At 43.3% G+C, this 115,343-nt stretch carries 93 protein-coding genes, 2 tRNA genes and 3 pseudogenes (2 of these 98 cut by a window edge); 58 read left to right on the top strand and 40 right to left on the bottom strand.

Annotated elements, in window-relative coordinates:
* The 6 genes from mtgA to JMX70_RS02155 form a co-directional block, all read left to right on the top strand.
* On the top strand, positions 1-71 hold the 3' end of the coding sequence (gene mtgA / locus JMX70_RS02180; RefSeq protein ID WP_201589189.1) for a monofunctional biosynthetic peptidoglycan transglycosylase. 616 nt of this gene lie to the left of the window's left edge; 71 of the gene's 687 nt are visible here — the last part of the coding sequence; its start codon lies off the left edge, out of view; its stop codon occupies positions 69-71.
* Between the two features lie 117 nt (positions 72-188).
* A complete protein-coding gene (gene ppk1, locus JMX70_RS02175; protein ID WP_227671128.1) occupies positions 189-2,435 on the top strand; it encodes a polyphosphate kinase 1 in 2,247 nt (748 codons plus the stop codon).
* A 376-nt stretch (positions 2,436-2,811) separates the two neighbouring features.
* On the top strand, positions 2,812-2,982 hold the full coding sequence (locus tag JMX70_RS02170; protein ID WP_180952588.1) for a hypothetical protein: 171 nt from the start codon (positions 2,812-2,814) through the stop codon (positions 2,980-2,982).
* A 43-nt stretch (positions 2,983-3,025) separates the two neighbouring features.
* Positions 3,026-3,283, top strand: a complete 258-nt coding sequence (locus tag JMX70_RS02165) for a hypothetical protein (RefSeq protein ID WP_201589186.1) — start codon at positions 3,026-3,028, stop codon at positions 3,281-3,283.
* Positions 3,284-3,409: 126 nt separating this feature from the next.
* Positions 3,410-3,796: a hypothetical protein gene (locus tag JMX70_RS02160; protein WP_227671127.1), complete on the top strand. Its 387-nt coding sequence runs from the start codon at positions 3,410-3,412 to the stop codon at positions 3,794-3,796.
* 92 nt (positions 3,797-3,888) lie between these two features.
* Entirely contained in the window at positions 3,889-4,149 is a 261-nt protein-coding gene (locus JMX70_RS02155) for a hypothetical protein (protein WP_102077668.1), read from the top strand.
* Between the two features lie 162 nt (positions 4,150-4,311).
* Here the strand turns inward: JMX70_RS02155 and miaE are convergent, their stop codons facing one another.
* A complete protein-coding gene (miaE, locus tag JMX70_RS02150; RefSeq protein WP_227671126.1) occupies positions 4,312-5,025 on the bottom strand; it encodes a tRNA-(ms[2]io[6]A)-hydroxylase in 714 nt (237 codons plus the stop codon).
* Between the two features lie 572 nt (positions 5,026-5,597).
* Between miaE and JMX70_RS02145 the strand changes: the two genes are divergently transcribed.
* From JMX70_RS02145 to JMX70_RS02095, 11 genes are all read left to right on the top strand, one after another.
* The gene (locus tag JMX70_RS02145; protein WP_201589183.1) at positions 5,598-7,802 is read left to right on the top strand and encodes a malate synthase G; all 2,205 of its coding nucleotides are present in this window, start codon (positions 5,598-5,600) and stop codon (positions 7,800-7,802) included.
* 529 nt (positions 7,803-8,331) lie between these two features.
* The gene (locus tag JMX70_RS02140; RefSeq protein ID WP_201589181.1) at positions 8,332-9,339 is read left to right on the top strand and encodes a porin; all 1,008 of its coding nucleotides are present in this window, start codon (positions 8,332-8,334) and stop codon (positions 9,337-9,339) included.
* Between the two features lie 229 nt (positions 9,340-9,568).
* Entirely contained in the window at positions 9,569-11,203 is a 1,635-nt protein-coding gene (locus JMX70_RS02135; protein WP_201589178.1) for a CTP synthase, read from the top strand.
* 245 nt (positions 11,204-11,448) lie between these two features.
* The gene (gene kdsA / locus JMX70_RS02130; RefSeq protein ID WP_201589175.1) at positions 11,449-12,324 is read left to right on the top strand and encodes a 3-deoxy-8-phosphooctulonate synthase; all 876 of its coding nucleotides are present in this window, start codon (positions 11,449-11,451) and stop codon (positions 12,322-12,324) included.
* A 45-nt stretch (positions 12,325-12,369) separates the two neighbouring features.
* Positions 12,370-12,624 (top strand): hypothetical protein, encoded by a 255-nt coding sequence (locus JMX70_RS02125; protein WP_201589173.1) that lies wholly within the window; start codon positions 12,370-12,372, stop codon positions 12,622-12,624.
* Between the two features lie 237 nt (positions 12,625-12,861).
* The gene (locus JMX70_RS02120) at positions 12,862-13,086 is read left to right on the top strand and encodes a heavy-metal-associated domain-containing protein (RefSeq protein WP_201589171.1); all 225 of its coding nucleotides are present in this window, start codon (positions 12,862-12,864) and stop codon (positions 13,084-13,086) included.
* A 312-nt stretch (positions 13,087-13,398) separates the two neighbouring features.
* Positions 13,399-15,747 (top strand): heavy metal translocating P-type ATPase, encoded by a 2,349-nt coding sequence (locus tag JMX70_RS02115; RefSeq protein ID WP_201589169.1) that lies wholly within the window; start codon positions 13,399-13,401, stop codon positions 15,745-15,747.
* Between the two features lie 331 nt (positions 15,748-16,078).
* Complete coding sequence (gene eno, locus JMX70_RS02110) at positions 16,079-17,395, top strand: phosphopyruvate hydratase (RefSeq protein ID WP_201589167.1); 1,317 nt, start codon at positions 16,079-16,081, stop codon at positions 17,393-17,395.
* 134 nt (positions 17,396-17,529) lie between these two features.
* Entirely contained in the window at positions 17,530-17,838 is a 309-nt protein-coding gene (locus tag JMX70_RS02105) for an FtsB family cell division protein (protein WP_068407112.1), read from the top strand.
* A gap of 115 nt (positions 17,839-17,953) precedes the next feature.
* A complete protein-coding gene (gene ispD / locus JMX70_RS02100; RefSeq protein WP_226928933.1) occupies positions 17,954-18,745 on the top strand; it encodes a 2-C-methyl-D-erythritol 4-phosphate cytidylyltransferase in 792 nt (263 codons plus the stop codon).
* Between the two features lie 437 nt (positions 18,746-19,182).
* A complete protein-coding gene (locus tag JMX70_RS02095) occupies positions 19,183-19,797 on the top strand; it encodes a BLUF domain-containing protein (protein ID WP_227671156.1) in 615 nt (204 codons plus the stop codon).
* A 314-nt stretch (positions 19,798-20,111) separates the two neighbouring features.
* On the opposite strand, the gene JMX70_RS02090 is transcribed toward JMX70_RS02095, so the two are convergent.
* The 3 genes from JMX70_RS02090 to pyrC form a co-directional block, all read right to left on the bottom strand.
* Positions 20,112-20,187: transfer RNA gene (locus JMX70_RS02090), tRNA-Glu, on the bottom strand.
* A gap of 353 nt (positions 20,188-20,540) precedes the next feature.
* Positions 20,541-21,347, bottom strand: coding sequence for a ribonuclease T (rnt, locus tag JMX70_RS02085; protein WP_227671125.1), 807 nt, complete (start codon positions 21,345-21,347; stop codon positions 20,541-20,543).
* Positions 21,348-21,510: 163 nt separating this feature from the next.
* A complete protein-coding gene (pyrC, locus tag JMX70_RS02080) occupies positions 21,511-22,581 on the bottom strand; it encodes a dihydroorotase (protein ID WP_201589659.1) in 1,071 nt (356 codons plus the stop codon).
* A 332-nt stretch (positions 22,582-22,913) separates the two neighbouring features.
* On the opposite strand from pyrC, the gene JMX70_RS02075 reads away from it, so the two are divergent.
* Positions 22,914-24,152: an argininosuccinate synthase gene (locus tag JMX70_RS02075; protein WP_068407105.1), complete on the top strand. Its 1,239-nt coding sequence runs from the start codon at positions 22,914-22,916 to the stop codon at positions 24,150-24,152.
* A gap of 132 nt (positions 24,153-24,284) precedes the next feature.
* Here JMX70_RS02075 and JMX70_RS02070 read toward each other — a convergent pair whose 3' ends face one another.
* Positions 24,285-25,577: a hypothetical protein gene (locus tag JMX70_RS02070; protein WP_201589165.1), complete on the bottom strand. Its 1,293-nt coding sequence runs from the start codon at positions 25,575-25,577 to the stop codon at positions 24,285-24,287.
* A 155-nt stretch (positions 25,578-25,732) separates the two neighbouring features.
* Between JMX70_RS02070 and JMX70_RS02065 the strand changes: the two genes are divergently transcribed.
* Positions 25,733-26,272 (top strand): L,D-transpeptidase, encoded by a 540-nt coding sequence (locus JMX70_RS02065; protein WP_068407100.1) that lies wholly within the window; start codon positions 25,733-25,735, stop codon positions 26,270-26,272.
* 208 nt (positions 26,273-26,480) lie between these two features.
* Here JMX70_RS02065 and JMX70_RS02060 read toward each other — a convergent pair whose 3' ends face one another.
* Positions 26,481-28,220 carry a CYTH and CHAD domain-containing protein gene (locus JMX70_RS02060; protein WP_201589163.1) on the bottom strand — a complete coding sequence of 580 codons (1,740 nt, stop codon included), beginning with the start codon at positions 28,218-28,220 and terminating at the stop codon, positions 26,481-26,483.
* A gap of 290 nt (positions 28,221-28,510) precedes the next feature.
* Positions 28,511-30,097, bottom strand: a complete 1,587-nt coding sequence (locus JMX70_RS02055) for an isocitrate lyase (RefSeq protein ID WP_102077245.1) — start codon at positions 30,095-30,097, stop codon at positions 28,511-28,513.
* A 744-nt stretch (positions 30,098-30,841) separates the two neighbouring features.
* On the opposite strand from JMX70_RS02055, the gene JMX70_RS02050 reads away from it, so the two are divergent.
* Positions 30,842-31,831, top strand: coding sequence for a LysR family transcriptional regulator (locus tag JMX70_RS02050; RefSeq protein WP_068407091.1), 990 nt, complete (start codon positions 30,842-30,844; stop codon positions 31,829-31,831).
* 373 nt (positions 31,832-32,204) lie between these two features.
* Positions 32,205-33,593: an NAD-dependent succinate-semialdehyde dehydrogenase gene (locus tag JMX70_RS02045; RefSeq protein WP_201589160.1), complete on the top strand. Its 1,389-nt coding sequence runs from the start codon at positions 32,205-32,207 to the stop codon at positions 33,591-33,593.
* A gap of 221 nt (positions 33,594-33,814) precedes the next feature.
* Here the strand turns inward: JMX70_RS02045 and purN are convergent, their stop codons facing one another.
* A complete protein-coding gene (gene purN / locus JMX70_RS02040) occupies positions 33,815-34,516 on the bottom strand; it encodes a phosphoribosylglycinamide formyltransferase (protein WP_201589157.1) in 702 nt (233 codons plus the stop codon).
* Entirely contained in the window at positions 34,516-35,565 is a 1,050-nt protein-coding gene (purM, locus tag JMX70_RS02035) for a phosphoribosylformylglycinamidine cyclo-ligase (protein WP_102077247.1), read from the bottom strand. Before purM ends, purN begins: the two co-directional genes overlap by 1 nt.
* Before the next feature lie 374 nt (positions 35,566-35,939).
* Between purM and JMX70_RS02030 the strand changes: the two genes are divergently transcribed.
* From JMX70_RS02030 to JMX70_RS02020, 3 genes are all read left to right on the top strand, one after another.
* Entirely contained in the window at positions 35,940-37,046 is a 1,107-nt protein-coding gene (locus tag JMX70_RS02030) for an AI-2E family transporter (protein WP_144297031.1), read from the top strand.
* Between the two features lie 217 nt (positions 37,047-37,263).
* Complete coding sequence (gene hda, locus JMX70_RS02025; RefSeq protein ID WP_201589154.1) at positions 37,264-38,067, top strand: DnaA regulatory inactivator Hda; 804 nt, start codon at positions 37,264-37,266, stop codon at positions 38,065-38,067.
* 62 nt (positions 38,068-38,129) lie between these two features.
* Complete coding sequence (locus JMX70_RS02020; protein WP_201589152.1) at positions 38,130-38,828, top strand: DUF2057 family protein; 699 nt, start codon at positions 38,130-38,132, stop codon at positions 38,826-38,828.
* A gap of 159 nt (positions 38,829-38,987) precedes the next feature.
* Here the strand turns inward: JMX70_RS02020 and JMX70_RS02015 are convergent, their stop codons facing one another.
* Together JMX70_RS02015 and JMX70_RS02010 are read right to left on the bottom strand one after the other, a co-directional pair.
* Positions 38,988-39,476 carry a Dps family protein gene (locus JMX70_RS02015; protein WP_068407074.1) on the bottom strand — a complete coding sequence of 163 codons (489 nt, stop codon included), beginning with the start codon at positions 39,474-39,476 and terminating at the stop codon, positions 38,988-38,990.
* Between the two features lie 361 nt (positions 39,477-39,837).
* Entirely contained in the window at positions 39,838-40,503 is a 666-nt protein-coding gene (locus JMX70_RS02010; RefSeq protein WP_191692326.1) for a YcxB family protein, read from the bottom strand.
* Between the two features lie 532 nt (positions 40,504-41,035).
* Here JMX70_RS02010 and serS point away from each other — a divergent pair.
* The 3 genes from serS (at position 41,036) to JMX70_RS01995 (ending at position 45,103) form a co-directional block, all read left to right on the top strand.
* Positions 41,036-42,322 (top strand): serine--tRNA ligase, encoded by a 1,287-nt coding sequence (gene serS / locus JMX70_RS02005; RefSeq protein ID WP_200661650.1) that lies wholly within the window; start codon positions 41,036-41,038, stop codon positions 42,320-42,322.
* A 279-nt stretch (positions 42,323-42,601) separates the two neighbouring features.
* Positions 42,602-44,599: a transketolase gene (tkt, locus tag JMX70_RS02000; RefSeq protein WP_201589150.1), complete on the top strand. Its 1,998-nt coding sequence runs from the start codon at positions 42,602-42,604 to the stop codon at positions 44,597-44,599.
* A 312-nt stretch (positions 44,600-44,911) separates the two neighbouring features.
* A complete protein-coding gene (locus tag JMX70_RS01995) occupies positions 44,912-45,103 on the top strand; it encodes a hypothetical protein (protein ID WP_198328945.1) in 192 nt (63 codons plus the stop codon).
* Positions 45,104-45,263: 160 nt separating this feature from the next.
* Here JMX70_RS01995 and JMX70_RS01990 read toward each other — a convergent pair whose 3' ends face one another.
* A complete protein-coding gene (locus JMX70_RS01990; protein ID WP_201589148.1) occupies positions 45,264-45,869 on the bottom strand; it encodes a YceI family protein in 606 nt (201 codons plus the stop codon).
* Between the two features lie 312 nt (positions 45,870-46,181).
* Here JMX70_RS01990 and JMX70_RS01985 point away from each other — a divergent pair.
* Positions 46,182-47,295: pseudogene (locus JMX70_RS01985) on the top strand (RNA-guided endonuclease InsQ/TnpB family protein).
* A 30-nt stretch (positions 47,296-47,325) separates the two neighbouring features.
* Positions 47,326-48,357: an NERD domain-containing protein gene (locus JMX70_RS01980; protein ID WP_201589146.1), complete on the top strand. Its 1,032-nt coding sequence runs from the start codon at positions 47,326-47,328 to the stop codon at positions 48,355-48,357.
* A 24-nt stretch (positions 48,358-48,381) separates the two neighbouring features.
* Here JMX70_RS01980 and JMX70_RS01975 read toward each other — a convergent pair.
* The 5 genes and pseudogenes from JMX70_RS01975 to JMX70_RS01960 all read right to left on the bottom strand — a co-directional run bounded on the left by JMX70_RS01975 (position 48,382) and on the right by JMX70_RS01960 (position 53,590).
* A protein-coding gene (locus JMX70_RS01975) for an IS5 family transposase (protein ID WP_201589144.1) occupies positions 48,382-49,142 on the bottom strand; the annotation gives its coding sequence in 2 pieces (ribosomal slippage) (positions 48,382-48,473 and positions 48,473-49,142; 762 coding nt in all).
* Positions 49,143-49,234: 92 nt separating this feature from the next.
* A pseudogene (locus JMX70_RS12435) lies at positions 49,235-49,411 on the bottom strand (divalent metal cation transporter); the annotation flags it as partial.
* Positions 49,412-49,584: 173 nt separating this feature from the next.
* Positions 49,585-51,012, bottom strand: a complete 1,428-nt coding sequence (locus tag JMX70_RS01970; protein WP_201589142.1) for a sodium:solute symporter family protein — start codon at positions 51,010-51,012, stop codon at positions 49,585-49,587.
* Between the two features lie 57 nt (positions 51,013-51,069).
* Positions 51,070-52,125: a histone deacetylase family protein gene (locus tag JMX70_RS01965; protein ID WP_201589140.1), complete on the bottom strand. Its 1,056-nt coding sequence runs from the start codon at positions 52,123-52,125 to the stop codon at positions 51,070-51,072.
* A gap of 706 nt (positions 52,126-52,831) precedes the next feature.
* Positions 52,832-53,590 (bottom strand): UTRA domain-containing protein, encoded by a 759-nt coding sequence (locus JMX70_RS01960; RefSeq protein WP_201589137.1) that lies wholly within the window; start codon positions 53,588-53,590, stop codon positions 52,832-52,834.
* A 269-nt stretch (positions 53,591-53,859) separates the two neighbouring features.
* Here JMX70_RS01960 and hutU point away from each other — a divergent pair, with 269 nt between their 5' ends.
* From hutU to hutI, 5 genes are all read left to right on the top strand, one after another.
* Positions 53,860-55,578, top strand: a complete 1,719-nt coding sequence (hutU, locus tag JMX70_RS01955) for a urocanate hydratase (protein ID WP_201589134.1) — start codon at positions 53,860-53,862, stop codon at positions 55,576-55,578.
* 45 nt (positions 55,579-55,623) lie between these two features.
* Positions 55,624-57,006, top strand: coding sequence for a YjiH family protein (locus JMX70_RS01950; protein ID WP_201589131.1), 1,383 nt, complete (start codon positions 55,624-55,626; stop codon positions 57,004-57,006).
* 90 nt (positions 57,007-57,096) lie between these two features.
* Positions 57,097-58,659 (top strand): histidine ammonia-lyase, encoded by a 1,563-nt coding sequence (gene hutH / locus JMX70_RS01945; protein ID WP_201589128.1) that lies wholly within the window; start codon positions 57,097-57,099, stop codon positions 58,657-58,659.
* Positions 58,660-58,728: 69 nt separating this feature from the next.
* Positions 58,729-59,817: a formimidoylglutamase gene (gene hutG / locus JMX70_RS01940; protein ID WP_201589126.1), complete on the top strand. Its 1,089-nt coding sequence runs from the start codon at positions 58,729-58,731 to the stop codon at positions 59,815-59,817.
* Positions 59,818-59,855: 38 nt separating this feature from the next.
* Entirely contained in the window at positions 59,856-61,190 is a 1,335-nt protein-coding gene (gene hutI / locus JMX70_RS01935) for an imidazolonepropionase (protein ID WP_201589123.1), read from the top strand.
* A gap of 990 nt (positions 61,191-62,180) precedes the next feature.
* On the opposite strand, the gene JMX70_RS01930 is transcribed toward hutI, so the two are convergent.
* The 6 genes from JMX70_RS01930 to JMX70_RS01905 form a co-directional block, all read right to left on the bottom strand.
* Positions 62,181-63,863: an NAD-dependent malic enzyme gene (locus JMX70_RS01930; protein ID WP_198328144.1), complete on the bottom strand. Its 1,683-nt coding sequence runs from the start codon at positions 63,861-63,863 to the stop codon at positions 62,181-62,183.
* A gap of 359 nt (positions 63,864-64,222) precedes the next feature.
* Positions 64,223-65,281 carry a CaiB/BaiF CoA transferase family protein gene (locus JMX70_RS01925; RefSeq protein ID WP_191691250.1) on the bottom strand — a complete coding sequence of 353 codons (1,059 nt, stop codon included), beginning with the start codon at positions 65,279-65,281 and terminating at the stop codon, positions 64,223-64,225.
* A gap of 4 nt (positions 65,282-65,285) precedes the next feature.
* Positions 65,286-67,469, bottom strand: coding sequence for a 3-hydroxyacyl-CoA dehydrogenase NAD-binding domain-containing protein (locus JMX70_RS01920; RefSeq protein ID WP_201589120.1), 2,184 nt, complete (start codon positions 67,467-67,469; stop codon positions 65,286-65,288).
* 57 nt (positions 67,470-67,526) lie between these two features.
* Positions 67,527-68,735 (bottom strand): acetyl-CoA C-acetyltransferase, encoded by a 1,209-nt coding sequence (locus JMX70_RS01915; protein WP_201589118.1) that lies wholly within the window; start codon positions 68,733-68,735, stop codon positions 67,527-67,529.
* Between the two features lie 81 nt (positions 68,736-68,816).
* Positions 68,817-69,968 carry an acyl-CoA dehydrogenase family protein gene (locus JMX70_RS01910; protein WP_144296321.1) on the bottom strand — a complete coding sequence of 384 codons (1,152 nt, stop codon included), beginning with the start codon at positions 69,966-69,968 and terminating at the stop codon, positions 68,817-68,819.
* Positions 69,969-70,687: 719 nt separating this feature from the next.
* The gene (locus JMX70_RS01905) at positions 70,688-71,605 is read right to left on the bottom strand and encodes a LysR family transcriptional regulator (protein ID WP_201589116.1); all 918 of its coding nucleotides are present in this window, start codon (positions 71,603-71,605) and stop codon (positions 70,688-70,690) included.
* Positions 71,606-71,792: 187 nt separating this feature from the next.
* Between JMX70_RS01905 and JMX70_RS01900 the strand changes: the two genes are divergently transcribed.
* The 14 genes from JMX70_RS01900 to JMX70_RS01835 all read left to right on the top strand — a co-directional run bounded on the left by JMX70_RS01900 (position 71,793) and on the right by JMX70_RS01835 (position 85,736).
* Positions 71,793-72,965 carry a muconate/chloromuconate family cycloisomerase gene (locus tag JMX70_RS01900; RefSeq protein WP_201589114.1) on the top strand — a complete coding sequence of 391 codons (1,173 nt, stop codon included), beginning with the start codon at positions 71,793-71,795 and terminating at the stop codon, positions 72,963-72,965.
* A gap of 42 nt (positions 72,966-73,007) precedes the next feature.
* A complete protein-coding gene (catC, locus tag JMX70_RS01895; protein ID WP_011513602.1) occupies positions 73,008-73,298 on the top strand; it encodes a muconolactone Delta-isomerase in 291 nt (96 codons plus the stop codon).
* A gap of 99 nt (positions 73,299-73,397) precedes the next feature.
* Positions 73,398-74,321 carry a catechol 1,2-dioxygenase gene (gene catA / locus JMX70_RS01890; RefSeq protein WP_201589112.1) on the top strand — a complete coding sequence of 308 codons (924 nt, stop codon included), beginning with the start codon at positions 73,398-73,400 and terminating at the stop codon, positions 74,319-74,321.
* A 128-nt stretch (positions 74,322-74,449) separates the two neighbouring features.
* Positions 74,450-75,835, top strand: coding sequence for a benzoate 1,2-dioxygenase large subunit (gene benA, locus JMX70_RS01885; RefSeq protein WP_201589109.1), 1,386 nt, complete (start codon positions 74,450-74,452; stop codon positions 75,833-75,835).
* Positions 75,836-75,897: 62 nt separating this feature from the next.
* Positions 75,898-76,395, top strand: a complete 498-nt coding sequence (gene benB / locus JMX70_RS01880; protein ID WP_020443471.1) for a benzoate 1,2-dioxygenase small subunit — start codon at positions 75,898-75,900, stop codon at positions 76,393-76,395.
* 65 nt (positions 76,396-76,460) lie between these two features.
* Positions 76,461-77,477 carry a benzoate 1,2-dioxygenase electron transfer component BenC gene (benC, locus tag JMX70_RS01875; RefSeq protein ID WP_133104314.1) on the top strand — a complete coding sequence of 339 codons (1,017 nt, stop codon included), beginning with the start codon at positions 76,461-76,463 and terminating at the stop codon, positions 77,475-77,477.
* 59 nt (positions 77,478-77,536) lie between these two features.
* Positions 77,537-78,316: a 1,6-dihydroxycyclohexa-2,4-diene-1-carboxylate dehydrogenase gene (locus JMX70_RS01870; RefSeq protein ID WP_102076547.1), complete on the top strand. Its 780-nt coding sequence runs from the start codon at positions 77,537-77,539 to the stop codon at positions 78,314-78,316.
* Between the two features lie 75 nt (positions 78,317-78,391).
* Positions 78,392-79,621: a benzoate/H(+) symporter BenE gene (benE, locus tag JMX70_RS01865; RefSeq protein WP_201589107.1), complete on the top strand. Its 1,230-nt coding sequence runs from the start codon at positions 78,392-78,394 to the stop codon at positions 79,619-79,621.
* 113 nt (positions 79,622-79,734) lie between these two features.
* On the top strand, positions 79,735-80,424 hold the full coding sequence (locus JMX70_RS01860) for a 3-oxoacid CoA-transferase subunit A (RefSeq protein WP_201589104.1): 690 nt from the start codon (positions 79,735-79,737) through the stop codon (positions 80,422-80,424).
* Between the two features lie 59 nt (positions 80,425-80,483).
* Positions 80,484-81,149, top strand: a complete 666-nt coding sequence (locus tag JMX70_RS01855; protein WP_144296331.1) for a 3-oxoacid CoA-transferase subunit B — start codon at positions 80,484-80,486, stop codon at positions 81,147-81,149.
* A gap of 17 nt (positions 81,150-81,166) precedes the next feature.
* Positions 81,167-82,402 carry a 3-oxoadipyl-CoA thiolase gene (gene pcaF / locus JMX70_RS01850; RefSeq protein WP_201589658.1) on the top strand — a complete coding sequence of 412 codons (1,236 nt, stop codon included), beginning with the start codon at positions 81,167-81,169 and terminating at the stop codon, positions 82,400-82,402.
* 82 nt (positions 82,403-82,484) lie between these two features.
* On the top strand, positions 82,485-83,264 hold the full coding sequence (gene pcaD / locus JMX70_RS01845; protein ID WP_201589657.1) for a 3-oxoadipate enol-lactonase: 780 nt from the start codon (positions 82,485-82,487) through the stop codon (positions 83,262-83,264).
* Between the two features lie 274 nt (positions 83,265-83,538).
* Positions 83,539-84,903, top strand: a complete 1,365-nt coding sequence (locus tag JMX70_RS01840; RefSeq protein WP_102076542.1) for an MFS transporter — start codon at positions 83,539-83,541, stop codon at positions 84,901-84,903.
* 299 nt (positions 84,904-85,202) lie between these two features.
* Positions 85,203-85,736, top strand: a complete 534-nt coding sequence (locus JMX70_RS01835) for a DUF2058 domain-containing protein (protein ID WP_200661722.1) — start codon at positions 85,203-85,205, stop codon at positions 85,734-85,736.
* Positions 85,737-85,814: 78 nt separating this feature from the next.
* Here the strand turns inward: JMX70_RS01835 and JMX70_RS01830 are convergent, their stop codons facing one another.
* The 4 genes from JMX70_RS01830 to speB form a co-directional block, all read right to left on the bottom strand.
* On the bottom strand, positions 85,815-87,314 hold the full coding sequence (locus JMX70_RS01830; protein WP_227671124.1) for an aldehyde dehydrogenase family protein: 1,500 nt from the start codon (positions 87,312-87,314) through the stop codon (positions 85,815-85,817).
* A gap of 93 nt (positions 87,315-87,407) precedes the next feature.
* Positions 87,408-88,814 carry a YjiH family protein gene (locus JMX70_RS01825; protein ID WP_201589101.1) on the bottom strand — a complete coding sequence of 469 codons (1,407 nt, stop codon included), beginning with the start codon at positions 88,812-88,814 and terminating at the stop codon, positions 87,408-87,410.
* 126 nt (positions 88,815-88,940) lie between these two features.
* Positions 88,941-90,683 (bottom strand): 5-guanidino-2-oxopentanoate decarboxylase, encoded by a 1,743-nt coding sequence (locus JMX70_RS01820; protein ID WP_201589098.1) that lies wholly within the window; start codon positions 90,681-90,683, stop codon positions 88,941-88,943.
* A gap of 120 nt (positions 90,684-90,803) precedes the next feature.
* On the bottom strand, positions 90,804-91,772 hold the full coding sequence (gene speB, locus JMX70_RS01815) for an agmatinase (protein WP_201589095.1): 969 nt from the start codon (positions 91,770-91,772) through the stop codon (positions 90,804-90,806).
* Positions 91,773-92,026: 254 nt separating this feature from the next.
* Between speB and JMX70_RS01810 the strand changes: the two genes are divergently transcribed.
* Positions 92,027-92,926 carry a LysR family transcriptional regulator gene (locus tag JMX70_RS01810; RefSeq protein WP_201589092.1) on the top strand — a complete coding sequence of 300 codons (900 nt, stop codon included), beginning with the start codon at positions 92,027-92,029 and terminating at the stop codon, positions 92,924-92,926.
* A gap of 72 nt (positions 92,927-92,998) precedes the next feature.
* On the opposite strand, the gene JMX70_RS01805 is transcribed toward JMX70_RS01810, so the two are convergent.
* Positions 92,999-94,789 (bottom strand): potassium/proton antiporter, encoded by a 1,791-nt coding sequence (locus JMX70_RS01805; protein ID WP_201589089.1) that lies wholly within the window; start codon positions 94,787-94,789, stop codon positions 92,999-93,001.
* 477 nt (positions 94,790-95,266) lie between these two features.
* The gene (locus JMX70_RS01800; RefSeq protein ID WP_201589087.1) at positions 95,267-96,931 is read right to left on the bottom strand and encodes an alpha-keto acid decarboxylase family protein; all 1,665 of its coding nucleotides are present in this window, start codon (positions 96,929-96,931) and stop codon (positions 95,267-95,269) included.
* 260 nt (positions 96,932-97,191) lie between these two features.
* Here JMX70_RS01800 and JMX70_RS01795 point away from each other — a divergent pair.
* A tRNA-Gly gene (locus JMX70_RS01795) sits at positions 97,192-97,266 on the top strand.
* 428 nt (positions 97,267-97,694) lie between these two features.
* On the opposite strand, the gene JMX70_RS01790 is transcribed toward JMX70_RS01795, so the two are convergent.
* Entirely contained in the window at positions 97,695-97,919 is a 225-nt protein-coding gene (locus JMX70_RS01790; protein WP_133104085.1) for a helix-turn-helix domain-containing protein, read from the bottom strand.
* A gap of 195 nt (positions 97,920-98,114) precedes the next feature.
* On the opposite strand from JMX70_RS01790, the gene JMX70_RS01785 reads away from it, so the two are divergent.
* The 5 genes and pseudogenes from JMX70_RS01785 to JMX70_RS01765 all read left to right on the top strand — a co-directional run.
* The gene (locus JMX70_RS01785; RefSeq protein WP_011513303.1) at positions 98,115-98,330 is read left to right on the top strand and encodes a hypothetical protein; all 216 of its coding nucleotides are present in this window, start codon (positions 98,115-98,117) and stop codon (positions 98,328-98,330) included.
* Positions 98,331-98,346: 16 nt separating this feature from the next.
* On the top strand, positions 98,347-99,570 hold the full coding sequence (locus JMX70_RS01780; protein WP_201589084.1) for a site-specific integrase: 1,224 nt from the start codon (positions 98,347-98,349) through the stop codon (positions 99,568-99,570).
* Positions 99,567-99,860 (top strand): hypothetical protein, encoded by a 294-nt coding sequence (locus JMX70_RS01775; RefSeq protein WP_201589081.1) that lies wholly within the window; start codon positions 99,567-99,569, stop codon positions 99,858-99,860. The genes JMX70_RS01780 and JMX70_RS01775 overlap by 4 nt, the downstream gene beginning before the upstream one ends.
* Before the next feature lie 10 nt (positions 99,861-99,870).
* Positions 99,871-100,191 (top strand): hypothetical protein, encoded by a 321-nt coding sequence (locus tag JMX70_RS01770; protein WP_227671123.1) that lies wholly within the window; start codon positions 99,871-99,873, stop codon positions 100,189-100,191.
* 99 nt (positions 100,192-100,290) lie between these two features.
* Positions 100,291-100,779 (top strand): annotated as a pseudogene (locus tag JMX70_RS01765) (IS256 family transposase); the annotation flags it as partial.
* 85 nt (positions 100,780-100,864) lie between these two features.
* Here JMX70_RS01765 and JMX70_RS01760 read toward each other — a convergent pair.
* The 3 genes from JMX70_RS01760 to JMX70_RS01750 form a co-directional block, all read right to left on the bottom strand.
* Complete coding sequence (locus tag JMX70_RS01760; protein WP_075102637.1) at positions 100,865-101,365, bottom strand: hypothetical protein; 501 nt, start codon at positions 101,363-101,365, stop codon at positions 100,865-100,867.
* 72 nt (positions 101,366-101,437) lie between these two features.
* A complete protein-coding gene (locus tag JMX70_RS01755; RefSeq protein ID WP_105245231.1) occupies positions 101,438-102,457 on the bottom strand; it encodes a WG repeat-containing protein in 1,020 nt (339 codons plus the stop codon).
* A 362-nt stretch (positions 102,458-102,819) separates the two neighbouring features.
* Entirely contained in the window at positions 102,820-103,872 is a 1,053-nt protein-coding gene (locus JMX70_RS01750) for an MgtC/SapB family protein (protein ID WP_227671154.1), read from the bottom strand.
* A gap of 938 nt (positions 103,873-104,810) precedes the next feature.
* Here JMX70_RS01750 and JMX70_RS01740 point away from each other — a divergent pair.
* Together JMX70_RS01740 and JMX70_RS01735 are read left to right on the top strand one after the other, a co-directional pair.
* Positions 104,811-105,976, top strand: a protein-coding gene (locus JMX70_RS01740) for an IS3 family transposase (RefSeq protein WP_192993974.1) whose coding sequence is annotated in 2 segments (ribosomal slippage) — positions 104,811-105,069 and positions 105,069-105,976 — 1,167 coding nt in all. Because the reading frame shifts where the segments join, the coding sequence is not laid out codon by codon here.
* Positions 105,977-106,014: 38 nt separating this feature from the next.
* Positions 106,015-106,230 carry a hypothetical protein gene (locus tag JMX70_RS01735; RefSeq protein WP_201589076.1) on the top strand — a complete coding sequence of 72 codons (216 nt, stop codon included), beginning with the start codon at positions 106,015-106,017 and terminating at the stop codon, positions 106,228-106,230.
* A gap of 130 nt (positions 106,231-106,360) precedes the next feature.
* Here the strand turns inward: JMX70_RS01735 and ppiC are convergent, their stop codons facing one another.
* Together ppiC and rluF are read right to left on the bottom strand one after the other, a co-directional pair.
* Positions 106,361-106,639, bottom strand: coding sequence for a peptidylprolyl isomerase PpiC (gene ppiC, locus JMX70_RS01730; RefSeq protein ID WP_193031961.1), 279 nt, complete (start codon positions 106,637-106,639; stop codon positions 106,361-106,363).
* A gap of 110 nt (positions 106,640-106,749) precedes the next feature.
* Positions 106,750-107,742, bottom strand: a complete 993-nt coding sequence (gene rluF, locus JMX70_RS01725; protein ID WP_201589073.1) for a 23S rRNA pseudouridine(2604) synthase RluF — start codon at positions 107,740-107,742, stop codon at positions 106,750-106,752.
* Positions 107,743-108,157: 415 nt separating this feature from the next.
* Between rluF and JMX70_RS01720 the strand changes: the two genes are divergently transcribed.
* The gene (locus JMX70_RS01720; protein WP_201589071.1) at positions 108,158-109,153 is read left to right on the top strand and encodes a diaminopimelate dehydrogenase; all 996 of its coding nucleotides are present in this window, start codon (positions 108,158-108,160) and stop codon (positions 109,151-109,153) included.
* A gap of 125 nt (positions 109,154-109,278) precedes the next feature.
* Here the strand turns inward: JMX70_RS01720 and JMX70_RS01715 are convergent, their stop codons facing one another.
* From JMX70_RS01715 to amaA, 5 genes are all read right to left on the bottom strand, one after another.
* On the bottom strand, positions 109,279-109,992 hold the full coding sequence (locus JMX70_RS01715) for a DarT1-associated NADAR antitoxin family protein (RefSeq protein ID WP_201589655.1): 714 nt from the start codon (positions 109,990-109,992) through the stop codon (positions 109,279-109,281).
* A gap of 248 nt (positions 109,993-110,240) precedes the next feature.
* A complete protein-coding gene (locus JMX70_RS01710) occupies positions 110,241-111,560 on the bottom strand; it encodes a short-chain fatty acid transporter (RefSeq protein ID WP_201589068.1) in 1,320 nt (439 codons plus the stop codon).
* A gap of 220 nt (positions 111,561-111,780) precedes the next feature.
* On the bottom strand, positions 111,781-113,034 hold the full coding sequence (locus tag JMX70_RS01705; protein ID WP_201589065.1) for an NAD(P)/FAD-dependent oxidoreductase: 1,254 nt from the start codon (positions 113,032-113,034) through the stop codon (positions 111,781-111,783).
* 91 nt (positions 113,035-113,125) lie between these two features.
* Positions 113,126-114,154, bottom strand: coding sequence for an ornithine cyclodeaminase family protein (locus JMX70_RS01700; protein WP_201589062.1), 1,029 nt, complete (start codon positions 114,152-114,154; stop codon positions 113,126-113,128).
* Between the two features lie 237 nt (positions 114,155-114,391).
* Positions 114,392-115,343, bottom strand: the 3' portion of a protein-coding gene (gene amaA / locus JMX70_RS01695; protein WP_201589059.1) for an L-pipecolate oxidase. It continues 335 nt past the right edge of the window; only the last 952 of its 1,287 coding nucleotides appear in the window; the start codon falls outside the window, past its right edge — the gene reads right to left on this strand; the stop codon is at positions 114,392-114,394.

The raw sequence follows: 115,343 nt of genomic DNA, 5'->3' as shown, positions 1-115,343 counted from the left end.
AACGCTTGCGCAACAAACAACGTATCATTAAAAAACGCATGAAAAATGCCGTCTTACCGCAATCCGCTTAGAAAACGATTGGCTTAGCGTGTAATTAGCTTAAATTGTCGGTTGGCATTAAATAGCGTTCATAAAAAATAAAAGATGACGGCATATCGATCACGTAAAGGATTAAAAAGGTGGCAGAGATGGTTAATAAGCAAAATAACGATCATGAAATTAACGATAGTATTGATGTTAGTACAAAAACGGATAGTGAACTCAGCACGAATCTGGTCAAAACAGAAGAAGAGCTAACAGCAAGCTCGAGCAAAGGATTGAGTGAAATAGACTGGCAGCGTTTCGACGATGGCAGCTATTCGCCGAGCAGCTATATCAATCGCGATTTGTCTTTGTTGCAGTTTCATCTGCGGGTGTTGGCGCAGGCGGCCAGTCCGCGCCATCCTTTGTTAGAGCGCTTGTTTTTCCTCATTATCTTTTCTTCCAACATGGATGAGTTTTTTGAGATTCGCGTCGCCGGTATCATGCAAAAACTCAATATGGGTGATGTCTCAACCAGCGCTCATGGTATGCGCCCAAGCGAGGTGCTCAGAGAAATCTCTGCTGTCACTCATAAAGCCATCAGCGAGCAATACCGCATTTTAAATGAAGATATCCTGCCAGCCCTTGCCCAAGAAGATATTCGCTACTTAAAACGTGATGAGCTAACTCCTGAGCAATCGGCGTGGATGAAGCAGTATTTTACCGAGCAAGTTTCACCAGTCTTGACCCCGATTAGCATTGATCCGGCGCATCCATTTCCGAGATTGGTGAATAAAAGCTTAAACTTTATCGCCACGTTAGAGGGCAAAGATGCCTTTGGTCGTGATATCAATCTCGCCATTGTACCAGCGCCGCGCAGCTTGCCGCGTGTCATCCGCTTGCCGGATGAGCTGACGGGTGGTAAAGAGCATCATGTGATGCTATCGGCGGTGATTCATGAGCATATCGGTGAGCTATTCCCGGGGATGAATGTCACTGGTTGTCATCAGTTTAGACTAACGCGCAATGCCGATTTGGATTTGGCAGAGGATGTCGATGATATTGCCAAGGCACTAGAGGGCGAACTTGAAAACCGCCGCTTTGGCGACAAGGTGCGTTTAGAGGTCACTACCGATTGCCCAGCGCCGATTAGCGATTATTTGCTCAATGAGTTTGAGCTACATGACAATCAACTTTACCGCGTCAATGGGCCGGTGAACTTAACGCGCTTGCTGTTTGATTTTAATATCCCAGCGCTACGCTATCAGCCTTTTACCCATGTCGTACCTAAGCCGTTCCGCCGTGAAGTCGATAAGCTCGATAAAGCGACCAGCATGTTTGCCGCGATGCGTAAGAGCGATGTCTTGGTGCACCATCCGTTTCATGCGTTTTCACCGATTATCAATCTATTGTGGCAAGCAGCAAGTGATCCAAAAGTGCTCGCCATTAAGCAAACGCTATATCGTTCAGGCACCAATTCAGAAATCGTTAAAGCCTTAGCGGCGGCGGCGCGTAATGGTAAAGAAGTCACGGCGGTTATCGAGTTACGCGCCCGTTTTGATGAAGCCTCAAATATCGCGGTGGCTAATTATCTGCAAGAAGCAGGCGCGGTGGTGGTTTACGGTATCGTCGGTTACAAGACTCACGCCAAATTGATGCTTATCATTCGTCGTGAAAACGATAAAATTCGTCGTTATGTGCATCTCGGTACGGGCAACTATCATGCTGCCAATGCCAAAGTCTATACCGATTATGGTTTATTTAGCGCCGATCCTGATATCTCAGAAGACGTGCACAAAATCTTCCAAGAGCTAACAGGCATGGGTAAACCGGCCAATCTAAAAAAACTCCTACATGCGCCGTTTACCTTGCATGAAAAGCTCATGAGCTTTATCGATGATGAAATTGCTCAAGCCAAAGCAGGTAAACGCGCTCATATTATCATCAAGGTCAATGCCCTGACCGAGCGCCGACTGATTGATAAACTCTATGATGCGTCGCAGGCAGGCGTTAAGATTGAGCTGATTTTGCGCTCCATGTGCTGCCTGCGCCCGCAAGTAAAGGATTTGTCCGAAAATATCACCGTCCGTTCTGTGATTGGGCGCTTTTTGGAGCATACGCGCATTTATTACTTTTATAATGCTGGCTATGAGCGCTTGTATTGCGGCAGCGCCGACTGGATGGACCGCAACTTATTCCACCGCGTTGAGGTGGCGTTCCCAATCGAAGACAAAAAGCTATTCAAGCAAATTTATCAAGATGGCTTAATCAACTATCTACACGACAATACTCAGGCTTGGACGCTTGATGGTAATGGCGTTTGGCAGCAATTACAACCAGCGGCAGATGAAACACCGCATATCGCACAAGAGCATTTATTAAAGGTCATCAACGGCGTTGGCGAGACAACTTAGACTAGTTCTCAACAACCTTTTTAGATTCAATAAGCATTGAAAAATCCAAATAAAAACCAAGCATCTGTATTTATCGGATCTTGGTTTTTTTATTTAATAGCGCTTATAAAGTTGCGGAATAAATTACTAAAAAGTAGCGCACTAATGAAAAGCAAGTTACAAACTGTCGGCTAACCTCACATTTATTCACACATTGATACGGCAGTACACTGGTGAGCAGTCAAAAATTATTCTTATAATTAAGTTATACCTTGTCTCTGATAGCTGATAGACAGCAGTCTATATATCAATAATTTATAAAGAGCGAGCAAGGATAAGCTAATTATAGCTAGTACAATTTTATTATAAATAAATTACAAATAAGAGGAATTGCACCATGAGTAATACCAATAATGACACATCTGATGTAAAAAAAGCGGCAGAACAAGCAGATAGCCAACAAATCGAAAAAAACCTAACCGATAACAAGCAAGTCGATAAACCTGAAAATCTAAGCGAAGAGCAAAAAACGCCTTTTATCGAAGATGATTTGCGGACTGATAAATAATAAAACTAATCTGCTGCTCTACACCAAACGCGAGGGACACGCCATGAAAGACTTTACCCAACCTAATGATGAAGAACCGGTACTAATTGATGATCCAGCGGCATTAAAGCCAAAAAATCCTAAAGACAGTTACAAAGGTCGAAAGTACGAGCCGGATATTGATGGACCACAGCAAGAATCACAGGAAACGGACGAGATATATTCCGACCCTCGTAAAGAAGAGGACTTACCAGCAGGCGGCAAAAACGTCGCGGATTTAAACGCTTATGATTTATCGAAAAAAGGTAATGAATCGCGTTAAGCCGTTGTTTAATTTACAAATAAGTAAGCAATATTAGAAATTCAATGATCAACAATAATAACGATAACCGCAATAATCTAATATGATCAGAACATGATAATAATTACACATGATAAGGATACCATGATGCAAAATGAAAATATGCCAACCAAAGATCCCGCTTTAACCAAGACGCGTCTAGACGACGCTGATGTTAATAGTTTTAATACTAATACAACTGATGCTCATACAGCTAATGCTCATACTGAAATTGACAATAGCATTACTGAAAGTAAAGGGACATACACCTTTAAAGAAGGCGTGATTAATTCAGAACACGTCAACGATAATGACAATCCTGCGCGTCAGCCAGATCGCCGCGATCAAGAAGGTAATGCTTTCGACGAAGGGATAAATGAGCATACCACCATGCCTGAAGCGGCCAAAAGCACCGATATAAACGATTTAAATCGCTATGCCAATGTCGATAATGCGCAAACACGCGTACTAAATCCTGACGAAAAAGATTTCTAATAGTTAAGGTTGAAGGTGTTTAGCGTGGCTAAGAGTGCTAGCAAATATAGATAGCTATTTTTTATATGCTTATAATTATAAAGAGAAGGCCTATGACTATACAAAACGACAAGAACGTTAATGCTACGGACGTTAATGATAAGGATGTTGATGTGCATCAGCAAAAGCTGAATCATCCAGAAAATAACTCTAATCTAAAAGATGCCGATGACAATAATGGTATTGTACCTGACGATGCCCTGCAAAAGGTCAATCCGGCAGAAGCAGAACGGTTGACGGATGACCACGATCCCCATCATGTGGTAAAAAATCACAAACAATATGATACTTCGATAACCGAAAGCGATAAATAATGGCTTTCAGAACAATAAAAGATTGAATAATATAAGAACTTGACAGTTTGTAATGTCGTTTTAGATTGCAGTATTTAAAAGGTTTAATTATTAGTGAGGTTTTATACGCTAACGGTTAAACCTTTTTTATTTTAGGTGAAAATTAATAAGATGATTAGATAATTAAGCAGGGTTACCACTATGAAAGCGTAGCTCGGTATCTGGACTTGATATCAGCTCTGCTTCAACTTCTTTAAAAAAGGCGACACGTTCGTCAATATTATCTTCAGCTAAAGACTGCGCCAATGCCAAATAATCTTCAAAATGGCGACTTTCTGATTTAAGTAAGTAGCGATAGTATTTCGCCAATCGTTTATCATTAATGACTTCCGCCAGCGCCGCAAAACGCTCACAAGAGCGCGCCTCGATAAATGCCCCAATAATTAAGACATCTACCATCGCGGCTGGCTCGTAAGTGCGTTTATGCTTGAGCATGCCTTTGGCATAACGTCCAGCGCTCAGATATTTCCATGCTTGCCCGCGCTCATTCATGATGCCAAGCACTTGCTCATAATGCAGCATCTCCTCGCGTATTAATTGTGCCAATTTGCGCTGTAAGTCATAAGAAAACTCATAACGAAAGATTAAATTCATCGCCGTACCAGCCGCTTTTTTTTCGCAGTTGGCATGGTCTTGAATGATTAACGGCAAATCCGCAAGGGCAGCATCGACCCAAGCTTGGGTGGTACGCGCGCCTAAAAACTCATAAATAGGCGATAGGTCTACTTTTAGTGGCGTTCTTAATTGGGCGATATCGACACTGTCTTCTTGAGAGCTGTCTTCGTCAGCGTCATTATTTTGGGTTAGCGTTGCAAGTTCTTGGGTAGTAATAGTCATAGTTTTTCGGACTTTTTAAAGAGTAGATGTAAGGCAGTATTTATTAAACAATAATAAAAAGGCTTAAGAGTGAGAGCTATTATAACGACTATAACGGCAAATATTTTTAATGGCGCTTGGCATTTCTGGCATGATAGATAATCAGGTAAGCTTGGTACTTTCAAATGCTTTGGCTTAACAGATAACTATTAAGCATAATTTAATGTAGTAATGATTACTTACGGTTTATACATCATTTCAATTCTAGCGCTTAAGCAGACTATTGACCGCACCTAAAGCCATATGGCTTATAGGATATCATTTATAGACAGCCTAAGTATTTACTTAGTGAATGGTCTTTCCTTGTTTATTTCATTATTTGATAGTAGGATGAGATTTTGCTTTTAGAATATCTTGTCTTACTATTATTATCAGTTAATAGCTAGCCAATCGGTATTATATCAACTATCCATGCTAGCGCAAAAAGTAACGCTTAGCGCCCTAGCATTGGCTTTGCACTGCACTAAATAGTAGCAATATAGATAATAGCAATCCGGGATTAACACACTTCACGAACAGATAAGGATAACAATATGAGCCAGTCTTCTAACGCCAATCGTATTCAAAAAGGCATTCTTGCCATCGATAAGCAGATGTTCGATTTTATTGAAAACGAAGTGCTGCCGAAAGTCGGTGTTGATTCAGACAGCTATTGGTCAGGTTTTGAAAAGGTTATTAAAGAATTTACGCCGCGTAATAAAGCGCTGCTCGCGACCCGTGCCAAAATTCAGCAGCAAATTGACCAGTGGCATCTCGACAATCCTGCCAAAAATGGCGATATTGATTACCCAGCTTATAAAGCGTTTTTACAAGAAATCGGCTACTTACTACCAGAAGGTGATGATTTCAAAGTCAGCACCCAAAACGTCGACGACGAGATTGCCCATATCGCAGGCCCGCAGTTGGTGGTGCCAGTCCGTAACGCACGCTATGCATTGAACGCAACTAACGCTCGTTGGGGCAGCTTGTATGATGCCTTGTACGGCACAGATGTCATCAGCGATGAAAACGGACAAGAAGCCAAAGGTGGCTATAACCCAACGCGCGGCGCCGCTGTCGTCGCCTATGCCAAAAAATTCTTAGATGAGAACTTTGCAGTAGCATCAGGCTCATACACTGATGCTACTGGCTTTAAAGTTGTCGATGGCAAGCTTGAAGTCGTACAAGGCGACAGCAGCACTGAATTAAAAGATGCCGCTCAGTTTGCAGGTTTTGTCGGCGAGGCTGAAAGCCCAACTGGTATTTTGTTAAAAAACAACAACCTACATGCTGAAATCCAAATCGATGGCAGCCATCCAGTGGGTAAAGACGACCCAGCTAACATTAAAGACGTATTACTTGAATCTGCTATCACGGCCATTCAAGATTGCGAAGACTCAATCGCTGCCGTTGATGCCGAAGAAAAAGTAGAAGTGTATCGTAACTGGTTTGGTTTGATGAATGGCGACTTGCAAGAAACCTTTGAAAAAGGCGGCAAAACTCGTACGCGTAAACAAAACCCAGACCGCGAATACACCACGCCAGATGGCGGCGCACTTATCTTACCAGGTCGCTCGCTACTATTGATTCGTAACGTTGGTCACTTAATGCAAAACCCGGCTATCTTGGTTGATTTGGGTAACGGTCAAGAAGAGATTTTTGAAGGCTTAATGGATGGTTTGATTACTCCGCTATTGTCTTTAAATGATTTAAAAGGCAAAAACGAGCTATCAAACTCGCGCAAGGGCTCGATGTATATTGTTAAGCCAAAAATGCACAGCCCTGATGAAGTCAAAATGGCGAACGATTTGTTTAACGCTGCTGAAGACTTATTAGGCTTAGAGCGTAATACCATAAAAATTGGTGTGATGGATGAAGAGCGCCGCATGACGGTTAACCTCAAAGAAGCCATTCGCCAAGCAAAAGAGCGCGTTATCTTTATCAATACGGGCTTTTTAGACCGTACGGGTGATGAGATGCACACCAGTATGAACGCTGGGCCCTTTGTCCGTAAAGGCGATATGAAATCGCAAGCATGGCAGCCAGCTTATGAGCAGTGGAACGTCGATATCGGTTTAGAGACCGGTCTACAAGGCCACGCTCAAATTGGTAAAGGCATGTGGGCGAAGCCTGACGAGATGAAAGAGATGATGGAAAGCAAAATCACCCATCCACAAGCAGGCGCTAGCACAGCTTGGGTACCATCACCAACGGGCGCTACTTTGCACAGCATGCATTACCATGAGGTCAATGTTGCCGACGTGCAAGACAGCTTAAAATCCCGTGAGCGTGCCAGCTTAGATGATATCTTGACCATTCCATTGGCTAAAGATAGCAACTGGACAGAAGAAGAGAAGCAGCAAGAGCTTGATAATAACGCTCAGGGTATCCTAGGTTATGTTGTACGCTGGGTAAACCAAGGTGTTGGCTGCTCTAAAGTGCCAGATATCAATGATGTAGGTCTAATGGAAGACCGTGCAACCTTGCGTATCTCAAGTCAGCATATCGCCAACTGGTTACATCACGGCGTGGTAAGCGAAGAGCAAGTCATGGATACCATGAAGCGCATGGCAAAAGTCGTCGATGAGCAAAATGCGGGCGATAATGGCTATCAGCCAATGGCCAATAACTTCGATAATTCTTACGCCTTTAAAGCTGCCTGCGATTTGGTCTTTAAAGGTCGTGAGCAGCCAAGTGGTTACACTGAGCCATTATTGCATCAAGCGCGTTTAGACTTAAAAGCCAATACGCATTGCTAGCTCCTTATTTGTAAAAGCCATTAAAGGGCTACTTATCCATGGTTAAGTAGTCCTTCAATACTTAGTATTACTCAAGCATATTTAAAGCAGTGTATTTCTTTTATTTATTTATAAAAGTTACCCCTATTTGCCAATGGCGAGTAGGGGTGTTTTTTTTGTTTTTATCTAAATAATCGTTAAACCTTAGGTTAAGCATGGGTTTAAGGATTTTTCGTCATCAAAGACTTAAAAATATGTTGCAAATTATGTCAAAGTTGTTATGCTTGTAATCGAAGTATGAGTTTGGTAACGGATGTTACGCAACAGAGCGATAAAGACCAACGTTTACATGGCAGTTACGATTTCGATCCCAGTTATGTAAGTCATGGTTTTTTTCATCTTACGGTAATAGAACTTCGCCACACTTGTTTCTGACTAATCTCGGTAGCCAGTTACACATTATATCTTTGAGGATTTGTGACGATACCATTTTGGGCACTGGCTAATAATAGCTCGCTCATTACTAAAATTGTAAAGTGGAGATACCCCCATGAAAAAACTACTTTTAGCTACAGCAATCGCTGCCCTATCTGTATCAGCTGCTCAAGCTGCACCTACCGTATATGGTAAAGCATTCGTTACTGCTGACTATGTTAATGAAGAAGTTGACGCTCCTGGTTTAAATGAAGATGCTAATTCACTACAGATCAACTCTAATTCTTCACGTCTAGGCTTCAAAGGTTCTGAAGCTATAACTGCCAATACTGATGTGATCTATCAGTATGAAGCAGGTATTGCAATTGATGGTGATAACGGTGACGATAATGTAGCATTTACAAGTCGTGATACTTATCTTGGTTTGAATAACAATAAGTATGGTGAATTCCGTTTTGGTCGTAATACCTCATCAACTGACTATATCAACAACGTACTGGTTTCAGATGCTTTGTTTGACAACCAAAGTGATTTGATGGCAGACAGTGGTCGTAGAAACAACTCTATCCTTTGGAAGGCACCTAAGTATAACGGTCTTCCACTACAAGTTGTTGCTATGTATAGTGCAGATGAAACCTTCGTTGGTGATGAAGATGACCGTGACAGCGGTTTTGGTGTTTCAGCTATGTTTGATCAAGGTACTGGCTTTACAGCGGGCTTGTCTTATGATAAAGATTTAAACGTTGAAGGCGGCGGTGATTTAATCCGTGGTACTACTACTGTAGATATGTCTAAGTTTGCTTCTTTACCATTAACGCTTGGTGCACTATATCAAGTAGCTGATTATGACGCTACTGGCGGAGATGAAAAAGGTCTTATGGTAAGCGCTTCAATGGCTTTACAGAACTTTGCAAAACCTGCTTCTGTCTATGCTCAGTATACTAATACTTCAGATAGATTTGGTTTAGATGGACTTGATGCTAGTCAAATCGTTATTGGCGGTAAGTATTCTTATAAACCAAATATGATTGCTCACGCCTATGCTGGTATGAATGAACTTGAAGATGATACTGCTAGTGTTGAAACTATTGCTATCGGTGGTGGTCTAGAATACTTATTCTAATCTAAACATTAGAATCTGATTATAAAAAACTCATCCTTCGGGGTGAGTTTTTTTGTTGTGACCTTTTTAAAGCTGCAGTGGGTTATAATAGCTACGTATTTACGATGACTACGCACTTAAAATGACTAAGCGTTAAAAACTGAGTGTTTTAAAGAGTTTGCGCTTTTGCCCTATATTTTGTGACGTATTTTTAGTAAAATCCTTCTTTACCAATTACCGACAGAGTACTATGACCAAGTTTATATTTGTGACCGGTGGGGTAGTGTCCTCACTAGGAAAAGGTATTACCGCAGCCTCTCTTGCCGCAGTGCTTGAAGCACGTGGCGTGAGCGTGACGATGACCAAAATGGATCCGTATATCAACGTCGATCCAGGCACGATGAGTCCATTTCAACATGGCGAAGTGTTCGTCACCGAAGACGGCGCTGAGACCGATTTGGATTTGGGCTATTATGAGCGCTTTTTACGCCATTCAAAGATGAGTAAGAGCAATAACTTCACCAGTGGCCGTATCTATCAGAACGTTTTGAATAAAGAGCGCCGCGGTGAATATTTGGGTGGTACGGTACAGGTGATTCCGCATATCACTGATGAAATCAAAAGTAAAATTCTTGCCAGTGGCCAAGGCTATGATATCGCCATTATCGAAATTGGCGGTACGGTCGGTGATATCGAGTCACTTCCCTTTATGGAAGCGGTACGCCAAATGCAAGTAGAGCTAGGTCGCAATCGCGCCATGCTGATGCATTTAACGCTGGTGCCTTATATTGCCAGTGCGGGCGAAACCAAAACCAAGCCTACCCAGCATTCGGTAAAAGAGCTACGTTCTATCGGTTTGCAGCCAGATATCTTGATCTGCCGCTCTGACCATCATATTTCACAAGACAATCGCCGCAAGATTGCGTTATTTACCAACGTCGAAGAGCGCGCAGTCATCATGTGTGAAGATGCACAAAGTATTTACCAAATCCCGCGTACCCTGCATGAGCAAGATCTTGATGATTTAATCTGTGAGCGTTTTGGTCTTGATGTACCAGAAGCGGATTTAAGCGATTGGGATAAAGTCGTCGAAGCTCAGCTCAACCCTGAAGCGGCAGTGACGGTTGCGATGGTAGGTAAGTATGTTGAATTGCCAGATGCTTATAAGTCTATCAACGAAGCTTTGCTACACGCTGGTATCACTCATAAAGCCGACGTCAAAATCGACTATATCGACGCTGAGCTGTTAGAAACCGATGATGCTTTATTTGCTCGTCTAAACGATGCCGATGCTATTTTAGTACCGGGCGGTTTTGGTGAGCGCGGTACCAATGGCAAAATGAAAGCCATTACCTATGCGCGCGAAAACAACGTACCGTATCTGGGCATCTGTCTTGGTATGCAGCTGGCTGTGATTGAATACGCACGTAATGTGCTACATATCGATGCCAATTCTTCTGAGTTCCATCGTACGGCGGCTGAGCCTATCATTGGTTTGATTACCGAGTGGTTGGATGAGCGCGGCGAATTGCAGATTCGTAGCGATGATTCAGACCTCGGTGGCACCATGCGTTTAGGCGCGCAGCAAGCGGAACTGGTGGCGGGTAGTAAGCTTGCGCAAATTTACGGTTCAACCAATATCACTGAGCGTCATCGCCATCGTTATGAGATGAACAATCGTTATATCGAGCCATTAGAGCAAGCAGGTATGACGATATCGGGTTATTCTGCTAAGCAGCATTTGGTTGAGTCGGTTGAGATTCCTAACCATCCTTGGTTTGTCGCCGTACAGTTTCATCCTGAATTTACCAGCTCGCCACGCGGTGGTCATCCACTGTTTAACAGCTTTGTTAAAGCAGCAAGAAACTATAGCGATAATAAATAATCGTTATCGCACAGCAGCTTAATAACTATAAAAAGACTGATCTTCTGATTGGTCTTTTTTTTGGCTTGATTTCCGACTTTTCTAATGACATTTTTTATAGGTACAGCTTTTATATCAGGCAGTTAAAATTATCAATTACGCTTGGATACTTTTTTTCATTGAGGTATCGGTTACAATAGGAAAAGTCAGATGAATAAACGCTGTTGATAACGACAGTAAATAACAATAATGAGGGTCAGCACTTCATGGAACATTTATTAACCGCGCAATCACATATCAAGCTCAATACGCCAAATGGCAAGACGATTAATATCGGTAACGACCAGCCATTTGTACTATTCGGTGGTATGAATGTCTTAGAGTCCAAAGAATTGGCGTTTGAGATTGCCGAGCAGTATGTTGACATATGTCAGCGTTTGGGCATCGGCTATGTCTTTAAAGCCAGCTTTGATAAAGCCAACCGTTCAAGCTTACATTCATATCGCGGGCCGGGTCTAGAGCAGGGTATCGATTGGCTAGGGCAAATTAAAGAAAAGTTCCAAGTGCCGATTATCACTGACGTCCATGAACCGTATCAAGCAGCGCCAGTCGCTGAAGTTGCCGATATTATCCAGCTACCAGCGTTTTTATCGCGTCAGACTGACTTGGTGCACGCGATGGCAAAAACCGATGCGATTATTAATATCAAAAAGGCACAGTTTTTAGCACCGCACGAGATGCGTCATATCGTCAATAAATGCCTTGAAGGCGGTAACGATAAGCTGATTTTGTGTGAGCGCGGAAGTGCTTTTGGTTACAACAATTTGGTCGTCGATATGCTGGGTTTTGATACCATGAAGCAGATGAATATCCCCGTGTTTTTTGATGTGACGCACAGTTTGCAGCAGCCGGGAGCGCGTAGTGACAGTGCTGGTGGTCGCCGTGAGCAAATCACCACCCTTGCTCGTGCAGGTATGGCGACAGGTTTGGCAGGTTTGTTTTTAGAGGCGCATCCAAACCCAGAAGTGGCAAAATGCGATGGCCCGTGTGCGTTGCGAACCAGTCAGTTAGAGCCGTTTTTGCGTCAACTTAAGCAGATCGATGAGTTGGTCAAAGGTTTTGAGGTATTGGATACGCATTAATGCTATAAACGCTATAAACGCTATAAACGACGAGGGTATAAGATCATGGCGATTAAAGTTGCACAAGTAAGTATTGAGAATATCGATGATACCGAAGGGTTTGAGAGCGTGATGACGGCGCTAAAAAATATTACCGGTGTCACAGAAATTGAGCTACAGCCTGAAAACAGAATGGCATTTATCCATTATGATGATACCAAAACGACGGTGCATGCATTTGTTGCAGCAATTAGCACGGTTGATTACGTGACTCAACCGTTTCCTATCGATGCCCCGCAAAACCCACGTTATCATGATTAGAGATTACAGCTTACTCTTGTTTTAGAAATAGGAAGTGTGGCTTGTCGTTTTGGTATAAATCCATGGCTTTATTAATACAGTTATAACCAAACTTACTTGTTGTTAACAGTAATACGTCTTATGCTAGTTGCATGCTGTGTTTATAAGTAAGCGTATAAAGAGCATTATAAACGCAGTTTTTGAACATTATAAAAAATTCACTAATAAAAAATCCGTTATAAGAATAAGGAGCCTCTCATGGCAAACCAAACCAGAATCATTAATATCGATGGCATGACTTGTGGTGGTTGTGTGGCAAGCGTACATAAAGCGACTGACGGCATAGACGGCGTAGAGACAATCTCTGTTGATTTGGCTGATAATTTAGCGACCGTGACCTTTGATGACACTAAGACCGCTATCGAGGAGATAGCAACTGCTATCGATGATGCAGGTTTCGATGCCACCGTTGCTAACTCTTAAGATTATTTATATTTATAAAAGAACCGGCTCTCATGGCTGGTTTTTTTAATGGCTAAAAAATAACGAGGCAGCAATAACTAATGTCTTTTCATTTATACGCCAATAGCTCTTGATGAGTTGCAAGCATAGAAAAAGTTGAATTACCGCCAATCATAACCATTTAGTATTTATCCCAGTAAGTTTAGAAAAGGGCTATTCAAATACGCTTTCGTCTAACACCTTTATCAAGCTATTGAGCTTTTTTTCCGCGCAAACGAATGCCTAAATATCTAAACGCTATCACGCGCTTTAACGCAATAACGAGTTCTCTCTATGAATGACGCTACCCGTACCGCTAACAATGATCCTTATGATGTTGAGACTGATATCCAGTCAAATACGCCGCTTGCGCCCAAGCGTGCGCACCTGCAACTGGCGATTGAGGGAATGACATGTCAGGCTTGTGCGTCTCGCATTGAAAAAGTCCTTAATAAGAAGCCGGCGGTCTATGAAGTCAATGTTAACTTCGCTGGCGAGACGGCTAACGTCGATTATGATCCAACGCAAACCACACCTGAGCAGGTAACAGAATGGGTGAATAAAACTGGTTTTGTGGCCAATTTGCAGGCCGCTGATAGTTTGTTTGCTAAGTCGGATGAAGATACCGCAACTGTTTATCCATGGCGCCTGATTGCGCTGTGGGTTTGTTTGCTACCGTTCTTGGTTGGTATGGCAGGCATGCTCGTTGGGCAAGGTATGGCGTGGATGCCGCCTGTTTGGATTCAGTTTATCTTAGCGACCATTGTCCAATTTGGGCTGGCATTGCCATTTTACAAAAGCGCGTGGGCGTCTATCAAAGGTGGTCTTGCCAATATGGACGTATTGGTGGTCATTGGCACGCTAACCATTTGGGCGTATTCTACTTATTTATGGCTGACCCATGGCGATGGCACGTTAAGCAGCTTATTACAAAGCGGGCATGCAGGCGGACACGGACCAGCTGTTTATTTTGAAGCAGGGGTAATGGTTATTGCCTTTGTGCGTACGGGTAAGTATTTAGAGGAGCGCACCAAAAAGCATAGCTTAAACAGTATTGATTTATTATTATCCCTAACACCTGATGAGGTTGAGCAGCAACAGCCAAATGGTGATTTTCATAATGTCGCGCTACAAGCGGTGCAAGTAGGCGATATCCTGCGTGCCAAACAAGGCAGCCGTGTGGCAACCGATGGTGTCGTTATCAGCGGTGCTGGCTGGTGCGTTGAGAGTCATTTAACCGGCGAGTCCGTACCGCTTAAAAAAGAAGCAGGTGATGTACTGCTAGCAGGGGCGTTGGTCGAAAATGGCAGCTTACTCTATCGCGTCAGTGCGAAAGGCAGCGATACCAAGCTCGGTGATATGGTACAAGCGCTCAGCGATGCACAAGGCTCAAAGGCCAATTTAGCGCGCCTTGCTGATAGAGTAACGGCTATTTTTGTCCCTGTGGTAGTAACGATTGCCTTGGTTACTTTTGGGCTGACGTGGTGGCTAACGGGTATGGTTGATACTGCCTTGATGCATGCGGTTTCGGTGTTGGTCATTGCTTGCCCATGTGCGCTTGGTTTGGCAACGCCAGCGGCTATTATGGCCGGTATGGGTGTCGCCGCCCGTCATGGCGTTTGGTTCAAAGACGCGCAAAGCTTAGAGGCGGCAGGTAATATTGATACCGTGGTACTCGATAAAACGGGCACATTAACTATCGGTAAGCCAACCATCGTCGATCAGGTCATGGTGGATAAATCGCTTGCCGTCGATGATGTGCTGCAAATTGCCGCAAGTGTTGAGGCGCACGCCAGCCATCCATTAGCGACGGCGTTGATTAACGCGGCTAGCGAGCGTAACTTACCACTGATGACTGTCACGGATATCAGTGTCATCAAAGGTGCGGGTATACAAGCCAATATCGAAGGCTTAGGTGTGGTAAAAGTTGGTACGGCAGAGTTTGCTAATCTAACCCTGCCAAAACTGATGCCAAAAGTATGGCAAATTGCCAGTACTGTCGCCATTAGTATCAACGATGAGCCGCTAGGCGCGTTTGCGTTAGCTGACGATTTAAAAGACGACACGCCGCAGGCAATTACTGCGCTACAAGATGCGGGTATCAATGTCATTTTGATGAGTGGCGATAAGCAATCGGTCGTTGACCATGTGGCAGGGCAGTTAGGTATTGAGCAAGCGTACGGTAAAATGAGCCCACGTGATAAGGCGAGCCAAATTGCCCTGTTGCAGACGGCTGGTCACAAAGTGGCGATGGCGGGCGACGGCGTCAATGATGCGCCAGCAATGGCAACCGCCGATGCCAGCTTTGCGATGTTTGAGGGTACGGATGTCGCCCAGCATAGTGCCTCTGCACGCTTGATGGGTGAGTCGCTCATGCATATTGATGCGGCGCAAAAAATTGCCAATGCAACGGTGCGCAATATCAAGCAAAATTTATTCTTTGCTTTTATCTATAATTGCCTAGGTATTCCGCTTGCCGCTTTTGGTTTTTTAAATCCTATGATTGCCGCTGCAGCAATGGCGCTGAGCTCTATTTCGGTATTGATGAATGCGCTACGTCTGACGCGTTTCAAAACCGAGGTTGAGCTAAATAACACCGTCTCTAATACTCAGACTGACAGTAAGCGTTTAACAAAAACATAAATGCCAAACCGCCTGTCATATCGTCGCTGTTAAGAGGGATTGCACCCCCTCTTTAATGGCTGATATTACAGGCTATATTTCATTTTATGGGCGCAAGTTGGGGTAAGATAAGGGAAGTTTGGCAAAATTTATGCTATGATGCCAAGCACGATAGCTGACAGTTAAAGTATTAGATGAAGCTTTAATAAGGCATGAAACCAGTCAATTATATGAATAGATATTGTTGGTTTTGCTATAAGTGCTATACGATATTTTGTTTTACCTTTTTTGTATTGTAGTTGCCGTTATTTATCCCTCAAACTTGGCATGACCATAGGAATTAACAGACATTATGTACGCTGAAGAAACCACCAACGTCGCCGCAATTATAGACATTCGCGCTCGTGAGATTTTAGACTCGCGCGGTAACCCAACGATTGAAGCTGATGTCATCTTAGCTGACGGCACGATTGGCCGTGCTGCTGCCCCAAGTGGCGCCTCAACTGGCTCACGTGAAGCGCTTGAGCTGCGTGATGGCGACCAAAGTCGCTATATGGGTAAAGGCGTCAAAAAAGCCGTTGCCAATGTCAATAGCCAGATTCGTAGCGCGCTGATGGACAAAGACGTCACTGAACAGCAAGCGATTGATGACGCTATGATTGCGCTCGATGGTACAGAAAATAAAGACAACCTTGGCGCTAACGCCATGTTGGCGGTGTCTTTGGCAACGGCAAAAGCAGCTGCCCAGTCACAAAGCCTACCATTGCATCAATATATCGCAAACTTGCGCAATCAGACATCATTAACGATGCCAGTACCGATGATGAACATCTTGAACGGTGGCGAGCACGCAGACAATACCGTTGATATCCAAGAGTTTATGATTGAGCCGGTTGGTTTCACCAGCTTCTCAGAAGCGCTGCGTGCGGGTACAGAGATTTTTCATAGCTTAAAATCTGTCCTAAAAGCACAGGGTTTAAATACTGCCGTCGGCGATGAAGGCGGCTTTGCACCAAACTTGCGTAGCAATGAAGAAGCCATCACCGTTATCATGCAAGCGATTGAGCAAGTCGGTTATAAAGCTGGCGATGATATCCATTTGGCTCTAGACTGTGCTGCCAGTGAGTTTTATAAAGATGGTCAATATATCTTGGCAGGCGAGGGTAATAAATCCTTTGATAGCCAAGGTTTTTCAGATTACCTCGTAGGCTTGACGCGTCAATATCCTATCATCTCTATCGAAGACGGTCTTGATGAGTCAGATTGGGATGGCTGGAAATACTTAACTGAACAGATTGGTGATAAAGTTCAGTTGGTTGGTGATGATTTGTTCGTGACCAACCCTGCTATTTTGCAAGAAGGCATTGATAAACACATTGCCAATGCGATTTTGATTAAGTTTAACCAAATCGGCACCTTATCAGAAACCCTGGATGCGATCTATCTGGCGAAGAAAAATGGCTATGCAACGATTATCTCGCATCGTTCAGGTGAAACGGAAGACAGCACCATTGCTGACTTAGCAGTTGGCACAGCAGCGGGACAAATTAAAACCGGCTCACTATGCCGCTCAGACCGTGTTGCAAAATACAATCAGCTACTACGTATCGAGCAACAAGTACGTGCAAGCTACCGTGGCCGTGAAGAGTTTATCGGTTTACGTGGCTAATCAGCTAAGTAGTTGAAAAGTTAGGCTTAAAGCTAAGCGCTATATTGTCATTCGCAAGATGATATAGCGCCTAATAAGTTAATCTAATTTTCGATTTTAATTATTATCCCTTTATCACTTGGCGTTAATACTTTATGAAATATTTTAGCCAATTTATCTTACTTGCTTTAGCGGTCGCTGTACTGTTAGGGCTGCAATACCAGTATTGGCTGGGTGAAAACGGTCAATTTGAGCATCATAAATTATTGACCCAGATTGAAGAACAACAGCGTTTAAATGACAATCAAGTAGCGGCAAATAACTTGCTGCGTACGGACGTTCATGATCTAAAAACCGGCCTTGAAGCGGTAGAGGAACACGCGCGTTTAGATTTAGGCTTGATTAAGCCAAATGAAACCTTTGTACAAGTATCAACAGCGCCGACAACCCATAGCCGTTATTGATTCTATCTACTCCAAAATAAACGATTACCTATAATTTTTTCTGCTTATATTTAAAGTACGATTTTTTTTAACTTCCTTTTTATCCAATCCAGTCATATCATCATGGAATCTGACCATGAGTATCAATCAAAACCACCTTATGAATACCACACCACATATACATGCCATGATTGTCGCTGCGGGTCGCGGTAGTCGTTTTGGTGCATCAATCGCCAAACAATATACCAAGCTACAAGGGCAGACCTTGTTACAACATAGCGTGGCACGGCTTGCGAGCAGTCGTTATATTGATCAGTGTTTATTGGTGATTGCAAAAGATGATCATACGGCGCAGACGCTTAATTTTGCATTGCCTATTGAATATACGAGCGGTGGAGCAGAGCGTTGGCAATCCGTGCAAGCAGGGGTAGAGGCGCTTATTAGGGCAGGTGCGCATGACTCAGACTTGGTGCTTATCCATGATGCCGCGCGTCCAGCGGTGCCTCAACAAGATATTGATAAAGTGATTAAAGCCGCGCTGCAAGAGCCGTATGGCGCTATCTTAGCGACCCCAGTTGCAGATACCCTAAAACAATCCTATACAGCGTCCTATAAGCACGCTAGCGCTGTCTCCGAAGCTATTAATAGCGCTAAAGGTAAACAGCATTCTTATGTTGAACGTACGCTTGAGCGTAGTAATATGTGGCAAGCGCAAACGCCGCAAGTCTTTCGCTTAGCTAAGCTGCGGGAAGTGTTGGCGTATGTTGAAGAGCATGACCTTGCTATCACCGATGAAGCAAGCGCGTTTGAGTACTTAGCGCTGCCAATTCGTTTGGTCGTTGGCAATCGGCAGAACATTAAACTTACCTATCCTGACGACGCCATCCTGCTTACCGCGATTCTTAACGCCCAGTCACAATTGTCTTAAAAGATTTTCACCACCGTCACTATTTGCATTTCTCATTCTTTCCCCTGCTAAGTATTTCACTATAAATTTTCTATTCTCAAGTTCTAAATTGAGATGACTCTTCTCATAGCATCCATTTTTCATCTTTATTTTTCTAAGATTTTAGACCGACTGTTGAATAAAAAAGCATTTATTTATGCTATATGTTGAATATAAATCTTATTAAAGCAACGTTTAGTATTAATAAGTAGTCATTTAAAATAAACATATATTGCTTTGATGACGAAATTAGCCTATGATGTAACCAACTTAATACAATTAATATAAACATTTATAAATCAATAATATAACAAGCCAATTTGTTACTTCTAAATGCCTTGTTGCTCTATTTTTTCTAAAATGAGTATGGTTGTCTTAGCTACATTTACCTGATAATAGGGAGAAGCTGATTGTCAACAGTGAATGATTCGACAAATCCAGTAACGCCAGATCTCTGCCAGCTTGTATATCTGAGCCACATTACGTCGACTGGTCTTGCAAGTGCGAGTACGCTTAATGACATCGCAGAGGTCGCGATTGAGCGTAATCAAGCTGATAACATCACCGGTATCCTTTGCTACGGCAATGGCTACTTTTTCCAATGTGTAGAAGGGTCAGAACAAGCGTTGACCAATCTGAAAAATCGCTTGTTGGTCGATGATCGACATAAAGATTTAAAAATATTGGATTTTTCGGCGATTGCTGAGCGCCGTTTTGCGGGTTGGTCGCTACGCTCGATCACTCTTGAGCGCTGGATGATGAATGAGCCAAAGCTAAAATCTTTTATGCCATTTAAGCCCCATACTTGGGAAGTTAATGGCTGGCAGCAATTTTTAGATATTCTGCAAGGTTATTATGAAGACCAAGAAAAGACTGGTGAGCTTGATACCCAGCCGATAAAATACAGTACGCTAGGGGTGACCTTAGGTAAAGTCGTCGGTCAGCATCAAGCGTTTTTCTTAATTCAAAGTGTCTTAGCGGGCTTAATCGTGTTGGCGCTGCTTTGGTTGATGTTAGCCGATAAGATTTGGTAAATTGTTCTAAATAATGAACGCGTAGATATTTAAAAAGCCAGCATTCAGTGCTGGCTTTTTGCTGCGAGAAAATAATATAAATCACGTTCGATTTATTTATGAGTATTTATAGATATTGATGGAAAACAGATATAGTCAAAATATTCTAAAAACGCTACGGTATTACTGATATCAATTTTCGCTCACTATAGGTATTCGTGAAAAAATAAGCATAAAAAACCCCACTCATATTTCTATGAGTAGGGTTTTGCTGGTGTGCTTATCAGTCTTATTTATGCCGTACAGCAAATTTGCTAATAAGTGACGCCAAATAGTGGCGTCCCCAGGGGGATTCGAACCCCCGTTACCGCCGTGAAAGGGCGGTGTCCTAGGCCTCTAGACGATGGGGACTAGTAACAACGCTTCAGCTGCTTTCACCATTTATGCTGAAGTGGTGCGTATTTTAATGGCGACCGCGCTTGCTGTCAAGCCTTTTTCGACGTCTTTTTGAAATTAAGTATCTTTTTTTAAGCGCGCGCCGTGGATGTAGGTCTTTTCGTTTTAAATGATGCCGAATCCACAACGACGTACAAGCGCTAATGGTTAACGCCAGTAGCATGTAACCGATAATGGTTGCCCATAATTTAACCTGTGGTTCCATAGCAAAGTCCCTTTTTGTTAAGCTCACCTAATCCATAATAGGTGATTAGCTATAGATAACACTATTCATTGAGTTTAACAATGCAAAGGGCGTATGCTTTATTTTACTTGGTGTCGTCAGCGTTGCTATCGACAGTGCTGTTAGCGGCTGTCTCGGTATTGTTCTGCTCGTTATGGATAGCGTTCGCGAGCATCGGGTAGCTATTTAAAATATGACAAAACAGTTCAGCCGTCTTTTGGGTATCATAGAGCGCTGAATGCGCGTCATTACCATCAAAATCAAGCCCAGCAGCCTTACAAGCACGCGCGAGTACAGTTTGTCCGAATGCAAGCGCAGACAGCGTCACGGTATCGAAAACTGAGAAGTTGTGAAACGGATTATGGTTTTTGCTGTTGGTACGCAACACTGCCGCATTTAAAAACGCTAAGTCAAAATGGGCATTATGGCCAATCAAAACGCATTGACGGCAGTCTTCAGCGCGGCGTACTTCTTTTAAGCCTTTAAAAATACGGCGCAGCGCCGTTTTTTCATCTTCAGCAATGGCTTTACGCAGTGGATTATTAGGATCAATACCGGTAAAGGCAAGCGCGCTTGGCTCAAGATTTGCGCCTTCAAACGGCTCGATATGGGCGTTAAATGCCTCACCTGGATAAAACACACCCTGCTCATCAAGTAGCACAGGAATACAAGCAATCTCTAATAAGGCGTCGGTTTGCGCATTAAAGCCTGCGGTTTCGACATCGACGACAACAGGCAAAAACTTACGAAAACGCTCTTTTAAGCGTATGGGTGCTTGCTCTTCTGTCGCGCTGGCGCTGTTGGCAGTGGCGCTTGGGGCAGTATTAAGACAGGTATTGTCTGTATTAGCCAAATCTTGTTTAGGTAAGTCGGCATCATTTTGAGTGGTCATATCAGGTTAAATCGCTTTTATCAGTCGTGCTGTGGTATTGAATAAAATAAAAAATACCTATCCTATGATAGGAGGTTTACTTTTGCTAAGTGTACTAGCAAAAGTGCGAGATCTAGCATAGGATATGGCATAAAGGCAGGCAGACAATTTTACATCGTCGCTGTTAAGCTTTAATAGACCAAGGTAACGTTTCGCCCGCTAACAGGGGCGTTAACGACGCGCCATCAAAGTAAGGGTAATGGGTCGGTACTTGCATCGGCGTGTTTATCAACGTGATGGTACTGTCATTTAATGGCAAACCATAGAACTGGGCGCCAAAGCGGCTGGCAAATCCTTCAAGTTTGTCGATTTTACCTACGCTATCAAAAGCAGTGGCGTATAGCGGCAAGGCATTAGCAGCGCTATAGCAGCCGGCACAGCCGCAAGCCGATTCTTTTGCGTTTGTTGCATGCGGCGCCGAATCTGTGCCTAAAAAGAATTTTGGATTGCCACTGGTGGCGACATCCAACAATACTTTTTGATGGCTTTCACGCTTCAAAATAGGCAGGCAGTAAAAGTGCGGCTTGATACCACCGACCAATAAATGATTGCGATTAAACATTAAGTGCTGCGGCGTAATGGTCGCAGCTACTTGATTGCCTTGCTCTAAAACAAAATCGGCGGCATCACTGGTGGTGATATGCTCTAGCACAATTTTCATCGTCGGAAATTTGACGATGATTTGCGCCAATACTTCGTCTAAAAAGCGCTTTTCACGGTCAAAGATATCGACATGGTCATGCGTGACTTCACCATGGAGCAGTAGTGGTAGATTGTATTTTTCCAGCGCTTCAAAGACATCGACGCAGGCATTAATATCGGTGACACCGTCGGCAGAGTTGGTCGTTGCGCCAGCAGGGTAGAGTTTGACCGCTTGCACGATACCAGATTTTGCCGCCATTTCGATATCCTGAGCGGTGGTGTTATCAGTAAGATACAAGGTCATGCGTGGGTCAAAAGCTGCTTTACGCTCCGCACTCAAATCGCTTGCTGCTAAATGCTGCAGGATACGCTCACGGTAGGCTTGCGCCGCATCGATATTTTTAACAGGCGGTACCAAGTTTGGCATACAGATGACGCGGTTAAAACTCTGGGCGGCGTGCGGAACGGTAGTCGCCAACGCTTTATCGTCGCGCAAATGAATATGCCAATCATCTGGCTGCAGCAGGGTTAATTCTCTAATCGAATCGGTCATAGTATCTTCGCGCTCTATATCTTTATACGGCAGTAAAAGGGAGTCTAGCTGAGCTGCTATCATAACAGATTTGCCTACTTGACTAAATATGCGGCGAAATATCTGTACATAAAAGCGTTATGATTTCGTTGATAAGTAACCAGCGCCTATGTATGCATTCATGCTAATTTTCGGTGAAAACCTAGCACCGAATGGCGCTGATACTTTTGCCGCTCGTAAATATGATGTACACTGAGCAGGCAATCTATTTTTTATTTATTTCATCCTATCCTGCGCATTTTTATTTCTCATTAAATGTATTCGATAATAAATTCTTATATTAGGAGTTATTCATGGCTCAGCTTGATCCAAAAAATATTAATAAAATCGTCTTGGCCTATTCCGGCGGTCTTGACACCTCAATCATCGCCAGATGGCTACAAGAAACCTATGATGCAGAAGTGATTACGTTCACCGCTGACATCGGTCAAGGTGAAGAAGTTGAGCCGGCGCGTGCCAAAGCTGAAGCGATGGGTATCAAGCATATCCATATCGAAGACTTACGTGAAGAGTTTGCCCGCGATTATGTGTTCCCGATGTTCCGCGCCAATGCCATTTACGAAGGCGAGTATCTGCTCGGGACTTCTATCGCGCGTCCTTTGATTGCCAAGCGTTTGGTTGAAATTGCTAAAGAGCATAACGCTGATGCTATCAGTCATGGTGCGACTGGTAAAGGTAATGACCAAGTACGTTTTGAGCTTGGTGCCGTTGCTTTATCACCTGACGTGGTCACCATTGCGCCGTGGCGTGAGTGGGATTTATCAAGCCGTGAAAGCTTGATGAAATATGCTGAAGAACATAACATCGCTATCGATTATGCCGGCAATAAGAAAAAATCTCCGTACTCAATGGATGCCAACTTACTGCATATCTCTTATGAAGGCGGCATCTTAGAAGACCCATACGCCGAAGCAGAAGACGATATGTGGCGCTGGTCAGTCAGTCCAGAAGAAGCACCTGACGAAGCGCAATATCTAGAATTAGAATACAAACAAGGTGATATCGTTGCCATCGATGGCGAAGCGCTTAAGCCTTATGAAGTAATGATTAAGCTGAATGAGATTGGCGGTAAGCACGGTATTGGCCGTTTGGATATCGTCGAAAACCGTTATGTCGGTATGAAATCACGCGGCTGCTATGAAACCCCAGCCGGTACCATTATGTTAAAAGCCCACCGCGGTATCGAATCATTAACCCTTGACCGTGAAGCGGCGCATTTAAAAGATGAGCTGATGCCACGTTACGCTAAAATTATCTATAACGGCTATTGGTTTAGCCCTGAGCGCATGATGCTACAAGCCTTGATTGACAAATCACAAGAATATGTCAACGGTACCGTACGCGTCAAATTATACAAAGGCGCGGTTAGCGTCGTCGGCCGTAAGTCAGACGATTCACTGTTTGATGAAAAAATCGCCACTTTTGAAGATGATGCCGGTGCTTATGATCAAAAAGATGCTGAAGGTTTTATCCGTTTAAATGGTCTACGTTTGGCGATTGAAGCCAGCCGTGGTCGTGATTTATCGAAGTAAGCATATTTTTTTAGATTGTTCTAAATAAAGTATGAATAAAAAAAGGCGCTAATAAGTTAGCGCCTTTTTTTTGGTTTTTTAAGGGTTGTTCAACTATTTTCGTCTACTTCAAAATTTATCTATGAATTATTCTTATTGAGACGCTTTTGGTTCTTCAGCGCCATCTTCATCATCGTCTACCATAACAATCGCCACATCTTGCTGTTGGCGCTCCTTGATAAGATCTTGCTCGATGACTTCTTCTGTGGCCAATTTGATACCGTCAGATTTTTGGCTTTGATATTTGAGCGCTGCTAGCCCGCCAAGTACGCCAATAACCGCAATAATGATTAGGATAACGGGATTTTTCCAGAGCGGTATAGGCGCGTCGTATTCAATCGGCTTTTCACTGGTGGTGGTCGGCGTATTGTCGTTATTGCCGCCAATTAGACCTAAGCTTACCAAAGGTGGTTTTGGTGCGCTGGCAGGCTCGGAGGTAATTCTTAGGCGGTTGCGCTGCAAATATATTTCTGAAATTTTCGCCAGTTGCAACAGCCAACGCTGGTGCGGCAAGCTTATGGCTGACATTTCGGCAAACACCAATAAGTCATTGTGTTTACCTTGTTGAGCATTGGCAGGTGAGCGCCCAATGACCTTTAAATAATTGCCCGTCGCTAGTTGCATGTCTTGGACAAGCTCATGGTTTTCAGGTTTAAACGTCGTCAACTCGTGCCAATAAGGGTCAAAAGCGGGCGGAGTATCAGCGAGCTGCGCTGTGCTCAATAAAGTACGTTCTGTGGTGTTTCTTACTTCTGTCTCTACATCTACTTTTAAGTCTGACTGTAAAGCAGTTTCTGTAGAAGTGGTTGTTTTTTCATTCTCATTAGGTTCAGCCCGCTTGGTAGATTCTAACGCTGGTTTATTGGCCACAAAGCGCTCGACGGATAAAAACTGCGGCTGCAAGGCGAACCATTTGTCCAGCTCCTCATTATCAAGCTGGCTATATTCTGCTAAAATCGCCAGTTCACGTAAGACAATCACGCATAAAGAGGTGAGTAGTATTTGCACTTGCGGTGACGTCGCCTCAATGCGCTCTGCAATGTAATCACTGGCTTTGATCACGCGCGCATTCTCATGAAAAATCGCATCGGCCACCTCTTGGCGATAATATAAAGTCGCATTGATGGTCGAAAAATTCATTGAATTATATCGGCGTAGTTCTTTGACGGCGGTACGAGTAAACAGTTTTTTGCTTACGGCCTGCCCATCGTTATGCTGATGATAAGCAAGTAAGGCACTGATAATCGCTTGCAAACTGGCATCCATCGCCAAACGCGCTTGCGGTAATGACAGCTTAGCCACGTCTGCCAATAATGACACCATCGGCTTGGTATCTTGATAGAGAAAATCATACATCGACACACGTGTCGGTGAAATAGTCGTCATAATCTGCTAGCATCAAAAAGTGTGCCCCTATATTACGGTGCCAAAAGCCTTGATACAATCCCTTAATAATAGAAAAACGCAAACATTTCGCTCACTATTTACTCTCAACGCAGTTGATAATAACCGCTGTAGATTTATGAGCGCTGGAAAATCTTATGACAAATAACGAAAGCTTTACCGAAGAGTTTAACGAAAATTCTGATGTGCGACTGGTTATTAACATTGCTCAGCAAACGTTAACGCTATATAAATACGATAAAGGAATGACTCAATATACGGTATCGACCGCTAAAAACGGTATTGGCAGCCAGCAAGATAGCGGCTGCACACCCCTTGGTAAGCACATTATCGCGGCAAAAATCGGCGGCAATGAACCCATGAACGCGGTATTTGTGGGACGCAAACCGACAGGCGAGGTCTATAGTGCAGAGCTTGGTAAACTGTATCCAGAGCGCGATTGGATATTAAGCCGTATTTTATGGTTACGCGGTCTTGAAGAGGGGTTGAATAAAGGCAGTAATGTTCACGGCGGCTGCGATACTTATCAGCGTTATATTTATATTCATGGCACACCAGACAGCGAACCAATGGGCGAGCCGCTCTCTCACGGCTGTATACGGATGCGCAATGAGGATATTTTGGAGTTATTTGAACAAGTGACCGAGGGCACAACTGTGACCATTATTGCTCGTTGATATTTACTCGAAAACACTATGCTTAGAAAACACTATGCTTAGAAAACACTACGCTTAAAAAACATCATGCTTAAAAAACATCATGCTTAAAAACATTACGCATAAAAAAAGACAACGTACCTGATGGTCGCTGTCCTTTTTTGAATTATGTAAAGGTTAAGTTAATTATAAGTAAGATACAGGGTCAAAAAGCCAGTTTTAGTTTTTATTACCAGAACTTATCCGCAGATTTAAGCTTAGCTAAGCGTTTTTTAGACTTTTTCTGTGTATCTATTAAAGAAGCATTCAACCAGCCTGCGCCGTACAAGGCATTCGAGTCTGAGCTCGCTTTATGTTGATAGCACTGCTGATAATAAGTGGTATCAAGTTGTTGCCTAAGCGCTTGCTGTACTTTTACGAGATGTTTTAGGAAGCGCTTGCTTTTCTTTTTAGACTTTTTACTGTTGAGCTTTTTATTTTTGAGATTTTCATTGTTGATTAAGGGCGCTGCAAATTCACTAACGTAGCGCAATTTTTCAAGCTGTCGGTACAGTTTATACTGGGCTTGTTTTTCGTCCTTGGCTGACAAATCTATATCCTTCGTCTGCAGACTTTGCGGCTCTCTACTTTCTAAATTAACGCCTTTTGATTTAACACCTTTTGATTTAACGCCTTCTAAGTTAATACTTTCTGAACTCACGCTCTCCAAATTGACACCAGTTAAATCTTTGCTATCCGCGTTAGCATTCCTAGCTTCATGGAGCTTACTCTCAGCTTTCAACAATTTTTTATAACGTTTGTCCAATGTTTTTCTAAGCTTATGAGCGGCGCGTTTATTTGCCTGTGGTTCAAGGTTGGGGTTACTCATGGTAAAGGCTATTAGCTCAAGCAACGTCAGTTGTAAATTATTGGCACGTACCGCATCGATAGGAGTGATTTTCGCCGCTTCAATTTCTGCCGACCAATCAACGCTTGGTGCCTCATGCGCTTGTAAGTAGGGCTCGATATGACTGGCAAGATAAGCAAGCTTGCGATAATCAGCCAGTAAAGTCGCTGTTTGTTTAAGAATAATCACCCAGTCAGGATTGAGCTCATCGGAGAAGCCTTTAAATAGCTTAAGCGCGGTACGTAAGCGCTGAATGCCGTTATACAATTGTAAAATATGCTCATTGTCCGTACTGCCTGCGACGATGGCGCTACTATTGGGTAGTATTTGCAATAGGCAATTATGTACGACTGCCCGTATAAATGCCGGCCTGCTGCTGTCTTTAGCAACAGTTAGATCGCTAAGATTGGCGCTAACCGCTCGGCTATGTTGTTGCCCCGTAATTAATAAGCCACCGCGCTCGGCTTTGGTCACTGTAGACAAGCAGAGTTTATGGCGCTGACACCAGGTTTTGGCAGTCGTAAATAAAAAATCTACATCGCCTGATATCAGCTCAAACTCGATTTCTTGAATACTATCGCGCTGAGTATCATCTCTACCGTGGATAATCGCTCCGCAGTCGTATGCCATTTCAATCTGATTGCTGCTGTCCTTGTCGCTATTATCTGTGAGCAATCGCGTTATACGCTCGACATCGGTGACATATAAGCGGGTGAGCGTTTTAGCCAGTTTCGTTAATTTAAATGGTTCTAGAGCAGGGGCGATGGAAGTGTCTTGATAAATGCTCAAATCAGGCATGAGCGTATTGGTGTCCAACATGGCTTGGACTTGTTGGGTATCTAGTACCGCATTGTGCTCTAAACGCGCTGCAATACCGTCGCCACCCGCTTTGATGGTCTGCACCCACGCATCGCCTTCCTGACGAATACGTAAGCCAATACCCGCCTTAGCGAGCTGCTGATCGGGAGTGTCATAATAATGCGCGGCCAGCTGCGTAAGCTGTGAGGATTTAATATTCGCTTGGCGCATCAAACCTTTTAGGCGCGATTCTGGTACTAGAAACTTCAGCTCTATCTCTTGCATGATGGCTCCCGATTATAGTTATGAATGGTTAGTAATACCTGTTAAATAATTACCATCGTATGAAAGCTATCGAACAATGACAAGTAAAAGTTTTACTTTGGCTGATTAGCGGATACTAGGGCGTGTTCCCAGTTCAATCGATAGACATCTAAATGTGCTAAAAATGGCTATTTAATAACGCTATCGTTTTATACAGGGAAATTATTTAAAGCCAAAAAAAACCGCCCTACTAAGTAGGACGGCTTTTTTATAACGGGTACTTATAAAATATAACTATAAGTGAGCGATTATTAGAACTGGTTCATGGTGTTTTTGCCACCACCAGCTTTAAGGGCGTTTTCACCAGAGAAAATTTCTTTGTGATCATCGCCAAGGTCAGAACCCGCCATTGCTTGGTGTTTAACACAAGCGATGCCTTCACGGATTTCTTTACGTTGGACGCCAGCTGCATAAGCAAGCATACCTTCTTCACCGAAGTAGCCTTTAGCAAGCTCATGAACGCTAAGTGCAGTGGTGTGGTAAGTAGGTAGCGTGATTAGGTGATGGAAGACACCCGCTTCGCGTGATGCGTCACGTTGGAAGTTCTTCGCAGCGATATCAGCAGCTTCATCAAGCTCAGTACCGTCGTAATCAGCACTCATCAAGTTGTCTTTGTTGTAGCTTGATACGTCTTTGCCTTCTTCTTCCCACTGAGCGATAACTTGCTTACGGAAGTTTAGCGTCCAGTTGAACGATGGGCTGTTGTTGTATACAAGCTTCGCTTTTGGCTGCTCTTCTTTAATACGGTCAACCATCATTTTGATGTGTTCTACGTCTGGAGTAGGTGTTTCGATCCATAGTAGATCAGCACCGTTTTCTAGAGCAGTGACACAGTCAAGTACGACGCGGTCGATGTTGGTTTCTTCACGGAACTGATATAGACCGTTAGCTAGACGCTTAGGACGAACCAATTTGCCGTTGTGCTTAAGAAGGCTGTCATTTTCATTAGCTTCTTCGATGGTCACTTCTTCCATTTCTAGGAAGTCGATATATTGAGAAGCAAGGTCGCCTGGCTCATTTGATACTGGGATTTTTTGCGTGAGTGATGCGCCCTCACTATCAGTACGAGCAACGATAATACCGTCTTCAACGCCCAATTCTAGGAATGCATAACGAATCGCATTGATTTTTGCGATGTAGTCTTCATGCGGTACGGTTACTTTACCCGCTTGGTGACCACACTGTTTTGCGTCAGACACTTGGTTTTCAACTTGGATAGCACAAGCACCGGCTTCAATCATTTGCTTAGTTAGCAAGTAAGTCGCTTCTTCGTTACCGAAACCGGCATCGATATCAGCAATGATTGGCACAACGTGTGAATCGAAGTTTTCGATTTTTTCTAGGATAGCTGAAGTGTCTTGACCCGCTTCTTCTGCAGCGTTTAGCTCACGGAAGTAGTCGTTTAACACTTTAGCATCAGCTTGACGTAAGAAGGTGTAGATTTCTTCGATTAGTTTAGGCACAGACGTTTTTTCGTGCATAGATTGGTCAGGTAGAGGACCAAACTCAGAACGCAGAGCAGCAACCATCCAACCTGATAGGTAGATGTACGTTTTAGCGGTAGTGCCAAAGTATTTTTTCTTAGCGTACATAGTTTGCTGAGCAACAAAACCGTGCCATGCACCTAGAGATTGCGTGTACTGAGACGTATCATTGTCATAATCTTCCATGTCTTGACGCATGATTTTTGCAGTATACTTGGCGATATCTAAACCAGTTTTGAAACGGTTTTGCATCATCATACGTGCGGCATCAGTCTCGCTGATATTCTGCCAGTTACCGTGCTTTTGCTTTAGTTCACGTACTAGATCAATCGCTGATTTATATGCAGTTGACATCTATAGTCTCCTTGGTGGGGTGGGGATTAAAGGGGATGTAAATTACTTAAGTAAAATATGCAGATAAGTGTTGCTGGTAAAATAATGTTTCTTGAAAAGAAATACATTGGCAAAAGTAAAGTTCGGGATATAAACCTTTTACCTGAGCAATCTTTACTAAACTATAAGAAAATGATTATAAAAGCAAATAAAACCTGTCTTATTGGTCAGCTTTTATTTTTTAGATTTAATTGACGCTGTTTTAGTTAAGATGTGCTTGCCAGTTAAACCACTTATTAGCCTAAAGCGTATATAGCATCAATTCAAGCCTAAAAACTGCCGCGAGCAAAACGCCAAATTTATAAAAAACGGCTTGCATAATAAAGCTTACGCAATAAGCTTTCTGACCATCTTTTAGTATAAAAATGCGATAAAATAGCAGCCATCATTGATTCGTTAAAAGCCGTGCTGATGGCATAAGATTTGAAAATGACTTATCAGCGCTTGCTAAGCACTATAGCTAGGTTACCCTGATTTATCTAGTTTATGATTATTATCTTGGGTATTTCATTTGGTTATAGTATAGATATAACAATGGCTTGAGCAGGGTAAACTGGGGTATAATAAGCGTATATTAAAATTATTTAGATAGAAAAACGCTTGATTTAAGCAGTCGCAAAACAATTTTGTAAAATAATAGAACGGAAGATGCCGCGCTTTTTTAAGCTTATGGTGGCATTTATTCTACGGTAAAGAGAAATAGATATGAATTTGCAGCGGGTTGATTTGAATTTGTTGGTACATTTAGATGTACTACTACGTGAAAAAAACGTCACACGTGCAGCTGAGCAGCTCGGCATTACCCAGCCGGCGATGAGTAATATTTTGCGGCGCCTACGTAAGTTGTTTAATGACCCGTTATTGGTGCGCTCATCGGAAGGTATGACGCCGACCGAACGCGCGCTTGAGCTGCAGCCGCGTATTCGTGAGATATTAGCAGATTTGACGCAAGTGCTTGAGCCGCGTACTGAGTTTCGTCCTTATAGTACCTCGCGGGTTTTTCGTATTATGACCTCAGATTATGCTGAGGCGACTTTGGTGCCAAAACTGGTCAAAGCGCTACGCTCTGAAGCGCCCAATGTGATTTTGGATTTCTTGACGCCCTCTGATGTTTCCTACCGTGATATGGAACAGGGGCGCGTAGATTTAGCGATTAACCGTTTTAATGAGATTCCGCAAAGCTTCCATCAAGTATTGGTTTGGCGCGATACATTTAGCTGTTTGTTATCTGCTGAAGGGCCATATGCCAATCGTTTTAATTTAAAAAATTATCTAAAAGCGCAGCATGTTTGGGTGTCCAAAACAGGTATGGGCGTTGGCTTTGGGGTTAATCCAGAAAAATCAGGTGGGCTTGGTTCTATCGATCAGGCATTGCAACGTTTAGGGCAAAAGCGCCAAATCAGCGTCTTTACCCGTCACTATCAAATGCCAGCGATGCTTGCCGCCAATAAAGATTTGATTGCGACTTTGCCGACGCGGGTGGCGAGAATGCAGGCCAATAATGACAGTATCATTATGGAAGAGCCACCATTCTTTATCCCTGAGTTTGAGCTGACGATGGCGTGGTCACCATTGTTACAGCATCACCCAGCGCATCGTTGGTTACGTCAGCTGATTATGCATGTGGCACGGCAAGTAGTCGCCGAAGAAGAGAATCCGCCACCAGAGATTCCAGTCATTAACCATTTGTTTTAGCACAACTTTTAAAGAACCAGCGCATGTATCATGGGCTGGTTTTTTTATTGCCTCTATTTTTTAGATCAACCTTTTTTAATTTAAAAGCTCCTTAACTCAAAAGATTTTCTAAATTTAGTTTTTTTAAATAAAGCCAGTCTTTATAAGGGTGTCACACTATTAACATCTTACGCACACTTCTTCATAACTTGTAAAACTACCGCTGGTGCATTTTGTTATGCTAAATGGACATTAAGAAAAAAGACAACTAAAGCGAGCATTGTTAAGTGATTCGATAATATCGACACACTTAACGATAGAATATTTCTTAGTCATCATGGCTCGTTTAATAAATATCCATTACATAATAAGCAAATAAATAAGGACAATTATCATGGCAGATATCACCACTGTGAACCCAGCAACAGGTAAAGACATTAAAACTTACACTTATATGAGCGATGATGAAGTGAATAAAATCATCGATGCCTCACACGAAGCGTTTTCAAAATGGCGTTTGGTTGATGCCGATGAACGCGCCAAAGTCATTAACTCGATTGGCGAGACGCTAATGAAGTATAAGGAAGAGCTTGCGAAGCTAATGACCGAAGAGCGTGGTAAGACCTTAGAGGCAAGCTTAGCTGAAGTAGATTTATGTAAAGCGATTTGTGATTTTACCGCGAGTGAAGGCGTCGCTGCTTTAGCTGACGACGAACGCGATATCGAAGGCATTAAAAAAGGTCTAATCAGCTATGATCCTATCGGTATTATCTATGGTATCCAGCCGTGGAACTTCCCAGCTTACCAAGTATTCCGCTATACCATTGCTAACTTGATGGCCGGTAACAGTATCCTGCTTAAGCACGCATCCAACGTGACTGGCTCAGGTCAATTGATTGAAAAAATCATGCAAGAATCTGACTTACCAGAAGGCTTATTCCGTGCCTTGATTATCGATCATGATCAATCTGAAAAAGTGATCGAGCACGAGAAAGTACGCGGTGTTACCTTAACGGGTAGTGATGTCGCTGGCCGAGTAGTGGCGCAGCAAGCGGCCAAAGTACTGAAAAAGACGGTTATGGAACTTGGCTCGAATGATGCCTTTATTGTGTTAGAGGATGCCGACTTAGACTTAGCAGCAGCAACTTGCGCCCATGCACGTTTATACAATAATGGCGAAACTTGTATTGCAGCCAAACGCTTCGTCGTTGTTGATAGTGTCTATGATAAATTCCGTGACCTCGTTATTGAAAAATTCAATGACTATAAAGTTGGCGATCCAATGGAAAAGTCGACGGACGTAGGCCCGATGTCGAGTAGCAAACAACGCGATACTTTGCATAAGCAAGTACAAGAAAGCGTAGATAAAGGCGCGACCATTACGATCGGCGGTGAAGTACCTGATAAGCCGGGCGCGTTTTATCCACCAACGATTTTGGAAAACATCAAACCTGATCAACCAGCTTATAAAGATGAGTTATTTGGTCCTGTTGCCGCGCTTATTCGTGCCAAAGACCAAGACGATGCTTTCCGCATTGCCAATGACAGTCGTTATGGTCTCGGCGGTGCTATCTTTTCAAAAGACGAAGAGAAAGCGATTAATTTAGCCCAGCAGCATTTCGATACGGGGATGGTTTACATCAATGGCTATAATTTGGTCAATCCAGGTCTGCCATTTGGTGGCGTGAAGGATTCAGGCTATGGCCGTGAACATGGTGGCTTTGGTATCAAAGAATTTGTCAATATTAAAGCAGTACATGTGGTTAATAAAAAGCCTGCTTAATTATTAAAGTGTTTTAGACTGTTAATCTTAGATACCTCGTTATTCAGTAACGAGGTATTTTTTTTGCTATTGCTATATAGTCAAAATATCCTAAAAACGCGACGATATCAGCAGTGCGTGATGTATCGATATTACTTTTCAATCACTATATATTATCTTTGACTTAAGCATAAAAAAGCAGAACCCGTTATGGATTCTGCTTTTTAGTTTATTAGAAAAGCTTAAACATCTAACCATAGCTTTAGCGGTAAAGCCGGTAGATAAGATGATTTAGTATCATTAGGTGGATTATCTAAGTCAATAATACCTTTAGCAATCAGTAATAGGGTCCACGGTAAGAGTTGATGCTCACCTTTTTGTACGCGTGCTTGCAGGCTATCCGCAGTGTCTTTGTAATCAACTTCAAGCAGCGCTTGGGTCAACACCGCACCGGCATCAAGCTCGGCGGTGACCACATGAATACTACAGCCATGATGGCGTTCGCCCGCTTGTATCGCGCGCTGATGGGTATCTAGGCCCTTATAAGCAGGCAGCAAAGCAGGGTGCAGGTTAATCATTGGCGCAGGCGCATTATCGATAAATGAGGCGCTTAATACGCGCATAAATCCTGCAAGCACAATCACATCAGGCTGCCAAGCGCTTAGCTGTGCGCTGGCATGGGTTTCAAAAGTTTTGATCCCCATACGTTTGCCGCTCGCAACGTGAGATAAGACGGCAACTGGAATCGCAGCGTCATTAGCGCGTGTGATGGCATAAGCGTCTTCACGGTTACTGATGACGCCAACAATCTCAATCGGTAGCGCGCCAGCTTGCATGGCATTAATCAATACTTGCAGGTTGCTACCACTACCAGATACCAAGACAGCGACGCGTAACGGTTTAGCTAATTTTTTTGCAATACTTTTTAAATTGTCGTCTGGCATTAACGGTACACCACGGCGTCCGCTTCACGGCTCACCATTTCACCCAATTTCCAAGCGTTTTCGCCTGCATCATTTAAGGTCTTGATAGCAGCTTCTGCTTTGTCTTTAGGCACAACGATGACAAAACCGACGCCGCAGTTAAAGGTGCGGTACATCTCACTTTGCTCGATATTGCCTTGGGTTTGTAGCCACGTAAATAGCTCTGAGAACTGCCAGCTGCTCGTATCAATGCTAGCGGCTAAATTATCTGGTAGTACACGCGGCAGGTTATCGGTTAAGCCCCCGCCGGTGATATGTGACATCGCATGTAAGGCTGAGCTACCAAGGGTATCTTGCAAGGCTTTAATGGCTTTAACATAAATACGTGTCGGCGCCATCAGTGCATCCTGAATAGGCTGACCATCTAATTGCTCATCGCTTGTCGTGACATCAACGCCGCTGACTTCGATGACTTTACGTACCAATGAGTAGCCATTAGAATGCGCGCCGCTTGAAGCAAGGGCAATCAATACATCGCCCTCGCTGACGTTTTCACCAGTGATAACTTCCGCTTCTTCGACTACGCCGACACAGAAACCGGCTAGGTCATAATCATCATCTTGATACATGCCCGGCATCTCAGCGGTTTCGCCGCCAATGAGCGCGCAATTTGATAATTTACAGCCTTCGCCAATGCCCGTGACAACAGTTGCCGCGACATCGACATCAAGCTTGCCCGTTGCATAATAATCTAAGAAAAATAATGGCTCAGCACCGCAAACCAATAAATCATTGACGCACATAGCCACCAAGTCGATACCGATGGTGTCATGACGGTTTAATTGCAAGGCCAATTTAAGCTTGGTACCGACACCGTCCGTACCCGAAACCAACAACGGTGAGGTGTAACCAGTCGGAATACGACAAAGCGCCCCAAAACCGCCAAGTCCGCCCACAACCTCAGGACGAGAGGTGGCTTTTGCCACTGATTTAATACGTTGCACCAACGCATCGCCGGCATCAATATCGACGCCAGCATCTTTGTAGCTTAAAGAAGGCTTGTTACTCATGGTCATCTCACAAATTTTATAAGGAATGAAGGTCGGTCAGTAGAAAAGCGGATCGGTCGTGTTAATTTTGCAGATAGTGCGCGCATTATACCCAAAAATGACCCTTAGCCGCAAAGCAACTTACCAATATTTGGCGGATATTTGCAGAAGAGAGCTAATAAAGCCGTCTTAGGTACAATAAAAAATTAAGAAACAAAAAATGACTGATTTTTTGTTCGACTCTGCGATAATAGAACGCCAAAGTCGTTGGCAAAACCTACGACGATGACGCTGCTAATGACCATGACAAATATAAAGCCGCTGAAGACATATTTCAGTGAACAAACCATTAGACGCCAGAATTTTACATAGACTTAATCGTAGGGTTACCCTTAATGATAAACCAACCAATAGATCCCTTTTTTCGGCGCTTATTTATCGTCGTTGCGATTGTTATAGCGGTATTCTTATTGTATTTGATGATGCCGGTTATCGTGCCGTTTGTCGTGGCTTTTGTACTGGCTTATTTATTTAATCCACTGGTTAAGCGTTTATCAAAATATATCAAGCGTTGGATAGCCATTATCATCGTTTATTCGACGATTACGCTTGGCATGGTGCTGCTGCTTTGGTGGTTAATACCGACCTTATGGCATCAACTGCAAGCGGCATGGGAATATCTACCCAAAGTATTAAATTGGTATAACCAAGTTGTACGTGAGTGGTTTATCAATAACAGCCGTATTCGTCTGCCAGAATTAGAAAGCAAAGGTTTCTCTGATACTTTGGTTGATTATATGCAGACCAATTATAAATTCGCTGATGCCAGCAGCATGATGAGCCAAATTTTGGTCTCTAGTATGAATTTTATTAATAATGCTGGCTTGATTGTACTGGTGCCGATTTTAACCTTTTATTTCCTATTTAATTGGGATCAGCGTCTGCATACTTGGAAAATGGCAATTCCGGCGCCTTATTGCAAAAAGGTGGTTGCCATTGCTAAAGAATGCGATCAAGCCTTGATGGCATTTATTAAAGGTCAATTATTGGTCATGGTATTATTAGGCGTCATTTATGCTGTACAGCTCCAGCTTATTGGGCTTGAGCTTGGTTTGATTATTGGTATGGTGGCTGGTATCGCAAGCTTCGTACCGTATTTAGGCTTTGGTATCGGCTTTATCGCCGCGATTATCGCCTCTTTATTCCAATTTGGTTTAGACTGGACTTATCTAGCCTTAGTGGTTGGCGCGTTTTTGGTCGGACAAGCGGCAGAGGGTTATATTTTACAACCGTTATTGTTGGGCGACAAAATCGGTTTATCGCCGTTATGGGTTATTTTTGCCGTATTGGCAGGGGCAAGCTTATTAGGTTTCGTCGGTATGCTGATTGCGCTACCGGTGTCCGCTGTGCTTAATGTCTTATTCCGTCATTTATACGCCTATTATCAATCGACTGACTTTTATAAAGGCCGTAAACAATTGGCGTTATTTGAAGAAAAATAAATCGCCCAGACATTCTATGAATAATGATAGATTGGGCTTAATGGGTAAAAGACTTGTCAGTCATTTTGCAAATATGTTATATATAGGCGCAGTATTAACGGTATTTACCGTTATTAGGTTGGCTTTGCTAAATGTGAAAGTTAGCAAAGCCAGTTTACAGAATATTAGTCGTTTAGCCTTTTTAGTGATTGCGCTACGCAAACCGAGTTGATGATTCATGGCAGAAGCACAGCTAAGTCTCAATCTGGACATTAAGCATGATGCGAGTCTCAGCGACTTTGCCGGTCCAGGTTGGATGTCTATTATCGATGCAGTGCGGCAGCTACATGTCGGCCTGATAGGTCAGCTGTACCTATTTGGCAGCCCAGAGACGGGCAAGTCGCACTTATTATCCGCCATCTGTGAGTCGTTTATTGAGATGGACAAATCAGCGATTTGTCTGTCATTAAATGAGCTGATTCATACCGATGTCAATGTTCTATCTTCTTTAGAAAATTTTTCCCTGATTGCGATTGATGATTTAGAAGTGCTTGAGCAAAGCAGCCAATGGCAAGAAGCCTTATTTCACTTAATTAATCGTAGCCGAGAGGGGCAACGGCAGCTGATTTTTGCCTCCAACAAACCCGCGACCGAATTACCTTTTCAGCTAACAGATCTCCTCACCCGTTTGGCGCAGTCACCAAGCTTTAAAGTGCCAACCGGTCATGATTTGGCAGACCGTCAAGCTTTGCTACAATCTATCTTACGTCGCCGCGGTTGGCAGTTTGATGAGCGTATTATCAATCATTTGCTCACCGAAGGGCCGCATCGTATCGGCGCTATGATGGACGTCCTAAATTACATTCAGCCGATGTTTTCTAACCTTGGTCGTAGTAATATATCCAAAGCGGTCATTAGCGATGCGCTGCGCACGATTGATGAGCAGACACTTGCCGCAGAGCTTGCCGATATCGCGCAGGAGACGCAAGTAGATAATGAGGTCGCCAACCAAGATCAGCATACCATGCCGCTTGATTTTTAATATAAACCGCTATCTTTCTGTAGAAATTTTAGAAAATACCTTTACTATTCATGGAATAACTTATGAAAACAAACGCTTCTTTGCTAAAAAAACTGACGATGGGCACATTACTAATTACTGCTGGCTCAGTCTCTATGCTATCGCATGCGGCAGTGACCTTGCTGGTTGATGACCATATCAAAGTAACCGCTATTAACGGGCAGGAAATTCAGCAAAGTGCGTTTCAGCCATTAAAGAAATCTTTTACCTTAGAGCCAGGTCAGCATGCGATTACCGCTAAATATGACCGCTTATACAATTTGCCGCGTGATGAGCACGATTATTTGCGCTCGGGTAATGTGAGTGTGACGGCAGAATTGGTGGACAATCAAACCTATCGTCTTACCATGCCAAATCAGCCAGAAAAATATGCAGCGGCCAAAGAGTATGCTAAGCGTCCAACCCTAGCGGTGCAACAGAATAATACGGTAGTTGCCAGTCAGCAAGCTTTGGAAGGCAGCCAAGGTGGTTTGCTATCAGGTTTGGGTAAAACATTGGGTGGTGTATTTGGCGGCGCAAATGATGCTGAGCTACAAAACCAACGTGCCATTGCTGCGTTAGGTCAACCTACTGCCAGCACTGTCAATACAGGTGCTGTGACCACAGTTCAGCAAACGACAAGCGCTACTGCCTCTACCAGTACTTTAGATCAGTTTATGCAACTTTGGTTACAAGCAACGCCAGCAGAGCGTGAAAAAATACGCCAGTGGATTGAGAAGTAGAATAGGTTCAGCTATTGAAAGAGCTTAACGTTTATCGATTTTTAGCAAAGCGAACACAAAAAAAGCACCTAAATTAGGTGCTTTTTCCTTACTTACTATCTATTCAGTTAATAAACGAATTGAGTGATAAATGGTTTTATGTATTTATCTGTTTAGCCGTTATTTAGCCAAAAAAGCGTTATACATCCAAATCAGCTTTTCTTGTTGTTGTACATACTCATCAACTAAATCGGCTGTACCTTGGTCTTCAGCTCGTTCTGCTAATGCTGATACTTCGCGTTGCTCTTCAATCAGTGCTTGTAGGCCAGTCACTACACCTTGCACACAAGCATTACCGTCTTTAACGTTTTTATCTTCTTGAATGTTGGTATGTTGACTAAAGTCGCTATAAGCATGCAGTGGCGTGCCACCCAAGGTTAAGATACGCTCAGCGATTTCATCAATTTCTACTTGCAAATTGGTATATAGCTCTTCGAACTGTGGGTGCAAGGTGAAGAAATGCTCACCTTTTACGTTCCAGTGATAACCACGTACGTTGATATAAAACATATGATAGCTTGATAGTAGATCGTTTAACTTATCAATCACTTCGCTCATATCTGCTTTTTCTAGACCGATTTGGTTGGTTGCATTATTAGTATTACTCATAATATTATCCTTATAGTTTGAGTGTTGATTTAAGAGACTGGTTATTTTTATAAACTTAGACTTAATCATCTAAGGCAAATGTAGAAGTCTAAGAGTGTAGCAAGTCATCTCCTGCATTGCTATGCTCGTTATATATCTTCTACAGGTTTTTAGGTCTCTATACCTTGTCTGTTTATGCTTATTATAATAGCAAAGATACTATGATAAGTTAAATTTAATTAATATAAGGCTGCGATTGATTTTATAGAATTATAAAATCACAGTATCCACGCTATTCATACTATTTTATAAAGCCAACACCTATACAAGTTTAATGCTGAATTATAAAAAACGACCAATCCCATTAATCTAAATGCCACTTTTAACGTTTTGCAGGTGGCTGTAAGTTTTCAGGGTTTAAGCCTTTAACAGCAATGACTTCTTGTAGGTGCTGACGTACGGTATCGATTGGGAATTTTTGCGTTTGTAAACGCTTAGGAATGATTTGGCTGCCTTGTTGACCTTTTAGCTCAAACATCATGAAAATATAGTCATCAGTTTCATCCCAGCTTTTGACGGCGCTCCAAGGAATGACCGCCTGCTGAGTGCTACCAGCACGCATCTGCATACCGCGCATCTGATTGCTATTAAACATATCAGGCTGATTGACCGGCATTGCCATGACCAGACCATGCTTTTGCACGCCCAATTTCATTTGACGCATCTCATCAGGCATTTCTTGGTCAGCAACTTGTTTTTCAAACTCTTTTTTGACATACCATTTAAAGCCAAGGGTACGTACCAATAGATAAATGACCACCGCCGCTAGCATCAACCAAAAGATAATGGTCGAATAACCAGTTAAAAAAACCAAGCCTGCGATGGCTAATATGACGACGACCGCCATAATAATCCACTCTTTCATCTTAATACTCGACAGACCAAACGACGGGCTGGCACTGGCAAATAGCTCATATTGGGCTTGATGAAATTCGGCCTCGGTTAGGTTTAAGGCGACAGGTTGAAGGGTGTAGGGGTACAGGGCCATAAAGGTTTCTCAGATACGTATGTTAAAAGCGTGGGATGAAAAGCGCCAAACCGAAGCTGTAATACTATGCTGGGCTGGGCTTGGCTGGAAGTAGAATAAAGATATGCGCTTATCTTACCGAAAACTGCTCTTAAATGAAACATATAAGCGGGTCTGTCGACCAATAGCTCGGTTATTTTTCAGATAGCATCCTTATTTATACTAAGGTCAATGAGAGAACTTGATGCATAAGAGCATGATGTGGCTTCTATTATTTGTTATTTAACCCATAAAGCTTGTGCAAAGAACGGGCTAGATTGTGGCAAAATATAGCCAAAACATGGTCAAATCTGCTTGGTATTGGTATGATAGTGACTATTATTTATTATTCAGATTGACGTGGCCTTATGGCAAAGCTTTATAATGGTTTTATAAGGCTTTGCGCGCTATTTTTTGTTTTATCTCATTTATGGCTAGTGATATCTAACCACTATACTTGGCTACTATTTTCATTTTTCTTTCTTACTCACTTTTGGCGCTACAGGCAACTATTATGATTGACCCAAAACTCTTACGCGGTGATTTAACGGATTTACAACAGCAGCTGGCCACGCGTGGTTATGCGCTTGATATGGCGTTTTGGCAAAGTATCGAAAACGAACGTAAGTCTTTGCAAGTCAAAACCGAAGAGCTGCAATCGCGTCGTAATGCCGGTGCTAAGCAAGTGGGTGCGCTAAAAAAATCGGGCGCAGATGCCAGCGAACTGTTGGCTGAGATGCAAAGTGTCAGCGGTGAGATTAAGACAGCTGAAGATGAGCTGCGTACCTTGCAAGAACGCATTAGCCAAGCGGCCATGCAAATCCCAAATATCCCAGCCGCCGATGTGCCAGTCGGGACATCAGAAGATGATAACGTCGAAGTGCGCAAATGGGGAACGCCGCGCGCGTTTGATTTTGAGATTCAAGACCATACTCATATCGGTGAGACGCTAGGTATGCTTGATTTCGAAGCCGCTGCAAAATTAACAGGTAGCCGTTTTAACGTCTTAAAAGGTCAGCTTGCGCAAATGCATCGCGCTTTGATTCAGTTTATGCTCAATACCCATACCATCAAGTACGGCTACACTGAAACCTATGTGCCTTATATCGTCAATTCTGAGAGTTTAAAAGGTACGGGTCAATTGCCGAAGTTTGAAGATGATTTGTTTAAATTGACCAATCATACCAATAACGAAGGTACAGATTTTTATCTGATTCCAACGGCCGAAGTGCCCATGACCAACTTGGTACGCGGTGAGCGTTTGGATATCAAAGAGCTGCCGTTAAAATTTACCGCCCATACGCCATGTTTCCGTAGTGAAGCGGGCTCGCATGGTCGCGATACCCGTGGTCTAATCCGTCAGCATCAGTTTGAAAAAGTTGAGATGGTCAATATCGCTACCGCTGAGCAATCAGATGACTTACTTGAGGCGATGACGGCACAAGCTGAGTACATTTTGCAGCAGTTGAATCTGCCGTACCGTGTGGTCAAACTATGTACTGGCGATATGGGCTTTGCCGCTCAAAAAACTTATGACATCGAAGTGTGGTTGCCAAGCCAAGATACTTATCGTGAAATCTCAAGCTGCTCAAACTGTGGCGACTTCCAAGCTCGCCGTATGGGCACGCGCGTTAAAGATGGCAAGCAAACCAGCCTAGCGCATACGCTAAATGGTTCAGGTTTGGCAGTCGGTCGTACGTTATTGGCAGTGATGGAAAATCATCAAAATGCTGATGGTAGTATCACCATTCCTGAAGCATTGCGTCCGTTCATGGGCGGAGTTGAAACCATTTTAGCTTAATGATTTAGTTTTTTATCTAAACTGCGGGTTGGTTGCTGACTCGCGGTTTTTTCATACGTATTGGTTTAATAAAACTGATACGAATGATTGTTAAATACAAACGCTTCTGTCAGCGCATTTTTAGATTGCCAGATGGCAAATATGTTAATATTGCATGTGATTTTATAGTCTATCTTTTGATGACATCCATTGTATTTTTGTCGTATTTCTGATGGATTGCCCTCTGAGTAACCCTTTCTCTTATGCTCCATACTTTTCATTCGAATATTAGGACACTCTATGCCGACCCCAATTAATGAACGCAAACTTGCCAATGCCATCCGTGTACTGTCGTTCGACGCGGTTCAAAAAGCCAATTCTGGACACCCAGGCGCGCCGATGGGCATGGCTGATATTGCCGAAGTATTGTGGCGCAAATTTTTAAAGCACAATCCTGCTGACCCGCAATGGCACAACCGCGATCGCTTTGTACTATCAAACGGTCATGGCTCGATGCTCATTTATTCCTTGCTGCATTTATCAGGCTATGATGTCAGCGTTGATGATTTAAAAGGCTTTCGTCAGCTGCATTCAAAAACTCCAGGCCATCCTGAACTTGGCTATACGCCAGGGATTGAAACCACAACGGGTCCACTAGGTCAGGGTATTGCCAATGCCGTTGGTTTTGCGATTGCAGAGAAGACACTAGCGGCGCAGTTCAACCGTGACGGCCATAACATCGTTGACCATCATACTTATGCGTTCTTAGGCGATGGCTGCTTGATGGAAGGTATCAGCCATGAAGTTTGCTCATTGGCTGGGACGTTAGGTTTGGGCAAATTGGTCTTTTTCTATGATGATAATGGCATCTCAATCGATGGCGATGTCGAAGGCTGGTTCACTGATGATACGCAAGCGCGATTTGAAGCGTACGGCTGGCAAGTCATCAAGGTTGACGGTCATGATACCGATGAGATTACCAAAGCCACTGAGCAAGCCATTGCTGAGACCACTAAGCCAAGCTTAATTATTTGTAAAACGACGATTGGTGCTGGTAGCCCAAACAAGCAAGGTTTAGCAGCCAGTCATGGTGCACCACTTGGTGATGACGAAATCGTCTTGACCCGTGACGCTTTAGCATGGACTCATGCGCCGTTTGAATTAGATGACGAAATCTATGAAGCATGGGATGCTAAAGCTAAAGGCGACGTACAGCAAAAGAACTGGGATGCGGACTTTGAAGCCTATAAAAAAGCCTATCCAGAATTGGCAAGCGAGCTACTACGCCGCTTAAACGGTGAATTGCCAGCGGATTTTGAAAGCCAAGCACAAGCCTATATTCAGCAAACGCAAGAGCAGGGCGGTGATGTTGCCAGTCGTAAAGCCAGTCAAAATGCGATCAATACCTTACAGCCGTTACTACCAGAATTGTTGGGCGGTTCAGCGGATCTGGCAGGTTCAAACCTTACGCTATTTAAAGGTGCGAAAGGCATCGAAAAAGATAGCGATGGCAACTATATCTATTATGGCGTGCGCGAGTTTGGTATGACCGCGATTGCCAATGGTATCGCGTTGCATGGCGGCTTTATCCCTTACGTGGCAACCTTCCTGATGTTTATGGAATACGCGCGTAATGCGGTACGTATGGGCGCACTCATGAAGCAGCGTGTGATTCATGTTTATACTCATGACTCTATCGGTCTGGGTGAAGATGGCCCGACGCATCAGCCAGTTGAGCAATTAACGAGCTTACGTACCACACCAAATCTACGCACATGGCGTCCGTGTGATGCGACCGAATCTGCTAGCGCTTGGGTTGAAGCGATTAAGTCCGAAAACAATCCATCAGCATTGATCTTTAGCCGTCAAAGCTTGCCACATCAAGCACGTGATAGTGAGCAAGTCGCTAACATCGCTAAAGGTGGCTATGTGTTAGCGAAAGAGGAAGGTGAGCTACAAGCGATTATCATCGCGACAGGTTCAGAAGTTGGTCTTGCTATGCAAGCGCACGCAACATTGAGCGCAAATGGCGTTGGCGTCCGTGTCGTCTCTATGCCATGTGCCGAGATTTTTGTAGAGCAAGATGCTAGCTACCGTGAAGCGGTATTACCAGCTAATATCCGCGCCCGCGTAGCGGTAGAAGCAGCACACGTCGATTACTGGTATAAGTTTGTCGGTCTAGATGGCAAAGTCATTGGTATGACGACTTATGGTGAATCCGCGCCAGCTGAGGAGCTATATCAAGAGTTTGGTATTACTACGGAAGCGGTGGTTGATGCGGTGAATAGTTTGGTTTAATAAACCTAACTTAGTTAGCGTTTAAACAAGAAAGAGCTACTAGAAAAATATGGTGGCTCTTTTTTTTGTGATTAACTTTTGGTTTTGAAATATTATAAAAGCCCTGTAAATAGATTGCTGGGTAGGTTAGTGTCGAGACTTAATGCACCATGAGTCGTTAAATGGTAACGCAAAGTTCGACCAGCCGCCCTATAACCAAGCTTAATGTGTTTTTTTAGTTGACCGTGGTTAGTGTTATATCTATTTTGCTAATTTAAAGCGAGCTTAAGGACGTGTACCTGTTTTGTACTGGCACGTTGATTAATAGACAAGGTGCGTCAAAAAGAGCTAGATAAGCATCATCAAAAAGAACAGGCCAAAGTTGATAAGAAGATTCAAGCAATGATAGACGATATCAACCAAAAGGCAATGAAAAAGCAGGAAAAAATAGATACTAAAATTCAGAAGAGAAGAAATAAAATAGATAAGACTGGTATAGCAGAAGAGCAAATATGGCAGTACTAAAAACGTTAGAAAATATGTTTATAATATTTAATCTATTTTCGAGTGATTTTTAGGTCATAATATTTTTAAATAATTAAGCGTTTCTGTAAAGAACGTCTTGAAAATCTATAATGTTATCTACCCAACTTAGAAATTCTAAGTTGGGTTTTTTGTCACTTAATCAATTAGCTGCAATCAGCTTCCCTGATATTTCAAGCGGAATGATATTGCTAATCAGTTTCGGGAAGGCTGTCACCCCGTAGTTATAGCGATCGACCATGCCTGTCGCGCGAAACTTTAACGTCGGTTTAGAGGTGGCGGGGTCAATCTCTACATCAGATAGAGTCACTCTTACCGTTAACGGTTTGGTTTGACCTAAAGCGGTAAAATCGCCCGTGACATTGGCTTCTTTCGGCGTGATCATCTTGATTTTTTTTGAGACAAACGTCATCGTCGGATATTGCTGCGTATTGAGCAGCTCTTTACGGCGCAAAAAAGAGTCACGTAGCCTGCGCTCGGTATCGATGCTATCGGTATGCACGGTAAAATTAATGGTCGTACTCTCAGGCTTTTTGACGTCATAATTGATCGATCCATTTACTTTACGAAACTTACCGTCAGTGGTCGCCTTGCCTAAATACTTGACCTCAAAATCAGCGCTGGTCTTAGGCACGTCCAGTTTCCACTTTTGTGGCATCGTGTTGGCGGCGACTCCCATTATAGGCAAAGATAATAATAAAGAGGTACCAAGCGTAATCTTTAACAAAGAGGCGGCGCGAGTATTCATACGTATAATCCAAAGGGTGATATTAAAGTCGTCAGTATTGAACATGCTTTTAGGGCACAACTGAGCGTTATAGCTGAAATAATAATACGATAGCCTACTACAATTGTGCTGTTTCAATGTATTATTAAAGTTATGAGCGATTTAGAAGTAAGTCTTATACTGGCTTATCGCTTAAAATAACCAATTTGACTTTTTATCAAAAAGCGCCGTAAAACCATGTCCCTTCTAGGGCGTGGATATCAGGCGTCAGCTATTGTCGCTCAGCCTTAAAACAGACTTGTCAACCAAACTTATTAAGACCATAATCACTCTATGAAAACGCTCAAGTGTCGCATCAAAGACAAACACGCCAATCAGCTAAATAAACTGGCTGGTGCAGTTAACTTTGTGTGGAACTATGTAAATGACTTGAGTTTTAAACATCTTCAACGCACCAATCATTTCTTTTCAGCTTATGATATTGCGGCTTATGTAAAAGGTAGTGGCGAGCTGCTAAACCTGCACAGCCAAACCTTACAAGCCATCACCGAAACCCATGCTAAATCTCGCAAGCAATTCAAAAAAGCCAAATTAAACTGGCGAACCAATAACCCAAAATCTAAGCGTAAATCACTTGGTTGGATTCCTTTTAAAAAAGCAGCAATCAAATACGTAGGTATCAAAAAATCAGGAAAGAAAAGTCTTAAATCCACCATTCAATTTAGCCTGGCTAAAGGCAAGAAGCTGACCATCGACGTGTGGGATAGCTATAATCTAGCACTCTACACCATCAACACCTGTGAGCTTGTGCAAGACAGTCGCGGCCACTGGTATGCCTGTATCACCATTAAAGAGTACCCAAAAATTGAGTGCGGTACAGGCGAAACTGGTATTGATTTAGGTTGCAGGGACTCAGCAACGACAAGTAATGGTGAGGTACTAAAAACCAAAGTCACGCAGCAATACGCTAAAAAACTAGGCATTGCTCAGCGGGCTAAAAACAAACAAAGAGTTAAAGCGATTCACGCCAAGATTAAAAATTCACGCCAAGATTAAAAATACACGCCAAGACTTGATTCATAAATTTACCACCAACCTTACCAAGACTAATAAAATAATCATCATTGGCAAACTTCAATCAACATCATTCACTAGGGGCAAGCTAGCCAAGTCCGTCTATGATGCAGGTTGGTTTGAGATTAAGCGGCAACTGGCCTATAAATGCGAGAACGCAGGTTGCTACTATGTTGAGGTGAATGAAAGCTACACCACCCAAACTTGTTCGTGTTGTGGCTCACGCCAAAACAGTCCGAAAGGTAGAGCAAACTTAGGAATAAGAGAATGGCTTTGCGAGTGTGGTGTCACTCATGACCGTGATATTAATGCGGCAAAAAATATTCTCGCGCTCGGGCTTGAGCGTCTAGTAGTAGGAATCCCCTCACTTTAGGGAGGGGAGGAAGTCAAATAGTAGAAAACCATGTCTTTGATGTCCAGCTTTAAAGGTATCGTCGGCGAGACCGTCATCAATGTGGCCATGTGGCTAAAACTTGAAAAAGACGTTTATCATCGTCTAAACAATATCACTTTGCCATTAGCAAATGGCGGCAGCACCCAAATTGACCATGTCATCGTTTCTAGGTACGGCATCTTTGTCATCGAAACCAAAAACTATAAAGGCTGGATATTTGGTAACGAAAAGCAGCGACAATGGACGCAGGTCATCATGGGTCGCAAGTATAAATTTCAAAATCCATTGCGGCAAAATTATTTGCATATAAAAACGCTGTCTGATTTATTAGAACTGGAGATGAGTTATTTCCATTCGATGATTGCCTTTATCGGCGAGTGTGAGCTTAAAACTCGTGATGAGTTACCAGAGTACGTATTGACGAGCGGCATGGCATCTTATATCAAGAAAAAACAAGATAAAATGCTTACCGATGAAGAAGTCAAAGCCATTGTTGAGCAAATTGAAAACAATCGATTTAGCAAGTCTTCGCGTACTAACAGAGCGCATAAAGCCTATTTAAAAGAGAAGCATAATCCTTCAAACAAGCAAGCTAGTGATAAACCAAATGCTAAGTCAGTTACTACATCAGCGAATCAGCCTGCGCCTGAATTAATAGTAAAACAACCTCCTAAAAAGACCATTCTTCAAAGCAGAGAAGTACTGCGATGGTCTGGGCAAACGGAAGTTGAAGCGGGCGACGCTCCGTTTGTCCCTTCTAGCAATGTTCTGCCTATCTCTCAACTGATTAATGATGATTCTGTCTTTATTACCCCATTTGAGGTTTTGGAATCAGAGCCGAGGATAGAGAAAGCTGCTACTAAGGAGCCTTCTATTATCGAGCAAGTTGAAGCGTCAATCATTTCTGATAATACTCCCGCTTGCCCGAAGTGTAATAGTGAGATGGTCAAGCGCGTTGCTAAAAAAGGTCAGCAGCAAGGTCAGCCCTTTTTTGGTTGCAGTCAATTTCCTAAGTGTCGCGGTGTGGTGAATATTAATTAGGTGATATTAGGGTGTGTATAGAATTCAAATGAGTGGCAACCAGATAAAGACACAAGCAAGCATTACCGCTGCTGCATAGCTATCTTTGAGCTTATCATATCGCGTGGCAATGCCCTAAAATGTTTCAACCTAGCAAAAGCGTTTTCTACCAAGTGACGGCAACGATACAAATACCAGTCTAGTGTGTCATTGTTGCTGTTTTTAGAGTTCGACTTAACGGGTATGACTGACTCAGCACAGTGCTTGAAGATACACTCTCTAATATCACTACTATCGTAGCCCCTGTCTGCAATCACCGCTTTAGTCTGGTTATTAATCGTGCTATCTATCAACGTCTTTGCCATCTTAGCGTCATGCACTTGCCCACCTGTCAGCTCAACATGTATAGGGTTACCACAAGCATCGACCACTAAGTGCAGTTTGCTGCTATTACCTGCAACACTTTTACCAATGGCCTCATCAAGATGACTGGCTGCACCTGAACTATGCTGATGAGCTTTGACCACGCTACCGTCTATGAATAACCATTCACTATCATAGTTTGCTGTGATTATTTTCATGAGCTTTTGCCATTTACCGGTTTTACGCCAATAACGGTATTGATGATATATGCGAGACCAATGACCGAAATAAGAAGGTAAGTCTCGCCATGGACAGCCTACTCTTATGCGGTACAGCATGCCTTCAACGGTACGTCTTAGATTGGGCTTGTTATATACGTTAATTTGTCGCAATATAATAAATAGCTTGTGCCAAAGTTCATCGTTGAGCTTGGTGCGAGTCATAAGTGATGCCTTATCTCTTTGTTGTGGTAAACAGTAGAGTAAGGCGTTGCTTATGTTTTTCAATGGTTCCTCAATTCTATACAGCCCCTAGTTATTATTATAAGACCTGCAAGCTGCCAACCATAAGTTGCCCCAGCTTGAGTGGAAGATATTAAATGCGAGCCACCGATAGCTGCAGATGCCAATAAGATACCTGGACCAAGGGTGCGCCAACTGAAGTTGTTTTGCACATCGCTATTAATCGAAGTAGAAGTTAATTGTTTAGACATAACAGCCTCGCACTAGTAATAGTAAAAAACGAAGTCTGACTATCGGCTGCACTTACTGCTTTAAAATAAATCTCGGCATAACCGAGCATTTTTAGAATTGAAACCCTCATACTCAACATCCTTGTTGTTTTTAATTAATCAAATCTTAGCCATGTCTAATCAATTTAAATGCCTTAAATGTCATAACTTGTGTCATTCGTCGCTAATGACACAAAAATAACCAGACAAATCGAAATTGGAAAACCCACGAATATAGGATGCAAACCGAATGGGTGGCCGAGGATTTGCCAAATTACTGCTACAATAAGACCAACCCACATTGCCAATGTTCCACCTAATCGAGTTGCTTTTTTCCAGAACAATCCAGCAAGGACTGGCGCTAGTAAACTTGATACTAACATAGCTGCACCTGTCACCCACAAGCTGACTAACTGAGGGATATATAGCGCTAAGAATAAAGAGAAAACTGAAACCAATACAACTGAAACGCGACTATATTTTAATAGGCGACTATCCAAATCAGGTGTTTCTTCGAGTCTTGGTTTAATGATATCGTTTATAATTGAAGAGGCACCTGCCATACAGAAAGAATCAGCTGTTGATATTACTGTTGCAAGTAGAGCAATAATCATAACCACAACCATCGGAAAGCTAAATACTTCGCCAATAATTGTATAATAAGTAAGGCTTGCTTCAATCTCACCTAGATTCAGTCCAAAACGCCCCATAACACCGGTTGAAATAATAAAAACGCCTGTTATAAACGTCAAAATAATTGAAATCCAGTAACCATTTCTAGCTATCTTAGCGCTTCCGGCAGCCCAAAATCTCTGCCACAAGTCTTGTCTCACAAATTGATAAGCCCCAATAGTTAATAAGTAAACCAAAACTTCTGAAGGGGCTATACCAAGAATACTTAAAAAGTCATTCTGATTGGCAAGCGCAGCTTGTCTAGATACTTCTTGCAAGCCACCGGAAGCTATGATGACCGTTACAAAAAGCACAAAAACACCAATGGTTTGTATCGTTCCATGAAACGCATCTTGCCAAATTACTGACTTCATTCCCCCATAATATGTCTTTAAGGTAAGCAAAACCCAACTGATTAAAATACCTGTCGTTATATCTAACCCCATTGTTAGATTAAGTACGGTAGCAATGGCTGCAAATTGCATTCCGGTTAACGAACAATTAGCAACCAAGACACTAATAACAGTAGGAATTCGAGCGCCCTCACCAAACCTCAAAACTGTGAAATCTGCAATCGTTACCATGTGATATTTTTCGCCAAGGATACGAATCTTCTTTAACAAGAACCCAAGTGTAAGTATGCCTGAAATGGCAATTGCTAGATTGAGCCATTGCTGACCCATTCCATATAAGAAGCCGTTTTGCATGAAACCTAATAATGTCGCACCACCAACTGCAGTCCCTACAAAAGTTAAAACCAGAGGGAATATTGATACAGATCTTCCCGCAACGTTATAATCATCGTAGGTTCTAATACTTGTCTTATGAATATAAAAAGACACTCCAAATAGAAAGAAGAAATATACCACCACCAAAGAACCTAAAATCAAACGTTCAGTTGAACCATACATACTTTGCTCCCTTTTTTTTTATCTGTTGAATTCCTTTTAACAGATATTGCTCGCTTTTTAGTTGTTGATTATATCTTTTGAGAGAAACCCAGAGATAAAAGCTTGTAGGTTCTCATTAAGCTTTTCTATGCAATAACCTCCTTCAACCAGCACAATAATAGGTTTATTTAGTGTTTTAAGTTTCTGTGCGAGGGTTTTAAAACCTTCCGTACTAACGTTACATTTGGCTTGTGGATCATCTTTATAGATATCAAACCCTAAGACATGAACAATAACATCTGGGTTAAACAGTTTTAAAGTTTCGATTGAGCGATCAACATAATGAAAAAATCCAGCTTCATCTGTACCGTGCGGCATCGGAAAATTGATGTTATAGCCATAACCCTCTCCCTCACCTCTCTCATGCTCATGACCAGCGACTACAGGATAGAAATTGATGGGGCTACCGTGTACAGAAGTGTATAGCACATCTTTACGGTGATAAAATATTTCTTGAATACCTTGACCGTGGTGCATATCTGTATCGATGATGGCAATCTTTTGAAATTTTTGACGAAGATACTGCGCAATGATGGCTGCATTATTTAGATAACAAAAACCACCTGCTGCGTTTTTACGAGCATGATGACCTGCAGGTCTGGTCAGACATATTTGCACATTATTTTGATTATGGTTTTGATTGACTTCATCCTTTAATAAGGCATCAGCAGCGTTTAGTGCCGTTTGAGCTGACCAATAAATAGAGGTCCATGAATGTTCACCAATAGGTGCACTACCATCGGCTTGATATTTCGCCGCTTTTGCTAAGATTCCAAGACCAGAATTATTCTGAATATAAACGGTCGTCTGAACTTCCTCGCCCATTTCCTCATCGACAGCCATCCACTCATCATAGCCGTGCTTTAAAAAATCAACATAATCCAAATCATGTACGGCTAAAATCGGCGCGATTCCTATATCTTTAGCGGTCGTTACTGCTAAGCCTAAATCTTTTGGTGCCTTCAAAAGCTCAACCAATCGCTCAGGTTTTTCTTGAGGCTCACGCATTTGTCCACGCGAGAAGTAAGACTTTGGATGATGAAGTTTTTGATTTTCATGACTATAAATTTTCATGCTATACATTCCTTTGTTTCTAAGACTCAGTTTCTAAGATCCAGTTTCTAAGACTTATTTTTTCGATTGATAAGCGTGTGAGCTTTCTACCAAAATTATCTATATCACTTAATAAACCTAAGGGTTTATATTAAAATTTCTAATGCGCTTTTCAAAACGAATTATCGTTAACGATATAAATCATATCACTAATTAATACTTATCTAATATATGTTGCCAAAAAGTCACAGTCAAACGTTATAAATTAATAGCGAATATAAGTATTGCTAATACCCAATAAATCAGTATTTGTTAAGTCTATTTAAGAAATAAAATTGAAATCATTCCTGTAGCAAAAATTGTCCAGAAGACAGCTACAATAAAAAAATTAGTGAGGATTAATTGCAGAATAAATAACGCGTAGGAGATACGGTAATTGGTTATAGAAGATGCTAAATAAGATACATACTTTGAATACATACGCTAGACTGGTACAAATTTTGCTTGCATAGCTGGGCAATATCCCGATATTAACTGCGCTATTTTCCTTATATTTGGCGGCAATTTATCTCATTTTTATCACCATTTCTAAAATGAGGAAACGCCCTAGTTAGATACGCTATCGATAAAAATAGATGGGAGAGTTGATTTATAGGGCTCGAAATCAAAAATCTTATACTAAGAGATTACCAGATTCGTCAATGAAAGCTTTATTTAAAAATAAAGCCTACAGCTCTCCTGCAAACTGATAACGATCTCCTGCATGCCACATCTTCACAAAGGTCAGTACCCGCCCTGCTGAATACGTCTGACGGCGCAGTACTAGCGTTGGCGACTGCGGTGCAACCTGCAACGCATTTGCAATTTCATCAGGTGCTGCCACTGCGCGAATGGTATAGCTACCGCGCTCTAGTGGGCTTTTGGCAATGAGGTAATCGCTGGTATTGACCACGCTAAAATCTTGCTCGAGAAATTGTGGTACTTTTTTCGCATCTACCCAGCGCTCTTCAAACTGTATCGGCTGACCATCAGCAAAATGAACGATTTTTACTTCGTATAACACAGCTATTTCACTGATACGAGTATCCTCTGAATCAGAGGATACTACTGCTGTATCAAGATCAAACTTGCCACGCATTTCATCATCTAACATGCTCGCAGTAATAGCACGCTTGCTCACAACGTGTGCCTGATAATCACGATTGGCCGATTTTAAATCTTGAGCGATATTACGCACTTCCACAAAAGTATGATTAAACTGCTGCTGGGCAACAAACGTCCCCGACCCTTGCCGGCGTTCTAATACCCGCTCTTCACTCAATTCCTTTAAAGCACGGTTGACCGTCATACGAGAAACACCAAACTCTTCTGCCAACGCCATTTCGGTAGAAATCGCGTTGCCCGCCTGCCATTTACCTGAATGAATATTGTCTAATATCGCATTTTTAATGCGCTGATATGCCGGAATCGCCTTTATCGTATCCATTTTTAACCGTTAGTTTTGCCAATAAGAATAGCCCTATAGTAACACGAGACAATCATACAGACCTCAGCAAAACCATATAGCAGCTGTCGATTCATCCAAACACTCTTAAAAATAATGCGGCAATCAAGAGAAAAAACTTGCATGAGAAAATGATTCCTGATAATTTGTATATACAACTTTACGGCAGTATAAATAAATTTAGCAGACTGACCTTATAAGACTCACTTTGATTGCCATATTGCCTCAACAGATATCACAAGGATAGGATCATGACTACTGATAATGGATTGAATAAAACCCCTGCATATACTCGCCGTGACGAGAGTCGTAATATCGCTGCGCCGACTGGCAGCACACTACATTGTAAAAGCTGGCTGACCGAAGCCCCTTATCGCATGCTGCAGAACAACTTGCATCCTGATGTGGCTGAAAACCCAAAAAGCTTGGTCGTCTATGGCGGTATCGGACGCGCAGCCCGTAATTGGGAAAGCTATGATCAAATCCTGGCGTCATTGAAAGAATTAGAAGATGACGAGACCTTACTGGTGCAATCTGGCAAGCCTGTTGGCGTCTTTCAAACTCATGAAAATGCGCCGCGCGTATTGATTGCCAACTCAAACCTCGTACCGCGCTGGGCAACGTGGGAGCATTTTAACGAGCTGGATCGTAAAGATTTATTTATGTATGGTCAGATGACAGCAGGTAGTTGGATCTATATTGGTACCCAAGGTATCGTTCAAGGGACTTATGAAACCTTTGTCGAAGCAGGTCGCCAGCATTATAACGGCGACTGGACGGGACGTTGGATTTTGACTGCTGGTCTTGGTGGTATGGGCGGCGCGCAGCCACTCGCCGCGACCTTTGCCGGAGCAACTTCACTAAATATCGAGTGTCAGCAGTCTAGTATTGATTTCCGCTTGCGTACCGGCTACGTCGATAAGCAAGCGGATGACCTCGACCATGCTTATGAACTCATCAAGCAACATACCGCAGCTGGTGAAGCGGTTTCTATCGCCCTACTTGGCAATGCCGCCGATATCTTACCTGAGATGGTCAAGCGCGCCAATGCAGGTGAACTTAAACCTGATTTGGTCACTGACCAAACCTCAGCACATGATTTGATTAACGGCTATCTACCAAGTGGCTGGACGGTTGAAGCATGGAAAGCCGCACAAGAAGACCCGGAGCAACACGCTGCCTTAACCAAAGCCGCTGCTCAGTCTTGTGCCGTACACGTACAGGCGATGCTAGATCTACAAGCGATGGGTATCCCAACAACCGATTATGGCAATAACATTCGTCAAGTTGCTTTTGATGAAGGGGTTAAAGATGCCTTTAATTTTCCGGGTTTTGTCCCTGCTTATATTCGTCCGCTGTTTTGTCAAGGTAAAGGTCCCTTTCGCTGGGTCGCATTATCAGGGGATCCAGAAGATATCTACAAAACCGATCAAAAGATTAAAGAGCTTTTCCCTGAAAACCAGCACATTCATCGCTGGCTTGATATGGCAAAAGAGCGCATTCAGTTCCAAGGTCTACCGGCACGTATCTGCTGGTTAGGTCTTGGTGAGCGTGATAAAGCAGGTCTTGCTTTTAATGAGATGGTCAAAAATGGCGAGCTTAAAGGTCCTATTGTCATCGGTCGTGACCACTTGGATACCGGTTCTGTTGCCAGCCCAAACCGCGAAACAGAAAGTATGAAAGATGGCTCAGATGCGGTGTCAGATTGGGCATTATTGAACGGTATGCTAAATGTCGCAGGCGGTGCCACTTGGGTATCCTTGCATCATGGCGGTGGCGTAGGTATGGGGTACTCACAGCACTCAGGCATGGTCATCGTCGCTGATGGTACTGATGCGGCAGCCAAACGCTTGGCCCGAGTATTAGTCAATGATTGTGGTTCTGGCGTTATGCGTCATGCAGATGCAGGCTACGAGCTGGCGATTAAAACTGCTCAGGATTATGGTCTAAATCTACCGATGATTAAGTAGTTTTCATAGAAAAACAGACAACATGATTTTATCAAGGACGATAATATGACCAAGCAAGATACCATAAACCTTGGGCAAACTGAGCAAGATGCCAACATCATGCCGGATACAACCGCATCAGAGACCCTGCTATCAAAACCTATTGCCCTACTACAGCTGATTGTATTTAGTACGATAGGTTTGGTGATGTTTTTTGTCCCTTTTAGCATTGGTGACAAAAGTACGATTCTGTTCGACCATGGTGCCACTTATCTGGTCAATCAGCAGCATACGTTATCTGTGACCTTATTATTTGTGCTGATGATATTTGGGGTGAGCAAACCATTTATCGATGGCTCATGGCGCAAAAATATCACGCATAAAATTTTAACGGTCTTTAAAGTGCTCGGCTTAGTGCTAGCCGTGATGTATATCACCGGTAATGCGCCAGCCTTTATGATGGAAAAGGATATGCTGCCATTTTTGTTTGAAAAACTGGCATTACCTGTTGGTATGATTGTGCCGCTTGGGGCATTGATTCTGGCGTTCTTAGTGGGTTTTGGTTTGCTTGAGATGGTTGGTGTATTGATGCAGCCGATCATGAAACCTATCTGGAAAACGCCTGGTGCATCAGCGATTGATGCCGTTGCCTCTTTTGTGGGCAGTTATTCGATTGGGCTATTGATTACCAATCGTGTTTATCTACAAAAGCAGTATTCTGCGCGTGAAGCTATTATCATTGCCACAGGTTTTTCTACCGTGTCTGCCGCATTTATGGTCATTGTCGCCAAAACACTGGGGCTGATGGAATTTTGGAATCTGTTTTTTTGGTCAACGCTAGTGATTACCTTTATCGTCACCGCCATCACTGCCCGCATTCCCCCAATTAGCCTATTTGGTAATGAAGTAGAGCGTCCAACTTTAGACTATAAAAGAGGCACGCGCCTAAAAGCAGCTTATGAGCTGGGTTTATCTACGTCACGCCATGCATCGGATTTTAAACACATTCTATGGAGCAACTTTCGTGATGGTTTGATCATGGCGGCAGCGATTGTGCCCTCTATCATCGCCGTTGGACTCACTGGTTTATTATTGGCCAAGTATACGCCCGTATTTGACGCCCTAGGATTGCTACTTTATCCCTTTACTTGGTTGGGCGGTTTGCCAGAGCCGCTCGTCGCTGCCAAAGGCATGTCAGCAGGATTGGCTGAGATGTTCTTGCCCGCATTATTGCTCAGTGAAGCGGATATGTTGACCCGTTACGTCGCAGGTGTCATCTCTATTAGCAGTGTGCTGTTTTTTTCTGCCATGATTCCTTGTGTACTAGCAACTGAAATTCCCATCTCTGTTGGCAAAATGGTCATCGTTTGGTTCCAGCGTGTGGCACTTAGTATCTTGTTGGCAGCAGCTTTTGGACATTTGGCAATGTCGTTTGGCTGGATAAGTTAGGATAGATTGCACCTATTAATACAAGCACAACATCACTACCCCACCATATAATAAATACAGCTAATAACCTTTAACATTAGGACTACCATCATGACTGCTATCAAGAAACTAACCCTACAGCCACGTCAACTTAGCTTTGAAATACTCCGCGATATCTATGAGCAGCCCGTCATATTGACCTTGCCTGAGAGCGCCTATAAGGCGATAGATGCCTCACACGAAGATGTACAAACGATTATTCGCCGTGATAAAAGCGCTTATGGTATCAACACCGGCTTTGGTCTATTGGCAAAAACCCGTATCAGCGATGACCAGTTAGAGTTGCTACAGCGTAACCTTATCGTCTCTCACTCGGTGGGCACTGGCGAAGCGTTACCAGCCAATGTGGTTCGACTGATTATGGTGATGAAGGTGACCAGTTTGGCACAAGGCGTCTCTGGCGTACGCCGCGCCGTGGTCGATAGCTTACTGGGTTTAATTAATAATCAAATTACCCCAAATATCCCTGCCAAAGGCTCAGTAGGTGCCTCTGGTGACCTCGCACCTTTATCACATATGACACTAGCGATGATGGGCGAAGGTCATGTTTATGTTGATGGTAAAAAAGTACTGGCCGCTGATGCGTTAGCGCAGCATGGTCTTGAGCCAATCACCCTTGCGGCAAAAGAAGGCCTTGCTCTTATTAATGGTACCCAAGTATCAACGGCATTGGCACTACGTGGTTATTTCTTAGCACGTGATTTGCTTGAGACGGCAACCATCGTCGGCTCACTATCTATCGATGCAGCCAAAGGCTCGGATGCCCCATTTGACGCGCGTATCCACGAAGTACGTGGTCATCATGGTCAAATCGAAATCGCCAAAGCGCACCGTCAGCTGATCAAAGGTAGTGCTATTCGCGCCTCACATGATGGCGAGCAAGACGACAGAGTACAAGATCCTTACTGCCTACGTTGCCAGCCGCAAGTGATGGGCGCATGCCTTGATATCATCAATCAAGCAGGCAAGACGCTATTGATTGAATCAAATGCTGTCACGGACAACCCACTTATTTTTAACAATGAAGACGGTCCCGTTGCTATCTCTGGCGGTAACTTCCATGCTGAGCCAGTGGCTTTTGCTGCCGATATTTTAGCATTGGCCATTGCCGAGATTGGCTCTATGTCTGAGCGCCGTATTGCTTTGCTGATCGATGCGACTTTATCAGGTGGCTTACCGCCATTCTTAGTGGATAATGCTGGGGTCAACTCAGGCTTTATGATTGCTCATGTGACCGCAGCAGCGCTTGCCTCAGAGAACAAATCTATCGCCCATCCTGGTAGTGTCGACAGCATTCCAACTTCTGCTAACCAAGAAGACCATGTATCGATGGCAACCTATTGCGCCCGTCGCTTATATGAGATGGCACAAAACACCGCGACTATTATCGGTATTGAGCTATTGGCTGCAGGTCAAGGTATCGACTTCCATCGCGGATTAGAAACCTCAGAGCCTTTGACAGTGGCACATCAGAAACTGCGCGAGCAAGTGACCTTTTATGGTAAAGACCGCTATCTAGCCCCTGATATCGAAGCAGCAAAGCAGCTGGTATTAGACGGTACGCTTGCTGAGCATTGGCAGTCATTACGTAGTAATTGGTATGATTCTAAATAACGGCTGATTGATAAAAACTGGTTGATAACAGCCAATAGCATAAAAGCGAATAATATAAGGAAGCTGGCAATGACCTCTCTGACAAATAAAGCAGCGAGCAAGATTATCCATACGCAATCTGTGAGCCATACGGCAGCTGATATGAGTCGCTGGACAGGGCGTGCAGAGCCGTTTGAGACAGCTCGTGCCCGCTATTGGTATCAAATAGCGCAGCCTTATGCCTTTGATAATACAAGCCAGCACATTGGGCTGGTCGGTTTCGCTTGTGATCAAGGCGTCAGACGCAATCAAGGACGCGTGGGTGCAAGAGCTGCTCCGCCCTTGATTCGTCAAACATTTGCTGCGCTGCCGGTCATCTCTGAGTTACAGCAGCGCTTTGAAAATCAACTATCAACCCTACTAGGTGATGCAGGTGATATTCACTGTCATGATAATGATGATTTTTCTGCGAGTACTCTAGAACAAGCACAAGTTAATTATGCCGATAAGGTAAGCCATATTATTGAACAAGGCGGCTTACCCATCGGTCTTGGTGGTGGTCATGCTATTGCTTATGGTAGCTTTTTAGGATTATGGCAAGCGCTACAGCCGACAGATATTACCAATGCTGCTAATGCTACAGATGCGCTGCCGCGTATTGGCATTATTAACTTTGATGCGCATCTGGACATTCGTCAGTCTGATGTCGCAACGTCTGGCACGCCATTTCGACAGATTGCTGAGCATCTTGATGAACATGGTCAGCCTTTTCATTATTGCTGTATCGGCGTCAGTCGTTTTTCCAACACTGCCGCTCTCTTTGACCGTGCTGAGCAATTGGGCGTGCATATCATCAGTGATGAAGAGTGCACCAATAAGAAGTGGGAAAAAATTGCTACTCAAATAACCAGTTTCATCGATAACGTTGATATTATTTATTTATCCATTGATATGGACTGCTTACCATCTAGCGTTGTACCTGGTGTTAGTGCACCAGCTGCGTACGGTATTGAGCTCAGTTTCGTTGAGCGCGCGGTCAAACTTATTTTGTCCTCAGGAAAAGTAAAAGTAGCGGATATTGCTGAGATTAATCCAACCTTTGATATTGATTCGCGTAGCTGCAAAGTTGCAGCAAGACTACTGGCGACGATTATAGAGCAGCATTTACTGATCTTATAAATAAAGAAAGGCTTTTAAATATTAAGCAGGAGCTTATTATGAACCACTCTAATGCACAAATACTCGAAGAATCTATCAATACCAAAGATTCTATGAATAGCTTGGCTGACTTCGATCACATCATTATTAATGCCAATCTAGCAACCTTTTCAACACACTACGGATTTGATATTTATAGCCACAATCAAAACAATGGTCAAAATGAAGCCACACCTTATGGTCAGCTAGAAAATGCTGCTATTGGTATTAAAGATGGTAGAATTTCATGGATCGGAGCACATACGCAAGTAACGCCCTACCTAACGCACTATCAAAATCAACAAATCACAGACGCTAATGGTCATTGGATAACGCCGGGATTGATTGATTGTCATACTCATATTGTCTATGGCGGCAATCGCAGTAATGAGTTTGAAGCACGATTACATGGGGCTAGCTACCAAGATATCGCTGCTCAAGGCGGCGGTATTGTATCAACGGTTCGTTCTACTCGCGAAGCCAGTAGCGATGAATTATTTGCACAAAGTGAAAAGCGCCTGCTTGCTTTGATAAAAGAAGGTGTAACCAGCATCGAGATTAAGTCGGGCTATGGCTTAGATTTAGACACTGAACGTAAAATGCTGATAGTGGCGCGCAAACTTGGTGACAAGCACAACATTCATGTTAGCAGCACTTATTTAGCTGCTCATGCCCTACCGCTTGAATATAAAGACCGTGCGGATGATTATATTGAACAAGTTTGCCAGTGGTTGCCAATCTTACATGCTGAAGGTCTGATAGATGCGGTTGATGGTTTTTGTGAAAATATCGCTTTTACTGCTGAGCAAATTAAACGCGTCTTTGATACTGCTCATTCGTTAGACTTGCCAGTGAAACTACATTCTGAACAGCTATCAAATATAGGCGCTAGTGCTTTGGTGGCAGAATACCAAGGTCTATCAAGCGATCATCTTGAACACTTAGCAGAGGAAGATATTAAAAAGATGGCCGTAAGCAACACAGTGGCCGTGTTATTACCAGGCGCTTTTTATACATTACGTGATACTAAGTTACCACCGATTGAAGAGTTACGTAAACATCAAGTACCGATTGCCGTTTCGACAGATTGCAACCCTGGCACTTCCCCATTAACGTCGTTGTTATTAGCAATGAATATGGGCTGTACACTATTTTATTTAACACCTGAAGAAGTATTGGCAGGGGCAACTGTTCACGCGGCACAAGCATTAGGCCTAGCCAAAAAAGGCAGAATAGAAGTTGGTTACGATGCTGATTTAGCATTATGGGATATCACTCGCCTTGCTGATCTTGCCTATCAAATGGGTTTAAATCCTATTGAAGGTATTATGATTCAAGGTCAATGGTGTAAGTAAGCAGGGTAAAAATACTGTCTAATAGCTTTAATCTAAGATCATAGCATTGCCGGCTCTATATTTGTCATATTTTCTAATAGGTGTTAAATGTATTATTTATTGTAAAATACTCTGCTAATTTTGTAAGAGGCCTACTAAAATAACTTTATTTCAACCACATATAAATAAAGCCAGCTAGCTGCTAGCTTTTTTGATACCTTGAACTGAATACTTGTCCCTTACTGTTAAGTATCAGTAGATAGCAGCCATAACTATTTAGACTTTTAGAGAGTATCAATACTATTAATTTGATACTATTTTGATACTCTAAATTTATTGATAGGCATATCTACTTGTTGACAGGTATATTTACCTTTTAACCTGATCCTTTAATACAATAGGCTTTCAGCCAATAATTGCAGCTACTTATCGCCATCTATTGTGTATTGTTGTTGTAAAAACAAGGACTCATAATCCTTTGGTCGTAGGTTCAAGTCCCACTGGGCCCACCACATATTGAATCAGGCTTGTTCGCAGCGATGCGGCAGACCTTTTTTTATAGAGTTTTTTAGGACTTTCAGAAGATATAGAAATAGGGCGGACTATATAGAAATGGTTGATTTTGCTAATATTGCCGATATCATCTCTAAATACATTACCGAAGAGGCTTAATGCTCCTACGTCTGAACAGTACCCCATACTGATGAACATATGAGGCTTATTATGGGTTTGAACCATAAGCTTAAGCTACCTAGGAAATCAAAAAGCCCTCTACGCTATTTTATATAGCGTAGAGGGCTTTAACGGTTTTAATGAATGAATAATTGATAACTATAAAAAGACGCCGATGTACCTGCTGAACTAATTGCTTTTTTATGCTAAATCAAATCAGCCGCAACCGACCAACTGTATTTAGCAAATTTCAGTTAGCGTTCAAGCAAGGACATGCCCTAGCCTAGAAACAGCTATCTACTATTTATTTATCATTTACCTATAAACACCTTCTAAAAACTAGAAAGAAGTACGACGATAATTGCGATATTCAGGTAACCAAAAATTCGCTTCCAATCGGCGCTGTAGGTTCTCCGCTGTGATAGGTAGTGCCAGCTTATCTTGAACCGCTTGCAGTGCCACTTCATAGGCTATTTTTTTACTGATCTCTTTAATAACTTTAATTGGCGGTAGTATGGCACCGGGCGCTTTTTCGTACTCCATTGATATATCTGCAAGCGCTTGGCTTGCCGCCATTAACATATTGTCGCTGATACCTCTCGCCCGTGCTGCGAGAACACCAAGACCAATACCAGGAAATATATAGCTGTTATTACATTGAGAAACCTCAAAAGACTGACCGTTAAAAGTGGTATGAGCAAAAGGACTACCCGTTGCGATAATGGCGCGACCACGGCTCCAGTTCATCACTTCTTGCGGTGTGGCTTCCACACGAGAGGTCGGGTTTGAAAGTGGTAGTACAATTGGGTGTTCAGTATTAGCACATAAGGACTCGATCACCTCTTGAGTAAACAAACCTTTTTGTCCACTCACGCCGAACAATACCGTTATTTTTGCTTGTTTCACCACTTGCGCTAAACCGAGTTTTTGACTCTTATCCCAATGTTCAATTGCTGATTGTTTTTGCACCAGTGGCTCTTGGAATTTTTGTAATTCTGTCATGCTATCGATGAGCAAACCGTAACGGTCAACCATAAATACTTGGCTGCGCGCTTGCTCTTCGGTTAAGCCTTCGCGCTGCATTTGGCGAATGATATGCTCAGCAATACCGCAGCCCGCAGAACCTGCCCCTAAGAAAGCTATTTTTTGCTGACTGAGTTTTTGGCCTTTATTGAGGCACGCGGCAATCAAAGCGCCGACCGAAACCGCAGCAGTCCCTTGAATATCATCATTGAAACAGCATAACTGGTCACGATAACGATTTAATAACGGCGTGGCGTTTCCTTGAGCAAAATCTTCAAATTGCAATAACACCTCTGGCCAACGACGCTTAACCGCTTGAATAAATAAATCGACAAATTCACTGTATTCATCGCCAGAGATGCGTGGATTTCTCCAACCCATGTACATAGGATCGTCAAGTAGCTGTTGGTTATTGGTACCGACATCTAACAAAATAGGCAGACAGTAAGCGGGACTAATGCCACCGCAAGCTGTGTACAACGCCAATTTGCCAATAGGAATGCCCATACCACCAATACCTTGGTCGCCAAGGCCCAATATACGTTCACCGTCAGTGACAACGATCACTTTGACATTTTGTTTGGTGGCGTTTTGCAGCATATCGTCGATTTTATGACGCTCAGGGTAGGAGATAAATAAGCCCCGTTTCCGGCGATAAATTTGCGAGAACTTTTCACAAGCTTGACCAACCGTTGGCGTGTAGATGAGCGGCATGACTTCCTCAATATGCTGCTCAACCAGATGATGAAACAAGGTCTCATTGGTATCTTGTATATTACGCAAATAAATGTGCTTATCCATCGTATTGGTAAATGAACGCAGTTGGTGATAAGCCCGCAGAGACTGCTCTTCAATCGTCTCAATATTGTGTGGTAATAGCCCTGTTAAATTAAAGCTATCACGTTCTTCTGATGAAAAAGCACTACCTTTATTCAATAAAGAGGTTTCTAATAGCGCGGGGCCAGCAATAGGAATATATAAGGGACGCTTGTTTGACATAATAAAATCTTCTTATTAAGGACGTATGAGTGAAAACGATGCTAGGGCTGCATTATACATAGCATCCGCTCATGTTTAACAATAGATAACAAATCATTTTGAGTCAGTACGGCTTTAAACTTGATTGCTTATACATTTGCCTAGAAATACTGCCGTTTTCTCTAAAATTGCATGCAATAAGTCGATTACCGCGCCAATAGTGATAAGTTCATAAAGGGGTTAACGCAAAAGAGGAATGTTTTTTCAGTCGCTTAAGAATGCCGTAGATGCTAAAAATATAATGGCTAAGAGATTAAGTGGCTAAATGATTAAGCTATTAACTGATTCACTAACAATGCTGTTACTTCAGCTTCATTACCTTACTGCCAACCCAGTGTCGCCCCATACTCATCTTGATGGGCAAATAAAGGATGTGCTCTTGCCTCTTCTAAACTCAATACTGGCGTGACGCACACATCGGTAGATGCAAAAACCTGCTGCCAATGGCTTAAAGGCTGATTGGCAAAGGTATCAGCAACCATTTGTGCTGCCTCTTGGCTGCTCTTGGTATTGGGCATAATCCCACGCTGCCAATGCACATCTTTAATTTCAGCCAATTTTAATATTTCACACAGCCCTTGCCAGAATTTTAGCTCTAGTGAACCCACCGCCATATGGCGATCATCGGAAGTTCTATACAACCGATAACAAGGTAATAAACCGCCTAAGAAATCCTGTTGCGGCTCTGGGTTTTTGCCAGAAAAGCTGGCAACCAGTTTTCCAGTCGCTTTTGGCATGACCAGATGCTGATACAAGCTGTGCGTCATACTGACCGCAACGTGGCGACCTTTCCCCGTACGCTGGGCTGCAAATACAGCCGCTAATAGAGCAATCACCGCCGTGTCACTGCCGCCTGCTAAGTCTGCAAACTGAACATTGGGCATTGCCTGCTCGCCATCTGCCGTCTTGAGCTGGTCAAGCACCCCGCTCATCGCCATAAAATTGATATCATGACCGGCTTTATGCGCCCAATCATGAGTGATGCCATCGCTATTAGCCATGCCATAGCCCGTAATCGATACCATGACCAGCTTTGGATTAATGGCATGCAAGGTTTTGGCATCAAGCCCCATGCCTTCTAATACCTCAGGGCGAAAGCTATCGAGCATCACGTCGCTATCCTTGATTTGCGCTTTGATAGTCTCAATACCTTGCGAGTCACGAAAGTCAACTTTTAAAGTGGTTTTGCCATGATTAAGGGCGGTAAACAAATCCCCAAAAGCGCGAGCCGGATCGCCATTGAGTGGTTCAATCTTAATAATGTCCGCGCCTAAGTCCGCAAGCAATCTGGTCGCAAATGGCCCAGGCAGGTTGCGCGTTAAATCAATGACGCGCAGCCCTTGTAAGCAGTCTTTCATAGCATCCGCTTGATTAACCATCGATTCAGTCATCTGAGAAAACCTCGCCTTTTGCCGCCATTGCCACTAATATCTGCGCAGGCTCAAAACGTGCGCCATATTTCTGTGCCAGCTCACGACTACGCGCGACAAATTTATCGACGCCTACTGAGTTGATAAACTGTAGCGTCCCCCCTTGGTTTGGCGCAAAACCCCAACCAAAGATAGAGCCGATGTTGGCATCGGCCACCGTACGCACGACGTTTTCTTCATAGCATTTGGCAGTCTCATTGGCTTGCACGTAAAGTAGACGGTCTACCAAGTCTTGCTGCGAGGGCTGCTCATCTGTCGTTTGATATAATTCAGTGAGATCAGACCATAGATGTTTTTCACCATTCTCTGGATAATCATAAAAACCTTTAGACACCTTTTTACCTTCGCGGCCAAATTCTTTGACCATTTTTTCTACTACTGACATCGCAGGATGCGGCGTAAAAGTCTTGCCTTCTGCCTCCATTGCCTTTTTAGTCTGCTCCATCACGTGTAGTGACAGGCTGAGTGACACCTCATCTTGCAGTGCCAGCGGCGGCATCGGCATACCAGACTTCATACCAGCCACTTCTATACTACGTGGGTGAACACCTTCAGCTAACATGGCAATGCCTTCTGACACATAAGTGCCAAAAACACGTGATGTATAAAATCCGCGGCTGTCATTGACAACGATGGGCGTCTTGCCAATTTGGCCAACATAATCAAAACCTGTTGCTAGCGTGGCATCGTCGGTTTTTTCACCAACGATAATCTCAACGAGTGGCATCTTATCAACCGGTGAGAAGAAATGCAGACCGATAAACTGGTTCGGGCGTTTGCTGGCTTTAGCAAGCTCAGTGATTGGCAAGGTTGAGGTGTTAGAAGCATAAACGGCAGTCTCTGGAATAACGGCTTCAGATTGTCGCGTACATTCTGCTTTAATATCTACATCTTCAAAAACAGCTTCGATGATTAAATCACAGCCTTCTAAATCATCATAAGACGTGGTGGTCTTGATAAGGTCTAATAATGCTTGTTTTTTGGCCTCTGTTGAACGCCCTCGGCTGATGGCTTTGTCTAGCAGCTTAGTAGAGTAGCTTTTGCCTTTTTCAGCGCCTTCAATCGCCGTATCGAGTAATACCACTTCCATACCTGCCTTAGCTGAAACGTAAGCGATACCAGCGCCCATCATGCCAGCGCCTAAAATACCGACTTTGCTGACTTTAGATCGCTCAAACCCTTGCGGGCGTGATTGTCCTTTTTTAATGCTATTGAGCTGCGTCCAAAGGCTATTAATCATGTTTTTGGATACGTCTGATAACACGCAGGCGACAAAAAAGCGCGACTCGATTTTAAGGCCGTTGTCGATATCGGTTAAGCAGCCTTCAAACACGCTAGATAAAATATGGGTAATCGCAGGATAGTTGCCGTGGGATTTTTGATTGGCCATCGCTGGGGCCATAGAAAATACTTGCACCATTTTTGGATGATTGCTATCACCGCCTGGGATTTTAAAGCCTTTTTTGTCCCATGGTTGCTGCGCTTTTGGATTGTCATTAATCCATGCTTTCGCCTTACTGATAAGCTCGTCATTGTCATGAGCCACGTCATCGATAAAGCCAATTTCTAGCGCTTGCCGTGGACGCAGCTCTTTACCTTGGGTCATCAACTCAAGGGCTTTTTGAATACCAATCAGACGTGGCAAACGCTGCGTCCCACCGCCGCCGGGTAGCAATCCAAGCTTAACTTCAGGCAAACCCAGCTTGGTTGTAGACGAGGTTTTTGGTGAGTCGATAGCAATACGATAATGACAGGCTAAAGCAAGCTCAAGACCGCCGCCAAGCGCCGTACCCGTAATGGCAGCAACGACTGGCTTACCAGAAGTTTCAAGCCTGCGAAGGCTAGTTTTTAAGTCTTCAACCAGATCAAAGGCTTGCTCGGCCGTTTCAATAGTAGCCAATTGGTCAATATCTGCGCCAACCACAAAGGTTGATTTACCAGACGTTAGAATTAGGCCTTTTGCGTCCTGGTCATTGATAAAAGCATCCGTTATTGTAGCAAAGGCTTCATTAAAGCCCTCTCCAATGACATTCATCTTACGCTCGGTTTGGTCGATAGTGACGGTGATAATTCCATTATCAGATTGGGCAGAAAAATTCTTTAATGCATTGATGGCATCTACGCTATTGGTGCTCATTTTAAATCCTTGTTAATCATCCATAATCATTTTTATAATCGTTTTTGCTAAATGTTTTTATACACGCTCAATGATAGTTGCAATCCCCATACCGCCGCCGACGCATAGCGTAACCATGGCCGTTTTTAAATCGCAGCGCTCAAGCTCATCAAGCACCGTCGTCATTAGCATCGCACCTGTTGCGCCGAGTGGGTGACCCATCGCAATCGCGCCGCCATTAACATTGACTTTATCTAATGAAATACCAAAGTCGCTAGCGGTATTCATCGGAACAGCAGCAAAGGCTTCGTTTATCTCCCATAGGTCGATATCAGACGCTTGCATACCTGCTTTATCTAGCGCTTTTTTACAAGCTGGTGTCGGACCTGTCAGCATAATAGAAGGCTCTGAGCCAATGACTGCTGCCATAGTAATCTTCGCTCGCGGCTTAAGTCCAGCTTTGTCCCCAGCGGCCGCACTACCGATAAGACATATCGCAGCACCATCGACGATACCTGATGAGTTGCCAGCATGATGCACATGGTTTACTTTTTCAATCGTGGTGTATTTATCCAAAATAACGCTATCAAAACCCATCTGACCGGGCATAGCAAAAGACGGATTGAGCTTTGCTAAAGTGGTAACATCAGTATTTGGACGAATGGTTTCGTCTTTGTCTAATAGTAATAAACCATTAATATCCTTAACAGGCACCACTGATTTATCAAAATAGCCTTTTTCCCAAGCGGCGGCGGCTCTTCTATGTGACTCAGTGGCAAACTCATCAACATCGCTGCGACTAAAGCCCTTTAGGGTCGCGATAGTATCAGCGCCAACCCCTTGTGGGACAAAACCAGTAGCATCATTAACGCGTGGATCCATATACCAAGCACCGCCATCTGAGCCCATCGGTACGCGGCTCATAGACTCAACGCCGCCCGCTACAACCATGTCCTCCATACCGGACATGACTTTGGCAGCAGCAAGGTTGATAGATTCAAGGCCTGAGGCGCAGTAGCGTGACAATGTCACCCCTGCTACACGTTGATCCCAGCCTGCATCGAGAGCAGCAATACGAGCGATATCTGAGCCTTGCTCACCGACTGGCGTCACACAACCAAGCACGATATCGTCGACGAGGCTGGTATCTAAGTGATGACGCTGCTGCATCTCTTTAAGTAGCGTACGTGTCAACCAAATTGGCGATGCTTGATGCAAAGCGCCATCCTTTTTTCCTTTACCACGTGGAGTGCGGATCGCATCATAGATATAAGCGGTCTGGGTCATAATAAATCCCTTTAATTTTTAAGTAGCTAGTTTTAAATAATGAAGTGTTGAGAAGCGCGCACTCTGCTCACTCATAAGCGACTACATAAAGCGCGAGGCCAGCTCTTTCATGATTTCATTGGTGCCGCCGTAGATTTTTTGTACGCGAGCATCGGCATACATACGAGCAATTGGGTACTCTGACATATAACCGTAACCACCAAATAACTGTAAGCATTCATCCATCGTTTTACATTGTTTTTCTGTCACCCAGTACTTGATTAAGGATGCTTGCGCGGCGTCAAGCTTACCCTGTATTTGCGCCTCAACTGCTGAATCACATAAGGCTTTTACCGCTAAATAATCCGCTTGTACCTCAGCGAGCTTAAAGCGCGTGTTTTGGAATTGCCAAATTGGCTTGCCAAAGGCTTCACGCTCTTTGACATATTCAAGCGTCAGCTCTAATGCCAGTTTCATCGCGCCGCAGCCACTTAAAGCAATAATCAGGCGCTCTTGCGGCAGCTCTTGCATCATGTGTATAAAGCCGAGCCCCTCGACACCGCCTAGTACATTTTTTTGTGGCACACGCACATTACTAAAGAAAAGCTCTGAAGTATCTTGTCCAGCAAGACCCGTCTTTTTTAGGTTACGGCCACGTGTAAAGCCTTCTAAATCGTCGGTCTCAACAAGAATAAGCGAGACGCCTTGTGCGCCCTTATCGCGGTCTGTCTTACAAGCCAATAGCACGATATTGGCATGCTGACCATTGGTAATAAAGGTTTTTGAACCATTAATGATATAGTCATCACCCTCTTTTATCGCATAAGTTTTGATGGCCTGCAGATCAGAGCCCGTCGTCGGCTCAGTCATCGCAATAGCGCCAATATATTCGCCCGTCGCCATCTTAGGCAACAATGATTTTTTTTGCTCTTCAGTTCCAAGCTTATAGATATATGGAGCCACGATACCTGAGTGCACCATACCGCCATAACTGGCTCGGTTCGCCTGCGCCTGCGCCAAAAGAATCGCGGCTTCATGACCAAAATCACCGCCGCCGCCGCCGTACGCTTCTGGTATTGACGCACATAAAAAGCCCATCTCGCCGGCCTCTTCCCAAGCCGCGCGGTCAATCATACCGTTTTCTCGCCACTGCTCGTCTTTGTCCTCCCAGCTTTGAAACATTTTTAGCGCACTGTCATATACCATTTCGTGCTCTTCAGTCATCCATTTTGCTGGAAATGCTTTGATACTCATACGGGTCATCCTTGACGTAAATTAACAGACATAAATTAAAAAATAATGAAATTGATACGATTAAAACTAACGTTTATTAGAATAATAGCCAATATACGGTAATCATAATTACCATATATGTTAACTCTCTAAAGCCATATATTTAACAACTCGCAAAAACATACTAAATTAACCAAAAGCTTTGTTCAATAAACTTGTATAAAATCGTGCTGGGTAGATTTGACCACATACCCTAAGACTGTTCCTTATATTTCATAAAAAAAGGCTTGTTCGCAGCGATACGACAAGTCTCTTTTTATGGTATTTTCAAGGTTTTCAGAATGTATAAGACTGTGGCGGACCTTTACTTAGATATCGCTGAGATATGCTGCATCAAGCGCATAACGGAATCTGGTAAACGAATAATCATATTAGGGTAAGTTAGCAAACCCAAGCTTAGCACACTCTTTCAAAGCACTTACTCTTTGATAATTTAAAAATAGTTCAACTTTAGAAGTTGCAGATTTATAATGCTACTTAAGCATGCGTTAAACCTTTATCAGCTCTTTATAGTCAGTCTTCTAGTTCAGAAAAATCGTATTCACGACGATTATAATAAGGGCTACCACAAACGAGCCGTGCTACTTCCGCCGGGCCTGCTTCGGGTTTGTAATGGAATTCTTGCATAAAATTATCCTTTTATGAGTTCATATTAGGATTCTTAATGAGTGCAGAATCTCTCAAATTTGCTCAGGCTTATAATCAAACCCTTCTTCATCGTAAATCTGATAAGTCACGTCCAACAATATTTTTAATAGCTCTGATTTGTCAAAGTGTCTCACACTCATGACGATAGGCGAGGTTAAAAGCCCGTCCTCGAAAGGAATATAAGTCACTTCCTGACTCCGCAGATGCTCAAGCGTTTTTGGCACGATAGTCAAGCCCTCACCTGCTGCTACCAACCCTAACGCAACATGCAGCTCACGTACCTCAGTAAAATAGTTTGCTTTTAGATTGCGTGACTCAAAGAGCTCTAAGACAAAATCGATAAAGCTAGGACGAGGTGCCATTGGATATAACAATAAGTTTTCATTGGTTAAATCCATTAAACGAATACTCTTTTGTTGCTCTTTTGCCAATCGATGCTTGTTAGGAACCGCAACCACTAAACGCTCCTGTCTCAGTAATAATCGCCTAATAGAAGCGTCTTCAAATATAAGCCTTCCAAAACCGACATCTATTTTGCCTTCTACTAAGCTTTGCGTTTGCTGCCAAGAGTTCAATTCATATAATTTAATCTCTATATTTGGATAGACCTCTCTGAAGCGCGCAATCACTTTCGGCAATATGCCATACAGTATCGATGACACAAAACCTATCGATAATGTGTTGTCAAAGCTGCCTTTACGAAAGGTCATCGCCCGCAGATCATCTGATTTTTTTATTATCTCAAGCGCATGATCATAAAAAAAGTCGCCAGCTTCAGTAAGCTTTAAAGGGCGATTGTCCCTATCAATGAGCGTGACGCCGATCTCTTCTTCCAACTGTTTTATCTGACGGCTCAGTGGGGGCTGTGAAATAAACAAACGCTCTGCTGCCTTATTAAAACTTTTTTCCTCTGCTACCGCTACAAAATAGCGTAAATGTCTCAATTCCATTGAACATTATTCCTTGAGTGACCTATAAGCCTATCGATACCTAAAGAACATAACACGGTGAAGGTTGATTATCAAAATACCCAAAAGGTATCAATATCAGACCAAATAGGTCTTAGACATGTCGTTATCTAATAACTATAGTTCTTATTAAGCATAAGGAAGCATCATCTATTCAATAGGGACTGTCATGATTCGTTCAATTAATACTTTATTGGTACCAATACCTACTATAAGGGCTCATAAGCTCGCTTGTACCGTTATGAACGAACAAGTCTTGGTCTTGGTACACATTCAAACAGAAGATGGCTACGAAGGTTGGGGCGAAGCGACCACCATTGGCGGCCTAAGCTACGCAGAAGAAAGCCCTCATAGCATCAAAACTAATATCGATACCTACTTTACCCCTCTTTTATTAAAAGAGCAGCCGACTAGTCCAGCAAAAGCTATGCAGCTGCTAAGTCTTCATATCAATGGCAACCGCTTTGCAAAGTGTGCCATCGAAACTGCCCTACTCGACATTGAAGGTAAACGCCTAAACCTACCAGTAAGTGAGCTGATTGGTGGTCGTGTTCGTGACCGTATCGAAGTGGCTTGGACGCTTGCCAGCGGCAATACAGCGACCGATATCGCCGAAGCTAAGCGCATGATTGAGCAAAAGCGCCATCGCATTTTTAAATTAAAAATCGGTAGCAATCCGATTACTGATGATGTGGCCCACGTATTAGCCATAAAAGCAGCCTTGCCTAATTGCCGCATTACCGTTGATGTCAATCAGGCTTGGACAGAACTTGAGGCAATGCAAGGTATTAGCCTATTACAAGCTGGAGGCATTGATTTAATAGAACAACCTATATCAATGCGTAATAAAGCCGCTCTAAAACGTTTAACTGATCGCTTTGATGTGGCGATTATGGCGGATGAAATTGTCCAAGATCCTCAGAATGCCTTTCATTTAGCAGCAGATCATTATGCTGATGTCTTTGCGGTAAAAATTAATCAAGCAGGCGGATTGAGAGCAGCTTGTCTTATTGGACAAATGGCACATCTAGCAGGTATCGAGCTGTATGGCGGCACTATGCTTGAAGGGCCTATCGGTACGGTGGCCTCAGCTCATGTATTCTCAACCTATCCCAGTCTAAATTTTGACACCGAACTGTTTGGTCCGTTGTTATTAACCGAAGACGTTTTAGTACAGCCTCTTGATTATCAAAATTTTGGGTTAAATGTACCTACGGGCGCAGGTCTTGGTATCGAAGTAGATAGCGATAAAGTCTATCACTACGCCAAACAAGCAATCAATAATTCACTTAAATCATCGAAGCCGCAATTTGCCACTAATGCTCAAACTGAAATGCTGTAACAGCTAAAAAAATTACCCGTCATCAAATATAAGGAAATAATTATGTTATACCACGTCAGAATGGATGTCTTAATCCCAACAGATATGGACGCCGACAAGGTCAACGAGCTTAAAGCCACCGAAAAAGCGCTGTCACAAAAGCTCCAAGAGCAAGGTAAATGGCGTCATATTTGGCGCATAGCCGGTCAGTACTCTAACTTCAGTATCTTTGATGTTGAGAGTAATGAAGAGCTACATGACATTATGATGTCATTACCGCTCTATCCGTATATGAAGGTTGAAGTGACACCATTGTTACGTCATCCATCATCTGTTCGTAGTGATGACAGCTAAAGCAAGCCAGTACAGCTGATATCAGAATCTATAAAAACTGAGTAAGAATACTCACTGTAATTACCCCTTAATAAAACAGTCCTCAACAAGGAGAGAGACATGGAACGCAGCCAAATTGAAGCATTAGCCACTCAGTTCATCAAAGGCAAAATCGACTTCCCTGAGCAAGTCAATCCACGCGTACAAGAGATTGTCTTGCGTATCGTGACCGACCTTATGCAAACCATTAACGACTTAAAAATCACTGCCGATGAATATTGGTCTGGCGTTGAGTTTATCGGTGATTTGGGCAAAGAAGCTGGTTTATTATCACCAGGCTTGGGTTTCGATCACTTCATGGATTTAATGATTGAAGAGGATTTAAAAGCAGCCGGTCTTGACGGTGGTACTGTACGTACTATTGAAGGTCCACTCTATGTCGCTGGTGCGCCAGAAGAAAAGGGCTTTGCGCGTCTAGATGATGGCACTGACCTTGATAATGGTACCGTGCTATTTATGCAAGGCACTGTTTATGGTGAAGATGGACAGCCTCTTCCAAACGCAAAAGTTGAAGTGTGGCATGCCAACAGCTTAGGTAACTACTCTTTCTTTGATGAATCACAGTCTCATTTCAACTTACGTCGTAGCATCATCACTGATGAGAACGGAAATTATGCATTCCGCAGCATCGTGCCGCTAGGTTACTCGGTACCACCAGAAGGAATGACGCAAAAAGTATTGGGCGCGCTAGGACGTCACGGTCATCGCCCAGCTCACATTCATTTCTTTGCCAGTGCTGATGGTCATCGCAAACTGACCACGCAGATTAACATCGATGGCGATGAGTACCTATGGGATGACTTTGCTTTTGCAAGCCGCGAAGGTTTGGTACCAGAGGTAACGATGGTCGAAGACGCGGACAAGCTAAAAGAAAAAGCGCTTGATAAGCCTTACGCAAGTATCGATTTCGACTTTCATTTAGTAAAAGACATCGATAAACCGGTACAAGGCAGCGAAGTAGAACGCCGCCGTGCTCAAGGTTAATCTGTGCTTGTTATTGGATATTAGTAGTTCATAAATATTAAATCTCTACGTTTGGTACGTCCCAAGCTGCCGTATCAAGCGTAACACCGAATCTCATTTAACACCGTTATTATACAAGGAAGGCAGCCATGAGCCAGCGTATCAATCTAGTACCTGAAGGATCAGACATCAGTATTGATGATTTTTTAGAAGAAAACAGCGAAAAAGGGATTTATCGTCTGCATCGTAGCGCCTTCACCAACGAAGAGCTGTTTGAGCTTGAGATGAAGTACATCTTCGAAAACAATTGGGTGTATTTGGCTCATGAGTCTCAAGTTCCTGATAACAACGACTACTACACCTCATACATTGGCCGTCAGCCCGTCATTCTTGCCCGCAATAAAGAAGGCGATTTGCACTGCATGATTAATTCATGCTCACACCGCGGCGCACAGCTCTGCCGTCATAAGAAAGGCAATAAAGCCACTTACACCTGCCCATTCCACGGTTGGACCTTTAACAACTCAGGCAAGCTGCTTAAAGTTAAAGACCCAAGACATGCAGGCTATCCAGAATGCTTCAATAAAGAAGGCTCACACGACTTAAAACAAGTGAAGATGGCTAATTATAAAGGCTTTATCTTTGCCAGCTTAAATGATGATGTTCAGCCAATCGGAGACTGGCTTGGTGGCTCTACCAAAATTCTTGACATGATTGTCAATCAATCGCCAGAAGGTCTAGAAGTGTTACGCGGCACCTCAACCTATACCTTTGATGGTAACTGGAAGCTGCAAGCTGAAAACGGTGCCGACGGCTATCACGTATCAGCCGTCCATTGGAACTACGCTGCGACAACTGCGCGCCGTAAAGAAGCTGAAGCTGTCAAAGAAGACAATATCAAAGCCATGAACGCTGGCAAATGGGGTCGACAAGGCGGTGGGTTTTATTCTTTTGAAAACGGTCACATGCTGTTATGGACACAGTGGGAAAACCCACAAGACCGTCCAAACTACGCTTATCGCGATGAGTATGTCGCCAGCTACGGTGAAGCCATGGCGGACTGGATGATTGAACGCTCACGTAACTTATGCCTATATCCAAACGTCTACATCATGGATCAGTTCGGCTCACAAATTCGTATGCTCCGCCCTATCGCGGTTGACAAAACTGAAGTTAGCATCTGGTGTATCGCACCAAAAGGCGAAAGCGATGAGTCACGTGCACGCCGTATCCGTCAGTATGAAGATTTCTTTAACGTTACTGGTATGGCAACCCCTGATGACTTAGAAGAGTTCCGCTCATGCCAAGAAGGTTATAACGGTATCAAGCTTGAATGGAATGATATGTGCCGAGGCTCCGAGCACTGGATTCAAGGTGCAGATGAAGGCGCGGCCGCTATTGACCTTAAACCTTTGATGAGTGGTGTTAAGACTGAAGATGAAGGGCTATATACCGTCCAACATCGTTACTGGCATGAAGAGATGAAAAAAGCTCTAGAGCAAGAGCAGCAGCTACACGGTGCTAATAGCGACTAATACATTTTTTATTATTACTCTGCTATTTATTGTAGAACTGACAAAAAATAAGGATATCAATCATGAAAAATGCAACGGTTAACATTGAAGACATTAGACAGTTTCTATACCGTGAAGCGCGTTTATTGGATGAGAAAAAATGGGAAGAATGGCTCACTTATTACGATGAAGACTGCCCTTTCTGGATGCCAAGTTGGGATGATGATGGTCAGCTCATCAGCGACCCACAACGAGAAATCTCGCTGATTTATTATCCGGATCGCCGTGGTCTTGAAGATCGTATCTTCCGCATCGAGACTGAGCGCTCATCAGCGACCATTCCTGATACGCGTACCACGCACAATTTATCGAATATTGAACTACTCGAAGACAATGACGGTATTGTGACGGTGCGTTTCAACTGGATCAACAAGTCCTTTCGCTATCACGAGACCAATACCTATTGGGGTTACTCTCAGTACAAAATAGACATGACTCAAGACCAACCAAAAATTTTGGATAAGTATGTGGTCTTAAAAGACGACTATGTGCATCAAATCATGGACGTCTATCACGTCTAATCATTATTCACTCATTATTTAGCCACTAGCTTTTAATTAATACGTGTTGAAAAGGGATATTTCTCATGGAATATAATATTGCTCTACAGTTCGAAGACGGCGTCACAGGCTTCATCAAATGTGAAGCCGACGAAACCGTCGCCGAAGCCGCTTATCGTCAAAAATTTAATATCCCTGTGGATTGCCTTGATGGTGCTTGCGGTACTTGCCGTTGCCATTGTGAATCTGGCAGCTACGACATGCACCCTGATATGTATATCGAAGATGCACTGACAGAAGCTGAAGCCGCTGAAGGGTATGTACTCACCTGCCAGATGATTCCAGAAAGCGACTGCGTGATCAAAGTACCAACCTCCTCTGAAGCCTGCAAAGTCGGCAAGTCTGTATTCAAAGGCAAACTACAACAGTTAAATGTACTGTCAGAATCTACCATTCACTTTGGCGTCGAAGTCGACAATCCAGATGCGCTAGTATTTTTGCCAGGCCAGTATGTTAATGTCAGTATTCCTGATTCTAACGAGACACGCTCCTATTCATTTAGCTCTATACCTAGTGCCAATCAGGCCGAATTTGTCGTCCGCAATATTCCTAACGGCAAAATGAGCACCTTTTTATCTGATACTGCGACTATAGGTCAAGAGATTAATTTTGAGGGTCCATTTGGTAGCTTTTACCTGCGCCCTCTAATCCGCCCGACCCTATTTCTAGCAGGTGGTACTGGTATCGCACCTTTTTTATCGATGCTGAAAAGCTTAGAAGTGTCTGGTGCTCATCATCCTGTCAGGATGGTCTACGGCGTCACCAACGACTTTGATCTGATAGAAGTTGAGAAACTAGAAGAAGTCAAACAAAACCACCCTTGGTTTGACTACCGCACCTGTGTCGCCGCTGAAGACAGTAGTCATGAGCGTAAAGGCTATGTTACCAGTCATGTTGATAATGAGTGGCTGAACGATGGTGACGTCGATGTCTACTTGTGTGGTCCGTTAGGGATGGTGGATGCGGTGAGTAATTGGTTAGACAGCAGTAATCTAAAACCGAGTAATTTTTACTATGAAAAATTCACGCCCAGTGAACAATAACGTAGCCTAGCCGTATTACTCTACTAGCAAAGCATGAGCAAGATTTTTAGGAGACCGTCATGAGTAAAAGATTTGATAATAAAGTATGTATCGTTACTGGTGCCGCCCAAGGCATCGGACGCGGAGTCGCTTTACGTTTGGCAAGTGAAGGCGGAAAAATCGTCATGGCAGACTTTTCTCCATTAGTAGAAGAGGTGCTGGCTGAAATCATCGCTAATGGTGGAGAGGCAATTACCATTCAAGCTGACCTTGAAACCCATCAAGGTGCTAAAGAGGCTATTGATAAGGCACTTGATAGCTATGGGCGTATCGATATATTGGTCAACAATGTCGGCGGCGCAATATGGATGAAACCTTTTACCAGCTTCTCTGAAGCAGAAATCCAAAAGGAAATCAGCCGCTCATTATTTCCAACATTATGGTGTTGTCATGCTGTTTTACCAACCATGGTCAAACAGCAATCAGGCACTATTGTTAATGTGTCCTCTATCGCTACTCGCGGTATTAACCGCATACCCTATTCGACAGCGAAAGGCGGCGTGAACGCCATGACCGCATCGCTCGCTTTTGAGTATGCAAACGATGGTATACGCGTGAATGCTGTGGCAACTGGCGGTACTGAAGCGCCGCCCAGAAAGATTCCACGTAACGCCAAACCATTAACTGATGATGAAAAATCATGGATGAATGCGGTGGTTGATCAGACCATTGATCGCACCTTTATGAAACGCTACGGCACGATTGATGAGCAAGTCAATGCCATCTTGTTTTTAGCATCCGATGAGTCTTCTTATATTACTGGTAGTACCATTCCTGTGGGCGGTGGCGACGAAGGCTAATAATAAATCTGCCAATTAGTAGCATGCATCTTAATTTGCAACCCCGTAACGAATGCTAATTTGCAAGGAAGCAATATGGCCTCTGTAATCCAAACCTTAAAAAACGACTGGTCGCTCTCCGCATCGGTTGCAGGGTTCTTAGCGGTTCTTATTTCTTATGCGGGTCCTTTGATTATTTTTTTTCAGGCCGCACAAGCCGCACAAGTTTCAGATGCCATGATGGCGTCTTGGATTTGGGGTGTCTCCATCGGTGCTGCCATTCCTGGCATTTATTTATCTATTAAATATAAAACACCGGTTATTACAGCATGGTCCGCCCCTGGTACCGCTTTACTAGTTACCCTATTTCCACAGATGAGTATTAATGAAGCTGTTGCCGGTTATATCATCTCAGCGATTGTCATATTTATTGTTGGAGCGACAGGTTACTTCGACAAAATATTAAAATGGATTCCTAACGGTATCGCCGCTGGCATGATGGCAGGGATTCTATTTCAATTCGGCTTAGAATTATTTAAAGCCACTGATAGCATGCCATTTATCGTCTTTAGCATGCTCGGTTGCTATTTATTAGCCAAACGCTTTTCGCCGCGCTATACGATGATCTGGGTATTGATATGCGGTGTTATCTTAAGCGTCTTACTTGGCAAAATGAACCCTGTCCATTTCGATTTAGCCGTTACCATACCTACTTTTATTGCACCTGAATGGTCGTGGAACTCAACGTTTAACCTCGCTATACCCCTTATTCTTGTGAGCTTAACAGGACAGTTTTTACCGGGAATGGCTATTTTAAATCTTAGCGGTTATAACACGCCAGCCAAACCCATTGTCGCCATCTCTAGTCTCTCGTCGTTAGCAGTCGCCTGCGTTGGTGGTATTACCATTGTGCTTGCTGCCATCACTGCGGCGCTTTGTACTGGTAAAGATGCTCATGAGATAAAAGAGAAACGCTATATTGCAGGCGTCGCCAATGGCATCTTCTATTTATTTGGCGGTTTATTTGCTGGCAGTATCGTGATGGTATTTAGCTTGCTTCCAAAAGAGCTTGTCGCGGCACTGGCCGGCCTTGCATTAATCGGTGCCATTTCTGCCAATATCACCATTGCTATGAAAAATGATGAGCAAAGAGACTCTGCATTGATTACATTTTTAGCGACAGCATCGGGTATGAGCTTTTTGGGATTAAGCTCTGTGTTTTGGGGCATTCTTATTGGCATGATTGCTCACTATATTCTGACCAAAAAACGCCTACTACCAACATCATCTATCTCATTAACGACCTCTAATAATGAAGCCAATTAAGAGCAAGTCTCTTACGAAAAAAATTAAGTAGTGTCAGAGCAATGAGTCCAACCCATGTACCACTTATTAATTTTAAAGACACTACCTCATATGACTTTTTATAGGATATAAACATGATTAACAAAGCAGATAAAAACATCACTGACGTACTTAGTCAAATCAAAGATGGCGCCACCATCATGATTGGTGGCTTTGGCACTGCAGGGCAACCAGCTGAACTCATTGATGGACTTATTAATTTAGGCGTAAAGGATTTGGTCATCATTAATAATAATGCCGGTAATGGCGACCATGGCCTTGCCAAGCTCTTAAAAACAGGTGCTGTGCGTAAAATCATTTGCTCTTTTCCGCGTCAATCGGATTCTTGGGTATTTGATGAGCTTTATCATGCTGGCAAGATTGAGCTGGAGCTAGTACCACAGGGTAATTTGGCTTGCCGTATTCAAGCAGCAGGTATGGGACTCGGTGCGGTATATACGCCCACAGGCTTTGGTACTTTACTCGCAGAAGGTAAGGAAACTCGAGAAATCGATGGTAAAGACTATGTTCTTGAATATCCCATTAAGGCTGATTTTGCTTTAATCAAAGCTTCTAGAGGCGATCGCTGGGGCAACTTGGTGTACCGCAAGTCTGCCCGTAACTTTGGTCCTATCATGGCAATGGCAGCTGATATTACTATCGCCCAAGTTTCTGAAACCGTTGAGCTTGGCGCGCTTGATCCTGAACACATTATTACGCCGGGTATTTTTGTGCAGCATGTGGTGCAAATTCAGCCTGCTAGCACTGAAGCTGCTAGCGCTTAACTTTCTAGCACAGCTACTACAGCCACCACTTAATACTGCCAACTATAAGGAGCGTCATCATGAGCCATACTTCCTACACCGTTTTGACCCGCGATCAAATCGCCGAGCGTGCTGCACAAGATATTCCAGATGGTGCCTATGTCAATTTAGGCATCGGACTACCGACCAAAATTGCCCAATACCTACCGGATGATAAAGATGTATTTTTGCATTCAGAAAACGGCTTATTAGCTTTTGGGCCACCACCTGCCAAAGGTGAAGAGGATCCCGAGCTGATTAATGCCGGAAAAGAGTACGTCACAATGCTCGATGGCGGCAGCTTCTTTCATCATGGCGACTCTTTTGCCATGATGCGCGGTGGTCATCTTGATATCTGCGTACTAGGTGCATTTCAAGTGGCTGAAAATGGTGATCTAGCCAATTGGAGCACCGGTGCGACAGATGCAATACCGGCTGTTGGCGGCGCTATGGATTTAGCCGTCGGTGCCAAAAAAGTCTTTGTGATGACCAATCACACCACCAAGACTGGCGACCCTAAAATCGTTAGCAAGCTTACCTACCCTGTGACTGGCAAAAACTGTGTTGATCGTATTTATACTGACTTATGTGTCATTGATGTCACTGATAAAGGTTTAGCCGTCACTGAAATGGTCGATGGCTTAAGCTTTGCGGACTTACAAGCATTGACGGGTGCGACGCTAATTGATGCTACAAATTCAAAATAATAAAAAGGACAAGGATGATGACTGATTCAATCACTGGTTTAAATGATGCTTATATTATCGATGCCATTCGCACCCCTTTTGGACGCTACGGCGGCGCTCTAGCACAGATACGCGCTGACGATTTGGGAGCTATCCCTATCAAGGCGTTAATGGAACGTAATGCCAATGTCGATTGGGTACAAGTAGATGACGTTATTTACGGCTGTGCTAATCAGAGCGGTGAAGACAATCGCAACGTCGGGCGTATGTCATCGTTACTAGCTGGCTTACCTTATCAAGTGCCTGCCACTACCGTGAATCGCTTATGCGGCTCGTCAATGGATGCGTTAGCGATAGCGGCACGCGCCATCAAAGCCGGTGAAGCTGATTTGATTATCGCAGGTGGCGTTGAGAGCATGAGCCGTGCGCCATTGGTAATGGGTAAAGCAAATAAACCCTTTGATCGTAGTCAAACGCTTGAAGATACAACCATGGGCTGGCGCTTTATCAATCCAAAGCTTGACGAATTGTATGGCACGGAGACCATGCCGCAAACTGCTGAAAATGTCGCAGAACAATTCAATATCAATCGCGCTGACCAAGATGCTTTTGCCCTACGTAGTCAACAACGGACCGCAGCGGCGCAAAAGGCAGGGTTTTTCAAAGATGAGATTACTCCAGTCAGCATCCCGCAACGCAAAGGCGAGCCTATCACTGTCGATACCGATGAACACCCTCGCGCTGATACCACGCTTGAGAAGTTGACCAAACTGCGCCCTATCGTCACCTCAGATGGCACCGTGACGGCTGGCAATGCGTCAGGTATCAATGATGGCGCAGCGGCTTTTTTAGTGGCATCAGAGCAAGCGGTGAAAAAGTTCAATCTAAAACCGCGTGCACGTATTGTGGCCTCAACTACGGTAGGCGTTGAGCCACGTATTATGGGCTTTGCTCCAGCACCAGCGATAAAAAAACTACTGGTAAAAACTGGACTGTCACTTGATGAGATGGATGTCATTGAATTAAACGAAGCCTTTGCCGCTCAAGCTCTCGCTTGTACGCGTGACTTAGGGTTAGCTGATGACAGCGCGCGCGTCAACCCTAATGGTGGTGCCATTGCCCTTGGTCATCCACTCGGTGCCTCAGGCGCACGTTTAATTTTAACAGCACTCAATCAACTTGAGAAAACTGATAAGCGTTATGCTATTTGCTCGATGTGTATTGGGGTTGGACAAGGCATTGCGATGATTATTGAACGGGTTGTCAACGATTAGATAGTGCTATTCATAAATATCGCTCAAACCACCCACCATTACTACTGCAATGACATTACCATGATTAAAAAGGATAATAATGATGCCCATATTTGACAACAAAGACGTTGCCCTAAACTATGCCACTTTTGGCGATAGCAGCAATCCTGCTCTGATATTTTCTAACTCTTTGGGCACTAGCTATCATATGTGGCAGCCGCAAATCGATGCCTTACAAAACGATTACTTTATTATCTGCTACGATACCCGTGGCCATGGTAAATCTTCCGCACCAAAAGGCCCTTATCGTTTAGATCAGCTTGGACAAGACGTTATTGATTTGCTTGATTATCTAAACATCGATAAAGCGTCTTTTTGTGGCATCTCTATGGGCGGAATGACGGGTCAATGGTTAGCTATCAATTACCCTGACCGCTTCCATCACTTGATGCTTTGCAATACCGCCGCAAAGATTGGTAATGAAGCGGCCTGGGTAGATCGCGCGCAATTGGTACGTGAGCAAGGACTAAAACCTATCGCCGCTACCGCTGCCTCGCGTTGGTTTACAGCAAGTTTTATCGATGATTATCCAGATGTAGTTAAAGCATTATCTGACGCTCTCGTAGCTGGCAGTAGCGAGGGTTATGCCAGCTGCTGCGAGGCATTATCTGACGCTGATACACGTGAACAGCTAAAAGATATCCGCGTGCCAGTTACGGTGGTTGCAGGTTCTAAAGATCCAGTGACGACGGTTGCCGATGGTCAATATATGGTCGAACACATCCCTAATGCTAAGCTTGCGACTATCGATGCTTCACATATTTCAAATATTGAACAGCCTGACGTGTTCAATCAATTAATCAAACAATATTTTCATGACTAATAGAGTTACGGATACCATCAGATTTTTTAGTAATAAAAAAATAGTCTAACAAATAAGAGCTTAAATCTTTCATTTGGTTTAAGAAAAGCACCTGCATATCTAAAGGATATGTAGGTGCTTTTCTCTTTTACCACATGTCACCGCCCTTTATTAAGTTACGTCAAAATCTATACTTTATAGGTATAAATTAATACTCAGATGGTTTTTGACTTGCTTGATAGAAAACAATAACTTAATAAAGACTTATAGGGATATTACCCACGGAGAAAAAAGAATGGACTCACCTACTTTAAACATCAATAGGGTTATTGATGAAGCCAAATTTGCACCTTTTCACTGGAAAGTCTTATTTTGGTGTTTATTGATTATTATCTTTGATGGCTATGATCTTATTATTTATGGTGTAGCATTGCCCCTACTCATGGAGGAATGGTCATTAACCGCAGTACAAGCAGGTTTTCTTGCCAGTGCTGCACTTTTTGGCATGATGTTTGGCGCCATGATTTTTGGAACACTCTCAGACAAGATTGGACGCAAAAAAACCATTATGATTTGCGTCGGCTTGTTCAGTAGCTTTACTTTTCTTGGTGCTTTTGCTGGTGGTCCAATACAGTTCGCCACTTTGCGCTTTATTGCAGGCCTAGGTATCGGTGGTGTTATGCCTATCTGCGTGGCTTTAACCTCCGAATATGCACCAAAACGTATTCGCAGTACTTTAGTTGCTATAATGTTTAGTGGTTATGCCATTGGAGGCATGGCATCGGCATTATTAGGCTCGTTTTTGGTGGTAGATTTTGGCTGGGAGATTATGTTTTATATCGCTGGCATTCCAATGCTACTTTTACCAATCATTTGGAAAATGTTGCCTGAATCTTTGATGTATTTGGTAAAAGAGAAGCGAGATAAAGAAGCCAAAATTATTGTTAAAAAATTGGCACCGCAAGAAACGATTACCACTTCTACCAGTTTGCTATTGGACGAGCCGACCAAAGGCGATGATGCACCCATTAAAGCCTTATTTCTGAAAAACCGTGGTTTCACTACTATCATGTTTTGGGTCGCTTTCTTTATGTGCTTACTGATGGTGTACGCCCTTGCTAGTTGGTTGCCAAAACTAATGATTCAGGCGGGTTACTCACTAGGTGCAAGCATGCTGTTCTTATTTGCACTCAATATTGGTGGCATGGTGGGAGCTATCGGCGGCGGCATACTGGCTGATAAATTTCATCTTAAACCTGTCTTAGCCATCATGTTTGCCCTAGGCGCTGCGGCGTTGATACTGCTTGGCTATAACAGCCCTCAGCTAGTACTATATACTCTGATCGCGATTGCAGGCGCTACGACTATCGGCTCACAGATACTACTCTACACCTTTGTCGCACAGTATTATCCGACGAGTGTACGGACAACAGCTATGGGCTGGGCATCAGGTATTGGTCGTATTGGTGCTATCGTAGGTCCTATCTTAACTGGCGCGTTACTTACACTAGAGCTAAGCCACCAGACGAACTTTTTGTTTATCGCGATACCAGGATTAATTGCAGCCACTGCTATTTTCCTTGTGAATTTAAGCGCAGCAGTGGATGGCAAAACAAGCAAGGTACAACCAGTAACTTTAGATACGCCTATAGCAACCTAAATCTGACTAAACTCTATTTTTATTTAAGCATTTTTATATTACACCTATATAGCTTTTAGCGTACTCACGATGTGGGTGCGTCTTTTTGACAATTTGAATAAAAGCTTAGCTCTTTATCTTTAAACCTTATGTGAGAGATATTATGTAGAATTAATTTTTAAAATTATTCTTTTAAGGCGTAATGAACGATTTTTACGCCAGACTGTGACAGTACTGCGCAAAATTTGCTACCATAACCTTTTTAAACACTATAATTTCAGATTTAGGCAATTTCACTTAGGTACTCAGGTAATACAGACATGGCCAAAAACGCCCTACAAGAACAACTCTTAAAAGCTGGATTGGTAGATAGCAAAAAAGCCAAAAAAATCAGCAAACAGTCGCAGCATGCCAAGCGCACCGGTGACGCATCAAATCTTGAAGCCAAAAAAGCCTTGGCAGACGCTCAAGCCAAAAAAATAGAAAAAGACCAAAAGCTTAATCAAGAAAAACAGCAGATTTTAGAAGAAAAAACGCTAAGAGCCAACGTTATCCAAATGATTAGGCAACATCAAATCACAGAAACGCAGGGTGACATCACTTATCAGTTTGTTGATAATGGCAAAATTAAAAAGATTTATATCTCCCAAAAGCTCTATGATCAAATCGTAGCGGGTCATGTGGTGATTGCGCGATTAGAAGACGATTATGCGCTGCTTCCTCGTCCACTAGCTGATCGTATCAACGCCAAGCTCGAAGGTTTCATTGTGGTATCGAATGACAAGTCAGAGGTCGAGCTGGCAGAAGATGACCCTTATGCCGCTTATGTTATTCCAGATGATTTGATGTGGTAATCTACTAAACATTAACCAAAATCCCCTGTATAAGATATCTATATAGGGGATTTTTTGACAGTGCAATAAAAACAGTAATTACAATGGTAGCAAAACGTGCTTACTCTTCTGATAAGCAGACAAGCCATCAGCACCCAATTCGCGACCAATGCCACTTTGCTTAAACCCGCCCCAACCTGCTTCAGGTACTACAATTTGCTGCTCGTTAACCCAAATATGACCAGCTTGAATTTGTAACGCCATCTCTAACGCTGCAGTCTCATTAGCACTGACAATAGTCGCTGCCAAGGCATACTTACTATCATTGGCAAGTTCAATCGCCTGCGTATCGTCTGCAAACGTGGTACTGACCAATACTGGTCCAAATACTTCTTCTGTCCATAACTGACTGCTTACTGGCACATTCGTATAAATAGTCGGCGTTGCAAAATATCCTTGACGGTCTAGTATCTCGCCACCTGTTAGGCAAATAAGATTTTCACCAATCGCGATATCGATATACTTTTCGACTTGCGCAAGTTGTTGCGCGCTAACCAATGGACCCATTTGCGTATCGACAGCAAAACCATCGCCAATTTTCAGGCTTTCTGTTTTTGTTTTCAGTGCGTCAAATAACGACTGCGCAATGTCTTGATGGACGAACAGCCTTGAAGTTGCTGAACAAATTTGTCCAGCATTGGTAAAGATACCGCCGATGATTAAATCACAGGCATAATCAATATCAGCATCTGCGCGCACTACGATAGCGGACTTACCACCAAGCTCTAGACTGATATCCTTGATACCTGTTGCTGCTTGGCGCATTACTTTTTCACCGACGACATTACTGCCGGTAAAAGACACTTTGTCAATCAACGGGTGGCTGGTCATCGCCGCACCTACTTCTGCTGCGCCCGGTAGGATATTGACCACCCCTTTTGGCAGCTTAATAGTAGACAATATATTGCCCAGCATCAACTCTGGTAATAGTGTCACCTCTGATGGTTTGAGAATAACAGTACACCCTGCCGCCAGCGCGGGCGCTAGTTTCCAAGCGGTGGTCACCATCGGAAAGTTCCAAGGCACGATAAGGGCGCAAATACCAACGGGCGCATAGGTTTTTAATAAGCGTATGCTTGACTCGTTTGTCTCGACCTTAGACCAAGTCGTCTGCTCGGTGATAAGATTGGCATAATAGCGATAACAATCAATGGCGTCGCTCACGTCTATTTTCGCCTCTGCAATCGGCTTACCATTATTCAATACCGACAACGCAACCAGCTTCTCAAACTGCTGCGCCATCGTATCTGCAATCGCCTGCAGATAACGCGCGCGCTCATTGACGCTGGTTTGCGACCAAGTTGCATAAGCGCGTGATGCGGCATAAGCGGCGCTGTCTACCTGTGCGCTACAACACAAGCGAGTTTTTGCAATGACTTCGCCGGAGTTTGGATCATATAAAGCATGTTCACCTACCGAATCAGATGCTGCAATCGTGACCCAATCACCCTCTATGTAGGCGGCATTTAACCTAACTTCATTTTTCATGCTTTGCTGAGCGGCGGCTCTCGTTAAGGATAAAGAATTTGTTATTTCCATGATGACTAGTTGCCTTATATTGTTTAATAAAGTTGTCTTTACGCTAACTGTTCACTGCTTTTTTAATGCCAAAATGAGGCGTTGCAATCACGACTAATACAATAGATGCGCCACCGACGTAATGACCACCAAGCTAATCAGCGTCCGCAAGATAAAAATCATAAACAGCTCTAAGACGTTCAGCTTGATGTTTGATTTCAATATCAGCGCGCCTACCTCAGACATATAGATAATCTGGGTAATAGAAGCTGCACCAACGATAAAACGCGTCATTTCACTCTCGATACTTTTACCAACCAAGGCTGGCAAGTACATATCGGCAAAGCCCATAATCATCGCAGGCGCCGCCTCTGCTGCCTCTGGAATTTGCAATAATTCAAGTAATGGCACGAGCGGCGCAGAGAGCCAATTAAATACCGGCGTGTATTCTGCCAAACCAAGACCAATGACGCCAATAGCAAAAATCACTGGAATTAAGCCAAAATAAATATCAAATAAGTTCTTTAGGCTGTGCTTAAACACCCTCCCTAAGCTTGGCATGGAATGCGCGCGCGTGACGGCACGATTGACCGCCCATTGGTAAGTAGAATACTCAGTAGGGATTTCTTCATCGAGCATACTTTTGCCAGAATGATAAGTATCAGGCTTTAACGACAGCGGCGGTATACGCGGCATAATAATCGCAGCGATAAAACCAGTTGCAGCAATGGTCAGATAAAAGAAAACAAAGTTGTTATCGACGCCGATGGTTTTGGCAACGACATAGGTAAAGGCGATGGACGTCACCGAAAAGGTGGTGGCAATAATTGCCGCTTCACGCTGACTATAGTAGCTTTTATCATACTCTTGCATGGTCACCAGCAAACCAATAGAGGCAGCGCCAAACCAAGAGGACATCGCATCGACCGCAGAGCGACCCGGTAACCTGAATAACTTAACGAACACCTTGCTAGATAAAGTACCCAAAAATTCCATCAAACCGAAATCTGTGAGAAACGGTAAAGATAAAATGGCAAAGAAGAACAAAGGAATCAAAATAGGAATCAGGTCTTCAAAAATCACGCCGCCGGTATTACGATTGATGATAAATTCAGGGCCGACTTGTAAATAAATCATCCACGCAAACAGTACGCCCAAAAAGCGGGCAGCAAGCCAAAACCAGTCGACATCAAAAAGCTTTGCCCACATGGAGCCTGCGGGCAGATTGGGTCTTAAAACCTTAACAGCCAGCGCCCCGATAAAGGAAGCCGTTACAATCGCCAATACCGCGTAAACCACATAACTGCCCAGCACTGCTTGCAGAGTATCGGTTAACACGCCCAATAAAATGGTGACTTTGCCATCCCACTGAAAGGGAATAATAAACAGCGCAATACCCAGTGCTGAAAATAGCAAAAACTTCCACATGGAGGCGCGCCAATGTAGTCCTTCTGGCGTGCCTGAAACAATGATATTGTTGCCTAAGATTGGCTGCTGGGATTTATCGATATAGTTCGTCATTTAATCCTCCTTGATAGGCGACGAGCGCCAATTTTTTCTTTGGCTGCCCAATCTATCCATAGACTGAGCGCATTGCGCAAATAGTTAGATAACGTTTTATAAGTTATTTTTAGTAGCAATTATGCTTTAGCTAAAGCAGGTAAAACCTTTACCCATTTCAAGAAGAAATGCATCGGCTTCATCGACTTCATAAATAATTGGTTGTTTGCCTTTAATATCCTCTTGCAAGGCATCTAATAGCTGCTGCTTATCTGTGATTCGACGATAACCGGCGCTAAATCCTGCGGCTAACCGCTCAAAGTTCGGGGTTTTAATATTGACCCCAATCAATGGCAAGCCGCCCTCTTGCATATAGCGGCGAATCTCGCCATAGCCTTGGTTGTTCCATAACAGCACAATTAATGGCAGCTCAAGCTCGGCGGCACAGATTAGCTCGGCAATAGTAAACTGAATGCCGCCATCACCCATCAGGCTAATAACGGGCGCTTTTGAGCCAATCATGGCACCAATCGCAGCGGGCAAACCATAACCTAAGGTGCCAAAGCCCGTCGATGAGTTAAACCATCGGCGCGTAGCTAACGCTTCAAAGCCAAGATTGCCGCTATAAACAGGCTGGGTTGAATCGCCAACGAAGATAACGTCTTCCACCTCATCTCGAATCAGCTGTAGTAGCGCGTTTTGACCAGCAAAATCTGGCGTCATTTCTTCTATCAACGCTTGCTTTACCTTTGCTACTCGCGGTGCTGCTTGATGATGCAGCGGTTGATTTTCTAAGCGCGTACATAGACCACTAATAGCCATTTGCGCATCCGACAATAGCGCAATATCCGCTCTAAACGGACGCTGTAATTGCTGAGCGTCACAGTCGATACGAATCAACGTGCCATTGATTTTGAACCCACCATTAAAAAAAACATCGTAATCAGTCTCACCAAGCTCCGTACCTATCGCCAATACTAAGTCGGCCTCGCTAATGACGGCGCGACCAGCGGCCAATGATTGATTGCTACCCAAACTCAGCGGATGCGCAGGCGGCAGTAAACCTTTGGCATTGATGGTCAAAAATGTTGGCGCATCGATAAGTTCTGCCAGTTTTTGTGCGTCATGATTAACATCAGCGCAGCCACCACCGTAAAGCAAGACTGGATTTTTTGCCGTTTTTAAGGTTTCAACAATCAAATCTAATTGCGCAGGATGAGGAAGTGGTTTGTTTGCTTGTGGTTGCGCCAAAATATTATTAGCAGATTGGCTGTTTAGAGAAGCATTTAGCTTATTTAGTTTAGGCGGCTTGGCGACATAACTGGCATCGGCGGTAATCACATCAATGGGCAGCTGGATATGCACCGGTCCCGGACGCGCGCCATTAAATAACGCAAAAGCTTCAGCGATGACTTTGGGTAGTGACTCAGGTTGCCAAATGGTTTTACTCATAAGCGCAACCTTACTGATCATACCTTGCTGATCGTGCAGCTCATGTAAGTGCCCTTCACCGCTGCCGGTATGCTGCACTTTATTGACACTAGATATCACCAGCATTGGTATAGAATCCGCCAATGCTTGCGCCATCGCCGTCATAATATTGGTCATGCCGGGACCAGTGATGATAAAACAAACCCCCACTTTGCCAGACGCGCGGTAATAACCATCGGCCATAAAGCCAGCACCTTGCTCGTGACGTGGCGTCACGTGGCGAATATTGGTATTCGGCAGGCCACGATATAGCTCGACCGTATGCACGCCCGGAATACCAAATACCGTCTCCACCCCGTAATATTCTAACCACTGGACAAGTAGCTCACCGCAAGTCAAAGATGAGGCAGTTGGCGCGGAATTTGGCAATAAAGAAGGCGTTTGCAGAGAGTGCGTCATGAGTTAATCATCCTAAAAAATTCAATAGCAATTAAATAAGTCGTTCAGTATCAAATCCAAGCTAAACCCAAACTGCCCTTTAATTCCTTATAAAAGGCAGTTTAAGTGTATAAATTGTGCTTAATAAATGGCTTTGACCTTATCGTCATAGCGCACACCCGGTAGGATACATAGCATCTCAAATAGCAGGTTCGCGGCCAGTACCGAAGTATTGCCAAACGGGTCATACGGCGGTGACACTTCTACTAAATCGCCACCAACTACGTCCAGTCCGCGCATACCGCGAATGATTTCGATACCTTGTGTTGACGTCAGACCGCCAATTTCAGCCGTTCCCGTACCCGGTGCAAACGCAGGGTCAATACCATCGATATCGAAACTTAAATAAACAGGGCCGTCGCCTAATTTTTCGCGCACTTCTGCCATTAATGGTGTCAATGATTTATACCAGCACTCCTCAGCAGGCACGACGCGAAAACCTTGCTCGGTCGACCAATCAAACTCTTCGGCGCTATAACCCGTGCCACGCAGACCAATCTGAACGACGCGATTGCCATCGATAAGGTTCTCTTCGACGGCACGGCGGAATGGGGTGCCATGGGCGATTTTTTCGCCAAACATCTCATCATTGATATCGGCATGGGCGTCGATATGCACCATCCCAACAGGGCCATATTTTTTGGCGAGCGCACGTAAGATAGGCAAGGCAATCGTATGATCACCGCCTAACGTTAAAGGAATAGCGCCATGGCTAAGGATTTTATCGGTATAGAATTTCTCAATAATATCGACGCTTTTTAGCAGGTTAAAAGTATTGATAGGCACGTCGCCAATGTCAGCGACTTGTAAGGACTCAAAAGGCGCGGCACGAGTGGCGACGTTATAAGGGCGAATCATGCGTGATTCATCACGAATCTGGCGTGGTCCCAATCTGGCACCGCTACGGTTTGAGGCGCCGATATCTAAAGGCACGCCAACAAAAGCCACGTCTAGCCCCTCAGCATCGGCTTGGGTTGGCAGGCGCATCATAGAGGCGAAGCCGCCAAATCTTGGCATATCGTTGCCGCTTAATGGTTGATTGAATTTCATCACTCACATCCTTGTATCGATTGGTCAAAACAGACAATTTGTCTATATTACTTTTTATCTATATTACTTTTTGTCTATGCCGTTTTTTCTATAGCTCTGACAATACCTAAATATCAAAGGCGAGACCATGGTAAAATTCAGAAGTAAACTTCTGGTTTTTCGTAGTAACTTTGATTTATTCGTTATTTATAGAAGTTTTATAAAAAATTTGGTTAAGACAGATTAAGATAATAGACACGGAGACATGACTTTCCATGCTAAATGAATTGATAAAAATTGATATCAAAACCTTACGTAGCTTTATGGCTATCGTGGAATGCCAAGGTGTGACCGCCGCGCAGTCACGCTTAAATGTCACGCCGTCTGTCATCAGCGGTCATTTAACCCATTTAGAAGATCGTTTGGGTATGACGCTTTGTCATCGCGGGCGCGCGGGTTTTAAGCTCACCGAAGACGGCGCAGCGGTTTATGAGGCTTGCTTAAGCTTTAATGAGGCGGTGGCCAGCTTTCAGCATCAACTGCATTATATTCGGCAACTGGATTCAGTACGCGGCGGTCATATTCGATTATGTCTTATCGATCAGATGCCAACATTTTTTTATGATGTCTTGCGTCAATGCTTGGCTGCGAGTTATCGTCAAAACCCACTGATACATTTTTCTATCGATGTGCAAAGCCCTGAGAGTATGCTTGATAAGTTAGTTAGCAATGAAAGTGATATTGGCGTGGGATATTTTGGCAGCTTCCCGCCTCTATTGAATTTCCAACCAGCATTTATCGAAAAGCAAGTCGTCTGCTGTGGACACGAGCATCCGCTGTTTTATGAAGCAGACGGTTTAACCTTTGAAGATTTGGAACAAAATTATCCATGGATAAAACGGGGTTATATTACCGATTTGAGCATCAATCATGTCCGCCCAAAAACGTTAAGCGCCACCACGTACCATATGGAGGCGACCGCGCAGTTAATTTTGGCAGGTCATCATGTCGGCTACTTGCCCAATGATTTGGCCAAGCGCTATGAAGAGAAAGGGATGATGAAAATACTATTGCCCAATGAGGCAAGCTACGAGGTCAAACACCATTGGGCTTATCGAGAAAATCTGCATAAGCACGTCGCTGATTTTTTGCAGCAAATGACTGGGCTTTTATAGAGTGACAAGCATTTAATGGATAATAATAAAGGATAACGATAAACAGTCATGGCAAAAAATAACGATAAACAGCTACCCTGCTTTTGGTAGCTCTTCACGTTTTAAACCAATCGTTCTAAGTTTGCCTTTATCATCGACTTCTTTGATGACCAGTGACCATTCATCATTAATCGCCACTGTATCGCCCGATACCGGCGCCATATCTAGGTTACCTTTGACGTATTCAGCAACCGTTTGCTGCCACATATTTTTTTCGTTATCTTCTGGCATGGACTTAAGCTTATCGACCAAAGACTCAGAGGTCATAACACCAGTAAAAAATGGCAAGTCGCCCAGTTTAACGCTCGGTGATAGGAGCCAATCGCCATAAAAATCATCGATAGCTTTGCGGTCTAAGGTGGTGTCATTAAAAATCCGCGCAATTTGGCTGGCATGATTGCCGCGCATCGCATACCAAACGCTATCACCAAATTTTAGCTTAGTGTCTTCGTCGACAATGACAATCTGCTGACCGCGTACCAAGGCAAACACACTAATTTCATCAGGGTTAACGTGGTTAGAAATGCTTTTTGGATGACGTCCAATCGCAAACGCCCCAGACTTTACTTGAAACTGATATAAAGTAATACTTGCCTTGTCCGATACCCAAACCTCATGCTTCTCTTCGGGGTCTTTGTTATTGGGAATGCGTACTTTAAATAAATCCGCCATAAAGGGAATGGTTGTGCCTTGCAAAATCAAGGATAAAACTACTACGCCAAAGGCAATATCAAACAGCATAAAGGCGCCGTCAATACCCGCCATTACGGGCAAAATAGCAAGGGTAATCGGTACGGCACCGCGCAAGCCAACCCAAGAAATAAAACCGATTTCTCGGTCTTTAAACTTAAAGGGTTTTACGCTGCTGTATACGGCGATAGGACGAGCAATTAAAATCATAAAGGCGGCAATCGCAACCGAGTAATACCAAACATTAATGACGTTTGATGGCGTCACCAACAGACCCAGGACCACAAATAAGACTGCTTGCGATAGCCACGCAAAGCTGTCCATTACCCGCATCACGTGCTCGGTTGAGCGCACTTTATGGTTGCCTATCAGCACGCCAGCCAGATAAACTGCCAAAAACCCACTACCACCGATTAAATTGGTCGCCGCAAATACTGCCAAGCCCGCCGACAATATCAAAATGGCATACATGCCTTCTGCCAAATGTATCTTCGGTAATAGCCTTGCCAATAAATAACCAAATAATAAACCCATACCGAGGCCGAAGCTCAGCTGCTGTAATAGCAAGCCTATAAAGCCCAGTACCGTTTGTCCCTCAGGGTCGACATTTAGCGCAATCAATCCGGTGACTAATAAAATGGCTAGTGGATCGTTGGCACCAGATTCAAGCTCCAACGTCGCTTGTACGCGGTCGTTAAGTTTAACCCCGCCATTACGCAGCAATGAAAATACCGCTGCCGCATCGGTCGAACCGACAATAGCTGCCATCAATAGCCCAAAGCGCCAATCGACATCGAGTAGCCACGTGACAAAGACGCCCAGTATCATGACCGTTGCCAGCACTCCCCACATGGCAAGTGTGATGGCGGGTCTTAGCCCCACTCGAAAAGATTTAAAGGAGGTGCGCAGTCCACCATCTAACAAAATACAAGCCAGCGCCGCCTGCCCGACAAAGTTAGCAAGACCATATTGAGAGAACTCAATACCCAAGATACCTTCTTCACCGGCGAGCATGCCCACGACTAAAAACAACAATAATAGCGGCACGCCCAAACGCGCCGACAAGGTACTTGCCATGATACTGGCAAAAATTAAAACTGCTCCTACGAAATACAGGATATTTAAGGTATCCATCTTTTTTAAGCCCTATTTTTAATCATTATTATGTAAGTGTGTCCTTTAGCTTTTCTAGCGTACTTGTTGCAAAAGCTTCAAATTGAAATGCTCTAAATTAAACAGTCTTATTGTAGTTTTCTTAACTGTCTAACTTTAAAAACCCAATCTATAAAAGCCTACTCTATTGTATAACATAGAATCCTAATGGTAGTTTGTGTTAAGCGTCGTACGCATGCAATTCCTATAGAAAATATTCACTATTGGCTCTTTATTTGTTCAATCATAAAGGCTTTTAGCGTCGCTATAAACCTTAGTCTAAGAATATTAGAAAGCAAATTAATAACCTGCCTTTTCATCATCAAAAAAGCCCTACTTAGCATAATGCCAAATAGGACTTTTCTGTTTTATAAGTGCTCAGTGTTTTTATAAATGCTTAATCATTATTAATGGTAAATGATAAATACTCATGCAAATTATAAAATCATATTACTTAGGCTATTTTGGTTTAAGGGCGGCACTGATATCAGCCAATAATGGCGGGATATCGTGTTTATCTGTCATCACTTCTAACATCACCAGTTTATCTTTGGTGGCCGCTGCTTTCTGGAGCGCTGCTTTTAGTTCGCCAGCGGTTTCTGCTTTAAGGATTAAGCTATTTTCTTCCGTCGCGCCAAAGGCTTTTGGCATCATTTGCCAGTCGCACTTAGGAATGTCATTATAGCGCTGATTTTCACCATGAATCGCTCGCTCAACGGTATAGCCATCGTTATTAATCAGGACAATAACCGGATTGATGCGCTCTTTAATCATTACCGCGATTTCTTGAATGGTTAATAAAGCCGAGCCGTCACCAATCAATAAGATACTACGCTTATGCGGTGAGGCAATAGCGCCACCCAAACTCGCTGGCAAGGTATAGCCGATTGAGCCCCACATTGGTTGCCCATAAGACGTCACCCCTTCTGGCAGCCGCACATCACTGATACCAAAATACGCCGTGCCTTGGTCAGAAAATACGAGGTTTTTATCATCAAGCGCATCGGCGATGATATGCCACAAGTCATCTTGGCGAATCGGCTCGTCATCCTTGCCGTTTTGCTCATGCGGCTGCATCTCTTTGCAAAATTGCTTCGGTACGATATTAATGCCTGAGGTCATGACTTCATGCAGGGTTTGCAGCGCATCTTTAAGCGCAATCGGTGCAAAGTTTTGACCGCTGATAGATGCCCGCTCATAATGCAAATCAACCACAACTTTTTCATCAATATTTTGGCTAAAACCTGCGGTGGTTGTGTCGGTATATTGCACGCCGATTTTAATTAAGCATTCGCAATTTTCTACCGCATCTTTAACCACAGGACGTGATGCCACGCCTGCATAAGTACCTGCCCAACGCTCACTGTTTTCATCAAGCAAGGTTTTGCCCCATGATAACGTCGTATAAGGAATATCGGTATCAGCAATTAAAGCCTTTAGCTGGTTTTGCAACCCCAAACGATGCACCATCAAATCTGCCATCAGTGTGGTGGTTTTATTAGGTAAAAACTCTATGAGTGCTTGCTTAAAGTCTGCCAACGCGGCTTGGCTGGTGATATCTTCTTGGCTGTCATCAAGCTTGGTCGTTGGCGGATAAATCGGCATCTTCGCCACATCTGGTGATAACAACAAATAACCGGGACGATGCTTTTTCAGAATAACTCGAATCACACGATCAATCTCAGAGGCCGCGTTATCAGGCGTGATTTGCGCTCGCGCGACGGTGACCGGTTCAACCATTTTAATAAAATGATTAAACACCCCATCACCTAAAGTATGGTGAATCCGGCGTTTCGAATCTTGCAGGGCGGTACTTGGCGCACCGACCACGTGCAGCACGGGTGCGTACTCGGCAAAAGAGCCCGCGGTAGCATTAATCGCCGACAGCTCACCCACGCCAAAGGTCGTCACCATAGCAGCAAAACCACGCTCACGTGCGTAGCCATCAGCAGCATAGCCAGCATTTAGCTCATTGGTATTGCCGACCCAGCGCAACTTATCAGACGCAATAATATTATCTAAAAACGTTAAATTAAAATCACCGGGCACGCCAAAGATTTCAGTCGCACCCGTTTCAGCGATACGATCGAATAAATAATCCGCGATGGTATATTGTTGACTCATTTTTTATCCTTAATGCTTAAAATTATAAATATTGATAACTATCCATAAGAATGAAATTTCTTATAAAATGCACACCAGCTTATTTCTTCCATACAAAGCTTTTGGAATACATATTATAATAAACTGTTATAACATAAAACTATGAATGGATGACATGCCTGTTTTGCTAACTTTTACTTTTTTTCGTGTTAGGTGTTGACAGGTAAATAAAACTGCGTATAATACGCCTTCATCAACTGACGATAGTTAATTGATAATTAGCGGGAATAGCTCAGTGGTAGAGCATAACCTTGCCAAGGTTGGGGTCGAGAGTTCGAATCTCTTTTCCCGCTCCAAATACTTAAAAAGCCTCACTTAACAGTGAGGCTTTTTTTTGTCCAATTTTCAAGGGTTATAGCGTTTTTCAGCATGAGCTATTCAGTCTAATTGCTAAGTTTAGCTAATATATTAAAAGCTCAAAAATCAGTACCGTGACCAAAACGTGACCATTTCGTGCCCATGCCATAAATACTGATTCTATAATTGACCCCAACTTATTATTCTTATCTTTATAAAAAACCATGCTAAGAAAATATTTCTTAACATGGTTTTTACTTTTTCACTACTTTTGCGAATTAAGCTCATTGCGTGACCAAAACGTGACCAAATCATGAAAAAGCAATTATTAATAATAACCCCAACCTTAATTTCACACCTTGAAACGCATTATATATATCGCTCTGCCACTTATTTCTCTGCGCATATTTTTCAATTTTGTAGATCCTCAAGACTCTTCATCATCCTTAGTATTTGGCTCATAAATAAATAAGTCACCTACCTGCACATCCAAAAACTCACATAACTGGTCGATAGTATTGAAGTCAATTCTTGATGACTCTTCATTGTATAGCTTATGAAGTGTTGATTTACTCATACCTGTTGCTCTTACAACATCTGCTACACGCAACTTTTTCTCTGCCAAAATTACAGGAAGTTTAGACACAATCATAATTAATACCTCTTTTCGGGTAAAAATGCTTTACATTGAGGTAAAAAGATAATATAGTACACAAATCGGTTACTAATTACCTCTAAGCAGGTAAATAACAGCTGATACTTCAAAGGTGCATTTTTAAGGCTGATAAAATAATTTCTATTCTATCACTTAATGCAATGACTTAATAACTGAAAAGAGGTAAACACTATGAGCAATACTTATTTAACAACTGATGAGTTAGCCGAACGCATCAAGTACGACGCACGTACTATCCGCAATCAAATGAAAGACACCGTTTTGATTGAAAACATTCACTACATACGCCCTTTTGGTGGCCGTAAAATTCTATATGTATGGGAGCGTATCGAAGAGGATATGTGCAAGCCGGTTATGAGCGCTATCAACGGTATGGCACTTCAATAATAGCAGGAGATTTATCATGGCTACTATACAAGGACGGTTTGGCAAACTAATCGCTGATTTCTACTACCTAGGTATACGTTGTCGAGAAAAGACTAGCTTGGAAGATAACCCAGCTAACAGAAAAAAATTAGCGACTGTTTTGAAAAAGATAGATGCAGAAATAACCCTAGGCATCTTCGACTATGGCGCCTACTTTCCGAAGAGTACGCGTTTAAAAGAGATGACAGCACTGGCTGATAGAGCGGAAGCTTGTATTAGTCGCAACCCTACCTTTAGGCAGTTTTCAGAGATTTGGTATGAGGAGAAGAAAATTGAATGGCGGCCGAGCTATCGGCAAAAAATAAAGATTATTCTTGATAAGTACTTGTTGCCTGAGTTTGGTGGTAAAGCAGTGCATGCCATAAAAAAACCAGACTTGCTGACCTTCCGTAGCTCTCTCGCCAAAGTTCGTTACGGTAAAGATGGTCAGTCAAGTCTGTCAGTAGCACGGATCAACCAGATCATGATACTTCTTCGTATGATACTAGAAGAAGCGTCAGATCGCCATGAGTTTGAGATGCCTTATAAAAATATTAAGAACCTCAAGCAAGCTCGTCCGGATGTAAACCCGTTTACATTGAGTGAGGTATGGCTGATTTTAAAGCATGTCCGTGCGGATTATAAGCCCTACTACACCATTCGCTTTTTTACCGGGATGCGTACCAGTGAGATCGATGGGCTGAAATGGGACTGCATTAACTTTGATCGCCGTGAGATAAGTATCCGTGGTGCGCTAGTAAACGGTGAGATGGGTCCAACGAAGACGTTAGGCTCGCAACGTGATATTGCGATGTCACAGTTAGTGTATGACGCCCTACTAGAGCAGAAGGCACGCACCTTTGGTAAGTCAGAGTTTGTGTTTTGCAATTCACAAGGCAATCCGATGGAGTACCGCAATGTGAACCGGCGGGTATGGAAACCCACGCTTGCCCTACTCGGTTTGAAACATCGGCGGGCTTATCAGACTCGGCATACCGCAGCGACACTTTGGCTCGCTGCTGGTGAGAACCCTGAGTGGATAGCCCGGCAGATGGGTCACAGTAGTACGGAGATGCTGTTTCGGGTGTATAGCCGCTATGTGCCTGATATCACCCGTCAGGATGGCTCAGCGATGGATAATCTGCTACTTGCGAGCAAGGAAAAGTTAACCAACGCAGGAAATAGCTCTAATGCACAAACAGACAAGGAGACGTCACAATGACAATCATCAATTATGAAGAGCGGTTTGCTGAGTTTAAGCCTGACGGTGCAATCAGTGATGATGCGAATGAGATTGCTAATGCATTGATGCGTGAGTTGTATATTTCATCGGGTCATAACCTCGCTCGCTTCTTAGGAGTGAAGTCTTGCTTTAATAACGATATGGCATTGCGTGTGTGGGTACAGAAGCGCTTGGATGCGAATCTTGACTATGTGATTGAGGATATGCGTTGTCAGCTTCAGAGCGAGCTTTATGAGCTATTACCGCACTCCGACTATGTCGGCTACTAAGGAGAATGTGATGAGTGTAAAGCTTCAGCCGAATATGACGCAGAACGCACGAGATCTAAGAATCTGTGAGGATTACTGGTCATATGATAACGAAAGTGATTATATCGTGCATGTAGAAGCGGTCTGTGAAAAGTATGAGATTAGCACTCAAGTACTTTTCGAGACAATCGGCGAGTGTTTCGCTTATTTAGATGATGTGCGATGCGAGTACTGTGGTTATGTGTGCCCTTTACAGATACCAGCAGACATTCCTTATATGCGGGCAAAAGACAGTTGGTGCTGTGAGGTATGCGAGCATGCCACTTGGCGTGAGCATAATAACAGTAGATAGGTTACTTGATATATTTGAAGCCAAACAGCTTAGGTTGTTTGGCTTTTTCGTGCGCGGCATATCTTCTCTTAAATAGAATCTAAATTTAGTGGGCCACTACATACCGTTTATCCCAAAGCCAAGGTTCAGCTGTGTATCGTGCATATGGTGCGCTATTCGATGAAGTTTGTACCTTGGGCAGATAAGAAGGCAATAGCGGCTGATTTAAAAGCCATCTACGGCGCTGATACGCTTGAGATAGCAGAGGCCAATCTTGAACACTTTGATGAGGTGTGGGGCGATAAGTACCCACATGTCATCAAGTCTTGGCGTAATAACTGGGAGGGCTTAACGGTGTTCTTTGAGTATCCTAAAGACATCAGAAAAGCCATCTATACCACCAATGCTATTGAGTCTTTAAACAGCGTGATTCGGACAGCGGTGAATAAACGTAAGGTGTTCCCGTCTGATCAGGCAGCATTCAAGGTAGTGTACTTAGCAACCCAGCAGGCATCGTCAAGGTGGTCGATGCCAATCCGTAACTGGACGGCTGCTTTAAATCGCTTTATGATTATGTTTGATGATCGTATCAGTAAGCATTTAATCTAAATGGCAGTTACACAGAATCTGGGATGGTCTCAAAGGCTGACTTGAATTACAGCCTTTGATCTAGAAGATATATATAAAAATGAACCTAATACTCTCTCACCAAGTCTTGCTCAGTCTTATCATATTTAAAACAAAAAGGCCCGTCTTGATAGCCGTAGGAATTTCTGTAAGCATCAATATCGCCCGAGAAACAAAAGCGGTTGGATTTAAGAGTAAAATCATAGTGCATAGTATCGCCTCTATTATTCACGGCTACCGCCTTGCCTCCACTACCGCTGGCAGCTGATAAGGCATAACCAAAAGGCATGACTTTCTTCTTAGCAGGGTCAATAACAACCAATCGATATGGTTTCTTGTTCACATAACCTGTGGCATTTGTTTCAAAGATATAAATAATCTTATTACCATCAAAGTTAGGCTTGCGCTCTTTTATCACCTTTGCGTAGCTTTTTAAGCGGCTATCAGTACAAAACTCTTCATCTTCATAATCAAAGTCACATTCAACCACTGTCACACCGTATTTCGTTTTAGGTGCTGCATTAGAAGTAGAAGATAGCCCCAAAATAACCAAAGATGCCGCGAACATTAGGCTCGTTTTTTTTAACATAATAAGTTTTCTCTCAATTTAGATTAAATGGCTCTACAAACCTTTATAGAATCACTGATAATTTTGTGGATAACGCTCTTCGTCCATCTCATTCCAGTCTGCATAAGTCTTTTTAGTGAGTACCTTGCCTTGGCGATCTAAGGTATAGCGAGTGATACTGTCATAGCCATCGTTATAGGCATTAGCGCCTTTAGTGTTCAGATTATAAACATCTAACTTCCCACCTTCATAGCGACCACCATCGACGTCTTCAGCATCTCCCATCGGCTCAATATAAGCCATATCATATTTTGGTGAGACAACAACCTTGCCAGTCTTATCTATAACACCCCATTTGCCGTTGTTATATGCTCCAACTTTTACAGCAGCCAGTCCTTCAGAGAATTCCATGGCCTCATCCCATTTAGCAGGGATTGCTATATTGCCAGACTTGTCAACGAAGCCAATCTTACCCTCATCGTCACCCTGCACCGAGGTATTATATCTAGCCAGACCTTCATAGTAATCGTCTAACCAATTGAATTTAAACGGCACTACGGTCTTACCTATTTTATCGATGACGCCATACTTATCATCTTTGCTGACGACTACTCTACCGTCACTGAAATCACCTGCCGTTTGGTAAGCATAAGGTATAACCATTTTACCCGTTTTATTCATATAGCCATATTTGCCGTTTTTGTAGACGGCAACCAAACCTTCTTTAAAGTCACGATAGTCAATAATCACGCCATAAAAAAGCGGTGCTTGATGTTCAACCGGTATGACCAGTTTGCCATCTTCATTGATGTAGCCTTGCATGTATAAATAGTCTTCATAATCCTCAACGCCATCGTAACCTTTAACTGTGCCCATTTTCATTAATGAGACACGAGCCATACCTTCTGAAAAATCTCCACAACTATAATATTTTGCAGATACAACAATCTTCCCGTTATCATTTTTATAGCCACATTTAATGTCATTGTTATTCTCTACCTCAAAACTCTGCAATGCAGCTACAGCAGGTAATGTCGCAAATACGCCACAGAAGCCCAAAGCCAGTGCTATTTTTTTATTATATATTTTCATCTCAATCTCGATTATAAGGTGTGGAAGCGATATAGCATTGATAAAAACTGGCCTATACAACACTGCTAGTAAGGATATTAAATTTAGGCAACAATAGTAATCAACTTTTATTTATATATCAATATGTATATTCTTTATTGCCTAATCTTTCAGCTATATTTCAGATAAAAGCCATAGATGCAAAAAAGCCAGGCAACCCAAGTTACTTGGCTTTTTTATACAGCATCTCTTGTTTGAAGCGAAACTATCGGTCGTAGCTATTAATTCGTATGACTTGTTGTTTTTATAATTCTTTTATACCATCAACAAGGCCGAAAATCGGTTTCTAAAGCGGGTGAATGAGCCTTACTCATTGAGTTTTTTTAATTATTTGTCATAGTATATATCAAGATAATTAAAACAATCATATGAATAATTTGGATTGGAACAAAAGCAAGTGCGTATTGAAAACCACCCGTAATTGCCGCATTAATTGATTTAGAAATTGCATGTGTCGCTAAACCCAATAATAAGGCGAGCAATAAAATAGGGTTAGTTGGGTTCCCTTGCATGACTACAGCAGCCATTGCTGCATGCACCTCAAACATAGAACTCAGTACGGTTCCTGCGATAAGACCGGCGTCACCCAGCCATAAACTTAAACCATAAACAAGTACTTGAATAATAGTAAGTGTGACTACAATGATACCTGCCTCTTTTAAACTAAACATGGGTGTATCAGTTAACTTAGCTTTCTCTTCGGATCGAGCTTTTCTCATCAACCATATCCCAGGAATAATTAAAACTATCATGGCAATAATAGAGGGGAATAATAAAATTTTAAGCCAGCTAAAACTTACACCTGCAACAATAATAAGAAGCTGTACCACTGTTGCGACACAGGATATAAGGGCAGCTCCAGCATTTTCTTTTGCATCTGCACGACCCTGACGAACTTCTATTCCAAGGCTTGCAATCGTGGCTGTACTGGATATAAATCCTGATGCTAAAGCAGATAAAAACATGGCGTGGCGTGATGGTAAAAGCCTCTTTGCCATATGTGCTAGTGCTTGAATGGTTAAAATCAATATCAATAATTTTAAAATAATATAAGGATTTAGTACTGAACCCCAAAGATCCCTATTGGGGGTTAAAGGAAGTGCAATTAAAAGCAAGGCCAGTAAAAAGATACCATCTTTAAATTCACGCTCAGTAATCCATCTAACCGCTACTCCATGCATTGAATGCTTTGTCACTAGAAGGAAAGTAAGGACGACTGTAAGTGCCGCTGCATAAGGAATATGCCATAAACATAGTCCGCCTATAAAATAGGTGAGTATAAAAGCAAGTTCAGTGGTTACACCTGGATCTTCAATTTGTTTATTAGTAGAGATGATACTTATACCACCTACTATCAATGCTCCTATGAGCCCCATAAATAAACTGACCCCTGCTGTCAAATCCGTACAGTTGAACTTGGGAAATTTTGATTACGCAGCATGACGATAAAAATCAAACCACACCTGTCTTGGCGATCTATATCTCAACAGAACCAGTCGTTTTACTCTTTAAACCTGTTAATAGACCACTTAAAATAGACTGCTCTAATGGAAATACTTATAACAGACTGCCCCAGTACTATCAAAGACTCAGCACGCTGACACAATACAATAGCCTTCATTCGCTTTATTCTGCCAGTTAGATAAGGTTTCCATGGCTATCTTAACTGCTTTGCAGTCGCTAAGATATTGCCATTGTTCTCTAGAATTTCTTCAGCATAGCTCAATCTCGCTTTTGACAAATAATAAACAGCTTGCTATGATAAAAAAACATCGTGGGTTTACGGCTACTTCCAGCGCGATGAAAAACAAAGACTGGTAAAACGCACACCTCCTTTTCGCTCTGTAAGGTGACTGTGTCGTTTCAATTTGACACAGACAGAGCAACAGGAGATTTCTTTATGACTACTTCTAGTCTATTGATTCCAAAATTCATACTTCTAAAACATTCTTCTCATACTCAGCTACTGAGTCCTATGAGCGCTTTCTGCTATTTCGCTTTTTTAAGCAAGCCCATAAAACAGCTTCATAAACCTTTATCAGTCTCAGTCACTGATAGTCTAAGCTACGCTAAGAATATAGCTTACCTTGGTTTTATTACTGTGCCCAACGTCTCTTTACGTTTGATACACAGCGATAAAACCCACTAAAAACTTGAATGCATTCACTTCATTTAACGATTATTATTTAACAGGCATTAAAAGGTAACCTTATGACAGCATATAGCGGTAAAACCAACCAAGATGACAATGAGCTATGCTGAAGAAACCGTACAACTAAACTTGGTAAACTAAGCACAATTATAGGAGTTTACCATGACCAAGAAATTAAGAACCTACAGTAACGAATTTAAAGCTGAAGCTGTCAAGAAGATAGCAGATAATAATGGCAATATCTCAGCTACTGCAAAGCAGTTAGGTATTGCTATGCAAACGCTATCAAACTGGCATAACAAAGCCAATCAAGGCAAGCTTGTTGGCACAGAGCAATATGATCCTGACCTTATGAGTGCTCTTCAAGAAATAAAGCAGCTCAAGCGTCAGCTCAAAGTGGCTGAAGAGGAGCGCGAGATTCTAAAAAAGGCGACCGCGTACTTCGCGAAAAACAGCCCGTAAAGTACGCTTTTATCAAAGACAATCGTCAGATATTTAGCACCACTACTATGTGCCGTGTATTAAGCGTTAAGCCCTCAAGCTACTACGATTGGCTAAGTCGTGACATCAGCGAACAGCAGGTACACCGCAATCAGTGCGAGCTACTAGTTAAAGCCGCTCACAGTGAAATGAAAGAACGTTATGGCGTAGATCGATTGCATGCTCATCTAAGCAAACAAGGCCACAACATTAGCCTGTATATGGTAAGAAGCATCAAAGAGGAACACGGCATCAAATGCCGTCGTCATAAGCGCTTTAAAGTCACTACTGACTCAAACCACAACAAGCTGGTCTATGACAATGTTTTAGATCAGAGGTTTGACGCTAAGCGTCCTAACGAAGCATGGGTCAGCGACATTACCTATATCTGGACTGCTGAGGGCTGGTTATATTTAGCTGGAGTGAAAGATTTATACACCAAAGAGCTTGTCGGCTACGCTATCAATAAGCGCATGACCGCTGATTTAGTATGCCGTGCACTCAATATGGCAATCAAGAACAAACGACCTACTCAAGGACTGATTGTTCATTCAGATAGAGGTAGCCAATATTGTAGCCATGCGTACCATAAGATTATCGAGCAGCATAAGTTTACAGGCTCAATGAGCGGCAAAGGTAATTGCTATGACAACGCACCTATAGAAAGCTTCTGGGGCGTCTTGAAGAATGAACTAGTATATCATCAAGATTATAAAACGAGGTTTGCAGCCACTAGCGATATCATTGGGTATATTGAGCTGTATTATAATCAGACTAGGATTCAAAAGGGCTTGGGCTATCGAGCGCCAAGACAGGTGTGGTTTGACTACTATCGTCAGGCTGCGTAATTAAAATCTCCCAAGTTTATGTGTACGGATTTGACGGCATGGGTCAGACAGACGATGGCGTTTTTTACGGATCGTTTAAATATGGCGATGATGAGTACGTGAAAGACAGCCGCTTTTTTTGCGATATGAATGAAGAACGCTGGGAAGCTATCAAGCAAAAAACCAACCATGAATTCAAAGACAGTATTTGGCTTACTGATGATCAAAGAGTAGATAGAAATGAAAAGTGGTTTAATATTATGATCAAGCAATGACAAACTTAAAATGATGCTAAGACAACTTGGTAAAACATGGTGTGAATCATAAGAAAAGCCAGACCGCTTAAGTTGTCTGGCTTTTTAGGTAACATCTATTGTCTGTATCATTAAATAAAAAGCCTAACGCTTACGTCCTATAAAGCACCTTAACCACATGCCAGCCAAATTTGGTCTTCACTAGATGCGGGGTAAAAAGTTCGCCGTTAAAGCAAACTTTATCAAATGCTGGTACCATTTGACCTTTTTTAAACTCACCTAAGTTGCCGCCTTTTTTACCTGATGGGCAAGTTGAGTGTTTCTTAGCCAGCACGTCAAACTGCGCACCTTTTTTAAGTTTGGCCATAATGTCATCAGCCAGTTCTTTGTCTTTTACTAAAATGTGTAAGGCGCTAGCGGTACGAGCCATAATGGAAACCTTTTATAAAATATCGATTATCGCGGCATTATATCACTACTTAGTTTGGTTACTAACCTAACTTAAATGCTCCACTGCATCAAAAGTCACTACCTACTGGTCTATCGTTTTGAGGACCGCGAAGAACCTCGACCTCTTGCAGGACGCTTACCATTAGCAGCAGGTTTGCCATTGCCCCCAGACTTCTTGCTATCCCCGAAAGGACGCTTACCTTTAGAACCCGCTGGTTTTCTAGCGCCATCTTTGGGGTGTTTAGCATTGTGCTTTGCTGCGCCCGCTGGTTTTGACGACTCTTTTGATTTTGATGAGGTATCAGTACGCGGTTTTCTTCGTGGCGACTTACGTGATTTCTTAGCCGCAGTATTGTCTTCTGAAGAAGAATCTTCTACAGATTTCAGTAAAACGGACAACTCTTTTGGGGTTAAATCTCGCCAGTCTCCAACGGGAATACCCTTTAGACTCACATTCATAATCCGTGTGCGTTCAAGCTTTACGACTTCATAGCCAAAATGCTCACACATACGGCGAATTTGACGGTTTAATCCCTGTACTAGCATAATATTAAACACGGTAGGCGCTACCTTAGTCACCGGGCACTTTTTCGTCATTCTCCCCAAAATAGGTACGCCACCTGCTAGACCTTCAATAAAACTATCGGTTATCGGCTTGTTGACTGTCACCACATAATCTTTCTCGTGGTTATTACCCGCACGCAACACCTTATTAACCAAATCGCCATTGCTCGTTAAAAAGATTAAACCTTGAGAATCTTTATCCAGACGCCCAATCGGGAAAATACGGTCGCTATGTCCAACAAAATCAACGATATTGTTTTTCTCAGAGCTTTCTGTGGTGCTCACAATCCCGACTGGTTTGTTCAACGCAATAAAAATGAAATCGTCTGCTTCTCGTGGCTCAATAAGTTGCCCGTTAACTTTTACCGTATCTCCAGCAACCACTTGCGCACCTACTTGAGCACGTTTGCCATTGACGTACACGTTACCTTGTTCAATAAAACGGTCAGCGTCGCGCCGAGAGCAAATACCGCTTTCGCTAATATATTTATTTAAACGAGTCGAGGAAGTATTAAACATAAAGTGCCATTTTCACCTAATAAAAAGCTTTTTGTACTAAGAAAAAGACTGAATTGAATGAATAATCAATAACGAGATAGCTGACATTATATAGGAAATTCAGTACCTATTTTAAGAGAGATGAACCCAAACCTATTTATCATCACTGAAAACAACTTAGCGACTCATTGAGGCAGTCATATTATGTAAAGTCCATACTTAACCTCATCTGAAATTTAGTATGACCGCGCCCTATCACTTGTAAACATAATCCTCTAAAATAGATGCCATTTCTATCAATCAGTTATTCATTACAGGGCAGATTACTGCGCATACTTTATTTCACAGTAAATATGAATTGCATAGCATTGTTACTTGTTACGTATCACTTTAGCAGTAATGGATTTTCCGCTCTATCAACGTAAGGCTAATCATAATGACATCAATAATTAGAGTCGCCATCGCCGGTTACGGCAACCTTGGCCGCGGCGCCCAAGCAGCCATTAAGCAAAGCCCGGACATGCAGCTGGTTTGTGTATTCAGCCGCCGCGATCCTGCCTCCGTCACCCTGATTGACGACAGCGTGCCCGTGTATGCGATGGACGATATTGCCCAATATAAAGACGACATAGACGTGCTGATATTGTGTGGCGGCTCTAAGTCTGATTTGCCTGAGCAAGGTCCAGCGCTCGCTGGTTTGTTTAATATCGTCGACAGTTTTGATACTCACGCCAAAATCCCTGAGTACTTTGCCGCGCTTGATACGCCTGCCAAAAAAGCCAATAAAGTCGCCATGCTATCGGTCGGTTGGGATCCCGGTTTATTCTCTATCAACCGCTTATACGGCGAAGCCATTTTACCGGTCGGCGAAACCTACACCTTTTGGGGCAAAGGCTTAAGCCAAGGACATTCAGATGCAGTACGCCGCGTCGACGGCGTCAAATCAGGCGTGCAATATACCATTCCCTCAGAATCTGCGATGGAAAAAGTACGCAATGGCGAGCAGCCAACGCTAAGCACTCGCGAGAAACACATCCGCGAATGCTATATCGTGCTCGCCGATGGTGCCGATAGCGATAGCGTACGCGATACCATCGTCACCATGCCGGATTACTTTGCCGACTACGATACCACAGTGCACTTTATTGACGAGCAGACGTTTGAGCGGGACCATCAAAAAATGCCGCATGGCGGATTCGTTATTCGCAGTGGCGTAAGCGGTATGGATAATGCGCAAAACAATCAGGTGTTAGAGTTCTCGTTAAAGCTTGGCAGCAACCCTGAATTTACCGCCAGCGTACTCGTGGCTTATGCCCGCGCTGCTTATAAAATGAATCAAGCAGGAGAGAGTGGCGCAAAAACCGTCCTCGATGTCGCGCCTAGCTTGTTATCGCCTAAAACGCCTGCCCAGCTGCGTAAAGAGTTGCTGTAAGTACTGGCTATGAATTAGAAATAACAATCTCCACGCTAAAAACAAAAAGCACCAAGCCATGCAAGCTCGGTGCTTTTTTTATGCTTAACTTTCTTTCTGCTCAATAACTTAATTAAAAACACCCATCAAAGCAAACCATTTTCCAAAAGTTTAGCCGTATTACTGACTTTAAAGTCATGATATAAATCATAAAACACAATCGGGTCTTCGACGCCATCAAGCAACCCACGTTTATTGAGCGCGACAAACATCGCTAGCGAATAGGCCGCACAATGGATAGATTTTTTGGGATTAAACTCACGATCGGTAAAGGCCTGATACTGCATAACTTCCTCATGTAGCTGAGGATTTTGCTTGAGCGCATTGACATACAGCCAATCATAAAACGCAGTCAATGGCTCAAGGCTCCACTCCATGCCAAAATAATCATAGCCAATCAGCTCACCAGAGGTTGTTAAACGCTCGTCTTTTTTGGCCTGTCTTGGTGCGACGGTCAGTAAGTCAAGATACGGCCCACCATGTTCGAATACTTTACTGGCTTGCAAAGCATTTTCGACACTATAGGCTTGACCGTCATGCTCATTGGTAATTTTTAAGCTTAATGGACTGAGCGGGAAACTGAGTTTATTGCCAGATTTGCTAGACAGCTCTAAAACATGGCTAAAGCCATATTTTTTGCGAATGACTTGATGCATATCATTGATGGATTTTTTCTTTTGTCTACTGGCAAACCCCACGTGGCGCTCAAACCTTACCATGTCCGTTTTGACCAAATTATCACTATTGACTCTAGGCATAAAGACCGGTTGATGCTCTACCGCGTTTGGCGTTTGTTCCATAGGATTCTGTCTTTGTTGCATCGTGATACGCCTTATATCAATGGTCTGGTATAAATATTTGGGTAAGAGAATTGATATGCTGCTTTATCAATGCTGCTTTAAGCGATTCATTTCTTTTTAGGATAGCTATGATACCCCATTAGGGTTCGCATTTCATGGGACGATATTGTTTTTTGCGTGAGGCATTTTGGTTTTTCAAAAAAAAGCCTTACCTGTGAACTAGGTAAGGCCATTACTAGGAGTTTTATTTATAAAAACAACAACCCTAATCCAATCACAACGCCGCTGACAATCAGCACAATGACACAAAAGCCCATGATATCCTTGGCCTTGAGTCCAGCGATTGCCAAAGCAGGCAACGCCCAAAACGGTTGAATCATATTTGTCCAAGCGTCACCCCACGCTACTGCCATGGCAACTTTGGCCGGATCACTACCGAGCATCTCCGCCGCCTCTAACATAATTGGCGCTTGCACCGCCCATTGTCCGCCACCTGAGGGGACAAAAAAGTTAACCAGTCCTGCACTTAAAAAAGCAAAAAGCGGAAGCGTATCCACTGTCGAGACGTTAACAAACGCTTCTGACATCACTCCGGCTAAACCAGAAGCCGTCATCATACCCATAATCCCCGCATAAAATGGGAATTGAACGATAATACCGCCCGCCCCTTTAACCGCTTCTTGTATGGCAATCAAATACTTACGCGGCGTTCCGTGGAATATTATCCCAAGGAATAAAAACATGAAGTTCACCAAGTCGAGCGTTAAAGCAAAGCCGTTCTGCACGAAATAATAAACGATAAAAGCAATACCCAATAAGCCAATGACCATGGATAAAATCCAACTATTCTCTAAGCGCTCCGCTGGGGTCATATCTGACTTTGGTGGAAGCGCCTCAACGATAGGGTCTACAAGAAGTTTTGGATCTACCGTAATCGTATCTTCTTTTTTCGGCATCATCAGACGGTTTAATAACGGCACGATAATGACCAATGCCGCGACGATAATTAAGTTATAGCTCGCAAAAATGGTAGCACTCGTTGGAATCACCCCAATCTTATCGACGAATGGATGGCCTTCTGTTGCAATGGATAATGGGATAGAGCCAGAGAAACCCGCATGCCAAATGATAAAACCAGAATACGCACTGGCAATAAGCAAACGGTAATCCACATTTTCAACACGTTTTGCCAATTCTTTTGCGAATAACGCGCCAATCACCAAGCCAAAGCCCCAGTTTATCCAGCTAGCGGCAAGGGATACCAAGGTGACCAATATAATCGCGCTACTGGGCGACTTTGCAAAGCTGGCCAGTTTGCCCAGTCCTTTTTTAAATATCGGACTACTGGCCAACACATAACCTGTGACTAGCACCAACACCATTTGCATCGAAAACGCCAGTAGTGCCCAAAATCCTTCGCCCCAAAACGCCACCATTTGTATCGGTGAGGAATCGGTCAGACCTAAGCCCATGACAAAAATAACCAAGGTCAAGATAATGACAAACAAAAATGGATCGGGTAAATATTTCTCCATTAAGCTATTTGAGAAGCGCGTGATTCCTTTCATTTTTAAACTCCTTTTTTATTTACATTTCCACTTCTTTTCTAAGCTTAATATTACCTCATTTCCATTTTTTCAGGGTGGGTGTTTGACTCTCAATAGTACTAACGATATGCCTTAAGCGTTACGGCAAAACGCCCTAGCTCACGTATTAATCGATATAGAAGTAAAATGAATGATGTAAGAAAGAAAGATGAAAAAGGGAGGCAGTCGCTTTGGAAAACGGTTAAAGATTAGCAGCGAAACGATGACTACTAAAGGGCTTAGCATCGATAAATAATGGCTTATTATGAATCATTTCTTCGATAAGACGCCCTGTGACAGGCCCCAATGTCAGCCCCTGATGAGCATGACCAAACGCAAACCACAAGTTATCATGTTTTGATGCAGGGCCAATCACTGGCTTCATATCTGGCATACAAGGCCTTGTCCCGCACCATGCTTCAGACTCCACGGCATCTTCAAGTGGCACAAGTTTTCTTGCATGAGTCAGCACGGCTTCTAGTTGGTCAAATTTTTTTGGCGCGTCTAAATTTGCCATTTCAGCACCCGTGGTAACTCTGATGCCTTGCTCCATTGCACCCATCACAAACCCTTTATCGACATCAAATAAGCTGTGTGAAAGGGCGTTTTTGGGTGTGATCTTAAAATGCTGATGGTAGCCACGCATAGGAAACATCGGTATGTTATAACCCAGTGGCTTGATAAGCTCAGCTGACCAAGGCCCTGCCGCTATCACGACATGCTGACAGACGTAGGTATCATCGCCGCATACAACTTGCCAGCCTTCTGCCGTTTGCATAATATCTGTCACGGTTGACTGCTTAACCTCGCCCGCCATCGCTGCAAAACTTTTTGCATAGGCTTTTACAAGGTGACTGGGATTTTTTATTTGCCACGAGTTTTTCCAGTGGATACCGCCAATATAATCGGTAAAATTCAGATTTGGCTCTAGGGCTTGCAGCGCTACTAGCGATAGCACTTGATACTCTACGCCTTGCTCCGCAGCCTTTACGGCTTTGCTAATAGCTTTTTCAAAATGAATAGAGTTACGATGAAGCTCAATCCAGCCTATCTTACTGACCAGCGCTTCTGCGCCAGCCGCTTTAATCATCGGCTCGTGCTCATTGGTACAATGCTCAATCAGCGTCGCCCATTCTTTATCGATAACTTCGATATTTTTTGGGCTGGAATATAGCCAGTACTGAAATAAAGGGCGCTGAAAACCATAAATTGCCGACCAACGGTAGCGAATATCGGTACGGTTATTGGGCAGTACGCTAAAAATCTCTTTAGCACTTCGCGGAAAGGGTTTGGTATTGACCGCTTCTCTGGTGATAATGCCCGCATTACCGTAGGAAGTTTCTTCTCCTGGGAGCTTTTTATCGAGTAACAGCACCTGAGCGTTGTTTTTTTGCAGATGCCACGCGATAGAGGTTCCTACGATGCCTGCCCCAACTACAATCACGTCATAGCGCATGTCAATACTCTTCGAGATCGTTAGACCAAAATAAAATCGTTGTCTTAAAAATTATTGTCTTAAAAACTGTTACCTTATTAGCAGACAGCTTTTATAACGCAACAAACTGGCCCAAATCTTCTTTTTTGGCCTTTTGAGCAACCTTTAACGCGACGGCGGCATCGAAGCTTGCCGCGCCAACCGACTTAAACAGCGTGATACCTTTATTGGCATTTAGGTCAATTGTGACTTTTTCATTGATCAAATCACTTAGCGTTCCCGTCAGCTTATCCCACGTCCAAGTACTATCAGCGTCTTCATGAGCTTGGATCAGATCACCCGCTTCATGCAAGCCGCCCTCGGCGTCATCGATAATGACAGACGTGCTGGCTTCTATCACCGAATTGCTCACTTCCTTCATCGATGCTTGATAGGCGCCAACGGCATTGATATGAGCGTCGGCTTTTATCTGCGCCGCTTCGAACAAGCCTGACGTCGCACGCGTTGCCAAATTGATAATATCGGCGTCTAGAATCGCCGCTTCGATATCGTCGCACACCGTAAAATCAACGTCCCATTGTGGATAGTCTTTTTTAAATTTCTCCTGAAATTTATGCGCGGTCTGCTCGGTTCGGTTCCAAAGGTTCACCTGCTTGATATTTGGACGTACGGTAAGAATGGCATTGAGCTGCTCATACGCCATACCGCCCGTGCCGACCACTGCTGCCACTCGACTATCGGGGTTGGCCAAATATTTAGTTGCGATACCAGACAGCGCTGCGGTGCGTACTTGGGTGATATAGACCCCATCCAAAAAGGCCAACATCTCTCCTGTGTCATTGTCGGAGACCGTAACATTGGCCATGGTTGTCGGTTTATCGCGCTTAGGATTGTCTGGGCAGATAGTAACCAGTTTGACGACTGCATATTCATTAGTACCGTCAAATACCACTGCCGGCATGGATAAATGGCTGCCAGAGCTTTTTGTACTGCTTTCCTCAAAAGTTGGAATGACAAGGCGTTCAGGCGTTTTGACCCAAGTCGGATGCTCGCCTTGCACGTTGAGTAATTCCTCAATCGCCTCAATTGCCATCGACATGGTCAGCTGTTTTTTTACCGTATGAATGTCTAAAATTCGCATAATGTTCCTTAAACTGCCCTGTAATTTTATTATTAACAATCCCTAAATGTGACATTAAAAAAGCTAACAAGCAACCCGCCATTTATTAAAGCTTTTATCACGGTTTATAATTTTAAAATGTTCTTAGCGATAAGCTTAAATGTATAACTTACAACGACGACCATATTGGCTATGATATTTATAAAAATTTAGTCGAATTTTAACCAAGTAAATAACCACACTATGTAAATAAACATGCTATCTGATAATTTTAAGACACTGACCAGCATGGTATAAAGTCAGTCCCAATTCCGTAAAGCCAGATTTAATGCCTGCAAAAGGGATTTTCGCTTCTTCTAAGGCCTTGAAGGGAATAGGTATACTGTCTCTATTACCGGTCAGTATATACTCGGCGAAGCATTTACCCATGAGCGTACCGGTAGTAATACCGCGACCATTATAGGCCGTCGCGGTCAGCAAACCTTCATCGGGCTCCATCACGCGAAAGATATGATCTTGGGTAAAGCCAAAGCTACCGCACCATTCATATTGCCAATTAAAGGCAGGCAGATCTGGATAATAGCTCTTTTGCACCGCATTGGCCCACGCTTGATAAAAGGATTTTGGTTTCATTTGCGTCCCACCAACCGTGCCCAATAATAGGCGATTGTCATTATCACGGCGGAAACTCGATAACGCCAAGCGGGTATCCCATGCCCCTGTTTTATAAGGTAAAATGCGCTCTGCCGCCTCGCCGCTCAGTGGTTCAGAGGCGATTTGATAGTAATAAACCAGATAAAAAGTTTTCTTAATTTCTGTCCATTCGCCTTCGCTATAGGCATTGGTAGCGATGATGACGCGCTCAGACTTGACGCGCGCTTTGGCGGTTCTTGCATACCAATGACCGTCCACCTTTTCTAGTGCTTCAACGCCAGAATGCTCGTAAATCGTCACGCCAAGATTGGTGGCAACTTTGGCAAGCCCTCTGACATACGCCAGCGGATTGATGGTACCAGCGCGGTGGTCTAATAAGGCTTTATTGATACTGGTGGTACCGCAGTATTCATGGCATTTGCTGCCAGTCAATACCTCAACATTGGCACCGCGGCGGCGCAGCTGCTCGTATCTGATATCGACATCGATTTCACCTTTGGCATTATGCGCCATGTGAAGGTTGCCCGCTTGGGTGGCTTGGGCGTCGATATCATAG

Origin of the sequence: Psychrobacter pulmonis, from assembly GCF_904846465.1 — a bacterium.
Classification (GTDB): Bacteria; Pseudomonadota; Gammaproteobacteria; order Pseudomonadales; family Moraxellaceae; genus Psychrobacter; species Psychrobacter faecalis.
This window is presented reverse-complemented; position numbering and strand designations above follow the sequence as displayed.

Coding starts and splice junctions, on each gene's coding strand:
- JMX70_RS01990 (WP_201589148.1), bottom strand. CDS start 45,869: ATGAATACTCGCGCCGCCTCTTTGTTAAAGATTACGCTTGGTACCTCT.
- JMX70_RS01770 (WP_227671123.1), top strand. CDS start 99,871: ATGAGTGTAAAGCTTCAGCCGAATATGACGCAGAACGCACGAGATCTA.
- JMX70_RS01820 (WP_201589098.1), bottom strand. CDS start 90,683: ATGACGCACTCTCTGCAAACGCCTTCTTTATTGCCAAATTCCGCGCCA.
- hutH (WP_201589128.1), top strand. CDS start 57,097: ATGACTGCTATCAAGAAACTAACCCTACAGCCACGTCAACTTAGCTTT.
- ppiC (WP_193031961.1), bottom strand. CDS start 106,639: ATGGCTCGTACCGCTAGCGCCTTACACATTTTAGTAAAAGACAAAGAA.
- hda (WP_201589154.1), top strand. CDS start 37,264: ATGGCAGAAGCACAGCTAAGTCTCAATCTGGACATTAAGCATGATGCG.
- JMX70_RS01715 (WP_201589655.1), bottom strand. CDS start 109,992: ATGGAACAAACGCCAAACGCGGTAGAGCATCAACCGGTCTTTATGCCT.
- JMX70_RS01980 (WP_201589146.1), top strand. CDS start 47,326: ATGTCTTTGATGTCCAGCTTTAAAGGTATCGTCGGCGAGACCGTCATC.
- serS (WP_200661650.1), top strand. CDS start 41,036: ATGATTGACCCAAAACTCTTACGCGGTGATTTAACGGATTTACAACAG.
- JMX70_RS02120 (WP_201589171.1), top strand. CDS start 12,862: ATGGCAAACCAAACCAGAATCATTAATATCGATGGCATGACTTGTGGT.
- JMX70_RS01970 (WP_201589142.1), bottom strand. CDS start 51,012: ATGTATGGTTCAACTGAACGTTTGATTTTAGGTTCTTTGGTGGTGGTA.
- catA (WP_201589112.1), top strand. CDS start 73,398: ATGGAACGCAGCCAAATTGAAGCATTAGCCACTCAGTTCATCAAAGGC.
- JMX70_RS02015 (WP_068407074.1), bottom strand. CDS start 39,476: ATGAGTAATACTAATAATGCAACCAACCAAATCGGTCTAGAAAAAGCA.
- JMX70_RS02160 (WP_227671127.1), top strand. CDS start 3,410: ATGCAAAATGAAAATATGCCAACCAAAGATCCCGCTTTAACCAAGACG.
- JMX70_RS02115 (WP_201589169.1), top strand. CDS start 13,399: ATGAATGACGCTACCCGTACCGCTAACAATGATCCTTATGATGTTGAG.
- pyrC (WP_201589659.1), bottom strand. CDS start 22,581: ATGACCGATTCGATTAGAGAATTAACCCTGCTGCAGCCAGATGATTGG.
- JMX70_RS01830 (WP_227671124.1), bottom strand. CDS start 87,314: ATGGAAATAACAAATTCTTTATCCTTAACGAGAGCCGCCGCTCAGCAA.
- JMX70_RS01790 (WP_133104085.1), bottom strand. CDS start 97,919: ATGATTGTGTCTAAACTTCCTGTAATTTTGGCAGAGAAAAAGTTGCGT.
- JMX70_RS02165 (WP_201589186.1), top strand. CDS start 3,026: ATGAAAGACTTTACCCAACCTAATGATGAAGAACCGGTACTAATTGAT.
- eno (WP_201589167.1), top strand. CDS start 16,079: ATGTACGCTGAAGAAACCACCAACGTCGCCGCAATTATAGACATTCGC.
- JMX70_RS02010 (WP_191692326.1), bottom strand. CDS start 40,503: ATGGCCCTGTACCCCTACACCCTTCAACCTGTCGCCTTAAACCTAACC.
- JMX70_RS02075 (WP_068407105.1), top strand. CDS start 22,914: ATGGCTCAGCTTGATCCAAAAAATATTAATAAAATCGTCTTGGCCTAT.
- JMX70_RS01805 (WP_201589089.1), bottom strand. CDS start 94,789: ATGGATACCTTAAATATCCTGTATTTCGTAGGAGCAGTTTTAATTTTT.
- pcaF (WP_201589658.1), top strand. CDS start 81,167: ATGACTGATTCAATCACTGGTTTAAATGATGCTTATATTATCGATGCC.
- benB (WP_020443471.1), top strand. CDS start 75,898: ATGAAAAATGCAACGGTTAACATTGAAGACATTAGACAGTTTCTATAC.
- benC (WP_133104314.1), top strand. CDS start 76,461: ATGGAATATAATATTGCTCTACAGTTCGAAGACGGCGTCACAGGCTTC.
- pcaD (WP_201589657.1), top strand. CDS start 82,485: ATGCCCATATTTGACAACAAAGACGTTGCCCTAAACTATGCCACTTTT.
- JMX70_RS01760 (WP_075102637.1), bottom strand. CDS start 101,365: ATGTTCGCGGCATCTTTGGTTATTTTGGGGCTATCTTCTACTTCTAAT.
- JMX70_RS01835 (WP_200661722.1), top strand. CDS start 85,203: ATGGCCAAAAACGCCCTACAAGAACAACTCTTAAAAGCTGGATTGGTA.
- JMX70_RS02030 (WP_144297031.1), top strand. CDS start 35,940: ATGATAAACCAACCAATAGATCCCTTTTTTCGGCGCTTATTTATCGTC.
- speB (WP_201589095.1), bottom strand. CDS start 91,772: ATGAAATTCAATCAACCATTAAGCGGCAACGATATGCCAAGATTTGGC.
- benE (WP_201589107.1), top strand. CDS start 78,392: ATGGCCTCTGTAATCCAAACCTTAAAAAACGACTGGTCGCTCTCCGCA.
- JMX70_RS01705 (WP_201589065.1), bottom strand. CDS start 113,034: ATGCGCTATGACGTGATTGTAGTTGGGGCAGGCATCGTAGGAACCTCT.
- JMX70_RS01960 (WP_201589137.1), bottom strand. CDS start 53,590: ATGGATACGATAAAGGCGATTCCGGCATATCAGCGCATTAAAAATGCG.
- JMX70_RS01920 (WP_201589120.1), bottom strand. CDS start 67,469: ATGAGCACCAATAGCGTAGATGCCATCAATGCATTAAAGAATTTTTCT.
- JMX70_RS01965 (WP_201589140.1), bottom strand. CDS start 52,125: ATGAAAATTTATAGTCATGAAAATCAAAAACTTCATCATCCAAAGTCT.
- JMX70_RS01810 (WP_201589092.1), top strand. CDS start 92,027: ATGCTAAATGAATTGATAAAAATTGATATCAAAACCTTACGTAGCTTT.
- JMX70_RS01785 (WP_011513303.1), top strand. CDS start 98,115: ATGAGCAATACTTATTTAACAACTGATGAGTTAGCCGAACGCATCAAG.
- JMX70_RS02070 (WP_201589165.1), bottom strand. CDS start 25,577: ATGACGACTATTTCACCGACACGTGTGTCGATGTATGATTTTCTCTAT.
- purN (WP_201589157.1), bottom strand. CDS start 34,516: ATGCCAGACGACAATTTAAAAAGTATTGCAAAAAAATTAGCTAAACCG.
- JMX70_RS02140 (WP_201589181.1), top strand. CDS start 8,332: ATGAAAAAACTACTTTTAGCTACAGCAATCGCTGCCCTATCTGTATCA.
- JMX70_RS02170 (WP_180952588.1), top strand. CDS start 2,812: ATGAGTAATACCAATAATGACACATCTGATGTAAAAAAAGCGGCAGAA.
- rluF (WP_201589073.1), bottom strand. CDS start 107,742: ATGTTTAATACTTCCTCGACTCGTTTAAATAAATATATTAGCGAAAGC.
- JMX70_RS01905 (WP_201589116.1), bottom strand. CDS start 71,605: ATGGAATTGAGACATTTACGCTATTTTGTAGCGGTAGCAGAGGAAAAA.
- rnt (WP_227671125.1), bottom strand. CDS start 21,347: ATGACCACTCAAAATGATGCCGACTTACCTAAACAAGATTTGGCTAAT.
- JMX70_RS01840 (WP_102076542.1), top strand. CDS start 83,539: ATGGACTCACCTACTTTAAACATCAATAGGGTTATTGATGAAGCCAAA.
- JMX70_RS01710 (WP_201589068.1), bottom strand. CDS start 111,560: ATGAAAGGAATCACGCGCTTCTCAAATAGCTTAATGGAGAAATATTTA.
- JMX70_RS02125 (WP_201589173.1), top strand. CDS start 12,370: ATGGCGATTAAAGTTGCACAAGTAAGTATTGAGAATATCGATGATACC.
- purM (WP_102077247.1), bottom strand. CDS start 35,565: ATGAGTAACAAGCCTTCTTTAAGCTACAAAGATGCTGGCGTCGATATT.
- ppk1 (WP_227671128.1), top strand. CDS start 189: ATGGTTAATAAGCAAAATAACGATCATGAAATTAACGATAGTATTGAT.
- JMX70_RS02105 (WP_068407112.1), top strand. CDS start 17,530: ATGAAATATTTTAGCCAATTTATCTTACTTGCTTTAGCGGTCGCTGTA.
- JMX70_RS01825 (WP_201589101.1), bottom strand. CDS start 88,814: ATGACGAACTATATCGATAAATCCCAGCAGCCAATCTTAGGCAACAAT.
- JMX70_RS02135 (WP_201589178.1), top strand. CDS start 9,569: ATGACCAAGTTTATATTTGTGACCGGTGGGGTAGTGTCCTCACTAGGA.
- miaE (WP_227671126.1), bottom strand. CDS start 5,025: ATGACTATTACTACCCAAGAACTTGCAACGCTAACCCAAAATAATGAC.
- JMX70_RS01735 (WP_201589076.1), top strand. CDS start 106,015: ATGGGTCAGACAGACGATGGCGTTTTTTACGGATCGTTTAAATATGGC.
- JMX70_RS02045 (WP_201589160.1), top strand. CDS start 32,205: ATGGCAGATATCACCACTGTGAACCCAGCAACAGGTAAAGACATTAAA.
- JMX70_RS02060 (WP_201589163.1), bottom strand. CDS start 28,220: ATGCAAGAGATAGAGCTGAAGTTTCTAGTACCAGAATCGCGCCTAAAA.
- tkt (WP_201589150.1), top strand. CDS start 42,602: ATGCCGACCCCAATTAATGAACGCAAACTTGCCAATGCCATCCGTGTA.
- JMX70_RS01780 (WP_201589084.1), top strand. CDS start 98,347: ATGGCTACTATACAAGGACGGTTTGGCAAACTAATCGCTGATTTCTAC.
- hutU (WP_201589134.1), top strand. CDS start 53,860: ATGACTACTGATAATGGATTGAATAAAACCCCTGCATATACTCGCCGT.
- JMX70_RS01720 (WP_201589071.1), top strand. CDS start 108,158: ATGACATCAATAATTAGAGTCGCCATCGCCGGTTACGGCAACCTTGGC.
- JMX70_RS01900 (WP_201589114.1), top strand. CDS start 71,793: ATGATTCGTTCAATTAATACTTTATTGGTACCAATACCTACTATAAGG.
- JMX70_RS01775 (WP_201589081.1), top strand. CDS start 99,567: ATGACAATCATCAATTATGAAGAGCGGTTTGCTGAGTTTAAGCCTGAC.
- JMX70_RS01860 (WP_201589104.1), top strand. CDS start 79,735: ATGATTAACAAAGCAGATAAAAACATCACTGACGTACTTAGTCAAATC.
- JMX70_RS01755 (WP_105245231.1), bottom strand. CDS start 102,457: ATGAAAATATATAATAAAAAAATAGCACTGGCTTTGGGCTTCTGTGGC.
- catC (WP_011513602.1), top strand. CDS start 73,008: ATGTTATACCACGTCAGAATGGATGTCTTAATCCCAACAGATATGGAC.
- JMX70_RS01700 (WP_201589062.1), bottom strand. CDS start 114,154: ATGCGAATTTTAGACATTCATACGGTAAAAAAACAGCTGACCATGTCG.
- JMX70_RS02145 (WP_201589183.1), top strand. CDS start 5,598: ATGAGCCAGTCTTCTAACGCCAATCGTATTCAAAAAGGCATTCTTGCC.
- ispD (WP_226928933.1), top strand. CDS start 17,954: ATGAGTATCAATCAAAACCACCTTATGAATACCACACCACATATACAT.
- JMX70_RS01915 (WP_201589118.1), bottom strand. CDS start 68,735: ATGACCCAGACCGCTTATATCTATGATGCGATCCGCACTCCACGTGGT.
- JMX70_RS02020 (WP_201589152.1), top strand. CDS start 38,130: ATGAAAACAAACGCTTCTTTGCTAAAAAAACTGACGATGGGCACATTA.
- JMX70_RS02065 (WP_068407100.1), top strand. CDS start 25,733: ATGACAAATAACGAAAGCTTTACCGAAGAGTTTAACGAAAATTCTGAT.
- JMX70_RS02055 (WP_102077245.1), bottom strand. CDS start 30,097: ATGTCAACTGCATATAAATCAGCGATTGATCTAGTACGTGAACTAAAG.
- JMX70_RS01925 (WP_191691250.1), bottom strand. CDS start 65,281: ATGGTTAATCAAGCGGATGCTATGAAAGACTGCTTACAAGGGCTGCGC.
- JMX70_RS01930 (WP_198328144.1), bottom strand. CDS start 63,863: ATGTCAAACAAGCGTCCCTTATATATTCCTATTGCTGGCCCCGCGCTA.
- JMX70_RS02155 (WP_102077668.1), top strand. CDS start 3,889: ATGACTATACAAAACGACAAGAACGTTAATGCTACGGACGTTAATGAT.
- JMX70_RS01950 (WP_201589131.1), top strand. CDS start 55,624: ATGACCAAGCAAGATACCATAAACCTTGGGCAAACTGAGCAAGATGCC.
- kdsA (WP_201589175.1), top strand. CDS start 11,449: ATGGAACATTTATTAACCGCGCAATCACATATCAAGCTCAATACGCCA.
- JMX70_RS01910 (WP_144296321.1), bottom strand. CDS start 69,968: ATGAGTATCAAAGCATTTCCAGCAAAATGGATGACTGAAGAGCACGAA.
- hutI (WP_201589123.1), top strand. CDS start 59,856: ATGAACCACTCTAATGCACAAATACTCGAAGAATCTATCAATACCAAA.
- JMX70_RS01750 (WP_227671154.1), bottom strand. CDS start 103,872: ATGGGGCTCATAGGAGCATTGATAGTAGGTGGTATAAGTATCATCTCT.
- JMX70_RS01855 (WP_144296331.1), top strand. CDS start 80,484: ATGAGCCATACTTCCTACACCGTTTTGACCCGCGATCAAATCGCCGAG.
- JMX70_RS01870 (WP_102076547.1), top strand. CDS start 77,537: ATGAGTAAAAGATTTGATAATAAAGTATGTATCGTTACTGGTGCCGCC.
- hutG (WP_201589126.1), top strand. CDS start 58,729: ATGACCTCTCTGACAAATAAAGCAGCGAGCAAGATTATCCATACGCAA.
- JMX70_RS01800 (WP_201589087.1), bottom strand. CDS start 96,931: ATGAGTCAACAATATACCATCGCGGATTATTTATTCGATCGTATCGCT.
- benA (WP_201589109.1), top strand. CDS start 74,450: ATGAGCCAGCGTATCAATCTAGTACCTGAAGGATCAGACATCAGTATT.
- JMX70_RS02050 (WP_068407091.1), top strand. CDS start 30,842: ATGAATTTGCAGCGGGTTGATTTGAATTTGTTGGTACATTTAGATGTA.